The 115,343-nt window shown below is 39.3% G+C and carries 106 protein-coding genes, 21 tRNA genes and 1 pseudogene (1 of these 128 running past the window's edge); 52 read left to right on the forward strand and 76 right to left on the reverse strand.

All coding sequences use genetic code 11. From position 1 onward, the window contains the following. Window positions 1–12: 12 nt before the first annotated feature. The 3 genes from I6F40_RS06870 to I6F40_RS06880 all read right to left on the reverse strand — a co-directional run bounded on the left by I6F40_RS06870 (window position 13) and on the right by I6F40_RS06880 (window position 421). Window positions 13–88 (reverse strand) — tRNA-Glu (locus I6F40_RS06870). A gap of 144 nt (window positions 89–232) precedes the next feature. Continuing rightward, a tRNA-Glu gene (locus I6F40_RS06875) sits at window positions 233–308 on the reverse strand. A gap of 37 nt (window positions 309–345) precedes the next feature. Continuing rightward, window positions 346–421 (reverse strand) — tRNA-Ala (locus tag I6F40_RS06880). Window positions 422–1,629: 1,208 nt separating this feature from the next. Here I6F40_RS06880 and I6F40_RS06885 point away from each other — a divergent pair. The 8 genes from I6F40_RS06885 to I6F40_RS06920 all read left to right on the forward strand — a co-directional run bounded on the left by I6F40_RS06885 (window position 1,630) and on the right by I6F40_RS06920 (window position 4,660). Continuing rightward, window positions 1,630–1,705: transfer RNA gene (locus I6F40_RS06885), tRNA-Val, on the forward strand. Between the two features lie 153 nt (window positions 1,706–1,858). Further along, window positions 1,859–1,934 (forward strand) — tRNA-Val (locus I6F40_RS06890). 49 nt (window positions 1,935–1,983) lie between these two features. Further along, a tRNA-Val gene (locus I6F40_RS06895) sits at window positions 1,984–2,059 on the forward strand. Window positions 2,060–2,210: 151 nt separating this feature from the next. Beyond that, window positions 2,211–2,286, forward strand: a tRNA-Val gene (locus I6F40_RS06900). A gap of 49 nt (window positions 2,287–2,335) precedes the next feature. Next, window positions 2,336–2,411: transfer RNA gene (locus I6F40_RS06905), tRNA-Val, on the forward strand. Window positions 2,412–2,444: 33 nt separating this feature from the next. After that, window positions 2,445–2,520, forward strand: a tRNA-Val gene (locus tag I6F40_RS06910). 62 nt (window positions 2,521–2,582) lie between these two features. Then, window positions 2,583–2,658, forward strand: a tRNA-Val gene (locus I6F40_RS06915). 355 nt (window positions 2,659–3,013) lie between these two features. Then, complete coding sequence (locus tag I6F40_RS06920) at window positions 3,014–4,660, forward strand: response regulator (protein WP_166376689.1); 1,647 nt, start codon at window positions 3,014–3,016, stop codon at window positions 4,658–4,660. A gap of 4 nt (window positions 4,661–4,664) precedes the next feature. On the opposite strand, the gene msrB is transcribed toward I6F40_RS06920, so the two are convergent. From msrB to I6F40_RS06975, 11 genes are all read right to left on the reverse strand, one after another. After that, window positions 4,665–5,105, reverse strand: coding sequence for a peptide-methionine (R)-S-oxide reductase MsrB (gene msrB, locus I6F40_RS06925; RefSeq protein WP_166376690.1), 441 nt, complete (start codon window positions 5,103–5,105; stop codon window positions 4,665–4,667). Between the two features lie 146 nt (window positions 5,106–5,251). Beyond that, window positions 5,252–5,692 (reverse strand): hypothetical protein, encoded by a 441-nt coding sequence (locus I6F40_RS06930; RefSeq protein WP_166376691.1) that lies wholly within the window; start codon window positions 5,690–5,692, stop codon window positions 5,252–5,254. Between the two features lie 26 nt (window positions 5,693–5,718). Further along, complete coding sequence (locus I6F40_RS06935) at window positions 5,719–6,213, reverse strand: DUF2919 domain-containing protein (RefSeq protein ID WP_166376692.1); 495 nt, start codon at window positions 6,211–6,213, stop codon at window positions 5,719–5,721. Further along, window positions 6,210–6,554, reverse strand: coding sequence for a DUF3392 family protein (locus I6F40_RS06940; RefSeq protein WP_166376693.1), 345 nt, complete (start codon window positions 6,552–6,554; stop codon window positions 6,210–6,212). The genes I6F40_RS06935 and I6F40_RS06940 overlap by 4 nt, the downstream gene beginning before the upstream one ends. Further along, window positions 6,547–8,565 carry an NAD-dependent DNA ligase LigA gene (gene ligA, locus I6F40_RS06945; RefSeq protein ID WP_166376694.1) on the reverse strand — a complete coding sequence of 673 codons (2,019 nt, stop codon included), beginning with the start codon at window positions 8,563–8,565 and terminating at the stop codon, window positions 6,547–6,549. Before ligA ends, I6F40_RS06940 begins: the two co-directional genes overlap by 8 nt. 80 nt (window positions 8,566–8,645) lie before the next feature. After that, window positions 8,646–9,413, reverse strand: a complete 768-nt coding sequence (gene zipA / locus I6F40_RS06950) for a cell division protein ZipA (protein ID WP_166376695.1) — start codon at window positions 9,411–9,413, stop codon at window positions 8,646–8,648. 74 nt (window positions 9,414–9,487) lie between these two features. Further along, window positions 9,488–12,889, reverse strand: a complete 3,402-nt coding sequence (locus I6F40_RS06955) for a chromosome segregation SMC family protein (RefSeq protein WP_166376696.1) — start codon at window positions 12,887–12,889, stop codon at window positions 9,488–9,490. A gap of 68 nt (window positions 12,890–12,957) precedes the next feature. Beyond that, a complete protein-coding gene (locus I6F40_RS06960; protein WP_166376697.1) occupies window positions 12,958–13,689 on the reverse strand; it encodes an RNA methyltransferase in 732 nt (243 codons plus the stop codon). 76 nt (window positions 13,690–13,765) lie between these two features. Beyond that, the gene (locus tag I6F40_RS06965) at window positions 13,766–15,802 is read right to left on the reverse strand and encodes an FUSC family protein (RefSeq protein ID WP_166376698.1); all 2,037 of its coding nucleotides are present in this window, start codon (window positions 15,800–15,802) and stop codon (window positions 13,766–13,768) included. A gap of 10 nt (window positions 15,803–15,812) precedes the next feature. Next, window positions 15,813–16,673, reverse strand: a complete 861-nt coding sequence (locus I6F40_RS06970) for an efflux RND transporter periplasmic adaptor subunit (RefSeq protein ID WP_166376699.1) — start codon at window positions 16,671–16,673, stop codon at window positions 15,813–15,815. A gap of 5 nt (window positions 16,674–16,678) precedes the next feature. Then, window positions 16,679–16,882, reverse strand: coding sequence for a DUF1656 domain-containing protein (locus tag I6F40_RS06975; protein WP_024611208.1), 204 nt, complete (start codon window positions 16,880–16,882; stop codon window positions 16,679–16,681). 396 nt (window positions 16,883–17,278) lie between these two features. Between I6F40_RS06975 and I6F40_RS06980 the strand changes: the two genes are divergently transcribed. The 3 genes from I6F40_RS06980 to I6F40_RS06990 are packed head-to-tail and all read left to right on the forward strand — an operon-like array spanning window position 17,279 to window position 19,805. Then, window positions 17,279–18,388: a YjgN family protein gene (locus I6F40_RS06980; protein WP_166376700.1), complete on the forward strand. Its 1,110-nt coding sequence runs from the start codon at window positions 17,279–17,281 to the stop codon at window positions 18,386–18,388. A 9-nt stretch (window positions 18,389–18,397) separates the two neighbouring features. Then, on the forward strand, window positions 18,398–19,420 hold the full coding sequence (locus I6F40_RS06985; RefSeq protein WP_166376701.1) for a M48 family metallopeptidase: 1,023 nt from the start codon (window positions 18,398–18,400) through the stop codon (window positions 19,418–19,420). Continuing rightward, window positions 19,407–19,805, forward strand: a complete 399-nt coding sequence (locus I6F40_RS06990; protein WP_166376702.1) for a DoxX-like family protein — start codon at window positions 19,407–19,409, stop codon at window positions 19,803–19,805. Before I6F40_RS06985 ends, I6F40_RS06990 begins: the two co-directional genes overlap by 14 nt. Window positions 19,806–19,859: 54 nt before the next feature. Here I6F40_RS06990 and speB read toward each other — a convergent pair whose 3' ends face one another. From speB to I6F40_RS07020, 6 genes are all read right to left on the reverse strand, one after another. Further along, window positions 19,860–20,783 (reverse strand): agmatinase, encoded by a 924-nt coding sequence (gene speB, locus I6F40_RS06995; protein WP_166376703.1) that lies wholly within the window; start codon window positions 20,781–20,783, stop codon window positions 19,860–19,862. Between the two features lie 3 nt (window positions 20,784–20,786). Beyond that, window positions 20,787–22,700 (reverse strand): biosynthetic arginine decarboxylase, encoded by a 1,914-nt coding sequence (speA, locus tag I6F40_RS07000; protein ID WP_033029053.1) that lies wholly within the window; start codon window positions 22,698–22,700, stop codon window positions 20,787–20,789. Between the two features lie 348 nt (window positions 22,701–23,048). Beyond that, window positions 23,049–23,270: an EexN family lipoprotein gene (locus I6F40_RS07005; protein WP_166376704.1), complete on the reverse strand. Its 222-nt coding sequence runs from the start codon at window positions 23,268–23,270 to the stop codon at window positions 23,049–23,051. 182 nt (window positions 23,271–23,452) lie between these two features. Then, complete coding sequence (locus I6F40_RS07010) at window positions 23,453–24,322, reverse strand: MYG1 family protein (RefSeq protein ID WP_166376705.1); 870 nt, start codon at window positions 24,320–24,322, stop codon at window positions 23,453–23,455. A 279-nt stretch (window positions 24,323–24,601) separates the two neighbouring features. Beyond that, a complete protein-coding gene (locus I6F40_RS07015) occupies window positions 24,602–25,063 on the reverse strand; it encodes a GNAT family N-acetyltransferase (protein WP_166376706.1) in 462 nt (153 codons plus the stop codon). Window positions 25,064–25,450: 387 nt separating this feature from the next. After that, window positions 25,451–27,703, reverse strand: coding sequence for a sensor domain-containing phosphodiesterase (locus I6F40_RS07020; RefSeq protein ID WP_166376799.1), 2,253 nt, complete (start codon window positions 27,701–27,703; stop codon window positions 25,451–25,453). Window positions 27,704–28,012: 309 nt separating this feature from the next. Here I6F40_RS07020 and cysZ point away from each other — a divergent pair, with 309 nt between their 5' ends. Then, entirely contained in the window at window positions 28,013–28,723 is a 711-nt protein-coding gene (gene cysZ, locus I6F40_RS07025) for a sulfate transporter CysZ (protein ID WP_197192716.1), read from the forward strand. A 47-nt stretch (window positions 28,724–28,770) separates the two neighbouring features. Here cysZ and rlmM read toward each other — a convergent pair whose 3' ends face one another. The 12 genes and pseudogenes from rlmM to hemA form a co-directional block, all read right to left on the reverse strand. After that, window positions 28,771–29,856, reverse strand: coding sequence for a 23S rRNA (cytidine(2498)-2'-O)-methyltransferase RlmM (gene rlmM / locus I6F40_RS07030; protein WP_166376708.1), 1,086 nt, complete (start codon window positions 29,854–29,856; stop codon window positions 28,771–28,773). 17 nt (window positions 29,857–29,873) lie between these two features. Continuing rightward, on the reverse strand, window positions 29,874–30,242 hold the full coding sequence (locus I6F40_RS07035) for a DUF423 domain-containing protein (protein ID WP_007583972.1): 369 nt from the start codon (window positions 30,240–30,242) through the stop codon (window positions 29,874–29,876). A 19-nt stretch (window positions 30,243–30,261) separates the two neighbouring features. Further along, window positions 30,262–30,897, reverse strand: a complete 636-nt coding sequence (locus I6F40_RS07040; RefSeq protein WP_166376709.1) for an alpha/beta family hydrolase — start codon at window positions 30,895–30,897, stop codon at window positions 30,262–30,264. A 2-nt stretch (window positions 30,898–30,899) separates the two neighbouring features. Next, complete coding sequence (locus I6F40_RS07045; protein WP_166376710.1) at window positions 30,900–31,802, reverse strand: transcriptional regulator GcvA; 903 nt, start codon at window positions 31,800–31,802, stop codon at window positions 30,900–30,902. 121 nt (window positions 31,803–31,923) lie between these two features. Next, window positions 31,924–32,778, reverse strand: coding sequence for a 3-deoxy-8-phosphooctulonate synthase (gene kdsA, locus I6F40_RS07050; RefSeq protein ID WP_166376711.1), 855 nt, complete (start codon window positions 32,776–32,778; stop codon window positions 31,924–31,926). Window positions 32,779–32,787: 9 nt separating this feature from the next. Beyond that, a complete protein-coding gene (locus I6F40_RS07055) occupies window positions 32,788–34,041 on the reverse strand; it encodes a DUF819 family protein (protein WP_007583967.1) in 1,254 nt (417 codons plus the stop codon). 14 nt (window positions 34,042–34,055) lie between these two features. Continuing rightward, the gene (locus tag I6F40_RS07060) at window positions 34,056–34,883 is read right to left on the reverse strand and encodes a tetratricopeptide repeat protein (RefSeq protein ID WP_166376712.1); all 828 of its coding nucleotides are present in this window, start codon (window positions 34,881–34,883) and stop codon (window positions 34,056–34,058) included. Between the two features lie 149 nt (window positions 34,884–35,032). Then, window positions 35,033–35,407: a SirB2 family protein gene (locus I6F40_RS07065; protein WP_166376713.1), complete on the reverse strand. Its 375-nt coding sequence runs from the start codon at window positions 35,405–35,407 to the stop codon at window positions 35,033–35,035. 89 nt (window positions 35,408–35,496) lie between these two features. Further along, window positions 35,497–36,447, reverse strand: a pseudogene (locus I6F40_RS07070) (DUF3369 domain-containing protein); the annotation flags it as partial. 54 nt (window positions 36,448–36,501) lie between these two features. Then, window positions 36,502–37,341, reverse strand: coding sequence for a peptide chain release factor N(5)-glutamine methyltransferase (gene prmC / locus I6F40_RS07075; RefSeq protein WP_010554719.1), 840 nt, complete (start codon window positions 37,339–37,341; stop codon window positions 36,502–36,504). Between the two features lie 2 nt (window positions 37,342–37,343). Beyond that, window positions 37,344–38,429 (reverse strand): peptide chain release factor 1, encoded by a 1,086-nt coding sequence (gene prfA / locus I6F40_RS07080; RefSeq protein ID WP_007583962.1) that lies wholly within the window; start codon window positions 38,427–38,429, stop codon window positions 37,344–37,346. A 7-nt stretch (window positions 38,430–38,436) separates the two neighbouring features. Continuing rightward, a complete protein-coding gene (hemA, locus tag I6F40_RS07085) occupies window positions 38,437–39,693 on the reverse strand; it encodes a glutamyl-tRNA reductase (protein WP_010554718.1) in 1,257 nt (418 codons plus the stop codon). Between the two features lie 83 nt (window positions 39,694–39,776). Between hemA and lolB the strand changes: the two genes are divergently transcribed. The 16 genes from lolB (at window position 39,777) to I6F40_RS07165 (ending at window position 46,614) form a co-directional block, all read left to right on the forward strand. Beyond that, on the forward strand, window positions 39,777–40,364 hold the full coding sequence (gene lolB, locus I6F40_RS07090; protein WP_166376714.1) for a lipoprotein insertase outer membrane protein LolB: 588 nt from the start codon (window positions 39,777–39,779) through the stop codon (window positions 40,362–40,364). Window positions 40,365–40,366: 2 nt separating this feature from the next. Then, window positions 40,367–41,224 carry a 4-(cytidine 5'-diphospho)-2-C-methyl-D-erythritol kinase gene (ispE, locus tag I6F40_RS07095; RefSeq protein WP_010554716.1) on the forward strand — a complete coding sequence of 286 codons (858 nt, stop codon included), beginning with the start codon at window positions 40,367–40,369 and terminating at the stop codon, window positions 41,222–41,224. An 88-nt stretch (window positions 41,225–41,312) separates the two neighbouring features. Further along, window positions 41,313–42,260, forward strand: a complete 948-nt coding sequence (locus tag I6F40_RS07100; protein ID WP_007583957.1) for a ribose-phosphate pyrophosphokinase — start codon at window positions 41,313–41,315, stop codon at window positions 42,258–42,260. A 149-nt stretch (window positions 42,261–42,409) separates the two neighbouring features. Further along, window positions 42,410–43,021 carry a 50S ribosomal protein L25/general stress protein Ctc gene (locus tag I6F40_RS07105; RefSeq protein ID WP_197192695.1) on the forward strand — a complete coding sequence of 204 codons (612 nt, stop codon included), beginning with the start codon at window positions 42,410–42,412 and terminating at the stop codon, window positions 43,019–43,021. Window positions 43,022–43,040: 19 nt separating this feature from the next. Beyond that, window positions 43,041–43,625 carry an aminoacyl-tRNA hydrolase gene (pth, locus tag I6F40_RS07110; RefSeq protein WP_007583954.1) on the forward strand — a complete coding sequence of 195 codons (585 nt, stop codon included), beginning with the start codon at window positions 43,041–43,043 and terminating at the stop codon, window positions 43,623–43,625. 52 nt (window positions 43,626–43,677) lie between these two features. After that, complete coding sequence (ychF, locus tag I6F40_RS07115) at window positions 43,678–44,769, forward strand: redox-regulated ATPase YchF (protein WP_007583951.1); 1,092 nt, start codon at window positions 43,678–43,680, stop codon at window positions 44,767–44,769. A gap of 598 nt (window positions 44,770–45,367) precedes the next feature. Continuing rightward, window positions 45,368–45,444 (forward strand) — tRNA-Met (locus I6F40_RS07120). A gap of 64 nt (window positions 45,445–45,508) precedes the next feature. Then, a tRNA-Leu gene (locus tag I6F40_RS07125) sits at window positions 45,509–45,593 on the forward strand. Window positions 45,594–45,630: 37 nt separating this feature from the next. Then, window positions 45,631–45,705, forward strand: a tRNA-Gln gene (locus I6F40_RS07130). Window positions 45,706–45,710: 5 nt separating this feature from the next. Then, window positions 45,711–45,787 (forward strand) — tRNA-Met (locus tag I6F40_RS07135). Between the two features lie 90 nt (window positions 45,788–45,877). Beyond that, window positions 45,878–45,962: transfer RNA gene (locus I6F40_RS07140), tRNA-Leu, on the forward strand. Between the two features lie 38 nt (window positions 45,963–46,000). Beyond that, window positions 46,001–46,075: transfer RNA gene (locus I6F40_RS07145), tRNA-Gln, on the forward strand. Window positions 46,076–46,146: 71 nt separating this feature from the next. Continuing rightward, window positions 46,147–46,231, forward strand: a tRNA-Leu gene (locus I6F40_RS07150). Window positions 46,232–46,269: 38 nt separating this feature from the next. After that, a tRNA-Gln gene (locus tag I6F40_RS07155) sits at window positions 46,270–46,344 on the forward strand. Between the two features lie 71 nt (window positions 46,345–46,415). Beyond that, window positions 46,416–46,500 (forward strand) — tRNA-Leu (locus I6F40_RS07160). A 39-nt stretch (window positions 46,501–46,539) separates the two neighbouring features. Continuing rightward, window positions 46,540–46,614: transfer RNA gene (locus I6F40_RS07165), tRNA-Gln, on the forward strand. A 35-nt stretch (window positions 46,615–46,649) separates the two neighbouring features. On the opposite strand, the gene I6F40_RS07170 is transcribed toward I6F40_RS07165, so the two are convergent. Together I6F40_RS07170 and I6F40_RS07175 are read right to left on the reverse strand one after the other, a co-directional pair. Further along, window positions 46,650–48,077: a putative bifunctional diguanylate cyclase/phosphodiesterase gene (locus I6F40_RS07170; protein ID WP_442960696.1), complete on the reverse strand. Its 1,428-nt coding sequence runs from the start codon at window positions 48,075–48,077 to the stop codon at window positions 46,650–46,652. Window positions 48,078–48,426: 349 nt separating this feature from the next. After that, window positions 48,427–49,683 carry an FAD-dependent oxidoreductase gene (locus I6F40_RS07175; RefSeq protein ID WP_166376716.1) on the reverse strand — a complete coding sequence of 419 codons (1,257 nt, stop codon included), beginning with the start codon at window positions 49,681–49,683 and terminating at the stop codon, window positions 48,427–48,429. A 169-nt stretch (window positions 49,684–49,852) separates the two neighbouring features. Here I6F40_RS07175 and miaB point away from each other — a divergent pair, with 169 nt between their 5' ends. From miaB to lnt, 5 genes are read left to right on the forward strand one after another with little or no spacing between them, the layout of a single operon-like run. Continuing rightward, complete coding sequence (gene miaB, locus I6F40_RS07180) at window positions 49,853–51,301, forward strand: tRNA (N6-isopentenyl adenosine(37)-C2)-methylthiotransferase MiaB (RefSeq protein ID WP_101216148.1); 1,449 nt, start codon at window positions 49,853–49,855, stop codon at window positions 51,299–51,301. 50 nt (window positions 51,302–51,351) lie between these two features. Then, window positions 51,352–52,410, forward strand: coding sequence for a PhoH family protein (locus tag I6F40_RS07185; protein WP_007585598.1), 1,059 nt, complete (start codon window positions 51,352–51,354; stop codon window positions 52,408–52,410). A 4-nt stretch (window positions 52,411–52,414) separates the two neighbouring features. Further along, window positions 52,415–52,873, forward strand: coding sequence for an rRNA maturation RNase YbeY (ybeY, locus tag I6F40_RS07190; RefSeq protein ID WP_002958542.1), 459 nt, complete (start codon window positions 52,415–52,417; stop codon window positions 52,871–52,873). A 22-nt stretch (window positions 52,874–52,895) separates the two neighbouring features. Then, on the forward strand, window positions 52,896–53,780 hold the full coding sequence (corC, locus tag I6F40_RS07195; RefSeq protein ID WP_007585597.1) for a CNNM family magnesium/cobalt transport protein CorC: 885 nt from the start codon (window positions 52,896–52,898) through the stop codon (window positions 53,778–53,780). Then, window positions 53,761–55,317, forward strand: a complete 1,557-nt coding sequence (gene lnt / locus I6F40_RS07200) for an apolipoprotein N-acyltransferase (protein WP_197192697.1) — start codon at window positions 53,761–53,763, stop codon at window positions 55,315–55,317. The genes corC and lnt overlap by 20 nt, the downstream gene beginning before the upstream one ends. A gap of 105 nt (window positions 55,318–55,422) precedes the next feature. Here lnt and I6F40_RS07205 read toward each other — a convergent pair whose 3' ends face one another. From I6F40_RS07205 to I6F40_RS07225, 5 genes are all read right to left on the reverse strand, one after another. Then, complete coding sequence (locus tag I6F40_RS07205) at window positions 55,423–56,235, reverse strand: hypothetical protein (RefSeq protein ID WP_197192698.1); 813 nt, start codon at window positions 56,233–56,235, stop codon at window positions 55,423–55,425. A gap of 138 nt (window positions 56,236–56,373) precedes the next feature. Further along, window positions 56,374–56,661, reverse strand: a complete 288-nt coding sequence (locus I6F40_RS07210) for a type II toxin-antitoxin system RelE family toxin (protein ID WP_197192699.1) — start codon at window positions 56,659–56,661, stop codon at window positions 56,374–56,376. Continuing rightward, window positions 56,651–56,902 carry a type II toxin-antitoxin system Phd/YefM family antitoxin gene (locus I6F40_RS07215; protein ID WP_033029102.1) on the reverse strand — a complete coding sequence of 84 codons (252 nt, stop codon included), beginning with the start codon at window positions 56,900–56,902 and terminating at the stop codon, window positions 56,651–56,653. The genes I6F40_RS07210 and I6F40_RS07215 overlap by 11 nt, the downstream gene beginning before the upstream one ends. An 86-nt stretch (window positions 56,903–56,988) precedes the next feature. Further along, on the reverse strand, window positions 56,989–57,999 hold the full coding sequence (locus tag I6F40_RS07220; protein ID WP_197192700.1) for an RDD family protein: 1,011 nt from the start codon (window positions 57,997–57,999) through the stop codon (window positions 56,989–56,991). Between the two features lie 152 nt (window positions 58,000–58,151). Then, entirely contained in the window at window positions 58,152–59,177 is a 1,026-nt protein-coding gene (locus tag I6F40_RS07225) for an alkene reductase (RefSeq protein WP_197192701.1), read from the reverse strand. A gap of 171 nt (window positions 59,178–59,348) precedes the next feature. Between I6F40_RS07225 and I6F40_RS07230 the strand changes: the two genes are divergently transcribed. After that, the gene (locus I6F40_RS07230; protein WP_166376723.1) at window positions 59,349–60,116 is read left to right on the forward strand and encodes a hypothetical protein; all 768 of its coding nucleotides are present in this window, start codon (window positions 59,349–59,351) and stop codon (window positions 60,114–60,116) included. 82 nt (window positions 60,117–60,198) lie between these two features. Further along, window positions 60,199–60,723 carry a CIA30 family protein gene (locus I6F40_RS07235; RefSeq protein ID WP_197192702.1) on the forward strand — a complete coding sequence of 175 codons (525 nt, stop codon included), beginning with the start codon at window positions 60,199–60,201 and terminating at the stop codon, window positions 60,721–60,723. A 21-nt stretch (window positions 60,724–60,744) separates the two neighbouring features. Here the strand turns inward: I6F40_RS07235 and I6F40_RS07240 are convergent, their stop codons facing one another. The 5 genes from I6F40_RS07240 to I6F40_RS07260 all read right to left on the reverse strand — a co-directional run bounded on the left by I6F40_RS07240 (window position 60,745) and on the right by I6F40_RS07260 (window position 65,162). Continuing rightward, on the reverse strand, window positions 60,745–61,281 hold the full coding sequence (locus I6F40_RS07240) for a hypothetical protein (RefSeq protein WP_197192703.1): 537 nt from the start codon (window positions 61,279–61,281) through the stop codon (window positions 60,745–60,747). Between the two features lie 142 nt (window positions 61,282–61,423). Continuing rightward, window positions 61,424–61,678, reverse strand: a complete 255-nt coding sequence (locus I6F40_RS07245) for a hypothetical protein (RefSeq protein WP_166419144.1) — start codon at window positions 61,676–61,678, stop codon at window positions 61,424–61,426. Window positions 61,679–61,708: 30 nt separating this feature from the next. Next, window positions 61,709–62,185, reverse strand: coding sequence for an FKBP-type peptidyl-prolyl cis-trans isomerase (locus tag I6F40_RS07250; RefSeq protein WP_166419228.1), 477 nt, complete (start codon window positions 62,183–62,185; stop codon window positions 61,709–61,711). Window positions 62,186–62,205: 20 nt separating this feature from the next. Continuing rightward, window positions 62,206–64,626, reverse strand: coding sequence for a Lon protease family protein (locus I6F40_RS07255; protein ID WP_231609321.1), 2,421 nt, complete (start codon window positions 64,624–64,626; stop codon window positions 62,206–62,208). A gap of 77 nt (window positions 64,627–64,703) precedes the next feature. Next, on the reverse strand, window positions 64,704–65,162 hold the full coding sequence (locus I6F40_RS07260; RefSeq protein WP_007585575.1) for a zinc ribbon-containing protein: 459 nt from the start codon (window positions 65,160–65,162) through the stop codon (window positions 64,704–64,706). A 196-nt stretch (window positions 65,163–65,358) separates the two neighbouring features. Here I6F40_RS07260 and leuS point away from each other — a divergent pair, with 196 nt between their 5' ends. The 15 genes from leuS to I6F40_RS07335 all read left to right on the forward strand — a co-directional run bounded on the left by leuS (window position 65,359) and on the right by I6F40_RS07335 (window position 80,305). Next, complete coding sequence (leuS, locus tag I6F40_RS07265; RefSeq protein ID WP_165721391.1) at window positions 65,359–67,947, forward strand: leucine--tRNA ligase; 2,589 nt, start codon at window positions 65,359–65,361, stop codon at window positions 67,945–67,947. 1 nt (window position 67,948) lies between these two features. Next, window positions 67,949–68,440, forward strand: coding sequence for an LPS-assembly lipoprotein LptE (locus I6F40_RS07270; protein WP_197192705.1), 492 nt, complete (start codon window positions 67,949–67,951; stop codon window positions 68,438–68,440). Continuing rightward, on the forward strand, window positions 68,440–69,480 hold the full coding sequence (gene holA, locus I6F40_RS07275; protein WP_166376729.1) for a DNA polymerase III subunit delta: 1,041 nt from the start codon (window positions 68,440–68,442) through the stop codon (window positions 69,478–69,480). The genes I6F40_RS07270 and holA overlap by 1 nt, the downstream gene beginning before the upstream one ends. Before the next feature lie 18 nt (window positions 69,481–69,498). Beyond that, a complete protein-coding gene (gene nadD, locus I6F40_RS07280) occupies window positions 69,499–70,134 on the forward strand; it encodes a nicotinate-nucleotide adenylyltransferase (protein WP_166376730.1) in 636 nt (211 codons plus the stop codon). A gap of 55 nt (window positions 70,135–70,189) precedes the next feature. Then, on the forward strand, window positions 70,190–70,507 hold the full coding sequence (gene rsfS / locus I6F40_RS07285; protein ID WP_007585564.1) for a ribosome silencing factor: 318 nt from the start codon (window positions 70,190–70,192) through the stop codon (window positions 70,505–70,507). 37 nt (window positions 70,508–70,544) lie between these two features. After that, a complete protein-coding gene (rlmH, locus tag I6F40_RS07290; RefSeq protein ID WP_007585562.1) occupies window positions 70,545–71,015 on the forward strand; it encodes a 23S rRNA (pseudouridine(1915)-N(3))-methyltransferase RlmH in 471 nt (156 codons plus the stop codon). Between the two features lie 9 nt (window positions 71,016–71,024). After that, window positions 71,025–72,893 carry a penicillin-binding protein 2 gene (gene mrdA, locus I6F40_RS07295; protein WP_166376731.1) on the forward strand — a complete coding sequence of 623 codons (1,869 nt, stop codon included), beginning with the start codon at window positions 71,025–71,027 and terminating at the stop codon, window positions 72,891–72,893. After that, window positions 72,890–73,996 carry a rod shape-determining protein RodA gene (gene rodA, locus I6F40_RS07300; protein WP_197192706.1) on the forward strand — a complete coding sequence of 369 codons (1,107 nt, stop codon included), beginning with the start codon at window positions 72,890–72,892 and terminating at the stop codon, window positions 73,994–73,996. Before mrdA ends, rodA begins: the two co-directional genes overlap by 4 nt. Further along, complete coding sequence (locus I6F40_RS07305; RefSeq protein ID WP_197192707.1) at window positions 73,996–74,760, forward strand: septal ring lytic transglycosylase RlpA family protein; 765 nt, start codon at window positions 73,996–73,998, stop codon at window positions 74,758–74,760. The genes rodA and I6F40_RS07305 overlap by 1 nt, the downstream gene beginning before the upstream one ends. Before the next feature lie 99 nt (window positions 74,761–74,859). After that, window positions 74,860–76,023 (forward strand): serine hydrolase, encoded by a 1,164-nt coding sequence (locus I6F40_RS07310; RefSeq protein WP_165728924.1) that lies wholly within the window; start codon window positions 74,860–74,862, stop codon window positions 76,021–76,023. A gap of 175 nt (window positions 76,024–76,198) precedes the next feature. Continuing rightward, complete coding sequence (gene ybeD / locus I6F40_RS07315) at window positions 76,199–76,477, forward strand: DUF493 family protein YbeD (RefSeq protein WP_002958517.1); 279 nt, start codon at window positions 76,199–76,201, stop codon at window positions 76,475–76,477. A 19-nt stretch (window positions 76,478–76,496) separates the two neighbouring features. Next, window positions 76,497–77,150 carry a lipoyl(octanoyl) transferase LipB gene (gene lipB / locus I6F40_RS07320; protein ID WP_197192708.1) on the forward strand — a complete coding sequence of 218 codons (654 nt, stop codon included), beginning with the start codon at window positions 76,497–76,499 and terminating at the stop codon, window positions 77,148–77,150. Further along, window positions 77,147–78,112: a lipoyl synthase gene (gene lipA, locus I6F40_RS07325; protein WP_002958515.1), complete on the forward strand. Its 966-nt coding sequence runs from the start codon at window positions 77,147–77,149 to the stop codon at window positions 78,110–78,112. The genes lipB and lipA overlap by 4 nt, the downstream gene beginning before the upstream one ends. A gap of 170 nt (window positions 78,113–78,282) precedes the next feature. Beyond that, window positions 78,283–78,522 (forward strand): RNA recognition motif domain-containing protein, encoded by a 240-nt coding sequence (locus I6F40_RS07330; protein ID WP_024605577.1) that lies wholly within the window; start codon window positions 78,283–78,285, stop codon window positions 78,520–78,522. 163 nt (window positions 78,523–78,685) lie between these two features. Beyond that, on the forward strand, window positions 78,686–80,305 hold the full coding sequence (locus I6F40_RS07335; protein ID WP_166376734.1) for a M28 family metallopeptidase: 1,620 nt from the start codon (window positions 78,686–78,688) through the stop codon (window positions 80,303–80,305). A gap of 35 nt (window positions 80,306–80,340) precedes the next feature. On the opposite strand, the gene I6F40_RS07340 is transcribed toward I6F40_RS07335, so the two are convergent. The 25 genes from I6F40_RS07340 to I6F40_RS07460 form a co-directional block, all read right to left on the reverse strand. Continuing rightward, a complete protein-coding gene (locus I6F40_RS07340; protein WP_166376735.1) occupies window positions 80,341–81,288 on the reverse strand; it encodes a PDC sensor domain-containing protein in 948 nt (315 codons plus the stop codon). Between the two features lie 220 nt (window positions 81,289–81,508). Then, entirely contained in the window at window positions 81,509–81,724 is a 216-nt protein-coding gene (locus I6F40_RS07345; RefSeq protein WP_024597051.1) for an EF-hand domain-containing protein, read from the reverse strand. Between the two features lie 95 nt (window positions 81,725–81,819). After that, window positions 81,820–82,026 carry a calmodulin gene (locus tag I6F40_RS07350; RefSeq protein WP_197192709.1) on the reverse strand — a complete coding sequence of 69 codons (207 nt, stop codon included), beginning with the start codon at window positions 82,024–82,026 and terminating at the stop codon, window positions 81,820–81,822. 169 nt (window positions 82,027–82,195) lie between these two features. After that, the gene (locus tag I6F40_RS07355; protein WP_197192710.1) at window positions 82,196–82,408 is read right to left on the reverse strand and encodes a calmodulin; all 213 of its coding nucleotides are present in this window, start codon (window positions 82,406–82,408) and stop codon (window positions 82,196–82,198) included. Between the two features lie 615 nt (window positions 82,409–83,023). Continuing rightward, window positions 83,024–83,239, reverse strand: coding sequence for a TIGR02450 family Trp-rich protein (locus I6F40_RS07360; protein WP_007585532.1), 216 nt, complete (start codon window positions 83,237–83,239; stop codon window positions 83,024–83,026). A 70-nt stretch (window positions 83,240–83,309) separates the two neighbouring features. Continuing rightward, window positions 83,310–83,663: a cupredoxin domain-containing protein gene (locus I6F40_RS07365; protein ID WP_007378488.1), complete on the reverse strand. Its 354-nt coding sequence runs from the start codon at window positions 83,661–83,663 to the stop codon at window positions 83,310–83,312. 20 nt (window positions 83,664–83,683) lie between these two features. Beyond that, window positions 83,684–85,930, reverse strand: coding sequence for a heavy metal translocating P-type ATPase (locus I6F40_RS07370; protein WP_166376738.1), 2,247 nt, complete (start codon window positions 85,928–85,930; stop codon window positions 83,684–83,686). Next, on the reverse strand, window positions 85,920–86,363 hold the full coding sequence (locus tag I6F40_RS07375) for a MerR family transcriptional regulator (RefSeq protein WP_101217268.1): 444 nt from the start codon (window positions 86,361–86,363) through the stop codon (window positions 85,920–85,922). The genes I6F40_RS07370 and I6F40_RS07375 overlap by 11 nt, the downstream gene beginning before the upstream one ends. A 510-nt stretch (window positions 86,364–86,873) precedes the next feature. Continuing rightward, window positions 86,874–87,371, reverse strand: coding sequence for a DUF2059 domain-containing protein (locus I6F40_RS07380; RefSeq protein ID WP_166376739.1), 498 nt, complete (start codon window positions 87,369–87,371; stop codon window positions 86,874–86,876). A 130-nt stretch (window positions 87,372–87,501) separates the two neighbouring features. After that, on the reverse strand, window positions 87,502–87,834 hold the full coding sequence (locus I6F40_RS07385) for a Na+/H+ antiporter subunit G (protein WP_166376740.1): 333 nt from the start codon (window positions 87,832–87,834) through the stop codon (window positions 87,502–87,504). A 9-nt stretch (window positions 87,835–87,843) separates the two neighbouring features. Then, complete coding sequence (locus I6F40_RS07390; RefSeq protein WP_166376741.1) at window positions 87,844–88,113, reverse strand: K+/H+ antiporter subunit F; 270 nt, start codon at window positions 88,111–88,113, stop codon at window positions 87,844–87,846. Then, window positions 88,107–88,643: a Na+/H+ antiporter subunit E gene (locus tag I6F40_RS07395; RefSeq protein WP_166376742.1), complete on the reverse strand. Its 537-nt coding sequence runs from the start codon at window positions 88,641–88,643 to the stop codon at window positions 88,107–88,109. Before I6F40_RS07395 ends, I6F40_RS07390 begins: the two co-directional genes overlap by 7 nt. Beyond that, entirely contained in the window at window positions 88,643–90,160 is a 1,518-nt protein-coding gene (locus I6F40_RS07400) for a monovalent cation/H+ antiporter subunit D (protein WP_166376743.1), read from the reverse strand. The genes I6F40_RS07395 and I6F40_RS07400 overlap by 1 nt, the downstream gene beginning before the upstream one ends. Beyond that, window positions 90,157–90,510 carry a Na+/H+ antiporter subunit C gene (locus tag I6F40_RS07405; protein WP_197192711.1) on the reverse strand — a complete coding sequence of 118 codons (354 nt, stop codon included), beginning with the start codon at window positions 90,508–90,510 and terminating at the stop codon, window positions 90,157–90,159. The genes I6F40_RS07400 and I6F40_RS07405 overlap by 4 nt, the downstream gene beginning before the upstream one ends. Further along, entirely contained in the window at window positions 90,510–93,302 is a 2,793-nt protein-coding gene (locus tag I6F40_RS07410; RefSeq protein WP_197192712.1) for a monovalent cation/H+ antiporter subunit A, read from the reverse strand. The genes I6F40_RS07405 and I6F40_RS07410 overlap by 1 nt, the downstream gene beginning before the upstream one ends. Before the next feature lie 215 nt (window positions 93,303–93,517). Then, entirely contained in the window at window positions 93,518–94,693 is a 1,176-nt protein-coding gene (locus I6F40_RS07415; protein ID WP_197192713.1) for a hypothetical protein, read from the reverse strand. Continuing rightward, window positions 94,680–95,558 carry a lipoprotein NlpI gene (nlpI, locus tag I6F40_RS07420; RefSeq protein ID WP_010554683.1) on the reverse strand — a complete coding sequence of 293 codons (879 nt, stop codon included), beginning with the start codon at window positions 95,556–95,558 and terminating at the stop codon, window positions 94,680–94,682. Before nlpI ends, I6F40_RS07415 begins: the two co-directional genes overlap by 14 nt. A gap of 141 nt (window positions 95,559–95,699) precedes the next feature. After that, window positions 95,700–97,826, reverse strand: coding sequence for a polyribonucleotide nucleotidyltransferase (gene pnp / locus I6F40_RS07425; RefSeq protein WP_007585511.1), 2,127 nt, complete (start codon window positions 97,824–97,826; stop codon window positions 95,700–95,702). Window positions 97,827–98,446: 620 nt separating this feature from the next. Next, a complete protein-coding gene (gene rpsO / locus I6F40_RS07430) occupies window positions 98,447–98,716 on the reverse strand; it encodes a 30S ribosomal protein S15 (RefSeq protein ID WP_007585509.1) in 270 nt (89 codons plus the stop codon). Between the two features lie 153 nt (window positions 98,717–98,869). Further along, complete coding sequence (gene truB / locus I6F40_RS07435; RefSeq protein WP_007585508.1) at window positions 98,870–99,829, reverse strand: tRNA pseudouridine(55) synthase TruB; 960 nt, start codon at window positions 99,827–99,829, stop codon at window positions 98,870–98,872. Further along, window positions 99,813–100,298 (reverse strand): 30S ribosome-binding factor RbfA, encoded by a 486-nt coding sequence (gene rbfA / locus I6F40_RS07440; protein ID WP_007585506.1) that lies wholly within the window; start codon window positions 100,296–100,298, stop codon window positions 99,813–99,815. The genes truB and rbfA overlap by 17 nt, the downstream gene beginning before the upstream one ends. A gap of 156 nt (window positions 100,299–100,454) precedes the next feature. Continuing rightward, window positions 100,455–103,115, reverse strand: coding sequence for a translation initiation factor IF-2 (gene infB / locus I6F40_RS07445; protein WP_166376748.1), 2,661 nt, complete (start codon window positions 103,113–103,115; stop codon window positions 100,455–100,457). A 25-nt stretch (window positions 103,116–103,140) separates the two neighbouring features. After that, a complete protein-coding gene (gene nusA / locus I6F40_RS07450) occupies window positions 103,141–104,640 on the reverse strand; it encodes a transcription termination factor NusA (RefSeq protein ID WP_007585502.1) in 1,500 nt (499 codons plus the stop codon). 39 nt (window positions 104,641–104,679) lie between these two features. Further along, window positions 104,680–105,135 (reverse strand): ribosome maturation factor RimP, encoded by a 456-nt coding sequence (rimP, locus tag I6F40_RS07455; protein WP_002958482.1) that lies wholly within the window; start codon window positions 105,133–105,135, stop codon window positions 104,680–104,682. 281 nt (window positions 105,136–105,416) lie between these two features. Next, a tRNA-Met gene (locus tag I6F40_RS07460) sits at window positions 105,417–105,493 on the reverse strand. Window positions 105,494–105,925: 432 nt separating this feature from the next. Here I6F40_RS07460 and I6F40_RS07465 point away from each other — a divergent pair. Continuing rightward, a complete protein-coding gene (locus I6F40_RS07465) occupies window positions 105,926–106,387 on the forward strand; it encodes a globin (RefSeq protein ID WP_166376749.1) in 462 nt (153 codons plus the stop codon). 192 nt (window positions 106,388–106,579) lie between these two features. Then, window positions 106,580–108,136: a cryptochrome/photolyase family protein gene (locus tag I6F40_RS07470; RefSeq protein WP_166376750.1), complete on the forward strand. Its 1,557-nt coding sequence runs from the start codon at window positions 106,580–106,582 to the stop codon at window positions 108,134–108,136. 60 nt (window positions 108,137–108,196) lie between these two features. Here I6F40_RS07470 and I6F40_RS07475 read toward each other — a convergent pair whose 3' ends face one another. The 7 genes from I6F40_RS07475 to I6F40_RS07505 form a co-directional block, all read right to left on the reverse strand. After that, window positions 108,197–108,643, reverse strand: coding sequence for an Hsp20 family protein (locus I6F40_RS07475; RefSeq protein WP_166376751.1), 447 nt, complete (start codon window positions 108,641–108,643; stop codon window positions 108,197–108,199). Between the two features lie 229 nt (window positions 108,644–108,872). After that, window positions 108,873–109,403, reverse strand: a complete 531-nt coding sequence (locus tag I6F40_RS07480; protein WP_166376752.1) for a peroxiredoxin-like family protein — start codon at window positions 109,401–109,403, stop codon at window positions 108,873–108,875. A 113-nt stretch (window positions 109,404–109,516) separates the two neighbouring features. Then, entirely contained in the window at window positions 109,517–110,914 is a 1,398-nt protein-coding gene (locus I6F40_RS07485; protein WP_197192714.1) for a sigma-54-dependent transcriptional regulator, read from the reverse strand. Between the two features lie 9 nt (window positions 110,915–110,923). Next, window positions 110,924–111,298, reverse strand: coding sequence for an Hpt domain-containing protein (locus I6F40_RS07490; protein ID WP_166376753.1), 375 nt, complete (start codon window positions 111,296–111,298; stop codon window positions 110,924–110,926). 108 nt (window positions 111,299–111,406) lie between these two features. Beyond that, entirely contained in the window at window positions 111,407–112,219 is an 813-nt protein-coding gene (locus I6F40_RS07495) for a putative bifunctional diguanylate cyclase/phosphodiesterase (RefSeq protein ID WP_231609322.1), read from the reverse strand. 424 nt (window positions 112,220–112,643) lie between these two features. Then, window positions 112,644–112,934, reverse strand: a complete 291-nt coding sequence (locus tag I6F40_RS07500) for a hypothetical protein (protein ID WP_166376754.1) — start codon at window positions 112,932–112,934, stop codon at window positions 112,644–112,646. 652 nt (window positions 112,935–113,586) lie between these two features. Next, window positions 113,587–115,343, reverse strand: the 3' portion of a protein-coding gene (locus I6F40_RS07505; protein WP_166376755.1) for a PAS domain-containing hybrid sensor histidine kinase/response regulator. It continues 1,054 nt past the right edge of the window; 1,757 of the gene's 2,811 nt are visible here — the last part of the coding sequence; the start codon falls outside the window, past its right edge; the stop codon is at window positions 113,587–113,589.

The following is a 115,343-nucleotide window of genomic DNA, read 5'->3' on the forward strand; positions in this document are numbered from 1 at the left end:
AAAATAAGTAAGTGGCGTCCCCAAGGGGATTCGAACCCCTGTTACCGCCGTGAAAGGGCGGTGTCCTAGGCCTCTAGACGATGGGGACACATAAATGTGTCACTAGGACAGTTGATAAGTTTAACTCACATCATGAGCTTTAAGGTAATTGCGTTTAATACAAGTAAAGACTCGAGCTTTAATTGTAACGCTATTTTCTCGGTAAAACCGCCTTTAACTAATAAAAGTTAAGTGGCGTCCCCAAGGGGATTCGAACCCCTGTTACCGCCGTGAAAGGGCGGTGTCCTAGGCCTCTAGACGATGGGGACACAGAAAACTGCTACCCTAGGACAAAACACTAATTTTTGGTGGAGCCATGCGGGATCGAACCGCAGACCTCTTCACTGCCAGCGAAGCGCTCTCCCAGCTGAGCTATGGCCCCAACTTAATCAATACCCGTCGTGATAAACACATCGTGTATCGCTTAGTGCGGGGCGCATTCTATGCACCACCCAAAATAAAGTCAACAGTTTTTTACCTAGCTTTATTTAAATGGTTTAATTTTCAACAAACTGGCTATCAAGCGTGCTAAAAAATACAATTTGAATAAGATTCTAGCCCTACTGCTTATAATAACATCACTATATCGCAGCGAATACTTAACAACACCCTACTCCCCTATTTAATGCAACAAAATTGCATCAAAGCAAAGGTATACATTTATATGCAAATTTAACTTATCTAAAAAACTACCAATTTAGGCCTCGCCAATCGCCTTAATCCTTTAAAAGTTACAATTACTTATAATAACCAGCTTAGCTCGTACTGAGAAATACTCGATTATTGTTTGAAGAACATTTTTTAAAGAGCATTGTAGCTTCGTAATTCTTTGTACAAAACTTCAGGGCGTGTTGATCTTTGGTGGGTTAATTTGCAGCAGTATGTTTGGTTTTTAGGCAAGGCAGAGCCTATGTAGTGTGGTTATTCCCATGAATAGGCGATAACGCCGCATAAATACCAAACATGCGCTGCCCTTTGGGTTCTTCCTAGGGACGATCAGCTCTTTGTTGCTCGGTTTTTACTTAGCCCACTAGGTTACAAACCTCGCGCCGCGATTTAATTGTCCCTAGATTGAACAAATTTCAATCCACAAAGGTCAACACGCCCTAGTTATATGTGATCTATTTAGTCTTAACCCGAAGGGCTAGAAGTGAAGAATGCGTCTTTACGAATTGGCTAGGTTGGCTTATAGAAATAAAGTAAGTACAAAAATAGAGTTTAAGAATACTGTAAATAGGATTTGTTTTGGGAAGTTTAAATTAAATTTATTTTTAAAGACCAGCTCTACAACTAAATAACTCGCCCTAATGCTAATTCATCTTGTTCATAATCATAAAAACGACTCCAATAAAAAAACAATGAGTATCGTAAAACTAAATTTAAGATTAATAGGATTATAATTTCTACTCACTTTTAGGCGTTTAATTGAACTGCAATATCAAATTTGATGATAAAATAGACTTCAACTGTATCCTATTGTTTATAAAACCTTCATTCAGTACATTTTTATCATTCAAGTGTTGACACATTTTCAACTCTATCTATAATAGCGCCCCACAACAACGCAGCAATGCGATGTTGTTCAGATGTGGGTGATTAGCTCAGTTGGGAGAGCATCGCCCTTACAAGGCGAGGGTCACTGGTTCAAGTCCAGTATCACCCACCACTTTTTAATTAAAGTGTTCACATCTAAATTCTATATGGATAGTTAGCTCATTTAGAAAAAAGAGAGCATCACCGCTACTTACAAGCAACGGCGAAGTTCACTGGTTAAAGTCCAGTACTATTTATTTTAATAGTAGCGTTTTAATTTATATGTGGGTGATTAGCTCAGTTGGGAGAGCATCGCCCTTACAAGGCGAGGGTCACTGGTTCAAGTCCAGTATCACCCACCACATATAAAACCTATTATTATATAATAGTCGCGTTTTAAAATAGTAATATGGGTCGTTAGCTCAGTTGGGAGAGCATCGCCCTTACAAGGCGAGGGTCACTGGTTCAAGTCCAGTACGACCCACCATTCCTAGAATGGTGCATATTACAAGTATCTAAATGGGTAATTAGCTCAGTTAGAAAAAAGAGAGCATCACCTCTGTTAACAAGTAAAGGCGAAGTTCACTGGTTAAAGTCCAGTACTATTTATCTTAATAGTAGTGTTTTAATTTATATGTGGGTGATTAGCTCAGTTGGGAGAGCATCGCCCTTACAAGGCGAGGGTCACTGGTTCAAGTCCAGTATCACCCACCACATATAAACCTATTATTATGTTAATAGTCGCGTTTTAAAATTTTAATATGGGTCGTTAGCTCAGTTGGGAGAGCATCGCCCTTACAAGGCGAGGGTCACTGGTTCAAGTCCAGTACGACCCACCACTATTTACAGTGGTGCATATTAAAATGTAATTTGGGTGATTAGCTCAGTTGGGAGAGCATCGCCCTTACAAGGCGAGGGTCACTGGTTCAAGTCCAGTATCACCCACCAAATTACACATTAAGTTGTTAATTGATAAAAATAACTTAATAACAGTTATACCTATTATATGTGGGTGATTAGCTCAGTTGGGAGAGCATCGCCCTTACAAGGCGAGGGTCACTGGTTCAAGTCCAGTATCACCCACCACATATAAATATCATCAGATAATTCCTCTAGTAATAACTCCTCTTTGCCATGTTAGATACATTTAATAACTTTATAAAAACTCAATACATAAATTCTACGTAATTAACTCAGCAGTTTGAGAAATAGCATCGCCACCCTTTACAAACAATAGCGGGGTCACAGGTATCAAATCCACGATCCCCCGTCGAACCTATTATTATCTATACAATTTTTAATCGTACTATTAGGCTTTATAGCTAGAAAAACGTATTAGAAAAAATTAAATACCTAATAAATACAGCTATCATTCAAATTCCCTTGTAAGCACTTAAACTGTTGATTATAGTCTGTGTTAAATACAATAACGCTTAAGCCCATGCCAACTAAGATCTACTCAAAAGCTAAAATACTTATAGTCGAGGAGCAACCACTTACTCAAAGCTATATGAAACAATCGTTAGAAAGGCTTGGCTTTCAGCAATTGCGTTTTGCCGATCACGCAAACTCTGTAAAAGAGCAGTGCTCAAATGAAGGATTTGATCTAATTGTCTGCTCGTTCAATTTAAATAAGCATCAAGATGGCTATCAACTTTATGAAGAATTACGTGTAAAACAACTCATAAAGAATTCGACTGGGTTTATTTTTATCTCTTCAGAAACCAGTGGATCGCTTGTTCATAGTATTCTTGAACTCCAACCTGATGATTTCTTAGTAAAACCTTTTACAGTGCAAGAACTTAAAACACGTATTGAACGAATTTTAAAGCGCAAACACGACTTAAAAGCGATATACACTTTTATTGATGACGGTAACGATTCTAAAGTAATTAAACATATTGACATCGCATTGGGGAAGAAAAACAATATTTACAGCCCTATTTTGCTTCGCTTGAAAGGTGATGCTCTACTTCGCTTAAAACAAGCTCAAGAAGCAAAAGAATTTTTTAAATCTGTACTAAACATTCAAAAATTTGCTTGGGCAAAGGTTGGCTTAGTAGAGGCACTTATAGCGAATAATGAGCATATTTTGGCGCAGCGGATGCTTACAACAATGTTAGAGCGTCAAGAAACTCGTTTAGTTGCCCTCGATTTACTGGGTAGATTAGAAATAAAACTAAATCAATATGATTTAGCACAACAATTTCTAAGTCAAGCAGCAGAAATTGCACCACGAAATATTACACGCCAAAAATCGCTAAGTAATGTGTCGCTAATTAATCACGACTACGAAAAAAATTATTTAACTCAAAAAGATATTGCCACCTTTGCAAAGCACTCAATACACGACCATCCGGATGTGTATTTAAATGCAGCACGTGCAGGTATCGACTTCGCATTAACGACAGATCAAACGGATCAAATACAACGAATTTCTAGGCAAACCAATAGGTATATTAATGACTTGAAAGAACAGTTCCCTAATAGTAAAAATCAGGCACAAATTGATATACTTAATGCTCGGTTACATTATTTAAAAGACGAGCATCAAAAGGCGAAAAAGTTAATAGAGCAACTTGATGATGACGATGCTCATATCCACTCGGTCGATGGGGCACTTGATAAAGCAAAAGCATTTCATGAATTAGGCTTTCATCAAAAGGCGCAGACCTTATTTACTAAAATAATTAGTCACTGCGAAAGGCATCCGACAATTAACGACACAACTTACTTACGTTATATTCAGCAACAACAAAGTGAGCGACGCGATATTAAAATGGGTCCGAAAGAACTTAACAACCATGCCGTTCATCAATTTAACAGAGGCCAATTAAATACTGCTCTGGAAGCTTTTACACAAGCATTTAGGGTTATGCCTCGTAATCAAAGTATCGCACTTAATTTATTACAGTGCCTATTTGATTCAACTAAGCAATCTGGCAGCTCATTTAACATCGAACTTGCTAAAAGATGCTACGTCCTTCTCGATAAAGCTAAATTACAGGCAGATCAGACGCAGCGTTTAGATAAGATTTTGCACATAGCAAAGGAAATGAGTTTAGATATTCAAAGTGCTAGTAAATAAAATATTAGAGTTTTTTCATTGATGCGGCATTAACGCAATAACGTAAGCCTGTTGGCAATGGACCATCTGGAAAGATATGGCCTAAGTGCGAATCGCACACGTTACAAATCACCTCTATGCGCTGCATACCATGGCTTGTATCGCTTACATAACCAATTGCTTCAATTGTCGCTGGTTGCGTAAATGACGGCCAACCAGTGCCGCTATCAAACTTTTCATCTGCATCAAACAATAAATTATCACAACAAATACACACATATTTACCTGGTTCGAGTAATGTACAACTACTCGAGCTACCTGGGCGCTCTGTTCCCTTTTTACGTGTAACGTAATATTCATCTTCTGATAGTTGCATCCGCCACTGCTCGTCAGTTTTGATTACTTTTTTACTTGGGGTAGGATTGCCGTTAATGGCAAAGTTAATAACATCATTCCACTTCAACATAATAACCTCATTGAATAGTTAATTAACCGTAGCCTATATAGCTATAGAAATTACGGTTAATTATTACGTTATCGAATACTCTAAAGATCAGCTAAAGAGTTTTGACCGTTAAAACTAAAGCTTGTTCAGCCGTAAAGGTAAATTCCCTAGCTAAAGGTAATATTTTGCTTTTCTGAATTAGTAAGTATTCGTTTAATAAAACTATCTAGTTCTGCTTTTTTTGCAGGTAAACTAACACTTATTTGGTGCTCATTATTGTTGTGTATTATTAGCTCGTCATCCTTAGTCATTATACGCTCTATACTCTCAATAACTAACCAATCTGGGCCGTGCTTTTTATCAAAAAATCCCATCAAACTAAAAAGTAATAAGTGTTGGGCATCTCTCTGAATAAAATCCTCTAACCGGTTTCTTGATTTAAATAGAGGCGTTAACCTATAAACGCTTGAGCAAAAAACAAACACCCACAACCCAAGTAACGCTTTAAACCACATAAACTCTAAAAGCTCAGTGGCAATCATTAAAATAATGAGCACTAACCCTATTAGTGACATCGCTATCGCTATTTTTTTATTTGCAGCGTCCATAGCTAATCCTTTTAAAGTCGCTTTTTTTATTCTGATGCTTTTTCGGTCGGCTCGGGCCAGTCATTAAAAAAAACGGTTAAGTAACGACTTTTAACCAAATACCACAGTACCCATAAAACTATCATCATTTGTACTGCTAAAAATGATGAAAATCGATAATGGCTATGCGCTGCTTGAATGCTTAACCATGTTAAATCAACAACGGCACATAAAATAAGAGGCCAGCGCATATGTCGCCATATTTTTGCTAACCTATCACTCGTACTGTGTGAGTCTCGGGGTCTGCGTAAACAAAATAAAATAGTCGGTATTATTGCAATACTCCCAATCGCGATTGCGATAAAGAAGTCATTTTTATTTTTAAAAAATAGCGACATTAAATCCAGTTCGGGTCTGCGGCTCAAAGCCGCAATAACCCAAATAAAATAACTGCGTAATAGCACAAGCACACTTAAATGAAATGCAACAGGCGTCCGGTAGCTCCCATACTTATCCCAGTATTCGGGTCCGTATCGGCTCATAGTTGATTTTTTTTATCTGCAATTGTACCAAGGACAAAAAATGCGATTATGAGTGTGACTGTCAGCCATTTTTTTCCAAAAAACAACAACCCTTTGGCTATAAGTGGGCTTAACCAAACAACCATAAAGCCAAAGCCAAAAGCGGTAATTAATACAAAACACAACACTCTAATGACAAAGTTATATCGGGAAACCGTGCTTTTTGTTAGTTTGATCACGTCGTTTGCATATAATGACACTAAGCATACCGTAAATAACATAGCGATATTATTTACGTAACCAAGTAGCCATTGCCCAGTACTTAACTGCAGTGTATTTAAAAAATGTAAAATACTATCCATGATATTTTTCCAAAAGTTTAATCAAATCGTCTTCAGTTAGTATGTCTATGCCTAGGTCTTGTGCTTTTGTGAGTTTTGAACCTGCTTTTTCACCCGCCACTAACGCATCTGTTTTAGCCGATACGCTACCAGACACCTTGGCACCAAGTTGTTGTAATCGGGCTTTTGCATCATTACGATTAAGTGTATTAAGCGTACCTGTAAGTACATATGTAAGCCCAGCGAGCGGCTGTTCTTCCTCAGAAGGTGCACTCAACGCTGGCCAGTTTACGCCTTGCTCTATAAGCGCATTAACAACTTCTAAATTATGCTCTTCATCAAAAAAGCCTCGAACATGTGTTGCAACTATTTCGCCTACATCACTTACCTGCGTTAAACTATCAATGCTGGCATTTATTATATTTTCAAGGGTAAGGAAGTGATTAGCTAAATTTTGTGCTGTTGCCTCACCTGCTTCGCGAATACCTAATGAATATAAAAACTTAGCAAGCGTAGTGCCTTTCGCCTCTTCAAGGGCTGTTACTAAATTTTTGGCTGACTTAGGTCCCATTCGTTCAAGTGACTCAAAATGTCCTTGTTTTAAAATAAACAAATCAGCGGGTGTTTTTATAAGTTCTCTATCTACTAACTGATCAACAATTTTATCGCCAAGGCCGTCTATATCCAGCGCTTTGCGTGACGCAAAGTGTTTAATTGCTTGTTTGCGTTGTGCAGGACATACAAGCCCACCCGTACAACGAGCGACAGCTTCGCCTTCAACCTTTTCAACATGAGAATCACAGATTGGGCAAGTCGTCGGGAATTCGATATCTCTGGCATCATCAGGGCGGCGCTCAAGTACAACTTGCGTTATTTGTGGGATTACATCTCCAGCACGGCGAATAATAACTGTATCACCTACTTTTACGCCTAAACGTGCAACTTCATCACTGTTATGAAGCGTTGCATTTGATACGGTAACGCCACCCACAAAAACGGGCTTCAAACGTGCAACCGGTGTAATGGCGCCAGTACGACCGACTTGAAAATCAACATCAAGTAGTTGGGTTATTTCCTCTTGCGCCGGAAACTTATACGCAATAGCCCAACGAGGAGCACGTGCTACAAAGCCTAAACGCTCTTGTAAGGTCTTTTGATTTATTTTTATTACTACGCCATCAATTTCATATTTAAGCTCACCACGGCGCGTTAAAATATCGCTGTAGTACTCGATCGCGGCTTTTGGACCTTCAACTAATTTTGTTTCTGGGCACAAAGGTAGCCCCCAATCAGTCAGCTTTTCTAATTGCTGATAGTGATCCTCAGGAATGCTGCCATCAGCAACAAGCCCGGTGCTGTACGCATAAAACATGAGTGGGCGTTTAGCGGTAATTTTAGAGTCGAGTTGACGCAAACTCCCCGCTGCTGCATTACGCGGGTTAACAAATACTTTATCACCACGTTTTTCTGCTTCAGTATTCAATTTATCAAAGCCAGCGCTGTCCATAAATACTTCGCCGCGAACTTCAAGCTCTTTTGGGTAATCACCACGTAGCTTGAGCGGTACATTACGAATGGTTTTAACATTTTGAGTAATGTTTTCACCGGTAAAACCATCACCTCGAGTAGCCGCTTGTACAAGCACACCATCGCGATAAATAATTGATACAGCTAAACCATCAAGTTTTGGCTCACAACAAAAAGTAAGCTCATCAGTACTCATTAAGCGCTCTTTTATGCGGCGATTAAACGCAGTGAATTCTTCTTCACTAAAGGCGTTATCAAGTGAGAGCATGGGTACTTGGTGCGCTACTTGCTCAAATTTACTAAGTGCTGCACCGCCTATTTTTTGTGTAGGTGAGTCGGCGGTTAAAAATCCAGGATGCTCGGTTTCTAGTGCGCTTAGTTCGCGTAATAACCTATCGTATTCAGAATCAGGAATACTGGGGGTGTCGAGCACATAATAATTATAGTTGTGTTGCTCTAATGTAGTACGAAGATGATTAACTTGCTCACTAATGCTGCTAGACATTTAAACCTCAATAAACATAAAAAAAGCCACTTTGACGATTCACCGTCCAGTGGCTTATAAAAATATAATGTATGCGTTATTTACGCTGAAAAAGAACGAACCTGCTCAACATATTGTCTTACGCGATCTACTGTCATTTCATTTCGTTCAGCATCTAAAATTTGCGCACCAAATTCATCCGCTAACTTTTTAGCTGCGCTGTGCAACATATTAAATGCAGCTAGACCATCGCCGTCGCACGGTAATGTCATAAATAAGCTTACCCCAGCGGTACTAAATTGTTCCATATTATCAATATCAAACGTACCTGGGTTGTACATATTTACTAATCTAAATAAAACAGGGCCTTGACCAGCCGGATCTAAGTGGCGATTAAAAAAGCCTTCCTCAGAATATTTAAAACCTAAAGTGTTAACTGCTGGCAATAATTTACTGCCTTGCATACTAAGCTCTTCTGGCATTTGAATATGTACAATAACAAAGTCAGACATTTGGGCAGGTGCTTCTTCAGCGCTTTGCTCTTTTGCTTCTAGGTCATCAACTATTTCTAGGTCATCTTCAATCGGCACTTCTGGCACGCTTGTATCTATTTGCGGCTCATTTGCATCAAAGTTAAGCTCGCCAAACTGTGGCTCATCACGTTCGCTTAGCATTGGCTCTTTTGGCTCAGCCTCATTACGAAAAGGCTTAGATGAAGCCGGTGCGCTTTCTTGTAATGGCTCAACCCGCTCGTTATCAGATACTTCTGGGCGGTCTTTTTTTCTCACAGACCACAATCCATGTATTAATAAACCACCAATGACAACTACACTGATAACGATTAAAACCCATCTTAATTGTTCGGCCATCCCCTCACCTTTTATTATTTGATATGCCTAAAGCCTGTATATTAATGAAAAACTAATACACTTGTTATAAAAATTTATGCATGTGCAAGTTGCACAGCTTGCTCTATATCTACAGCAACCATACGCGATACGCCAGGTTCTGCCATAGTAACACCTGTTAATCTACCTGCCATTTCCATCGCAATTTTATTATGACTAATATAAATAAACTGCACTGATTGTGACATTTCTTCAACCAAACGGCAAAAACGCACAACGTTGGCATCATCTAATGGTGCATCTACTTCGTCCAGCATACAGAAAGGAGCTGGATTGAGCCTGAATATAGAAAACACTAATGATAATGCGGTCAGCGCTTTTTCTCCACCACTTAACAAATGAATTGTTGAATTTTTCTTACCAGGTGGTCGTGCCATTATACTAACACCACTTTCAAGTAAATCGTCACTGGTTAATTCTAAATACGCACTACCACCACCAAAAACTTTAGGAAATAGCTCTGCAAAGTCTTCATTTACTTGATCGAACGTCGCTTTAAAGCGTGTTTTGGTCTCACTATCAATTTTACGAATTGCACCTTCAAGGGTATTTAACGCTTTTGTTAAGTCATCTAATTGATTATCAAGATAATCACTGCGTGCTTTAGCTAAATCAAATTCTTCAATTGCCGCTAAGTTTACTGCACCTAATTTATCTAACTGATTAGTAAATCCGGTTAACTGATTTTGCGCTGCACTTAAATTCAATGAATCAGGTAATTCATCAAGTATTGCTTTTAAGCTTTGCTTTAGCTCTTCTAATGGCTCGAGCGCAACTTGCGCTTTTATTAGTAAGCTTTGCTCTTCAATTGTTAGCTTTTGATGCTGCTCTTGCAAGCCCACCAGCTCACCTTGTGAGTTTTTAAGACTTGCTTGCTTGCTATTTAAACTTTCTTTAGCGTGAGCTAATTCTTTTTGTAGCAATACCAGTGCCTGCTCGCCTTTTTGATGCTGCGCTAAAAACTGCGTTATTTTATCGCCCAGTTCTTGCTCTGGGATCAGCAGCTCTTCTATTTCATTAAGTAATTCTTGCGCACCTTCAGATGCACTAACGTGCTCTTGCTCTGCATGGCTCAATTTGGTTTGGCTTAACTGCCATTCACTGCGTGCCTTTTGCTCTGAGAGCGTTGCCTTATGCGCTTGCGTTTTATATTGCTCAAGCATGCTTAATGCTTCGCTATAACTTTTATCACTTTGTGAGCGCAGGCTATTTGCAGCGTCTACCTCATCCGCTAAGTTAAGTTGCTGCTCATTTAACACTTCAAATTGCTCTGTTTGCTCATCAAGCACTTTATTTAATTGCAAAAGCGCAGTGGTTAATTGCTGTTTTTGTTGCTGTAACTTTTCTAGTTGCAGCTTAAAGTGCGCTACTTGCTGTTTGAGCATATCGCTGCGTGTACCGGCTACTGCTATATTTTGCGCAAGCTCATGTATGGCTTCTTTTAGCTCGCTTTGCTCGTTAATTAACTTTATTTGATCAGCTGTATGTTCATCACGAGTGTGTGTTACTTGTTTTAGCTCATCCTCGGCATTGGTTAACTGCTGAGCTTTATCCTGCAATTGCTTATGTTTTAAAAGTAATGAGTTTTCTGCATTTCGATCGGCACTTACATGCCAGTTACGACCATATAAAGCACCGTTTTTATCCATAACGGCTGTATAATAAGCATCTTTTAAGAGCGTTAGATCACCGCTCTCGCTATAAGCAATGCGCGTTAAATGATCTGGGTACACGCCGCTTGTTATGAATGCAGCTAAGCTATTTTCAGCAATGTGCTTACCACTAATTGGCCACACACTATTATCAGCTTGCTGCTGACTTACATTTAAGTTCTCTAGCGATTTAAGTGCTTGCTCTATTAAGGGCTCAAAGCCTTCTTTAACACTTAGCTGATTAAACAAACCATTAGTACTTTCACTTTCCTCATCAAGCCCTAATGTACTTTTAAGCCCTGTTATACTAGCTTTTAACTCGTTTATTGTTTGAGTAAGCGTCGAATATTGCTTTTGTGAGTTATTAACACGCTCATTTTGCACTTCAAGCTGAGCACTGCACTGCGTGTGCGCTGTTTGTTTAGCGGCAAGTTCTTGGGTTAATGTTTGTGTTTGCTGTGTTTGCTGCGTTAATTGTTGTTCTACATCGCTACTTTGTAAGTCAGTAAGCTGCGCATTTAACTGATTAAGTTGCTCGTTAACGTGGCTTATTTTCTGCTGAGTTTGTTTAATGTGACTGCTATGCAGTTGCGCATTATTATTAAGTTGTTGCTGTTGCTCACACAAAGTTTGCCAGTGTGTATTGTAGCGCTGCTTCAGTGCTAATAATTCCTCAAGCTCATGCGTTAACTTCCTAACTTGCTCTTCGCACATTAACGCGTTTTCACTTGCCTCTTGCAGGGTTTCATTTAGTTGCTCGCACACAATTTGCTGCTGCGTTTTAACTTCAGTGCTATGGGTTTGGCGTTGCTGTAATTTAATTAAATTTTGTTTAAGCGTTTGAGTTTGTTGCTTTACATTTATTTGCTGTTGCTCAGCGCGGGTAAGCTCTGTGTGTATTACATGTTGCTGATGCTGTGCATCGCTTAGTTTATCTTGCTGGGCTTGTACTTGCCCCTCTAGGCTTGCAAGTACATCGTCATGCCCTGAATTAGCGGTTTTAAAAAACGAAATTTGACCATTAAGTTTTTTAATTTGGGCACTTTTTTCAAGTTGCTGCTGATGTAACTTTTGCCATTTTAAAACCGCAATTTGCCCTTTTAACGTTCGCTCTTGCGCTTTTAACTCGCGGTATTTTTTTGCATCAACCGACTGCACAGCCAATTTATCTAACTGGCTTTGCAGCTCTTTACGCACATCTAACAAACGCTCAAGGTTTTCGCGGGTACTTTTAATGCGTGTTTGTGTTTCGCGGCGGCGCTCTTTGTACTTAGAAACGCCAGCGGCTTCTTCTAAAAATGCGCGTAATTCTTGTGGTTTACTTTCTATCAAGCGCGAGATCATCCCTTGCTCAATAATCGCGTAACTACGCGGACCAAGACCTGTACCTAAAAATATATCGGTAATATCACGCTTACGGCATTGACTGCCATTTAAAAAGTACAGCGACAGCCCGTCGCGCGTTACTAAACGCTTAATTGCAATTTGGTTTCGATCGGCAAATGTGTTTGAAGGACTACCTTTATCGTTATCAAAAACAAGCTCTACAGAAGCTTGCGATATGGCTTTACGATTAGTTGAGCCATTAAAAATAACGTCGGTCATGGCATCGCCACGCAGGTTTTTAGCAGAGCTTTCGCCTAGCACCCATCGTACTGCATCAATAACGTTGGATTTGCCACAGCCATTGGGGCCTACAACACACGTCATTTGATCAGGAAATGGAATTTTAGTGGGCTCTACAAACGATTTAAAGCCCGCTAATTTAATGGTGCTTAAGCGCATCTTATTGTTATTACCAATTTATTATTGTTATTTGTCATAAACAATTTAACCCATAATTTACTAATAGATTAAGCTTGTCGTTTAAAGTTATCTAAAATAATACCGGTTGCCATTGCAACATTAAGCGACTCTGCTCCACCAAAAGCGGGAATGGTGATTTTATTGGTCACTAAATTTGCACATGTCTCGCGTATACCATGCGACTCACTGCCCATTAGTAAAACGCCTGAGCCCGTAAATTGGGTTTTATGTACACTTTGTCCATCTAAAAAAGCACCGTAAACAGGTAAATTTAAAGACTGTAAGTAATCAGGTAAATCTACTTGGCTTACCGATACCCTTACAAATGAGCCCATTGTGGCGCTAATTGTTTTAGGGTTGTAAGCGTCTGCGCTGTCGGTGCTAGTTACTATATGTTTAATACCGTACCAATCGGCTACTCTAATTATAGTGCCTAAATTACCAGGATCAGATACGCCATCAAGCGCGAGTATTAAGCCACTTGATTGTGGTAAAGCCGCCCTTGGCATATCAACAATAGCAATGGCTGCATTATTGCTAACTAATGTACTTGCTTTAGTGAGGGTCTCTTCATCCGCTTCAATAAAATTAGCGTGCTGATACTCACCTTGGTACGCATTTATAAATTCATCAGTAGCAAAAATATTAACCGCATTTAATGGGCTGTTTAATAACTCAAGTACGTTTTTTTCACCCTGTACAAGGTATTGATTATATTGCTTTCGGTACTTTTTTTGGCCAAGTTGGCGAATAAGTTTGAGTTGGTTTTTTGAAATCATAACAGCCCCATAAAATTGTCCATCAAGTATAACAGATTTCGTTATAACATCTGAACTCGAAAAGCAGCGAATGAGGTTAATTTATCTTGCTGGCACTTCTTTCAAAGGTCAGATTAATGCGAATAAACATCCCTTTTATTGCTTCTAATTGGTTTGAATCACCAACAGATGCGGCTAATTCGTTATAAAGATTATCAGACGCTTGCTTAAAGTTTTCATCAAACTTACCTTTGGTAGCAAGCATAAATGCATCAGCCAACGTGCGTTGCCACTCATTTAAGTATTTTAGCTTTGTGTCACCAGCAAGGTTTTCGCAAATTGATTTTAATCGCACTGAGGCATGCCCTAAGTTTAGACCGGTTAGAGCCAGATCGGTAATAGCGCGTGAGTGTGAACCCTGATCGTAATTAGTTAAACGGATTAACCTATCAGCCATGCGGCGGTTGTACCAAATACTCGGAGTTTGATGGGTATTTATTTCGAGTAAATCTTTATAGGTAGCCTTAAAAACACGATGAACAAGTAACTGAACACTTGGTCCTGTAAATAACTGAAAAATCCAAAATAAAATACTCACGCCAGCAAAAATAGCGATTGCAGAACTAAGTGTATAATCAATTGAAAACGCAAGGCTCATATCCGTACTGGGCCTAACCAAAATAGTAAATGGAATACAAAACCCTAAGCCGTATGGCAATGTTTGTTGATCAGCGAGCAACAGCAAGCCCAAAAAATACGGGCCAGCTAATACAAGCAACAATATTTCTAATTGCCCACCACTTTGCGACAGTAAATTTAGCGCATAAAAAATAGTCACAAAAGTAGCAACAATTATACCTGCCAACAAACGTTTAATTACAACCTGTAAAATAGCCAAGGGTATTCGCGCCAGCATTATCGAAAATATGACCGGTAAAATCATAATTAATAATGCAGCTGAAGAACCTGTATTAATCCAAATAAATGCGCCGATAGAAAACACCAAAGCAGTTCTAAATCCAACAATAATGCCAGCTAATGGGTCGCGATATGTAAGCATACTGGGTGTATTTAATAATGTTTTATCGCGTTGTTCTAAAGCTCTGTATGCCCGTAGTAAAATTGTTAAGTCGGCTGCCACTTCTAAACTCACATTGAGCATGTGAGATTCAAATGGCGAATCACATACCGTATTTGCTCTATAGTCGGTTAGCTCTTTACGTAGCATTTTAACTTGTTCGGCGCAGTAATCAAAATCGTCAGATTCTTTAATTTGCGCGAATACGTGTTTAAGTTTACTTATTAATTTGTCTAATGTGGGAGTAATAAGGTCTGCGTGGTTTCGTTGCAGGCGACCAATTATTTGAATTGAAGCCAGTAAAGAAAGTACTTTTTGCGACAATTGATTTGCAGCACGTGATCGCCCTGGACCTTTTGGCCCTTCGTACCTTACTGCGCTGGAGTCTTCGTTTATAGATCCTAATGTTGCCATAATGCCATCAATTTGCTGATGGCGATTTTCGTGCGAGCCTTTAGAATCAAGCTCAGTTACTAAATAATCTAACGTTTGGTTTATAACCGACCGCGCTTGTACTTGCAGTAAGTGTTTAACTTTTACAGGCCAAAACAAATGGCTCACAAGGCCTGCACATATTGAGCCTATTACTATTTCACTCACGCGCGCTTGTGCAATATCAAATATGCTTTGGCTGCTCACCATTGCCGGAGTAACCATGACTAAAAGTACAATAATAGCGGCTGTTACACCTGCCATTGCAAACGCATAAACAAAGTTTGCTTGGCGTACCATTGCCGATAACGCAGAGTTTACCCCCAACCATAATGCCAATGCACCGAGCGCTAAATAAGGGTAGAGAATTAGCTGAGTTAAAAGCAATATGCCAAATAAACCACCCACTATGGTGCCTATTATTTGGCAAATTGCTTTTTCAATAACCAATCCGCTTTGCGGGCGTAATTGCAAAAATATAGCCGAGACTAACGCCCAATAAGGTCTTTCAAGATTAAGCCACATAGCAATAGTAAGCGCCATTACCATCGCTATAACGCCCTTAGTCGCAAAAATAATTGCCTGTTTTTTAGGAAAAAACAAATTTTTTAATACAACGCCCACTGTCTTCCCCTTAACGTGTAGCGAGATGTATTGTGGCGGTCATTCCTGCGCTTAACTGTGGATCTTCGGGCAATGAATCTAACTTAATATCAACAGGAATACGTTGCGATAAACGTACCCAATTAAATGTTTGTTGTACTTGTGGTAAAAGCTGCCCGTTACTTTGTGTATTCGTATTTGCAATTGCTTTACCTACACTCATTACATGCCCCGTTAATTGCTTACCACCGCTTAGAAGCGCTATTTTAGCTTTTTGATCAGGATAAATAAGCGGTATTTTACTCTCTTCAAAGTAACCCGTTACGTAAAATGAATCTGACTGCACGATAGCAAACACAGGTGTGCCTTGAGCTACATAGTTACCTTGGCGTAAATTTAGATTAATTATTTGCCCCGATGCAGGCGCAACAATTTTAGTTCTATCAACATTTAATTGCGCAATTGTTTGCTCTGTTTTAGCTAGGTTATAATTTGCCTCAGCAATTTTGGTGTTGATACGTGTTGATTCTAGTGTTTCTTCACTTATTGCCTGTTGGGTGCTTAGCTCAACACGCCTTTCGTATTTATGTTTAGCAAGTTCCCATGTATATAGCGCATTTTCTTTATTGGCTTTACTTTTATCAAGCGCTGCTTGATAACGCTTTTGATCAACATTAAAAAGAACTTCGCCTTTTTTCACACTTTGACCATCTTTAATATTTAAAGCTGTAACCCAACCCGAAACGTCTGGAGCAACTGTAACTATGTCGGCTCGAATGCGACCGTCGCGTGTCCAAGGAGTATGCATGTAGTCAGTCCACACCCAACGCCCAGCAAAAACCGCAGCTATAACAACCACTATAGTAAAAGTAATACGCAGATAGTTAATCATTCAATTTATCTTCCACTTAGTAAATAGACGGCCAGTGCCAAGTAACAAACAAATAGTGACACTTCAAACCAAGCCACCTTCCAAATACGATCGTGCCAATCTAATCGATGCAAAACAAAACGAGTCAGCGCTGTTAAAATAAACGCAATTGGGAAATAAACAATCAGCGGGCTAAATTCTAATCCCCCCAAAACTACCGCGTGAAGCATAATAAGTATCCTAATATTATTTCAACGATGATAAGCACCAATAATTTCATTTAACTTACAGCACTATAACGGTAACAATTAATAACGGTAACAATTAATTATTTTGATATATAAATCAACTTACTTAAGTGTACCTCGGCGCGCTTAATACATAATTAATAACGTTATATTTATAATACAACTAACTCTATTTATAGTTGTTTAATTAAATATTAAAAGGTAAGCAAGTTTAAAAACACGACATGTAACAATATTTATGGAGCGCATTAAATAATGAGTGTAAAAACCTATGCACTGCCTATTTTAGGTGCTTGCAGAAAAGCTGCAAACATTATAAATATTGAATTTTGCACTAAAAATAGGTAAATTAACAAAAAAAACATGGATATAATTTTAATGGAATCAATACACCCTACCCCCTCTGAAACAACTCCACCAATAAATGAGCCAGCTGAACCTATTTTTAGCGGAAAAGTGCAGTTTAGTGGTAAAGGCGGTGAGTTTTTTGGTATTTGGATTGTAAATATATTACTTAGCGTTATTACGCTTGGCATATACTCAGCGTGGGCTAAAGTACGTACGCATCGTTATTTTTATGGCCACACCCGCATAGATGGTCATAGTTTTGACTACCTAGCAACGCCAATACAGATTTTGAAAGGTCGGATTTTAGCGATTATTGTGTTTTTTATTTACACTTTCTCTATCAGCTTTATGCCTATTTTAGGCTTGTTTATTGCTTTTGGCTTTATCTTTTTAATGCCATGGATTATTAACCAAGGTTTACGTTTTAATCTGCGTATGAGCCGCCATCGTAATGTTCGCTTTGCTTTTAAAGGCAGTTATGGCGAAGCCTTTGTTAACTTTATACTTTTGCCTATCGCCAGCATATTTACGCTTTATTTATTAATGCCTTATGTTATAAAACGTATTGATAGCTATATCCATAGCAATATTAGTTACGGTGACAAACCACTTACTGTAAATCTAAAAGGCGAAACCTATTACCTAACAGCGCTTATTTGCTTTGTAGTAAGCTCTATCACCATGGTGGTATTTATGGGAATTTTAGGATTATTTGGCCTCAATTTATTAGATGTTGAAAATCAACAAAATTTAGAAAACTCTGCTGCTATGGCTATCCTTCCTATCTTTATGATGATTGCCTATGTGCTAATGATTGCCATTGTTTCTGCTGTATGGCACGCAGCTATTAGAAATCACATTTTTGATAACAGCCATTTTGAAGGCGTTGCTACATTTAAATCAGAGCTAAAACCAATTCCTTTCGCTGTTTTACTACTCACTAACATGTTGGCTATTGTATTTTCTTTAGGGCTTGCATACCCATGGACAAAAGTACGTACATCAAAAATGCTCGCTGATGTAACTAACGTCACTATTTATCCTGGTGCATTAAACCTAGTCGATACCGCGCAAGAACAGCAGTCATCATTTGCTGAAGAAGCTGCAAACGTATTTGATATTGACCTTTCTCTAACTTAAGAGCTCACTATGCATGTAAAGGGACATTTTTTCCCCATCGCATCGAGTAACTATCAAGTGTGTGTTGCAACTATTAGCGACACACACGTTGAAGTTATCAATGATGAACACGTTATAGCTCGCCACGCAATCTCAAGTCTAAAATTAAGTTCGGGGATGGCAGGACTTGCCGACGAACTAAACTTTGAAGATGGCAGTCGTTTTATCCCTCTTGATGTAAGTTACAGATGGCCATTTAAAGAAAGTAACCATCACATAATGGAGCGCCTTGAAAAAAGTAAATGGGCAATTTTAGCCGCAGTCATATTTACACCGCTTTTTATGTGGTTAGTACTTTATAAAGCGGTACCGGCCATTGCTGTTTACAGTGTTGATACCCTGCCACGTAATGTTGTGGAACAAATGGGGGAGCAAAGCTTTACACTAATTAAAAAGATTGCGCTTGACCCAAGTGAGCTGCCCGCAGAGCAGCAAACTAAAGTACAAGCACATTTTACAAGTATGCTTAATGCGTTATCGCTTGATCAATCGGTTTATAGATTATCGTTTTATAAATCAGACAGCTTTGGTGCTAACGCGTTTGCACTACCCCATGGCCGTATCGTGGTCACAGATGATTTAGCAAATTTACTTGCCGATAAACCCAATGCACTAAAAGCGGTATTGCTACACGAAATGGGCCATGTAGTCCACCAGCATAGCGTACGTATTACAGCACAATCTGCCGCAAGTACGATTGTGTTAGCGGTTGTATTTGGTGATTTAGAAGGGGTTGCAGAGGTTGCGTTAGGTACAGGTGCATCGTTTGCTCAGCAAGGATTTTCACGAGATATGGAACGCGAGGCAGATAGCTTTGCTCTCACTCAATTAGAGTCGCTTGGGTATTCGAGTAATGACTTTGCTGATGCAATAGAGGCCCTACAAGAAAGCCATACCAGCGAAAACGAACACCTAGAAAAAGTAAATGACTTTTTAGAGTACTTGTCTAGCCACCCAAGTGCACAAGAGCGTATTGACAATGCTAGGAAATAATCGCAGTTATATTCAACTTGCTCGCTACATAGTGAGTTTAAGTTGGATATATCATGGCCTTTTTCCAAAGCTTTATCATATTGCACCACTTGAAAAATTAATGACTGGCAGTGCTGGTTTTTCAGCAGAAGTGTCTGACTTAATTACACGTTCGGCGGGTGTTGGTGAAATTATATTTGGATTGTGTTTATTTGTGTTTTATAAAAATAAACACCTAGTAATTTTAAATATTTTAGCGTTAATTGGCCTTTTACTCGCTGTAGTTGCAGTGCAGCCACAATTACTTATTGAAGCATTTAACCCTGTTACTACTAACCTGCCTCTTATTGGGCTAAGCGTTATTTGGTTAAAGGAAATTAAGCTGCAGAATAATCGATATCTCTAAATAAAAAAGGGTATGCCTGCGCATACCCTTTTTTATAGTACAAAATTTGTAAAATTAGTACTTATTTTTATGCGTCCACAAATGCAGTAATTCGCTCGCAATGGTTGCTGCGGCAATTGCGGTAAGCTCACTTTGGTCGTACGAAGGTGATACTTCTACCACATCCATACCTACCATGTTTATGCCTTTTAGCGCACGCAGTACTTTAAGTACTTTATCTGACGTTAAACCACCGCACACAGGAGTGCCTGTACCAGGCGCAAACGCAGGGTCTAAACAATCTATATCAAACGTTAAGTAAACAGGTAGGTCACCTACTCGTTCAAGTATTTGCGCTGCAATATCATTTGCATGTAAATCGTTGGCATGCATTGCATCAATCACAGCAAACTCATGTTTGCTTTGATCAAAGTCGGTACGAATACCTATTTGTATACTGTGCTCAACATCAATTAGCCCTTCCATTGGCGCATGATAAAACATAGTGCCGTGATCAAATCGCGAGCCGTTGCTATAGGTATCTGTGTGCGCATCAAAATGTACCAGCGCCATTTTGCCATGTATTTTTGCGTGAGCGCGTAACAGCGGAAGCGTCACAAAGTGATCGCCCCCTAAACCTAATAACGTTTTACCTTGGCGAAGTATTTGCTCAGCAGCCATTTCTAGTTGCGCAGTAAAATACTCAGGATCGCCAACAGGGTAAGTAAAGTCCCCTGCGTCTGCCACTTTTAAACGCTCAAACAACGGAAACGTCCACGGGTACTTAGTGTCTTCCCATGCTAAATGAACCGATGCACGACGAATCGCATCAGGACCTAAACGTGCACCAGGGCGACCCGATGTCGCTAAATCAAACGGTAAGCCTAAAACGACTACGTCTGCATCAATTGCATTAATATTTTGCACCATAGGACGACGCAAAAACGTCATCCCATTTGAGTACAATGAGTGATCTGCGTGACCAAACAAAGTCGACATTGCTTATAACTCTTCTAAATAAGTGTAGCCATCAAGGCCGCTTTGCAACTCGTCTAAAACGCTTTGCTGTTCGTGTTTTTCAATTTTAGTGCTTACTAACTGCTCGTATGATTGCTGAAAACTTTCAACATCTAAATGTACATAGCGCATCATATCGGCAACAGTGTCGCCTTGGTTTATCTCGGTAATACTTGCAACGCCTTGCTCATCCATATTAACAATTGCGCTGTGCGTATCGCCAAACAGGTTATGCATATCACCTAAAATTTCTTGATAAGCACCCACCAAGAAAAAGCCCATTAAATAAGGTTTATCAGCACTAAACTCTGGTACAGGTAATGTGCTTTCAATACCTTGTCCATCTACGTAATGTTCAAGTGCGCCATCTGAATCACAGGTTATATCAAGTAATACAGCACGTTTTTTTGGTGCTTGCGTTAAGCCACTTAATGGCAATACCGGAAACACTTGATCAATGCCCCATGCATCAGGAAGCGATTGAAATAACGAGAAGTTTACAAAAAACTTATCGGCTAAACGTACATTTAACTCGTCAATAATAGGACGATGAAAACGGTTTTTGTTATCCATGTGCTTGTTAAGTTCATAACAAATACGGATATTAATTTGCTCAGCCCACGCACGCTGCGATAAGTCTAATAAACCGAGTGCAAATTGGTTATGCGCTTCAGCTAAATCACCTTGGCTGTCGTGATAAATTTCAATTAATGCACGGTCATCCGTTAAATCAGTTAACTGTACAAACGATGCCCACATATTTTTTAATAAAAGTGGTGCATCTGCCGCTGGCGCTACTAACTCTTCTGGCGTATAACTTTCAGTACCAATAACATTGGAAATAAGCACAGCATGATGCGCTGTAAGCGCACGACCCGACTCAGAAATAATAGTCGGCATTGGTTGCTCATACTGCTTACATGTATCACCAATGGTGTACACAATGTTATTTGCATATTCAGCTAAGCTGTAATTCATAGAGTTATGCGACTGGCTACGCGTGCCGTCGTAATCAACAGCCAAACCGCCGCCTACATCAAGGCAATCAATTTCTGCGCCTAATTTACGTAGCTCACAGTAAAAACGCGCAGCTTCGCTTACACCTAAACGTACGTCACGAATGTTCGCCATTTGTGAGCCTAAGTGAAAATGTACTAGCTGAAGTAAATCAAGCTGGTTTGCGTCTTTTAAACGATTAACTACATGCAAAACTTGCGATGCAGATAAACCAAATTTTGATTTTTCGCCGCCACTCGCTTGCCATTTACCTTTACCTTGCGACGCTAAACGTACACGAATACCAATGCGTGGTTTTACGTTAAGCTCTTTTGCTTGGCTAAGTACCATGTCTAGCTCAGAAAGCTTTTCAAGTACGATATACACTTTATGACCTAGCTTTTCGCCAATAAGTGCTAAACGTACGTATTCTTTATCTTTGTAGCCATTACATACAATAACAGCGCTGGTTTTTTCAGCCAGTGCTAATACCGTAAGTAGTTCAGGCTTGCTGCCTGCTTCTAAACCAAGTTGCTTTTTTTCTACTTGTGCTTGGCTTGCTACTATTTCTTCAACCACTTCACGTTGTTGGTTTACTTTTATTGGGTAAACTAATAAGTAGTCTTTAGGGTAACCATAGTTTTCAATCGCTGTATTAAATGCGCCGCATAAGCTGTGTACACGATGGTGTAAAATTTGCGGAAAACGAACTAAAGCAGGTAAGCTTAAACCTTTATCTTGTAGTTGCTTTGCGATATCTGTTAATGCAATAGTTTGCTCTGGTGCATGAGCCTTGGGCGCAACATACACATCACCTTGATCATTAATACCAAAAAAACCTTGGCTCCAATGACGAACATTGTAGCTCGTACGAGCTTGTTCTAGTGATGTTGTTTCTTTCATTTATCTTTCTCTTTTATTTAATTAATGCCAATAATGAGTATCGGCTGATTGCGCGCATTAAAAGAAAAATAGAGATTTAAGTCCAACAAGTATTTTTACTCGTAACGAGTGATTTTTGGTGTTAAACAATTAGCTAATCAATCACGGCTCGGTAACACGTATAAAATAAGGATTTAATAAATATTTCCGCATAATATTTGTGATGCTAAGAGAGAGTTTATGAGTATATTTGAGGAACAAATTTTGCGGCGTTGTAAATCAATATGCATCTTTAAGAATAGAAAAGCTCCGCAATACTTGAAACATATTGAGGAGCTAAAATATTAAATAATATAGCTTTAAAATGAATTAATTCATTAAACCTTTAAGTACATTATCTACTAATTTTTTTTGAGCTTTAGCTACGTTATCACACTTGTCACCAAGTATTTCTCTACCTTCCATTGCTGCTTTTGAACACGATTGCATTGCTTCAGATAAAAGCTCAGGATCTTCAACATAATCATCCACAGATGGGGTACATGCAGCTAGTAATAAAACAGTTGGTATAATAAGCAGTAATTTTTTCATTTGTATTTCTTCTTTTAATTAGTTTGTAACTGAGCTTAGATTTTATGCCCAGCTACTATAGCTTCGTCCTTATAAGAATTTGATCTAGTTCAAATACATCAAAAACCGAAGAAACATAAGTGTAACATTCGAACTTTATACTATTTTCATTTTTAGTTCAATTACTTACTACAAAGCATTAATTACACTTCAAGCGCCATAGTGGCAAGTTTCATTGTGCTTTCAAACGACTTAGTGCCCGCTATAAATAAACCATTGTGACAGAACACAGCGTCGTCTATACCGGTTTCATCTACAAACGCTTGATCAGATAAACCTGACCATGCTTTAGGAAGCGGCTTTCTATCTTCAAACGAGCCAGGCTCAACGGGTACTGTTTGTAATATCCATTGCCCAGAATGCGATGGGTAGACCATGTATAACGCATCGCTTGATAAAATATGCACTGTTTTTTTCCACGGTGTGTATTTTTCAAGCACGATTACTCTGGCATCTTCTGCATTTTCAATTGCTTTAGCAACGATCGCTTTTGCATTTACACTACCGTGAGCTGAGGCGATAAAACGAATGAGCATGCGAGCTGCAAATTCAACAGCTTCATCAAAACAGATATCAAAGTTACTTTCTTCTTCCCATGTAGGATTAAACATTGAGATTGTTTGGCTCAGGCTTATCCCTTTTGATACACCTTCAACATGACCACAGTCAATGGCATCAATGGTTGAAACTAAGCCTGAATCCACTCTATCAGCAACAGCTTGGTTATCATCACATAGCGCTAAGCCGTATTTTTTCCACACTAAACCAAATGATGAAAAAGGGATGCCATTCTCTCGCTCGCCTGCACCACCACGTTGATGATGATCAAAGCGATTAGTTTCAGGATCGTATTCGCCACCTACATCAATTACAAAGCCGGCACTTTCTATAAGCGCTTTATCGCGAGTACGTACCAGTTTAAACGTTGGCAAAACATGTTTAAGTACCGCAATACTAAAAACGTCATCTGCATGAAAATTACCATTGTGGGTTACTACTGTTATTTCGCTCATTTGTTTATTGCTACTTTTAGAAAAGATAAAAATTCTCGCTTTGTAAGTTAGTCACTAATTATCGAGGCAGATTTTATACGAAGACAGGTGTTAAAAACAGTGAAGTATTTTTTGCATCACCATAAAAGCATTTTTATAGTGATTAGTTTGCTCATGGCGTTTATTGCAAAGCAATAATAAGTAGCTTCTTTAAGCTAATCTAAATTAGAATAAAATGAATGATCATGGACCTGATATTTACGACACATTAAGCTTTAACATGTCGTAGCGTTAATAAGCTTATTGGCTAAGCCCTAATTCCATGAATACACTTTGTGGGTTATCTACATATGAGCCAAAACTGCTACAGCGTTTAAAGCCTAAATTTTCATATAAATTGATTGATTTTATTTGTTTTGGACCTGTTTCTAAACGTATTAACGGGATTTTCTTTTCGCCAGCTTGATGTAATAAAATCTGCATAATACGTCTTGATAGCCCTTTACCACGATGACTTGGTTTTACATATAAACGTCTTATTTCGCCATAAGGCTGAGTATCAAATTTCTCTACAATCGCACCACAGGCAATAATACCTTCATCAGTTTTTAAACCAATAGCATACACATTGGGTAAGGTTAATTCGTTTAACTCCAGAGACTGCGCTGTAGCAACAGGATATAAAGAATTTATAAGTCGGTCTATATCGTCAAATACATTTACTACATCGGGATCATTAGGGTTCAAATCGACTAACTGCATAAAGCTTCCATTCATTGTTATAAGTTTACTAAGCTTTAAATAATATATTCAAGCGGGCGTAGCTTAGCATTGTTTAACCAAAAAATCTTTAGTCCTTATTTAGCATATAATTTGGGTAATTCTAGCAGCTAGAAAAAGCAAAAATGACCTAGCACATACGAAGTTTCTACTTGGTTATTGGTTATTGGTTATTAGCAATTAATAAATATTGGCCTTTAAGTAATCAATTTTGGAGATAACCGTGTCGATAACAAGGCAAAAATTTCGTTATTTAGTTGTTATCACTAATTGCTTCTGGATTGATCTACTTCCTGCATCTACGCAGTCGTATATCAGAAATTTTTAACACTGTTAGCGTCAGATTTAATCCCAAAAATTGATTTAGTATTATTGCAGATTGGTTTTAGCACTATGCCATTTTAAATAACGCTCTTTATCCATCGGCTTTGCAACTAAGTAGCCTTGCATAGTGTCAATGTTCATTTTTTTAAGTAAGTCATATTGCTCTGCTGTTTCTACGCCCTCTGCAACTACGGCTAAGTTTAAACTTTTTCCTAAACTAATAATTGTTTGCGCAATATTAAAGCCAATTCCATTATCTAAAATTTTATCAATAAAGTTTTTATCTATTTTCAATTCTTTAACAGGAAGCGCACTTAAATAAGCTAAGCAAGAGTACCCTGTTCCAAAATCGTCAATAGAAAATAAAAAGCCAGCCGCAATGAGCTCTTTCATTTGCCTAATTGTATAATCTATATCACTAGAGAGCATTGACTCGGTTATTTCTAACTTAATTTGTGATGCTCGAATATCAAATTTATTGATAGTGTTGAACAGCTCACCTTTTAAATTTGATGAATTGAACTGACTTTGACTAATATTAATTGAAACACTAAACGAGTCGTCAATGATAGTGCTTACTTTAAGCTCGTTAATTAAAATACATATATCATGCAAAACAATATTTTGTAGTTTTTGAATAAGTCCGTATTGCTCCGCAATAGGTATAAATTCGTTTGCTGTTATCAGCCCTCTTTGAGGATGGTTCCACCTAATGAGAGCTTCAGCACCAACAACATCCCCCTGCGTATTCATCTGTGGCTGAAAGTAAGCACAAAACTCATTAGACGCAATCGCTCTCACTATGTCGGTTTCTAGCTCTGTTTGCTTTTCAAGTAATGTTTGCAAGGCTGGATCGTAAAAGCTGCTGCTATTACCCCCTTTCTTTTTAGAGCGATACATAGCAGTATCTGCAAATTTTAATATATTGCCAGCCTGTGTATTTACGCTATCAATTAGGCAAATACCGATGCTACAACTTACTTGAAACGCAAGCTTGCCCACTTCAAACTTATCATGAAAAGCTTTTTGAATTTCTTTAGTAACGCTTTTGCACTCAAGGCTAGCTTGCTGTGTATTTTGCCCAACGCATTTAAGTAGAATAATAAATTCATCACCGCCCGCTCGAGCCAACGTATCGGAGCCTTTTATTATTTCGCTTAACCTTTTTGATAACTCTACAAGTACTTCATCGCCCGCACTGTGCCCTAGCGAGTCGTTAATACGCTTAAAGTTATCTAGGTCTAAAAATAATAATGCTCCTATATTTTTGGTACATTTTACATTTTCTACACATATGCTTAATCTGTCGCTAAGCATTCTTCTATTTGGAAGGCTAGTTAATGGATCGTAAAAAGCGAGTTTATGGACTTCTTGCTCTGCTTTTTTCCTTATTGAAATATCTCTGGCCATCCATACTATATGCCTTTTTGTAGGATTGTTAGGATGGTAATGATCTAATGCAGCAGCTCGGCCTTCAAAAACTATACTCCCTTTCGGGACATTTAATTCATATTCAAATATTTGCATCTCGTTAGTCGAAAGTGTTTTTTCAATTACGTCCATTATCATCTGCGCATCTTTTTGAGGAAGCAGATCTTGAACGTTTCCACCAATAAGATCCGTAGTCGAATCAAGCAGTAACTCATTAGAGGTACCATAAATATCGGTATATACACCATCTTCACTTAAGATGAGGATGAGATCAGGCATTACTTTGGTGAAGGCTTTGAATTTTTCATTACTGTGCTGTAAATTAACGACGAGCTGTTTTGTCTTCTCAAATTCGTTACTTTTCTCAAGAGCAATACTTGAAAAGTGCACAAAAAAATCTATTAATTCTAAATCTTGCTCTGATGGAGCTTTAGGGGTGCTGTGATAAATAGCAAAGGTGCCTAACAAATCAGCTTGAGTTGAAAAAATAGGTGTTGACCAACATGACTTAAGATCAAACTTTAGCGCTAAATCTTTAAATTCCTCCCACAGCGGTGAGGTTTCAATATTTTCTACAATTGTGCGAGATCTCGAGAATGCTGCTGTACCACATGATCCCACCTTTGGCCCTATGTGAACCCCATTAAGCAAACTACAGTACTCTGGATGAATATTAGGGGCTGCGCAATGAAAAAGCTGCTGGCCTTTAACTGATAAAATAGAACACCTAGCAGATTCATCATCAATAATCTGCTCTATTGATAAACAAATTTCAGTAAGTACTTCATTTAAAGGTACCCCTAATGCAATTTTAGATAAAATACCTTGCTGGTGAGATAATAACTTTTTTAACCTATCAGTACCCATTTCCATTTGCTCGCATTATTTATACATATTGATACAACAAAAAGCCTCAAGCAGATGCTTTTTTTCTACGTAGTAAAGTTAAGTATAGTCATGATTATTAAGTTTTTTATTTTATTAGTAAAAAAGCAATCAGCCCGACCTCTATTAATAATTACATATTTATGAACGCCTATTACTACTATATGAGTAAAACCAACGTATTAAAGCTAACACTTTGTTACTTAAAAATACTGTTCAAAATAATTAAGCTATTTATACTGTCGCTAATGGTGAATATTTTTTGAGGTTACAGTGCAGATCACACAAGGTATGGAATATTTTTTTTCGGGATTTAAATTAATTAGCCAAAAAGGGTTAAAGCGTTTTGTACTTATCCCGCTTTTAATTAATGTTTTACTATTTGGTAGTTCGTTGTTTTTCTTATTTGGATGGCTAAGTGATAGCTTTAGCTACATCAGTAACATGCTACCAGAATGGTTAAGCTGGCTTGAATGGCTAATGTGGCCAATTGCTGTATTAGTCGTATTATTTAGCTACAGTATGCTATTTACTATAATTACTAATTTTATTGCAGCCCCCTTTAATGCTTTATTAAGCGAAAAAGTGGAGCTTTATTTAACGGGTCAAAAAATTAATGATGACGGTTTTTCTGAATTAGTTAAAGATGTACCTAGAATGCTTGCCCGTGAGTGGACAAAGCTTTGTTACTACCTTCCCCGCGCTATTGGCTTTTTTATATTACTTTGGATATTACCTGTCATAGGGCAAATTCTGTGGGTGTTATTTACCTGTTGGATGTACGCTGTGCAATACGAAGACTATGCGTTTGATAACCACAAAATTGACTTTAAACAGATGAAAGACGATTTAAAAGCTAAACAAGGTTTGTCATATGGGTTTGGTTTTGCCGTTATGCTATTAACCGCTATACCATTTATAAACTTAATCGTTATGCCCGTTGCAGTGTGTGGTGCAACGCGTTTATGGGTTGATAACTATCGTCCTAAATACAGAAATTAAAAGTAAAAATGGGTCTAGCGACCCATTTTTACTACCACATGAAAATGTTAGCTGTATAGATTTTGTGGCACTTTAGTCACATTTAAATGAACGGTTATTTCCTCACGATCATGATAGAGATGTTTAGCTTGTAACTCGTAATTAATACCATGTTTCTCAAGCTCTTTTCTGATCATCGAAAGACACTCATAAACACTATCAAAGCGCTTTTTCATAGGTAGCTTTAAGTTAAATATAAACTCTTTTGCGTATGCATTTACTGCCCAGTCAATCATTAGCGTCGTCACTTTGGTTGGTTTTTCTACCATATCGCACACTAACCAAGTAATATTTCTTTTTTCTGGGCGATATTTAAAACCATCTGCTCTAAAATGTTTAACTTGCCCCGTTTGCATTAAATCGTCGTTCATTGGACCGTTATCAATCGCACTTACAAACATACCACGGCGTACAAGCTGATAAGTCCAACCACCCGGGCATGCACCTAAATCAACACTGCGCATACCCGCTGCCACGCGTGATTCACGTTGCTGCTCAGGAATAAATACATTAAACGCTTCATCGAGTTTTAACGTTGAACGACTCGGTGCATCGCTTGGCATACGAAGGCGTAAAATACCCATGAAAAATGGAGAATTATTAAAGCTATACGAGTAACCAACATAAGCCGTATTGTTTGTTAAAAACATGACATGCATTACTGGGCGGTTTGCTTTTGGCTCTCGCAGTACTGTATTTTGTTTTTCGAGGGCTTTTTTAAGCGGCGTTGATATTTTTTTACAGAACGTTAAAAGCTCTTTGCCTTCATTTGTATCTGGCGTTTCTACACGTAGCTCTGAGCACAATGTAAAATCTTTAGCAGCTTCAACTACTGCACTTACACGGTCCTCTACTGGCATGTTTTCAAGTAATGTGCCGGCAAACCATTGGCGTGCAAACACCATATTTTTAAAATCGACTTTTTTGATTATTTCGTCGCTGTGATGCGCTTCAAAACATTCGTAAACAACATAACCTGTATTTGGCTTTGCTTTTACATACCCTGCAAAACCCTGCTCTGCAGCATGAAACGTTATTTCAGCAGCGGCATCGCTTTCAAAACCACTACGACAATAAATCACAACACTAGACATATTAACCCTTAAACTCTTTAAAACTTAAATCGTGCAACTTGCACTAAAATAACAATCCAACCAATAATAAAGCACAATCCACCAAGCGGTGTTATCGGCCCTAGCCACTTCATATCTGTTAGAGCGAGTAAATATAAACTGCCACTAAAAAGTAGTGTGCCCGTTATAAAAAAGCCACCAGCCCAACTCAGGTTTATGCCCCATTTAATTAAAATAGCCACCGCAATAAGTGCAAGGCCATGCACCATTTGATACTCAGCAGCTGTTTTAAAAACCCCTAATGAATACTCCGATAAACGGCTTTTTAAACCATGGGCAGCAAATGCACCTAACATAACCGAGAGCATACAAAAAATACTGCCGGCCATTAAAAATAATTTAATCATCTAATCCCCTAATCGAGTCTTAACACATCTCTACTTGTTGCTTAATAAATTCAACGGCACTTAACGCTGCTGTTTCTCTATTTTGCAGTTCAGTTACGCCACTTTTTTTACGTGGTTTTAATGAATGATCGCCATCAGTCAGCCATGTGAGTAAAGGCTGTTTTGGCATTTCCATAGTAAGTAGTTCTTCACGTGTACCAAATGTATCTCGCTCGCCCTGTAATACTAAAAAAGGGCAAACAATATCAGCAAAATGATCGGTGCGTAACTTTTCTGGCTTACCCGGCGGATGAAATGGATAACCAAATGCAATAACACCCGAAAGTCTTTGCTCTGTGCTGCACGCAAGCATTGATGCCATGCGTCCGCCCATCGATTTACCGCCTATAAATAACGGTAAATCTGGCTGCGTTTGCGCAAGTATTTGCTCATAATAAATAAGTAGCTTTGGCGCTCGCTCGGGAGGCCTACGTTTATTGGTTTGTTTAGCAATTTGCATATACTCAAAATCAAATAAACCAACATCAACACCTTGCTCGCTTATTAATTTTGCCATGTGCTGCATAAAGTCAGAATCGCTACCAGCGCCTGCGCCATGCGCAAATATAAACTGTGCAATTGCAGGTTGCGCCGTGCTTTTAAACCATTCAATCATTATTAATACTCATATTCCTGCTCATGCTCTACTAAGCTCAGCATCCACTCTTTAAACGAGACTATTTTACCAAGCTCTGTTTGCGATTCACGAAGTACTAAGTAATATGCATTTTTACTCTCTAAACTGTGATTAAACGGAATAACCAAACGCCCTGCATCTATATCAGGTTTAGCTAATACACTATTACCAATTGCCACACCTTGCCCATGCACTGCAGCTTGTAACACCATTGAAGAGTGACTAAATATAGGCCCTTGATTAACCTGAATGTTACGCACACCTGCGGTTTTCATCCACGTTTTCCAGTTTTTACGTGTCGTGTCATGCAATAAGGTGTGATGCGCTAAATCACTAGGTTGATCAAGCGGCTTTGGCCCGCTTAATAACATAGGACTACAAAGTGGTACTAAATATTCGGTATGAAGTTTGTACGCTTGTACGCCATTCCAATGACCTCTTCCATAGTAAATAGCAATATCTACGTCATCAGTCAGTGAGTTTTCATCTTGATCTTGCGCTTTTATTCGCACGTCTATCTCTGGGTGTAACTCATTGAATAAACTCAAACGAGGTACCAACCATTGAATAGCAAAACTGGGTGTTAAGCTTACTGTTAATGAACCTTTAGCACCACGGGCTAATAGCTTTTCAGTGGCATCAATAAGCTGAGTAAAAATCTCTTTTATATCTAAAAAATAGCCTTGGCCTTCTTCAGTTAATAGTAATGAGCGATTTTTACGTAAAAACAACTTTAAGCCTAAATGTTCTTCTAGTGTTTTTATTTGATGACTTACTGCCGCCTGCGTTACATAGAGCTCTTCTGCAGCCTTCGTAAAACTTAAATGGCGCGCAGCCGCTTCAAAGGCTTTTAATGCGTTTAATGGAGGTACCCGTCTTGACATAATAACCAAGCTTAGAATTAGTTTTTCTTATGCGTGGGATTATATACATCATATAAGTTTGTGTATATTAAAGGCATAAAAAAAGCGACCTGAGTCGCTTTTTAATAAACATCATGCTTAATTATAAATCGCTTGCACTTGTATCAAGTGGGGCAAAGCTTTTAATTAAATCATCAACTGCTTTCATTTGCGTTAAGTACCCTTCTAACTTACTAAGTGCTAACGCACATGGGCCATCACATTTAGCTTCGTTAGGATTTGGATGCGCCTCAATAAATAAACCTGCAATACCCAGCGCCATACCGCTGCGCGCAAGCTCTGCAGCTTGTGCACGACGACCATCAGCAGAATCAGCTCGGCCACCTGGGCGTTGAAGTGCATGTGTTGCATCAAAAATAACAGGCGCCATTGCTTTCATGTCATCCATACCCAGCATATCAACCACTAAGTTGTTGTAACCAAAGCTAGAACCACGCTCACAAAGTGCGATGTTATTATTACCCGCTTCATTAAATTTAGTAATGATATGGCGCATTTCGTGTGGCGCTAAAAACTGTGGTTTTTTCACGTTAATAATTGCACCTGTTTTAGCCATCGCCACAACTAAATCTGTTTGACGTGCTAAAAAGGCTGGTAACTGAATTACATCAACAACTTCAGCAACAGGTGCTGCTTGATGCGGTTCGTGTACATCGGTAATAAGCGGTATGTTGAAGGTGTTTTTAATCTCTTCAAATATTTTTAAACCTTCTTCCATACCAGGACCACGGTACGAATTTATTGAAGAACGGTTAGCCTTATCAAATGACGCTTTAAATACATAAGGAATATTGAGTTTCGTCGTAACTTCTACGTAGTGCTCTGCAACACGCATAGCTAAATCGCGAGATTCTAATACGTTAATACCACCGAACAATACAAACGGTTTGTTGTTTGCTAGTTCAATTTCGTTGATTTTAATAATTTTATCTTTCATTTAAATTCCTTAAGGTGCAACTGCTTGCATCATTAATCCACAAATATAAGCCATATACGTACCCACACCATAGCCCAGTACAGCTAACAGGACACCAACAGGTGCTAATGAGGGATGAAACGCTGATGCTACAACAGGTGCAGACGCTGCACCACCTACATTAGCTTGCGAGCCCACAGCCATATAAAATAACGGTGCTTTAATTAGTTTAGCTACTACTAACATTATACTTGCATGCACTAACATCCAAATGGCACCAACTAAAAATAACCCTGGGTTATTAAAAATAGCGGTTACATTCATATGCAAACCAATCGATGCAACTAAAATATATAAAAAGCTAGAAGCTACTTTTGAAGCGCCAAACGCTTCTATTTGTCTCACTTTAGTAAACGATAAGCCTATGCCAATCGTTGTTGATATAACAATTAGCCAAAAGAATTTACTGTTTAAGCTGTACTCTTTTGCCCACTCATAAGTAGTGCCAAAGTACGGACCTAAAAAGTCAGCACAAAAATGCGCTAAACCGGTTATACCAAATGCAATTGCAAGCAGCGTCATGTAATCGTTAAGAGTAGGAATGCGCGCGTGTTCAGCGTGATAGGCTTCAACACGTTTTTTTAAGTCTTCAATTGCGCTTGTATCAGCCCCCGTAGCTGCATCAATCTTTTTATGGTTTGCTGCCATTAACAATAAAACAGCCATCCAAATATTCGCGACTATTACATCTACTGTAATCATTACAGAAAATATATCACCACCAACTTCAAACATCTCTTTCATTGAGGCTTGGTTAGCACCACCGCCAATCCAGCTACCCGCAACGGTTGTCATACCGCGCCATACTGCATCGGGCCCATGACCACCAACAATACTTGGATCAAATGCACTCACGACTAAAATAGCTAATGGCCCGCCAATAACAATGCCTAATGTACCCACTAAAAACATAATGAGCGCTTTCGGGCCTAAGTTAATAATGGCTTTTAAATCAATACTAATTGTAAGCAGTATTAAACAAGCAGGCAGTAAGTAGCGCGAAGCCACATAATAAACATTGGATTTATTACCGTCTACAATACCAAAGGTATTTAATAGTGATGGCAAAAAGTAACACAGTAGTAAAGCAGGTACGTATTTATAAAATCGTTTTAAAGCTGGACGCTCACTATTTGAGGTTTTAAAAATAAATCCCAAAATAATAGCAAGCAGACCAAGCACAACGGCATCATTTGTAATTAATGCGCTTTGAGTTTCAACCATAATTATTCCTATTCTTAATGGTGCGTTTTATTATTATCTTCTAGTTCTTCTATTTGGTGTTGAATTATCTCTATTGCAGGATCGTCCGGACACTCATCGACAAAAAACTGTAAATCATCACGTGCCATTTTAGGGCAACCGAGCTGATTTAATAAGTAACCTCTGTCGCGTCTCTCATACGGGTCGTCGCCTATTAGCTCCATTAGCATCTCTACACAGGTCAAAGCATGACCAAATTTGTTTTCGCTAATGAAAGACCATTTTTGCTGAGCTAAAAATAGCTTATATACTTCGTCATCAAAAATTAACTCTAAAGGCTCTTGTTCTTGTCCATCATCTTCATCTGCGTTTTCAGGGATGATATACCAGCTTTGTTGCCCGCTGCTTGGCTCAATTATGTAGCCCTCTTCATCACTTATCGCCACATGAACACCAACATCACCCAGCGTAAGACTAAGATTTGTATCAAAGTTAGCTTGTTGTAAAAAGTGGCAAAGTATAATTGCAAGCGTTGTTGGTGAGCCACTTCGCATAGAAAGCGTATAGCTTAATGTATTTAATTTGTATTCAGGCACTTTTAAGCCTGAGGCACTAAATAGCCAATCGCTGTAAAACATATCTAATAATTTTTCGAAGCGATCGTGCTCATCACTCACTTTTAAACACAGCGCTGAAATTTGCTGTTCAAAGTCAGTTAAAGTTTCATAACATGGTGTTAAATCTATCTGAGGGTCCCATTTTGACTCTGCTTTAATACAGCGGTAAATCGCTGGAGGTGTAAATTCATCGTAAGCATCATCAAGATAAGATTCATCGTGTTCGTCAAACCCGAGGGTAGTCATTAATACTGCAACATTTTAGAAAACGAAGGCGTAGTTTACCTAACTTTAAAGCTATATACCAATATAGAGATGTTTTTGAATATTTTCTGAAAGGGAGTCGTATTTGAGCTTTACAAAACAACTATAAAGCTCAAATAGTCAGATATTACTTAAAGCAAAAAAGCTGATTTAGACGTCGCTAAATAACCTATCGCCAAAATAACAGCAGTGTTAACCAAAACGTAAGCAACTTTAGCGGTCATTTTAGTTTGTCTGGCACTTTTAGCCCCAATACCAATATATATAACCACTAATACTATTTTTTCTAATAACCAATATTGTTCAAACGGGTTTATTTTAGCCATAAATATAAGCGTAAGTGCTGACACTAATAGTAAAGTATCTATGCTGTGACTGCCGATCATTACCCCTTTATTTTTTGCTAAGTTACCACTGCCCATTCGCGAAAAAGCGCGAACATAAAATAAAATCACACTTAACATCGCAATTGCCATGTGTAAGTGCTTTACTGCTAAATAATCCATATGCCCCTATACTTCTGTTTTATAAAAATCTAATTAAGAAAACGGCTAAGAACCGCTTATACTTATCAATGAGTTTTACTGTGTTGTCTCATTTCAGACTGAAGCTGTACGTTTTCAAACGCAAGCTGTACATTTTGCGAGAAAATTTTAATTAAATGTCGCTGTATATCAGTTAAATCTTTTGGGATTCCTGATATAAATAATATTGAGTTGTGATTATACTTGCTGCTGCAATACGCAAATAAGTAATTATCTTTATAAATAATACTTTTTTCATTAAGTGCCTGATGACATGCACTCAACTGTTCAATTTGTAGTACGTTTTCAAGCTCTTTACCTTCACTTTGTTCAAAATCACCAGTGCCAGAACAAACGATTAATTTTTTATTATTTCCACTCTCTGGGTTCTGCGCAACTAAAGTGCTTGCATACACTGCTTGATCCGCAACACCAAGTAAAGATGTTAACTGCTGCATAACGCCTTCAATAAAGTGCTCTATTGAATGCGCAGAAAAAATATCACGAGACGCTATAATTATTTTCTCAAGCCCTTCGCGTGACTGTTCAATCGAAATAATATCCCGATACGAGCGCAGGCTCGACATAATAACAGTAAATAGTTTTTGAGCCGTTAACTCTGTTTTTGATTTGTAATCGTTAATGTCATAATTAACAATCACTTGCCGTTCAGGTGCTTGGCCGGGTTGACCCGTTCTTAAAATAATCCGAATATGATTATTTTTAGCTTCTTCACGAATAAACTTAGCAACTTGCAAACCGGCATCATCGGTTTCCATTACTACATCAAGCAAAACAATTGCAGCGTCGGGATGCTCTTTCACAAGCTCTTTTGCTTCAGCACCTGAGTACGCACTAATAAATTCTAAGCGTTTATTTTGAAACTCAAAATCACTCAACGCTAGCTTTGTCACAGCATGAACTTCAGGTTCATCATCAACGATTAATACTTTCCAGGTACCGAGCTCAATTTCATTGATTGCTTCTTCTGGTTCATCTGAAAATAAAAAATCACCCATCATAGTCGAAATTCCTTCATGGCATTATTTAACGCACTAGCAGGCAATTATTATTCTTTAGGGCCACTGTGCAAACGTTACACGGTCATTATCACCAAAGTCTTTCACTGTTTTAATATTCACAAATGCCATTTTTTTGAAAAAATGACGAACAGCTTCACCTTGCTCAAAACCGTGTTCTATTAAAAGATAGCCACTAGATAACAAATAGTCACGTGATTGTGTAATTATTTGTTTAATATCAGACATTCCACAATCATCAGCCACTAATGCCGACAAAGGCTCAAAGCGCACATCGCCCTGATTTAAATGTATATCACTGCTTTCAATATAAGGCGGGTTAGTGACAATTAGGTTGAATTTCTCACCATGTAACTCGCTAAACCAGTTGCTTTGCTTAACGTGAACGTTATTAATCGCCAATCGCTGCTGGTTACGTGTAGCCAGTGCAACTGCATCGCTTACTCTATCTACTGCAATAATTTGCCAATTAGGCATTTCACTACCCAATGCCAGCGCTATTGCACCAGTACCCGTGCCTAAATCAAGCACTTTAGCTGTAGCAGGTACAGCCACTTCAAGCGCTTGTTCTACTAACGTTTCGGTATCTGGTCGAGGTATTAAAGTTGTTGCGTTAACTTCAAGCGATAAGCTCCAAAATTCACGTTGCCCCGTAATATGTGCAACAGGTTCACCGTTTAAACGTCTTTGGCAAAAGGTATTAAATTGCTGTTGTTGTTCGGCATTAAGCGCATGCTCTGGCCAAGTAAAAAGGTAACTGTGAGGTTTTTGAAGAATATGTAGAAGTAAAACTTGTGCGTCTAATTTAGCACTTTCGCTGCTAGGTGCTAATAAATTAGCGCCTGCAGCAATAGCTTGTTCAAGAGTTTGGCTCACGATTACTCGTCGCCCATAGCCGCTAATAAGTCAGCTTGATGTTCTTGCATTAATGGGTCAATAACGCAGCTTAAATCACCCGCTACCACTTCATTCAAGCGATAAAGTGTTAAGTTAATACGATGATCGGTAATACGACCTTGTGGGTAGTTATAAGTACGGATACGTTCAGAACGATCGCCACTACCTACTAAGTCACGACGTTCAGATGCTTCTGCCGCATGGCGCTTTTCATCTTCAGCCTGTTGCAAACGTGCTGCAAGTACCGACATCGCTTTAGCACGGTTTTTATGCTGTGAACGTTGATCCTGACACTCAACCACAACACCGGTAGGTATATGTGTAAGTCGAATAGCAGAATCTGTTTTATTAACGTGCTGACCACCTGCGCCTGATGCACGAAATGTATCAACTTTTAAATCTGCGGTATTAATTTGTATCGCTTCGGCCTCTGGTACTTCCGCCATTACCGCAACAGTACATGCAGAGGTATGAACTCGCCCTTGTGACTCAGTTTCTGGCACACGTTGTACGCGGTGTACACCTGATTCAAACTTTAATTGACCGTAAACGCCTTCGCCACTAATATTTGCAATAACTTCTTTGTAACCACCGTGCTCACCTTCATTGGTGCTCACAACTTCTACTTTCCATTTTTTAGTTTCTGCATAGCGGCTGTACATACGGAACAAGTCGCCAGCAAAAATAGCCGCTTCATCACCGCCTGTTCCAGCGCGTACTTCAACAAACACGTTATTGTTATCTCGCGGATCTTTTGGCAACATTAATACTTGAATTTGATCTTCAATTACCAAAATTTGTGCTTTAGCTTCTTTATATTCTTCTTGCGCCATTTCACGCATTTCAGGGTCAGAATCTTTAAGCATTTCTTCTGCACTGGCTAAATCATCTTGCGTTTCTTTGTAAGTTAAAAACGTTTTTACAATCTCTTCAAGCTCAGAGTATTCTTTTGAAAGCCCACGAAAACGATTTTGATCACTAATGACCGACGGGTCGCTTAGTAGCGCTTGTACTTCTTCGTAACGCTCTACTAAGGTTTCTAATTTATTATAAACAGACTCTTTCATTTAACGGTTATTCCTGATCAATACCTAACATTTTTTTCAACTGGTTTAGCTGCGCCACTTCACCTTTTTTCGCTGCGTCTTGTATTGCACGGGTAGGCGCGTGCATTAAGCGATTGGTTAATTTATTGGCGAGCTCTAATATAATTTTTTCTGCATCTTTACCTGTATTTAGCTGACTAACAGCACGCTCTACAAGTTCTGACTTAATTGTTTGTACATCATTTCGATAATGGCGGATTAAATCTACCGAATCGAGTGAGCGCATCCACATTGCAAATTCTTTGGTGCGTTCAGTAATAATTATTTGCGCTTGCTGTGCAGCTTGCTCACGCGCTGCCATATTCTCGCTTACAATGGTTTGTAAGTCATCAACGGAATATAAATAGGCAGCATCTAGCTCACCTACTTGGCTTTCTATATCGCGCGGAACCGCAATATCTATAAATAGCATAGGCTTGTGACGGCGCTGCTTAAGCGCTTGCTCAACCACCCCTTTACCAATAATAGGTAAAGTACTGGCGGTAGAACTAATGACTATATCGGCTTCATGTAAACGTTCTGGTAACTGTGCAAGTGCGATAACATCTGCCGACACTTCATCAGCAAGGCTGCGAGCACGTTCAATTGTTCTATTAGCTACCGTTATTTTTTTAGGCTCATTTTGATATAAATGTTTAGCAACCAGTTCAATGGTTTCACCAGCACCAATTAATAGCACATTGGTTTGATCAAGCTTGCCATAAATATGTTTTGCTAAGTTAACAGCCGCAAATGCAACCGACACGGCACTTGCGCCTATATTTGTTTCAGTACGAACTTGTTTTGCTACCGAAAAGGTTTTTTGAAACAACCTATCAAAAGTAACCCCTATTGCATCGTGGGTTTTAGCACTAAAAAACGATTGCTTTATTTGCCCTAAAATTTGCGGCTCGCCTAACACCAAAGAATCCAACCCACACGCTACGCGCATTAAGTGGTTAATGGCGTCATTACCTTCATGGCAGTATATATTGCTGCTCAGTTCATGTTCATCCAAACCATGGAAACTGGCAAGCCAAGTTAACAGTGTTTGGGAATTTTGCTGAGCGAGGCTACAATAGATCTCGGTTCGATTACAGGTAGACACAATAACCGCTTCATTAAAGTCGGCATGGCCACTTAATTGTTGCAACGCCTCTGAAATTTGCTCAGGCGAAAAAGCCACTTTTTCACGTAATTCTACGGATGCGGTTTTGTGATTTATACCTAGTGCTATTATGGTCATATTTGCCAAATATTGCTGAGCCCTACTTCAAAGGCGGTAATTTTACCAAAAATCAGCGGAATATGGAAAGTAAGGAACAACATTTGATTCGACAATATTTGATTTTATTCATGTTTTTTTTATTATTAGGTGGCTGTGCCCATCAAATTGATACAAAAACAACGCTTTATGATGATTGGAAGCCACATTTAGCTGCTCAAAAAACTTGGCAGGTCGAGGGTAAACTCGCGTTTATAAGCCCAGAAGAGCGTCAATCTGCAAACTTAAATTGGCAGCAAACAACAAATTCCAATAATTTAATACTGACTACTTTTATTGGTACTCGTATTTTGTCGCTTAAACAAACAGCAAATGGTGCTGAATTAGAGTTTGACGGCGATGAGTACTTTGATACTAATGCTGCAGAGCTTTTAAAGCGTTTAACGGGTTTTACACTCCCTGTTGATAACGCCGATAACTGGCTTAAGGGCACCATTGACGATCAAAGTTTAGTCGTTGATGAACTAGGCCGCGCAAAGCAAGTATTATGGTTTGATAATGCAGGCAAGAAATGGCAAATAGATTACGGCACTTACGTACAAAACGCAGGTTACTGGTTACCTACTAAACTGACGTTAAAGCACCAACAAATAAAAATAAAAATTCAACTCTACGATTGGCAGTTTAAATAAGTATGAATAACAAAACCTCTTTTTCACTTATTGCTCCGGCAAAACTCAATTTATTTTTACATATTAATGCTCGCCGAGAAGATGGCTATCATGAACTAGAAACCTTATTTACTTTTTTAAATTTTGGTGATGAGTTGCATTTTGAGCTAACAACAGACGGTGGTATTTCTGTCGGTGGTGATACTAAAGACATACCCCTAAATGATAATCTCATCTATAAAGCCGCTTTATTATTACAAACACACTGTAAAACCTCTTTGGGTGTAAAAATAAATTTAATTAAACGCTTACCGATGGGCGGAGGTGTTGGAGGTGGTTCATCCGACGCCGCAAGTACTTTATTAGCCCTAAATAAATTATGGAAATTAGAACTAAATTTAGAAATTCTAGCCCAATTAGGACTTAAATTAGGGGCTGATGTTCCGGTGTTCATACAAGGGCAAAGCGCCATAGCGCATGGTATTGGTGAGAAATTACACCAGGTAAAACTTGAACAAAAATGGTACTGCGTTGTACACCCAAACCAACATGTAAGTACCGCAAAAATATTTACACATCCAGATTTAAAACGCGACACACCAAAAATAATAGGCGATTGGAAACACCATACTTTAACCAACGATTGTGAGCCTTTAGTTAAAAAGCTTTGCCCCGAGGTTGAAAAAACCCTCCAGTGGTTGCTAAAATACGCACCGTCGAAGATGACCGGAACAGGTTCATGTTGTTTTGTCGAATTTGCTAGTCAAGTTCAAGCACAAGATGTACTTGAAAATCTCCCCCATACTTGGCAGGGTTTTGTGGCTTCAAGCGCAAATGTCTCACCTGCTCATACGGAGTTAACCGCCATATTCGATCAATGAAGTAACGTACAAGTAATCATAAGTTAACTCGCAGTGGTATTTATCATTGCCCGTTAGTCCAAATATTCAGTGCCTGAGGAACCCTACCGTGCCTGACATGAAGCTCTTCGCTGGTAACGCAACACCTGAGTTAGCTCAAAAAGTTGCAAAACGTTTATATATTGAATTAGGCGATGCTGTTGTTGGCCGTTTTAGTGACGGTGAGATCAGTGTTCAAATAAATGAAAATGTTCGTGGCTCGGACGTTTTTATCTTGCAATCAACCTGTGCCCCTACAAACGATAACCTAATGGAACTTATCGTTATGGTTGATGCTCTACGTCGTGCATCTGCAGGTCGTATTACTGCCGTCATTCCTTATTTTGGTTATGCGCGCCAAGACCGTCGTGTACGTTCTGCTCGTGTTCCAATTACCGCTAAAGTTGTTGCCGATTTCTTATCAAGCGTTGGTGTTGACCGTGTTCTTACGGTTGATTTACACGCTGAACAAATCCAAGGCTTCTTTGATGTACCAGTAGACAACGTATTTGGCAGCCCTGTATTACTTGAAGATATGAAAGAACGCGACTTTGAAGACGTCGTTGTTGTATCTCCAGATATTGGTGGTGTTGTACGCGCACGTGCAATTGCAAAACTACTAAACGATACCGATTTAGCAATCATTGACAAACGTCGCCCTCAAGCAAACGTTTCTCAAGTAATGCATATTATTGGTGATGTTGAAGGTCGTGATTGTATTATCGTAGATGATATGATTGATACCGGTGGTACGTTATGTAAAGCAGCAGAAGCACTTAAAGAACATGGCGCTAAGCGCGTATTTGCATACGCAACGCACCCTATTCTTTCAGGTAAAGCAGCAGAAAACTTACGTGACTCGATGATTGACGAAGTAATTGTAACTGACTCAATTCCGCTATCTGACGAGCTTAAAGCCCTTGATAAAATTAAGGTACTTACGCTTGCTGACATGTTAGCAGAGACTATTCGTCGTATTAGTAACGAAGAATCTATCTCAGCGATGTTTGAACACTAAAATTAAACATTCCTGAGTATAAAAGCGCCTTTTGGCGCTTTTTTTGTAAGCGATGTTTATTTTGTCTGGGCGTGGTGGTATGATAGCGCGCCTTTTGGCTAGGGACCTTGGTCGCAAAGGCCCTACACATTTTAATAACTGGAGACATCATGTCTAACAAAACTTATACATATAACGCTGAACTTCGCGTAGAAACTGGTACTGGTGCGAGCCGCCGCCTACGTCGTGAAGACAAAGTTCCTGCAATCCTTTACGGAGCTGACAAAGAAGCTTTATCTCTTACTTTTGCTCATAAAGATATGATCAAAGCACAAGAAGACGAAGGTTTTTACACGCATATCCTTACGCTTAACGTTGATGGCGAAGCTGTTGAAGTAATCTTAAAAGATATCCAACGCCACCCATTCAAGCCTAAGCTTACTCACCTTGATTTCCAACGTGTAGATGCTACTCATAAATTTCAAACTAAAGTTCCTCTTCACTTCATCGGTGAAGATATTGTAACTAAAGCTGGCGCAACTGTTGTTCACCAGTTAACTGAAGTTGAAATTACGTGTCTTCCAAAAGCACTTCCAGAATTCATTGAAGTAGATGTTTCTAAGTTTGTTGTTGGCGATTCTGTTCATATTTCTGACCTTACTTTCCCTAAAGGCGTTAGCTCTGTAGATTTAGGTAAAGGCGAAGACCATGATCAGTCTATCCTGACTATCAAAGCAAACAAAGCAGCTCCAGTTGAAGACGACGCTGCAGCAGCAGAATAATTTTTAAGGTCTCGCAACCTTGAATTCTATTCAAATGCTTGTGGGCCTGGCTAATCCAGGCCCCGAATACGCAAACACACGCCACAATGCAGGTGCTTGGTTCATCGAGCAAATCGCTGCACGCTACAACTGCACCCTAAAATACGATCCTAAATATCACGGCCTTACAGGCAAAGTGATCATTCAAGGCCAAGAATTCAAATTATTGATCCCCACTACTTACATGAATTTAAGTGGTAAAGCGGTCGGTAGTTTAGCTAATTTTTTCAAAATCCCTGTCGAGGACATTTTAGTTGCCCATGACGAATTGGATTTAGACCCAGGCGTTGCCAAGTTAAAAAAAGGCGGCGGGCATGGCGGTCATAATGGTTTAAAAGACATTATTGCAAAAATGGCAAATCAAAAAGACTTTATGCGCTTGCGCATTGGTGTAGGTCATCCGGGGCATCGTGAAATGGTTACTGGTTGGGTGCTTGGAAAAGCGGCCAAAGCAGACCAAGAAAAAATGGATGCTGCTGTTGATGAAGCAGTTCGTTGCATGGAAATACTTGCAAAAGATGGTGTGTTAAAAGCACAAAACAGACTACATTCGTTTAAACCCTAATAACTTGGGTTCAAGCACATCGTTTAAACGAATCTAAACAAGGTATCTTACTATGGGTTTTAAATGTGGCATCGTTGGCTTGCCTAACGTTGGTAAATCAACGCTTTTCAATGCACTAACTAAAGCGGGTATTGAAGCCGCTAACTTTCCTTTTTGTACCATTGAGCCTAATACAGGTGTGGTACCTGTGCCAGATCCTCGTCTAGACGAACTTGCTAAAATTGTTAATCCTCAACGAGTTCTTACCACTAGTATGGAATTTGTAGACATTGCTGGCTTAGTAAAAGGCGCATCTAAAGGTGAAGGCCTTGGTAACCAGTTTTTAGCTAACATTCGTGAAACTGATGCAATTGGCCACGTAGTTCGCTGTTTTGAAGATGAAAACATCATACACGTAGCAGGCACTATTGACCCTGCTGACGATATTGACGTAATCAACACTGAGTTAGTGCTTGCTGATATGGATAGTGCTGAAAAAGCTCTTTTCCGTAATTCAAAAAAAGCTAAAGGTGGCGATAAAGACGCTAAAGAGCAAAATGCTGTACTTGAAAAAGTAAAAGTGCATCTTGACGAAGGCTTAACTTTACGTGGTTTAGCACTAACTAAAGAAGAAAAAGCAGCAATTAGCTCTATAAACTTCTTAACGATTAAACCAACAATGTATATTGCAAACGTTGCTGAAGATGGTTTTGAAAATAACCCATACCTTGATCGTGTACGCGCAATTGCCGCAGCTGAAGATGCGATTGTTGTTCCTGTATGTGCAGCTATCGAATCTGAGCTTTCAGAATTAGATGACGAAGATAAGCTTGAGTTTATGGCTGATCTTGGCCTAGAAGAGCCAGGTCTTAACCTTGTTATTCGTGGTGGTTATGAATTACTACAATTACAAACTTACTTTACAGCTGGCGTAAAAGAAGTACGCGCATGGACAATCCCTGTAGGTGCTACAGCACCACAAGCAGCGGGTAAAATCCATACCGACTTCGAGCGTGGCTTTATTCGTGCGCAAACTATTGCTTTTGACGACTTTGTTGCCTTTAAAGGTGAGAGTGGCGCAAAAGAAGCAGGTAAGATGCGTCAAGAAGGTAAAGAGTACATTGTTAAAGATGGCGATGTAATGAACTTCTTGTTCAACGTATAAGTACAAATTAAACCAATTTCACTTGGTAATAATTTTTAAAGGCTCGTTTTTACGAGCCTTTTTTGTATTTAAGTATTATAAAAATAATAATTGAGCACAATCAGGGCCTGTTGACCTTTTAGGATTGAAATTTGTTCAATCTAGGGGCTATTTAATCGCGGCGCGAGGTTTGTAACCTAGTGGGCTAAGTAAAAACCGAGCAACAAAGAGTAAATTGCCCCTAGGCAGAACCCTTCGGGCAGCGCATGTTTGGCATTTATTCTGCGTTATCGCCTATTTATGGGGAATAACCACACTACATAGGCTTTGCCTTGTCTAAATACCAAACACACTGCTGCAAATTTAACCTCAAAAGATAAACAGGCCCTAGTCTATCTTTGTAATATCGCTCAATTAAAGAAGTACAGGGTTAATTAAGATTCTGCGTATTTAAGGAAGCTAAAAAAACAGCATTTTTATTAAAATTTAGCCTGTTAGCTTAATTTTCCTGCAAACAAACACTGTTAAGTGTTTTTTTGCAAAAAAGGTGTTGACGAATTTGGGTCATATCAGCATAATACGCCCCGCACTCAGCGATGAAGTGCTAACAAAAAAAGATGGCTAAGTAGCTCAGCTGGTTAGAGCACATCACTCATAATGATGGGGTCACAGGTTCAAATCCCGTCTTAGCCACCATTTATTTTTTTGTTGCTCAATGAAGAGTTTAAAATAACTACCTGTACTTTATTGTACAAACGATGCGGGAGTGGCGGAATTGGTAGACGCGCTGGATTTAGGTTCCAGTAACTTCGGTTGTGAGAGTTCAAGTCTCTCTTTCCGCACCATTTCTTGATAAGAATTAAAACTATCAATTGTTATTGTTGGGATATCGCCAAGCGGTAAGGCACCAGGTTTTGATCCTGGCATTCCCAGGTTCAAATCCTGGTATCCCAGCCAACAATGGCTAAGTAGCTCAGCTGGTTAGAGCACATCACTCATAATGATGGGGTCACAGGTTCAAATCCCGTCTTAGCCACCATTTCTTCTTTTAGAAATGGCTCTGCAAGAGTTAAATTGCAGCTCAATGAAGAGTTTAAAATAACTACCTGTACTTTATTGTACAAACGATGCGGGAGTGGCGGAATTGGTAGACGCGCTGGATTTAGGTTCCAGTAACTTCGGTTGTGAGAGTTCAAGTCTCTCTTTCCGCACCATTTCTTGATAAGAAATAAAATTATCATTAATTCTTTTTTGGGATATCGCCAAGCGGTAAGGCACCAGGTTTTGATCCTGGCATTCCCAGGTTCAAATCCTGGTATCCCAGCCAACTTCTTCTACCAAGGAAAGTTGGATAAAAGAATTGCTCTAGCTTAGAGTTTAAATTGGCAAATTGTTGATGCGGGAGTGGCGGAATTGGTAGACGCGCTGGATTTAGGTTCCAGTAACTTCGGTTGTGAGAGTTCAAGTCTCTCTTTCCGCACCATGTTCTTATAAGAACTAAAATTATAAAGAATTCTTTGTTGGGATATCGCCAAGCGGTAAGGCACCAGGTTTTGATCCTGGCATTCCCAGGTTCAAATCCTGGTATCCCAGCCAACTTCTTCTACAAAGGAAAGTTGGATAAAAGAATTGCTCTAGCTTAGAGTTTAAATTAGCAAATTAGTGATGCGGGAGTGGCGGAATTGGTAGACGCGCTGGATTTAGGTTCCAGTAACTTAGGTTGTGAGAGTTCAAGTCTCTCCTTCCGCACCATGTTCTTATTAAGAACTAAAACTAATTCAAATTTACAGTTGGGATATCGCCAAGCGGTAAGGCACCAGGTTTTGATCCTGGCATTCCCAGGTTCAAATCCTGGTATCCCAGCCAATTTGACTCCCCTGTCTAAAACTTCTCAATACTCATTAAATTAAACTTACTTTTTCTGCACTTAAATAAACATTTANACTTACTTTTTCTGCACTTAAATAAACATTTATAAATTCATCTATATTTATCGGTTTACTATATAAATACCCTTGCAAATAATCACAGTTCATACCTAATAGCGCTTGCTCTACCTCTTTTGTTTCTATTCCTTCAGCTACTACGTCACAATTTAATCGACTCGCTAAAAATAATGTAGACTCAACAATGGCATAATCTGGTGGGTTAATGAGCATATCTTTGATAAACGACTGATCTATTTTTATTTGATTGATTGGCAGCTCTCTTAATAACGACAATGATGAAAAGCCAGTACCAAAATCATCAACACTAAATTTAAACCCGCGCATACTCAACTGCTGCATCATTTTTCTTGCAGCCGGAATATTTGTCATCATTGCACCTTCAGTAATTTCAAATATTAGTGAGTCACTTAAAGTAGGATCGGTTGTAAGTAGGTTAATTATAAAATCGTAAAACTCACTACTCTCAATATCTTTAGTCGATAAATTGACATGTATAGTACCGATGAAGCCAAATAGTTTGAGTTTTCTAATATGGTTAACCGCTTCTTGTACAACCCATTTCGATAAAGGAAAAATAAGCCCTGTACGCTCAGCTACGGTTATAAACTTTTCAGGACTAATAAAGCTACCATCATCTTGCGGCCATCGGATAAGCGCCTCTAGGCCATGTAATTGTAAATCTTTAGAGTCCATTATGGGTTGTAAATAAAGTTCAAACTCACCTTTATGTAATGCCACTTTAATTTTGGCTGATAAATCAAAAAAGTCCTCAGCTCGTTTACCTATTGCAGATGAGTAACTTACTAAAGGTTGAAATGTTTTTTTAGCTTCATGCAGTGCCAAGTCAGCTTTTTTTAATAGCTGATCGGGCAATCGGCTATCATCAGGAAAACGGCTTACGCCTATACTTAATTGTATTTTAACCATTTGCTCATTCGTACAAAACGGACTTTTGACGGCTGAGTTTAAAATGTTTACACAATAATTCATGCTTTCATCTGTATCGGTATGCAATAAAAAAGCAAACTCATCGCCACCTATTCGATATAACTTAGCAATGCCGCATAATTCTTTATTTAATTTATTGGCAAATGCAGCCAAGAGTTGGTCACCACACTGATGCCCAAACGCATCATTAATTTGTTTAAAGTTATTTAAGTCGATATAAAATAGTGAAAATGGGGAAGGATATTCAACTTGTTTACTTAAAGATTTAAAAAATTTATCGCGGTTAGGTAGAGTTGTTAAGTTATCGTGCTCAGTTTGATATTTTTGATACTGCGTTGCTTGCTCTATTTTAAGAATACTTTTTAAGCTCAGTTTAATCACTAAAAAAACAAACCCACCACCGCCAAGTAACAACATAGCCACCATATTCATAACGACGGGTGCAATGTCGTGGTTTGAAAAATAATAAAGTATCCACCAATACCCTATAATAAAAAAAATAATAGCGCATAGCAGTACACTCCATGCTCTTTGCGATGTTTTTTTGCAAACTTTAACGGTTGTTTTTAAGCTAGCAACAAGCAGTAGCGCACCTAAAATAATTATTACTGTAAAAAAATTATCCACACACAGGCTCTTTAAAGTTATTAAATTGCGATTTAGTGATGTAACACCAGTTAAATTAAAACCGTGTTCAATATAGCCGAGTCACTATTTGCTGACTTAAAAACAGACATAAAAAAAGGCTCATAAATGAGCCTTTCTAATATCTACTTTAAATTTAGCCTAAATCACCACTAATTGCGTATTTTAAAACCCAGTTTTTTATTGGCCCCGTATTATTAGCCATTTTTAAAAACTGGCTGCGTGCCCATTTAAGTGGCGTAATTTGATTAGAAAACCCAAAGTAACACGCGTCCATCATGCTCATCATTAATAAATTAGCCCTGCGGCGAGCTCGCTCGTATTCTTTAAGTTTTAGTGGGCAACCTATATCTCCTGCTTCGTTTAAAACCTCAGCAAGTGCCACTACGTCCTGAAAACCTAAATTAACGCCCTGCCCTGCAAGTGGGTTAATTGTATGCGCTGCATCGCCTACTAAAACCATGCGCCCTTGCGAATAATTATTAGCATGTTGGCGAGTAAGCGGAAATACTGCATGGGTTTGTACTTCAAAGTCTCCAGCAAGTTCTGGGAATTTATTCAGTATGTGCGTTTTTAACTGAGTTGGGTTTAGCCCTTTAAATGCTTGCAATGTATTTGCATCGTCGTACCAAATTAAATTAGCGTACGGTGCCTGCATTGGTAAAAATGCTAACGGCCCACTTGGTGTAAACTGTTGCCATGTTTTAATTTGTTGCGGTGCATCGAGTTTAATTAATACCCCCATGCAATGCTGTTGGTACTGCCAACCCGTAATACCAATATTAGCTTTAGCACGCAGCTGCGATTGCCCACCATCGGCGGCAATTACTAAATCAGCTGTATAGGTTTGATCACCATACACAAGCGTAATTAAATCATCCGTTTGCTCTATTTTAGTTACCGGCAATGATTGCTCAATAACCTCAATCTTATAATGCCCAAATTGCTGCCACAAACTTGCTTGAATTAAACTATTTTCAATCAAGTGGCCTAAATGTGTCGTGTTTATGTCGGCGCAATCAAATAATAAATTGTCACCACCGCGCTCAAAAGCCTCTAATTGTTGATAAGGTGCTATGCGGTTTTGCCTTAAAAGAGGCATTGCCCCTAATTCATCAAGTAAATTTTCTGAAAAACGATTAATGGCAGACACTCTAATATCCACTTTATCGCTACTAAGAATGTGCGATGGGTCTATTAGGTGTTTTTCAATTATGCGCACGCTAAAGCCTTGCTGAGCCAGCTTTATCGCCATAGCCGCGCCAACCATGCCCCCGCCAACCACTATCACATTATTTTTGGTCATGTTTTTCATCATTTTATTATTACTTGAGTCTGTTTTGATTGTATCAAAATTAATTTGTTTTATACCAGAGGATATCCCTAACAGCACATTAAACTCGCCCTGTATTGATTTGAGATCACAAACATGAAAACTATACTTGGATCTGGGCGGGTATCCAGCTAAAATACGCCTCCTTTAAGTGAGCATGCTTGCTCCTTAATCCTGTTTCTAGCACATTTTTGTGCCACTATCGAATTGAACACGAGGCAATATTTCAATGAGCAAAAAGCTGCATATTAAAACCTGGGGTTGTCAGATGAACGAATACGACTCTCAGAAAATGGCTGAACTTTTAGATGCCACCAACGGCTACCAGCTAACTGATGATGCAACAGATGCCGACGTAATCTTACTTAACACCTGTTCAATTCGTGAAAAAGCACAAGAAAAAGTATTTCACCAGTTAGGTCGTTGGAAGTTGTTAAAAGACGACAAGCCAGACTTAATAATTGGTGTAGGTGGTTGTGTTGCCTCACAAGAAGGTGACTCTATTCGCCAACGCGCACCATTTGTAGATGTTATTTTTGGCCCGCAAACATTGCATCGTTTACCAGAAATGATTAAACAAGTGCAAGGCAACAAAGGCTCATCGGTTGTTGATATTTCATTCCCAGAGATTGAAAAGTTTGACCGCCTGCCAGAGCCAAAAGCGGATGGCCCATCTGCGTTTGTATCAATTATGGAAGGCTGTTCTAAATACTGTACTTTTTGTGTTGTACCATATACTCGCGGCGAAGAAGTTAGCCGCCCAGTAGATGACGTACTACTTGAAATTGCACAACTTGCTGAGCAAAACGTACGTGAAGTAAACCTACTAGGCCAAAACGTAAACGCATACCGCGGCGACACGCACGATGGCGAAATATGTTACTTCTCAGATTTAATTCGTCTTATTGCTGCTATTGATGGTATTGACCGTATTCGTTACACCACCTCGCACCCGGTAGAATTTACGCCTGATATAATCGACGTTTACGCTGATGTACCAGAGCTTGTAGATCACTTACACCTACCAGTACAAAGTGGTTCAGACCGTATATTAAACCTAATGAAACGTGGCCATACGGCAATTGAATACAAATCGACAATTCGTAAGTTACGCAAAATTCGTCCTAACTTAAGCATGTCGTCAGATTTCATTATTGGTTTCCCAGGCGAAAGTAAAGAAGACTTTGAAGCAACCATGAAGCTTATTAGCGACATTGGTTTTGATATGAGCTTTAGCTTTATTTACAGTGCCCGCCCAGGTACGCCAGCGGCAGATTTGCCAGATGACGTAACAGAGCAAGAGAAAAAAGAACGCTTATACTTACTACAAAACCGTATTACACAAATGGCGCAGCAAATTAGCCGTCAAATGTTCGATACAGAGCAACGTATACTTGTTGAAGGTCCTTCTAAAAAGAACCCAATGGAGTTACGTGGCCGTACCGAAAATAACCGTGTAGTAAATTTTGTTGGCCCGCACACAGTGATCGGACAGTTTGTTGACGTACGTATTACCGAAGCACTACCTAACTCTTTACGTGGTGACTTAATTCGTACAGAATCAGAAATGAACTTACGACGTGAAATCGCGCCTTCAGCTATTTTAACTAAAGCTGCAGCTGCAGAGCCAAAACCAGACACTGTTAACGAAATTGGCGTAGCTTCTTTCGTTCCTTAGTCATACTATTAGCGCCAGTTAACGCTGGCGCAGTACTATAGGAAGCAATTTTGAGTAATCAGTTAAAAACATTAGAGATTTATTTAGAACCTGCCGATAACAAACGCCTTTCTTCTTTATGTGGCCCGTTTGACGAAAACATCAAACAAATTGAACGCCACCTGGCTGTTGAAATAATTCACCGTGACAACTTTTTTAAAGTAACCGGTAAACTACACAACTGCGCCGGCGCTGTAGAAATCTTAAAAAACCTTTATGTTGATACTCAGCCAGTTCGTGGTGTTTTAGGCGAAATAGAACCCGAAGCCGTTCATTTAGCTATTACCGAATCAAAAGCCCTAGAGCAAGACGCATCAAGCAGCGCTTACGGCAAAGAAATGGTGATTAAAACGCGCCGTGGTGTTATTAAACCACGTAACGATAACCAAGGTGTTTATGTCGCTAATATTTTAAACCACGACATTACCTTTGGTATTGGCCCTGCTGGTACTGGTAAAACCTACCTTGCAGTTGCTGCCGCCGTTGACGCCCTTGAGCGCCAAGAAATACGCCGCATATTATTAACGCGCCCTGCTGTAGAAGCGGGCGAAAAGCTTGGTTTTTTACCCGGTGATTTAAGTCAAAAAATAGACCCGTACCTGCGCCCTCTTTACGACGCTCTTTTTGAAATGCTAGGTTTTGAAAAAGTAGAAAAACTCATCGAAAAAAATATCATTGAAGTCGCCCCGCTTGCTTACATGCGCGGACGTACTTTAAACGATGCCTTTATTATTTTAGATGAAAGCCAAAATACCACCGCCGAGCAAATGAAAATGTTTTTAACCCGTATAGGGTTTAACTCAAAAGCGGTTATTACAGGCGATATAACACAGGTCGATTTACCTCGTGGTACACGTTCTGGCCTTCGCCATGCAATGGAAGTACTTGATGGCGTAAACGAAATTAGCTTTAACTACTTTAAAGCCCAAGACGTAGTACGCCACCCTGTTGTAGCACGCATAGTTGAAGCCTACGAGCGAAACGACGAAAGCGAGCGATTAAAGCGCATTGAAAAGCAAAATGCAAAAGACGCACTTGCTGCTCTTCAACAGCCTACTACTAAAGAGTAATACTTTGACAACCGAACTTGATTTACAAATAGCCTGTGAGTTTGACAACCTCCCAAGCGAAGAGCAATTTGCACTGTGGGCCGACAAAGCCCTTAGCCAATACCGTGACGAGTCAGAACTCAGTATCGTTATTAGCGACGAAGCGCAATCGCAACAACTTAATAACGACTATCGCGGTAAAAATAAACCGACCAACGTACTGTCGTTCGAATTTGAAGCACCACCGGGAATAGATATTCCCTTGGTTGGTGATTTAATTATTTGCCCAGCCATTGTATTAGCTGAAGCAATTGAGCAAGAGAAGTCATTTCATGACCACTTTGCTCACATGGTTATTCACGGATGCTTGCATTTGCTTGGATTTGACCATATAAAGAGTGACGATGCTTTAGAGATGGAAAGCATCGAAAAGCAATTACTTGCAGAGCTAAACATAGCAGACCCATACCGGGACGATATTTAAATTAACGGAGCAATTAGACGCAATGAGCGACGGTAACTCGCAATCTAGCCAGGGTTCTTCTGGCAAAACGTGGTTGGGCAGAATAGCCCAAATGTTGCAAGGGGAACCCCAGAATAGAGAAGAGCTGGTCGAAGTTATTGCCGATGCGCAAGAACGAGACGTAATCGATCCTGAAACAAAAGAGATGATAGAAGGTGTGCTTGGCGTGTCTGAGCTTAAAGTGCGAGACATAATGGTTCCGCGCTCACAAATGATCACTCTTGAGATCGACAGCCCGCTTGAAGAGCTAATTCCAATGATGGTTGACTCAACTCACTCACGTTTTCCTGTGGTGATTGAAGACAAAGACCATGTAGAAGGTTTTTTACTCGCTAAAGATTTATTGCCACTAATCTTAAATAAAGACGAGCATTTACCATCAATACGCGATTATTTACGCCCAGCAATGGTAGTACCTGAGAGCAAACGTGTTGATACATTGCTAAACGAATTCCGTCAGCAACGCTACCATATGGCTGTTGTTATTGACGAATACGGCGGCGTATCGGGCTTGGTAACGATTGAAGATATTCTTGAAATAATTGTTGGCGAAATCGAAGATGAGCACGACGAAGAAGAAGAACATCAAGATATTCGTCGACTTGCTAAACATGTTCACGTAGTGCAAGCACTCACACCTGTAGATGACTTTAACGAGCATTTTAAAACAGGCTACAGCACAGACGAAGCCGATACTATTGGCGGAACTGTACTGCACGCATTTGGCCATATGCCAAGCCGTGGTGAAACGATTGACATAGAAGGTTACCAATTTAAAGTAACCAACGCCGACAATCGTCGTATTTTGCAACTGCAAGTCACCGTTCCTAAGGCTGATGATAACGACAGTGAAGAAACTGCTAACTAGACTTACCCTATTAGCAAAAGATAAAAAAGCATGGCTCGCACTCGTTGCGGGCCTTGTTTTAACTTTTGGCTATGCCCCCTTTGAAATTTGGCCCATCGTATTTATTAGCCTTGGTACCATAATTTTTTGCATTAACCCTAATAATACCGGTAAAGCACACGCAAAAACCGCTGCTAAATATGGCTTTATCTTTGGCCTAGGCTGGTTTGGTGCCGGTATAAGCTGGGTACATGTTTCTATTGCCACCTTTGGCGGCATGCCGCTTATAGCGTCGCTTTCGTTAATGGCTTTTTTGTGCGCCTACTTAGCGTTATTTCCCGCACTTGCCTTTTGGGCAACTACACGCTTTGCCACAGGCCCTAAAAGCTTTGGCGCATTGCTTATTGCCTGCTTTGCAATTAGCGAGTATTTACGTGGCACCGTACTTACCGGTTTCCCGTGGTTAAGTTTTGGCTACACACAAACCGACGGACCTTTAAGGTTGCTTGCCCCTTATATTGGCGAGTTTGGCTTAACACTTACCTGTGTCGCTATTGGCTTTGCACTGTATAGACTTACCCAAAAAGACTTTAAAACCCCGGCGGTTACTGCTACAGCTGTTGCGCTTATTTTTACAGGCGCAAGCACCACCGGCAGTATTCATTACACAGATAAAAACATGTCAGTTTTGCTCGTACAAGGGAACATACAGCAACACCTGCGCTTTGAGCCAAGTGAGTTTTGGACCACAATGAGCAAATACCAAGACATGACACGCCCACATTGGGATGCCGACTTAATAGTATGGCCAGAAGCCGCCGTGCCTGAAATAGAGATGCTTGCTGATTCCTACCTAGCCAATTTAGACAGTGCCGCCTCGTTTAATAAAACCGCCCTTGTAACCGGTATTGTTGACTATCAGCGAGACACCAAAAATATATTCAACACGCTTATTGTGGTCGGTAATAAAGAACGCGGCGACGAGCACGGGCATTATCATTACCTTGATAAAAACCGCTATCAAAAACACCAGCTGTTACCTATTGGCGAATTTGTACCGTTTCAAGACTTTTTGCGCCCTATTGCCCCATTATTCGATTTACCTATGTCATCGTTTACCCGTGGCGACAAAGTGCAAAACAACTTGCGCGCCAACGGCTTTAATTTACTCCCCGCTATTTGCTACGAAATTGTTTTTGCCGACTTAGTACGCGGTAATTACAAAAGCGACTCCGACCTACTCTTTACGGTAAGTAACGATGCCTGGTTTGGCGACTCTATTGGGCCTTTGCAACATATGCAAATAGCCCGTATGCGCGCGCTCGAGCTACAACGCCCTCTAGTGCGTGTTACAAACAATGGTGTAAGCGCCGTATACGACCCTATAAGCCACGTACAAAAAACTATGCCTCAGTTTGAAGCTACTACATTGAAAGCCAACATTAAGCTTATAAAAGGCGACAGCGTATACAGCCAATACGGCAATGTGTTTGTATGGGGATTTGTGTTGTTAATGGGAGTTGTTGGGTTTGGGGTTAGCCTCAAGCCACAAAAATAGGAATAGTTCAGTCAATTTATTACTGGCATTATTCGAAAATTAAAATACTTAATTATTAAAAATAATCATTGTCACTTTCCAAAAGCAAGTCATTTAAGAGTTCAGTTAATTATTTAGCTTTTCAAAAAATGAGCTTTTATCTAGTTCTTTTATTAATATCTCAAATATTTCATATAAATTTACGTCATCACTATCTAAACCTGTTAACAATAGGAACTCTGAGGATTTATAAATAACTCGAGGGATTTCTAATACCAACTCAATAAAGGCATCTCTATCATAATAAGGTGCCCAGTAGTCTTGTTTAGTTTTAAATGGCTGAATATTTATGAAAGATAATAATTTTAAGCAAGCCCACTCTGCTGAAAAGCTATCTTTATTAGTCAATTCAAAAGAAATTATTTGTGACTTACTTAGTACATGATGAAATAGCTCTTCTCGATCGACTGAATATTCTAAATATTCAATGCTGTTACTTGAAAACAACAAATCATATAATCCCATAGCATTTACATCTATAGCGTCACTTTGATCTAAGATGCTTAATTTCACACCTTCTAACTTTATCCAGTTTTCGAATTGAGTTCTATGCTCAAAATAATGCTGAAAGGTTTGGTTTTTTCTAGCTAACTGGAAATTACTCTCATTTTGTGAAATTGAAATAGCACTTTGCTTCGAACTATGAAAGCGCCCAACCATAACACCTAGTATTATAGAAATTGATGCGATACCTAAAGGAAGTGAAAAAGCTGTCAAAAAGTATTTATACCCCTTCACGCTAATTTCAAAATTAAGTTCAGGTATCAATAAAACAGCCAATAATAGTGATAAACTAAGTGGTGTTAAAGTTGCCCACCAAAATATGACATTTTCATGTAGAGATTTCTTTGGGTATATTGAAAAATCGAAGTAGTTCAAAATTTAATTCCTTCTATAATTAGGCTTCCTGCTTTCGCTTTCCTACGTTCTTTTATTAAGAGAAAGGCTTTAACTTTGGAAATAAACAACTAGATAAAAGCATTTAAGAAGCTTAATTTTTCCAAGTGACAGCCCCTATTACTTAGTTCGGGACGCTAACTTTTTATATATTGCATCTTTATCGCGTTTACCAATTGCCAGTACATAAACCAAAACTTCGTTATCAATAACTTCGTAAGCAAGGCGATATCCTGCCGTACGCAATTTTATTTTATAAACATTATCAAAACCGCGTAATTTAGAGGCTGGCACATGGGGATCATCTAATCGTTCAGTAAGTTTCTTTTTAAACTGGCTTTTAAGTGGTGGCGCAAGTTTCTCCCACTCCTTTAAGGCTGCAGGTAAAAACTTTAACTTATAAGTCATCTATACTAACTTCAACCGCTTGAGATAAATCGCCTCTGCGGCTCTCAACAACTTTAGTTAGTTCATAATCATCCAGTTGTTCCATAATTAGTTCATACATTGGTGCAGGTACTAAGTAAGCTGCGGGCTTGTTATGATTTAATATGGCTATTGCAGCGCCATCTGCTTCATTTAGAAGCGCTGTTGGATTTTTTTTAAGTTCTGAAATACTTGCCGAACAATCAGCTAAAACCTGTCTCATAAAACACCTAAAAAGAACTAAATTAAGCACTAATTTTAGACCTTTTTCTATTTATAGCTACACTTTTTTAATCCCGTTAGTTTTTATTACTTCTTCACTGCATCTTCTACCGTTTCAACATTTACAACTTGATTCAAGTTACCTTTAATAACCACTGTTGCTGATATCTTATCTTGAATGGCTTGCCTGTTTGGGTCCCAATATATCTGTAAAAACCCCAATAATCCCGTTGCAAAACCTGCACCGTAGCCGCCGTAGCGACCAAAACAATCTAATAATCCTAATGGCTCACCGCTTAAGGCAACCACACGAATATTACATACCTTTTTACCCGGTGTTTGGCCGCGCCAAAGTAACGAGAACAACGTAAAGTAAACAGCAGCCCAACCAAACCCTAAGCCTAAGTCTTGAATAATGCCTTTGCTCCACTGCAAAATACTATTTGTGGTTGTTTGTGCAGGTTTTTCTTCTATTAACTGCGCAGGCTTTATTTCGTTATTTTCACTGAGCACTAGTAGCTGTAAAAGTACGGTAGCAAGTTGTGGGTTTTGTAGGTCGTCCATTTCTGCTAATTTAGGTACTTGCCCGATTAAATTATCAAGCGCGTTTTGTTGGCAAGGTTGCTCACAGCTTTCATCTGCTGTTTGTGCTAAATAAGTATTTACCCGTTGTTTTTCTGTGGCGGTAAGCTGTATTTCATCTTGTATTTTTACGCCCTGAACAGCTAAACCTTGATCAGTGTTATCGTCTTCTAGGTAATCAATGCCAATTGAAAGCACTGTAAGTGCGCTTACAAATAAAATACTTGCTGCCGTTATTTTTAAGATTCTTCGCCACACATTCGACATTTTTGGAAGGTATTGCTGTGCCGTACCTTTATAAAAGGCCATTGCAGCAATAAATGCTATTAAAGCCGCGCTGAGTTTGGCTGCTAAAAATATCAGTGCTACATCAATAATAATCGCTAGTGCACGCCGAATTGGCGTAGCTAAAGGCAAGCCCAGTAAAGCACTGTCTATTTTAAAGGCGTAGGGGGTAATAACTTCTCGGGTTTCAGAATTTGATAATTCTAATTGTTCTATCTCTTTGGCTTTCATTTATTTTCTTGTTATTAAAATAGGTAACCCGGTTAACTTACGCGTTTTTTATTTTTTGCTCAAGATAAAGCTAATAGAATCAGTGCACAAAAAAGGGCTGCATAAAATGCAGCCCTTCATGTTTTTACTCAATGTTTATTACTGACTAGCAATTATACCGTTGGATAATCGGTATAGCCTTGCTCTGCACCACCAAACAAAGTGTCGGGGTTGTGGCTGTTAAGAGGCTTGCCTTGCTTTAAGCGTGCTGGTAAGTCTGGGTTTGATACAAATGGGCGACCAAAACCAATCATGTCGGCCCAGCCTTCGCTAAGTGCTTTGTCTGCGCGCTCTTTTGTGTACTTGCCTGCGTAAATTAATACACCGCTGTAGGCTTTACGAATAGCGTGTTTAAACTCAACACTCATTAAAGGTGCGTCATCCCAATCAGCTTCGGCTATATGCATGTAACCTACGCTGGCTTTATTTAATGCCTCCGAAACCGCTAAATAAGTTTCCTCAGGGTTTTCGTCTACTGTGCCATTAAGAGTTGTTAACGGGGCTAGTCTTACGCCTACTTTGCTGCTACCAATTTCGTCGCTAACAGCATTTACCACTTCAATTAAAAAACGTATTCGGTTTTGCACGCTGCCACCATATTCATCGGTGCGAGCATTTGATTCTGAGTCTAAAAATTGGTTAATAAGGTAACCATTAGCAGCATGAAGCTCTATGCCATCAAATCCTGCATTAACTGCATTTTTAGCAGCTTGGCGAAATTCGCCTATGACATGCGTAATATCTTGTTTGCTCATTTCGCGTGGGAGTTGGGTGTCTACAAACCCCGGTGCGCCGTTTGTATCTACAAATACTTTTACGTCTTTTGCAGCAATGGCCGAGGCTGAAATAGGCTGCACGCCACCAGCGCTATGTACTGCGCTTGTTACTTTACTCCAGCCTGCAACTTGCTCATTTGAATAAATACCCGGAGTCCAAGCGTAGCCTTTGCCAAGTTCACTAATTTGTGTGCCTTCGCTTACAATTAGCCCGGCACTTGCGCGCTGTGCGTAATATGTTGCCATTAAGTCGTTAGCTATATCGCCAGGCTGTGTTGAACGCGAGCGAGTCATTGGGGGCATAACAATACGGTTTTTTAATGTTTTACCTGCAAGTTCTATTGGTTCAAAAAGTAATGTCATAATGCCTCCTAAGTTTGATTGCGCTCATAATAACGTAACCAAGCACATGCAAAAACAACAAAATAGTTTTGTTGTATTTGCAATAAAGCTACAAAGTAAAACACATTAACTTTAGGTGAACTAAATGTATTTTATTGACTCTTAACAGCACTATTAAGTTGAGGGTTTGATGTGAATAAAGGGAATGCGTGGCCGTGGGTTATCTCGTTATGTATACATGGCGTGTTGCTGTACTTATTACTTTCACATAAATTACTTTCGCAAAAAATAAAGGTTGAAGAACCTCAAACAAAAAAAGACACCGTAATAAACGCTTATGTAATGGTTAACTTATCAACCCAACCTAAGTTAAGCACCGTTAACACCACCACTAACGCACCGATTGTTGAGCCTGCAAAGTTAGAGGTAAAAAAAGTACCTGAATCTATAAGCACTAATAAAACACCTACAACTCAAACACAAGTTACTAAAGCACCCAAACAACGTGACGAAAAACCAAAAACAACAACAGTAACAAAGTCCACTATTACAAATAAACCTCAACCCCCTGCTCACACCATTAATACCAACACGCAAACGTTTAAAAAACTTAACCCGTATGCGTCTATTTATGGCGCACCTATAAATAACTTAACGCATAAAAAAATGGTCACGTTTGGCGAAGCTGATAACTCAGATAGTACTGATGATGCAATAGCTGCCACGCCCACAATTAAATCACCGGTTAAGTCACAAAAATCGGAAGTTATTAGCCAAAATACAATAGGCACACGACGATTAGAAAAATTTAACGGTAAATGCTATTTAATTGATACTTCAACCGTATTTGGTAGTAATGGCATGCCTCAAGGTAGCGCGCAACACTGCCCTGGTGAGCAAACTGATGATGAAATATTATTTAATAAAATAATGGATAAGTGGGCTCGTAAAAATAATTAGTTTTAAATTAGTGAACAAATACGTTGTTAAAGCGTATTAGTTATAATTACTCCACTTACTTAATGCCAATTAGGAAACACGTATGACAACAAAACAACTATCATCACTTTTTGTATTTAATTTATTAGTTGTAAGTGCGCAAGCTAATGCAAACCAGCGCTGGTACGTTGTTAACGACTCAGTAATGGGCGGTGTATCTAATAGCCAATTCACACAAATACAAGGCAGTTTACTGTTTACAGGCAATGTTTCGCTTGATAATAACGGCGGTTTTGCATCAATACGTACAGAGCTAAATACCCAAAGCCAAAATACTAAAGCTGTAGCGCTGCGTGTTAAAGGTGACGGGCAAACTTATCAGCTCAGGCTCAGAACAACTAATTCTCTTGATGGCGCAGCGTATACTCACTCATTTAAAACAGTAAAAAATGAATGGGTAAATATAAATTTTGCCCCAAGTGATTTTACTTTAACGTATCGCGGTCGCATGCTTGAGCAACAACCAACTATTGATTTTGACGATATAAAACAGCTAGGCTTTATGATTGCAGGTAAGCAAGAAGGTGAGTTTGAACTAGAAGTGAGTAAAATTGAGTTTAAAAGCTAGCCCACCAGCATGTTGGTGGCGCTAAATAGTATAGTCGTCACCTCGCCTTTTCATTTCACTAATAACCAGCTCAACCATTTGTTGCTTTACTGCCGCTTGCTCTGATTTCAACTCTCCAAGTTGCAGCTCTAGCATGTCTATTTGCTCTTGTTGTTGCGTGTTTTTATATTGTTTTGCACCTAGATGCTCTGCATCTAAAGTTAAACTCGCATCACTTTTATCTAACTCACTTGCAGAAGTATTTATAGTTAAACTACGTTGTACGGGACTTTGTTTAAGCTTGTTAATTTGTTCTTGCAGCGCAATAACTCGCCCAGTAAAGTGCTTGTATACTTTTTCTAGATTTTTATATTGATTGCTAAACGTAGCGTTATCTTCACTATATTCTTGCGCTTTAGTATCTAGAAACTTAGATAACACATATTTTGGCTCTTCTTCGCCCTCTTTCTCATTCTTTTCTTCACTCGCTTTTTCAACAGGTAGTTTATCTGATTGCGCTAAAGGTTGAGTATTTGGGTTGTGTACTTGGTATGGAATGGGAGTCGGTGAAATCTTCATTATTTTATCCCTAAAATAGCTTTGTAACTATTATAGGTATCGACCTCGTATTAAAATCCTTAAGTAAATTTTATTGTTAGCTAAAAGCAAAAAGCCCCACTTTATTAAAGTAGGGCTTATACCAATTTATTAAACTAACTCGTTACTTAGTGCTCTGGCTATCTTGCGAGAGCGCAATAAGAGCAAGCGCTGCATTGAGGCGAGTATTTAAATTATTATAAATAGTCATGCCAAACACACCGATAATACAAACTATTAAACCCATTTGTAGGTTAACGCTCATCTCTAGTAAAAAAACAGCTGCAACGAGTAAGCATAGCGCCAATGCATAAATAATAGATTGAAAGGTAAAGTTAATATCACCTTTGGCTATTTTAAGTAATTCATCTTTATTCATAATTTACTTTCTTGTTATTTAATTTAATTACTAAGACTCAATTGCCAGTAACTCTACTTCAAAAATAAGTACTGAGGCAGGAGGAATACTCCCTACCCGTTTTTCGCCGTACGCTAATTGATGCGGTACGTATAACGTGTATTTGTCGCCTGGGCTCATCAGTTGTAAGCCTTCAGTCCAGCCTTTAATAACTTGGTGTAAACCAAAGCTAATCGGTGTTTTACGCTCTACTGAGCTGTCAAACACAGTGCCGTCGATTAGTGTGCCATGGTAATGCACGTTAACCATACTTTTTGAGGTTGGTGTGTTTTCACTATCGCCTTTATGGATTACTTTATACTGTAGGCCAGATGCGGTTTCGACCACGCCCTCTACTTTTGCGTTAGCGGCTAAGTAATCTGCCCCTATTTGTGCATTTATGCCTGCTTGTTGTTTTGCTTTTTTACTATTTTGAAATATTAAAAAACAAAAAATGGCGATAACCACCGCCAAAATTATATTGATCATCATTAACCTTTTTCATTGTTTTACTTTTCGTTATCTGACTCTTCGTCTTTTTCGTCGTCATCATCGCCATTAACTATGTCGGCAATTTCTTTAAGACGAGCAAGTGCAATCCCGTTTACTGAGTTTTCTGGATACTGGTCATCAATAATATCGCCAGCTTCTATATCCATTAACAAGTTAAGCGCTTGGTCTACGGTTTCTACTGCATAAATATTAAATTTACCCGATTCAACCGCATTAAGTATTTCGTCATCAAGCACTAAATTAACTTGGTTTGATTTAGGAATGATAACGCCTTGCGAACCTGTTAAACCACGCATTTTACACAGTTTAAAAAAGCCTTCTATTTTTTCGTTTACGCCACCAATGGCTTGTACATCGCCGTGTTGGTTAATAGAGCCGGTAAGCGCAATAGATTGGCTAATAGGTAGGCTTGTAATAGACGAAATAAGCGCACACAACTCTGCTAAAGATGCGCTATCGCCATCTATGTAACCATAGCTTTGCTCAATAGCAATATTAGCGCTAAGCGTTAAGCTAAAGTGCTGCGCATATTTATTACCAAGGTAGCCGGTAAGCAACATAACGCCTTTTGAGTGAATTGCTTTACCAAGCTCAGCTTCGCGCTCTACATCTATTACGCCATCGGCGCCGGCATAAACGGTTGCGGTAATACGTGCTGGTGTACCAAACGAGGTATCGCCAATGTGCAGTACCGTTAAGCCATTTACTTTACCAATGGCTTGGCCGTCGGTTGCAATAAGTGTGTGACCTTCTTTTATGTCACTTAGCATATTTTCGCTAATTTGGCCGGTACGGTATTGTTTACCTTCAATGGCTTCGTCAATATGGTGCGCGTCAATAACGGTTAATTTATCTTGTTTTGCGTAGTAACTCGCTTCTGCAATAAGCTCAAGTACATCAGCAAAACGCGCTGACAATTTATTTTGATGCTCTGCTTGGCGGTAACTAAATTTAAGTAAACGCACCATAGCCGCTTCTGTAGCGGTACATTTTAATGTTTGCTGGCAATACTCGGTTACTTTAGTAATAAACTGATATTGCAATTTATCGCTACTTGGCAAGTAGTAATCAAAGTCAGCTAATACTCTAAATAGCTCTGCAAATTCTTCGTCGTATTCACCTATGGTGTAGTACAACTCACGCGAACCTAATAAAATAATTTTTACATCAAGCGGTATAAGCTGCGGGCGAAGTGTAAAGCTCGTCCCTACTGTGCTGTCTTGGTACGGTAAATCGTTTTTAATTTGGTGTGTTTTTAACGCGAGCTTTAAACCATCCCACACTTGTGGGTTTGCCATGATTTTTTCAGCGTCCATAATTAAATAGCCGCCATTAGCACGGTGCAATGCACCTGCCTGAATTGAGCGATAACAAGTAATTAAAGAGCCTTGCGATGTTGAGTACTCAATTTTGCCAAATATATTGCCAAACGTTGGGTTAGGCTCGTACACAACCGGTGCTGCGTCGTCTTCTTTAAACTCAACTAAAATGTTAGGTGCAAAAAAGTCGGTAAGCATGCCTTTGCGGTCAAAGTCTTCTTTGCTTTCTTCACTTTCATCTTCGTCATCTAGCCATTCAAGTACCGCGTCTATAATTTCAACGCGTATATCTTTTAAATAACGCAGTACGCCAATATGAGTTGCGTATTTATGTTCTAAGTCTTTTAAAAGTGGTTTAGTGGCTTGCTCTGCTGTCGACTTTTTAAGGTTGCGTTGTTTTTCTTTTGATTCGCGTTTCCAACGTGGCAGCTCTATTAACGCTTCTATTAATGCATCTTCTAGCTTTTCAATTTTTTCAAAAAACTCTTCACGTAACGTTTCTTCAAGTTCGCCAAATTCGCTGTCGCTTAATTGTTTACCATCTACAAGTGGTGCAAACCCTACTGAATTTTTTTCTTCAACTAATGCAACGCTTTGCTCAAACGCCGCAATTTCTACTGCGGTAATAGCACTGTCGTAGGCATCGTTAAATTCACGATCGATTGATTTTTTCTTACGCTGATACGCTGGGTTATCAAATGCAGCTGGAAAGGTGTCGAGCACTTCATCTAAAAATGAATCTATGTCGTCACTAAGTTGCTTGCTTTGCCCTGGTTGCATAAACAGCGCAATAGGTTCTCTGTGGTCATCGTAATTATTTACGTATAACCATTCGTTTGGCGTTGAGCGGTCTTTTGCGTGTTGCTTAAGTTTATCTTTAACAAGCGTAAAGCGCCCGTGAGCGGCCTCGCCCATTACATAAACGTTGTAACCCGGCAGTTCCATCCCTAATGAAAAATCTAAAGCACTTTGGGCGCGTTGTTGGCCTATAAACGTAAGTTGCTCTGGGTATGGATTGCTCATGCACGTGTTTACGTGATTAGTAGAAATACTCGGTGCGAGCTTTGAAACAGATAGTGGCAGCAATTTTTTCGTCATTCTAACTTCTTTTTTTACCAGCATATTCGCTGGCCTTTGGGCGTATTAAGTGGCCCGCAGCCACTTAATACTAATATTTAAGGGTGCAGTGCCTTACGACTAAAATAGATTCCATCACATTCAATACACGGTGTAATTTGTGTAGCGTGATAAACATCGTAACTATGGGTGCAATTCTTACATACTAATGTGCCCATGGCTATCCATTCGCCTGCGTGATACACACCATTGTGCTTAAAATCTTGACTTAAAGATTGCCACTCAAGCTGGGTTTTATCTTCTATATGCGAAAGTTCAAACCAAAGAGACTCTTTAAGCTCTTGCCATGCAAGCGAATTATAGTGTGATTCGTTCTCTACTATATGTTCAATATCATTCTTTAAATAGCTTTTATAGAGCTCATATCTTTCTTGACTTAAATCTTTAAGCGCCTGCTCAGATTCAACAAACCCAGAAACCACATCTTTTAAACCATGCTCTTTCACATCTTTTATCCAATGGGTAAAACTGCTAAGCCATGTTTTGTAATCAGTCATTTTTTACTCCTTCAAAATTGCTGTTAAATCAGTCTGTAACTTATGTCTTTAGCTAACCACACTATAAAAATGCAGGTTAACCTGCACTGAAAGTTACAATTTAATAAAAGCATGTTTTTGACGCTGTGAATAGTGTTTTATTTGGGGTATCCTAACGGCAATTTTTTATTAGTTTGCAAGAAGTCTGGAACCATAGATGCAAGAGCAATATAACCCGCAAGATATAGAGTCAAAAGTACAAAGCTACTGGGAAGAAAACCAGGTATTTAAAGTCACTGAAGATGAGAGCAAAGAAAAGTATTACTGCCTTTCTATGTTCCCTTATCCGAGTGGTCGACTGCATATGGGTCATGTGCGTAACTACACCATTGGTGATGTTGTTTCTCGTTTCCAGCGCCTGCAAGGCAAAAACGTAATGCAACCTATGGGTTGGGATGCGTTTGGTTTACCTGCAGAAAACGCTGCTATTAAAAACAAAACAGCACCAGCTAAGTGGACATACGAAAATATTGATTACATGCGCACCCAACTTAAGCAATTAGGTTTTGGTTATGACTGGGATCGCGAAATTGCGACGTGTCATCCAGAATACTACAAGTGGGAGCAGTGGTTTTTCACTAAGCTTTACGAAAAAGGCCTAGTGTATAAAAAAATGTCGACAGTTAACTGGGATCCAGTGGATCAAACTGTACTCGCTAACGAGCAAGTTATTGACGGTCGCGGTTGGCGTTCAGGCGCTGTGGTTGAGCAAAAAGAAATTCCACAGTGGTTTATTAAAATTACCGACTACGCACAAGAGCTACTTGACGATTTAGACAAGTTAGAAGATTGGCCAGAGCAAGTTAAAACAATGCAGCGCAACTGGATTGGCCGCTCTGAAGGGTGTGATATTGAATTTAAACGCACCGATAACGACGAAACTTTTAGCGTATACACAACACGTCCTGATACCTTTATGGGTGTTACGTATGTTGCTGTTGCTGGTGGTCACCCTATTGCACAAGAAGCCGCTAAAAATAGCGACGCTATTGCAATGTTTGTTGAAGAATGCAAAAACACCAAAGTTGCCGAAGCAGACATGGCAACCATGGAGAAAAAAGGCATAGCAACAGGCTTTTACGCCACTCACCCATTAACGGGCGAGCAAGTACCAATTTGGGTTGCTAACTTTGTATTAATGCATTATGGCTCAGGCGCTGTAATGGCAGTACCTGCACACGATCAACGCGACTTTGAGTTTGCAACAGCGTACGGCCTAGATATAAAACAAGTCATTGCGCCTGCTGAAGGTTCAGATCTTGAAGTAAACCTAAAAGAATCAGCATTTACCGATAAAGGCGTACTTGTAAATTCGGGTGAATTTAACGGCCTTGATTTTGAAGCTGGTTTTAAAGCGATTGCCGATAAATTAGAAGCACTCGGTGTTGGTGAGCGTAAAGTAAACTTCCGCCTGCGTGACTGGGGTGTGAGCCGTCAGCGCTATTGGGGTTCTCCAATTCCAATGCTTAGCGATGAAGATGGTAAAGAACTTGCCGCAACAGAAGATATGCTACCAGTTCGCTTACCAGAAGATGTGGTAATGAACGGTGTAACTTCACCACTTAAAGCAGACCCAGAGTGGGCTAAAACAACAGTAAATGGCGCACCTGCGTTTCACGAAACTGATACGTTTGACACCTTTATGGAATCGTCTTGGTACTACGCACGCTACTGTAGCCCACGCTACGACGAAGGCATGCTAGATCCAGCGGCTGCTAACTACTGGTTACCAGTAAACCAATACATTGGTGGTATTGAGCATGCAATTTTACATTTATTGTACTCGCGCTTTTTCCATAAATTATTACGTGACTTTGGTTTAGTTAATTCAGACGAGCCGTTTGACCGCTTACTTTGTCAAGGTATGGTACTTGCTGAAACATTTTATCGTAAAGATGAAAAAGGCGGCGACATTTGGATTTCGCCAACTGATGTTAATACCGAAACCGACGAAAAAGGCCGCGTTACTAAAGCATGGCACAAGGAAGACGGCGAGCCGGTATTCTCATCAGGCATGAGCAAAATGTCTAAGTCTAAAAACAATGGTATAGACCCACAACATGTAATTGCCCAGTATGGTGCAGATACAGTGCGTTTATTCATGATGTTTACAGCACCACCAGAGCAAACGCTTGAATGGTCAGACTCAGGCGTTGAAGGCGCGCATCGTTTCTTAAAACGTGTATGGAAGTACGCGGTAGACGTTAAAACAGTAGGTTACCAAGCACTTGATAAATCAGCGCTAACTAATCCGCAAAAAGTACTACGTCGCGACTTACACAAAGCAATTGCTAAAGTGACTGATGATGTTGAACGTCGTCAAACCTTTAACACCGCTATTGCAGCCATTATGGAGCTTTCTAATAAGTTATTAAAAGCCCCACTGAGCGACAAACAAGATGTAGCGATTGCTAACGAAGCACTTGAAGCATTAGTTATTATGCTTGCACCTATTACTCCGCATTTATCGCATGAGCTTTGGAAAGAGCTTGGTAAAAAAGGCGAGATTTTAGATGCTGCATGGCCAAAAGTTGACGAGTCTGCACTTGTTGAAGATGAAAAACTAATCATCGTACAAGTAAACGGCAAGCTTCGCGCTAAGTTAACAGTGGCAGCTGATGCAACTCAAGAGCAAGTAGAAGCCCTTGCATTTGCAGAATCTAACGTAACTAAATTTACTGATGGCTCAACCATTCGTAAAATCATTTACGTACCAGGCAAACTACTTAACGTGGTAGCTAACTAATATGGCTGCATTTAACGCCATTAAAAATGGACTAGCCTTAGTGCTAGTCTGTTTTTTGTTATCAAGCTGTGGTTTTCATTTAAAAAAAGCCTCTAGCCTGCCTGATAACTTAAAACAGCTAACACTTGTAGGCGATGACGAAAAATCGACTTTATTCACTGAGCTTAAAAAAGAGCTTAAAGCGAGTAATGTAAAGCTAGTATCGTCAGCTAAAGATAAAGCCCAATTGTATTTACGCAAAGAAAGCATTGAACGCCAAACACTTTCGCTGTTCCAAAACGGCCAAGTTGCTGAATATGAGCTCGCTTATGGCGTATCGTATGTAGTTAAACGCCCAGGTGAAAAAGCGATAGAAAAACGTTTTGAGCTTTATCGTAATTACCAAGACGATCCGGATCATGCATTAGCAAAAGCAAAAGAGCTTGAGCTACTTATTAGCGAAATTCGTGAGCAAGCCAGTCGTCGTATTGTTAGAGAGCTGTCGCAACTATAATGCGCTGCTACGCTAATCAACTACCGAGTGAATTAAATAAAGGGCTAAAGCCCTTTTATTTAGTATTTGGAGAAGAGCCTTTTCAAGAAGCGCAGTGCGTACAACAAATTCGCGACTGTGCTAAGCAACAAGGTTTTGATGAAGTAATTAAGTTTACTTTAATGCAAGGATTCGATTGGCAAGAAATTATAGCCCAGTACCAAAGTATGTCGCTGTTTAGCGCCCGCACTATTATTGAGCTTGATTTAAACCAACAAAAGCCAGGCGTTATTGGCAGCAACACCTTTAAAAAAGTAGTTGAGCTGGTTAATCCCGATACTATTTTAATTGTTAAAGGCGCTAAAGCCAGCCAAGAAGTACAACGTGGAGCATGGTTTAAAGCTCTTGATAAGCAAGGTGTATTTGTACCTTGCTACCCGCTTACGGGCTCTCATGTAAAACGATGGCTTGATGAGCAATGCCAACGTTTATCACTTAATATGCAAAGCGACGCCAAAGTAAGCTTAATAAATGCCACCGAAGGCAACTTGTTAGCCTGTTTTCAGGAACTTGAGAAGCTCTCGCTGCTGCACGGCAATGCATTAATTACTCAGCAATTAGTAATGCAAGGCCTATTAAACCAAGCCAAATTTGATATTTTTGATTTAAGCGATGCGCTATTAAATGGCCACGCCAAACAAGCTATAAAAGTATTAAACAAACTTGCCAGCGATAACACCGAAGTGGTGAGTATTTTGTGGGCTATAACCAAAGAGCTTAATACACTTATAAGTGTGCAACTTGGTTTATTAAATGGCGAACCTATCGCTAATTTATTTAAACAAAAAGCAATTTGGAAAAACCAACAAGGTCCAGTTCAAAATGCTATTAACCGTTTAAACATGCATACACTAGAACAAATAAACAGTGATGTTGCGTTGTTTGATGCCAGTTACAAGCAAGGTAATTTAATTGCACCTTACCAAGCGCTTGCTCATATTTGTATTAAATTTTGCCAGCCGCTCAACATTCCTATGCCGTGCCACGCGGTTAATAAATAAATAGCTAATGGGTGTTAAATGATCGCAATTTTTGGTGGCACCTTTGACCCAGTCCATTTAGGCCATCTAAATATGGCGCAGCAATGCGTAAATGCGTTTAATTTGGATACGCTTTATTTTATGCCCTGTGCATTACCTGCACATAAAGCAGCTCCGGGTATTAGTACGCAGCACCGAATTAATATGCTCAACGCAGCTATTGCACCTTACCCTCATTTTGAACTCGATTTAAGAGAACTTAATCGAACCGGTCCATCGTATTCGTTGCTGAGCTTACAAGAACTTCGTAAAGAGCACCCCACTACACCTATTTTATTTTTAATTGGTATGGACTCATTTAACAACCTAGATAAATGGTTTGAGTGGAAGGCAATAACGCAGCTTTGCCATATTGTGGTGTACCAGCGCCCTGCTCAACATTGCACTGTAACAGGTGAGTTCAAAAGCTATATGCAACGCGCAAATGCCGGCGAAGTAGCGGCACTTAAACACTCACTTGCAGGTAAACTTTATTTTTTACCGGGCGAAATGCTCGATGCGGCCTCAAGCACCATTCGCGAACAACTGAAAAAAAGTAATAAAAAGAATGAACTATTGCCCGATGCAGTGAGTCATTACATAGAAGTACATCAGCTCTATCAAATTGATGCTTAAAAACTCCTAGCGTGTTAAAATGCGCGCCATTAAATTTTTAAATTGAGACAAAACCTTGGATTCAAAACAACTACTCGCCTTTGCTATGGACAAAATTGACGATATGAAAGCGCGTGACATCGTTCATATTGACGTTACTGGAACATCAGATATCACAGATTACATGGTAATTTGTTCTGGTACTTCTAAACGCCACGTACAGTCAATTGCCGATCACTTAGCAAAAGAAGCGCGTCATGCAGATTCAGAGCCATTAGGTTATGAAGGTGAAGGCGACGGCGAATGGGCACTGGTTGATTTAGGTGATGTGGTTGTACACGTGATGCAAAACGAAGCACGTAGCTATTACGATCTAGAAAAACTGTGGGGCTAAACGCTCACTCATTTTAGACAATGCTTGGAAGTAATACGTGAAAATACAAATGATTGCTGTTGGTACTAAAATGCCTGCATGGGTAGAAACGGGATTTGCAGAATATCAGCGCCGCTTCCCTAAAGATATGGCCCTAGAGTTAATTGAAATTCAAGCCGGAAAACGTGGTAAAAATGCAGATATAAAACGTATTTTACACATTGAAGGTGAAAAAACATTAGCGGCTATTCCAAAAGGCAATCGTATTGTAACGTTAGAGGTAACAGGGAAAGCGCTGGATACTCACCAACTTGCTAAAAATATGGAAAAATGGCAACTCGATGGCCGCGATGTAAGTTTACTTATTGGCGGACCTGAAGGACTTGCTCCAGAGTGCATTGCAGCTTCTGAGCAAAAATGGTCGTTATCTAATTTAACATTGCCGCACCCTTTGGTGCGTATAATTGTTGCAGAGAGCCTTTACCGAGGCTGGAGCTTAAATAACAACCATCCTTATCATCGCGAGTAACCCCTTGCCATGCTAAAACATAGACCCACTATTCGTGACCACTCCGCAGAAGCAAACTTATTTGCTAGGCGAGCATTCGTGGGTTTTGTTTTTGTATTAGGATTAGTCGCTGTATTACTTTCTAATCTTTATACTATTCAGGTAGAAGATCACCAAGACTACCAAACCCGCTCCAACGATAACCGCATTAAAGTTATTCCTATTGCACCCAACCGTGGTTTAATTTACGACCGTAACGGTGTGCTACTTGCTGAAAACAAACCTGTTTACAACCTTGAAGTCATCCCCGAAGAGGTAGATGACCTTGACGAATCGCTTGATCAAATAAGTAAAATAATTGCGATTACAGAGCAAGATAAACAAGACTTTTTAAAAGATATAAAACACACCCGTCGTTTTAAATCACAAGTATTAAAAGCCCGCTTAGACGAAACAGAAGTAGCAAAATTTTCGGTTAATCAACATAAATTCCCTGGTTTTAGTATTGAGGCACGTCTGGCTCGCTACTACCCATTTGGCGACACGCTAACGCATGCGCTCGGTTATGTTGCCAAGCTTAATAGAAAAGAGCTAAACCAATTAAAACAAGAAGACCGTGCGACCAATTACCGCGCTACACATGATATTGGCAAACTCGGATTAGAAAAATATTATGAAGAAACACTGCACGGTAAAGTGGGTTCACAACGGGTAGAAGTTAATAACCGCGGCCGTGTAATTCGCACCCTAAGCATGACCCAACCGCAGCCAGGTAGCGACTTAGTACTTACCCTAGACGTGGGCTTACAACAAATTGCACAACATGCGCTTAAAGACATGCGTGGTGCTGTTGTAGTTATGGATGCCAAAGATGGCGGCGTGCTGGCGCTTTATTCAAACCCAAGTTACGATCCAAACTTATTTGTACACGGCATTAGCAGCAAAAATTACAAAGCGTTACTTAACCAAGACCGTCCGTTAATAAATCGTACTACGCAAGGTCGTTATGCGCCTGCCTCTACGGTAAAACCCTTAATGGCTGTATTAGCGCTTGAAGAAAATATAGTAAATGAATCAACATCAATGTGGGATCCTGGTTTTTTTCAAATTCCAAATGTTGAACACAAATGGCGAGATTGGAAACGTTGGGGCCATGGTCATGTGGATGTATACAAGGCGATTGAAGAGTCGTGCGATACCTTTTTTTACGATGCGGCTTATCGATTAGGTATTACTAAAATCAGTGATTTTATGGCCCGTTTTGGCTACGGCGATTTATCAGGTATTGATATTCACGAAGAAACTACTGCTATTTTACCTTCAAAAGAATGGAAAGAAGGACGCTTTAAAGAGTCTTGGTGGCGCGGCGATACTATTTCTGTAGGTATTGGCCAAGGTTACTGGACTGCTACACCGATTCAAATTGCAAACGCGACTAACATATTGGTTAATCGTGGTATTAACCACCCCCCCCATTTGGTACAAGTGGTTAAAAAAGATAATGACGTAATACAAATTAACAACGAAGAAAAACCCCCAGTTATTTTAAAAGATCCGCGCCATTGGCAGGTATCGTTAGATGCAATGCATAATACAGTTCAAAAAATATCAGGCACAGCGCATAAAGCTTTTAAAGGGACTAACTACGACTCGGCTGGCAAAACAGGTACCGCGCAAATAGTGAGTATTGCCCAAGGTGAACGCTACGATGCAGAATCTCTTAGAGAACGCCAACGCGATAATACAATTTACATAGGCTTTGCCCCTTATAGCGATCCAAAAATTGTGGTTTCTGTTGTATTAGAAAACAACCACGGCGGTATTCAAATTGCTCGCCAACTTATGGATTACTACTTTGCAGCCAATCCAGTTAATCTTGCAAGGAACGATACACCATGACCGCTTTGCACGATAAACGCTCTATTTGGATGCGTATGCACCTAGACCTGCCACTGCTTATTGCATTACTCATAATGATGGCAGGTAGCATAATAGTTGTGTACAGCGCGAGCGGCCAAGACTCTTCTATGATGATTAGGCACATGACCCGTATGGGTGGGGCTATTGCTGCTATGGTTGTTTTAGCCCAGTTTTCACCTGCCACATTAAAGCGTTTAGTAATCCCACTTTATTGCGTTGGTTTATTAATGCTAGTGGGTGTGCTTTTATTTGGCGTAAGCTCAAAAGGTGCACAGCGATGGTTAGATTTAGGAGTGACACGGTTTCAACCTGCAGAGCTAATGAAGCTGGCAGTACCGATGATGGTAGCTTGGTATATAGGGCGAAATCACTTACCTCCTCGTCCAATGCACTTAATTATTGGTTTTATGATTGTAATGCTCCCTACATTATTAATTAAAGAACAACCCGATTTAGGTACCGCTATACTTATTGCAAGTTCAGGTATATTTGTTTTGTTTTTGTCTGGATTAAGTTGGCGTTTAATAGGCTTTTTAAGCTCTATTGTAGCACTTGCCGCATGGCCATTTTGGCACTACGGTATGCACGATTACCAAAAACAACGTGTACTTACCTTTTTAGACCCTGAGAGCGATCCGCTTGGTTCGGGTTATCATATTATTCAATCTAAAATTGCTATTGGATCAGGTGGGATAGAAGGTAAAGGCTGGCTGCTTGGCACGCAATCGCAATTAGAATTTTTACCCGAGCGCCATACTGACTTTATATTTTCGGTTTTAAGCGAAGAGTTTGGTTTATTTGGTGTATGTGTTTTACTTAGCCTTTATTTATTTATTATTGGCCGTGGTTTATACATTGCTGTTAATGCACAAGATGCATTTGGTAAATTGCTCGCAGGCGCACTCACCCTCACCTTTTTTGTGTACGTATTTGTAAACATAGGCATGGTATCGGGTTTATTACCTGTTGTTGGCGTACCTTTACCACTTATAAGTTATGGTGGTACATCGATGGTGACGTTAATGGCAGGGTTTGGCATTATTATGTCAATCGCGACAGATAAAAGGATGCTTTTAAAATAATGCGACACACTAATCAGCTTATATTTACTACATTATTAATTTTACTTTTAAGTGCTTGTAGTAGCGGATCAAGTAGCCGTTATAGCATGCGCCACGATGCAGCACCACTTAGAGCTCCTACTACGCTTGAAATGCAAGACGCGATAGTAACCGAAACCACTAAAAGTGCCAGCGCAAGCCGCCCGTACACAGTGCTTGGTAAAAGCTATTCCCCTATGCTTGACGAAACAGGTTATTCTGAGGAAGGTATTGCCTCGTGGTATGGTCGAAAATTTCATGGTTATCACACTTCAAATGGTGAAACCTACGATATGTTTGCCATGACCGCAGCGCATAAAACGCTGCCATTACCTAGCTTTGTTAAAGTAACCAATACAGCAAATGGTAAATCGGTAATAGTGCGCGTAAACGACCGGGGTCCGTTTCATGACGATAGAGTGATTGACCTTTCGTATGCTGCCGCTTATAAGCTTGGCTATTACACTCATGGTACAGCAAAGGTTAAGCTAGAGGCCGTTACCCTTGCCGGCGCAACTGCGCGTCAAACCTATATTCAAGTAGCTGCAGGTAGTACACTTGCCAATATTGAAGCGCTTGCCAGTACATTGCGAGAGCAATACAAATTACCAACAAATATCGTTCAAAAAGACGATATTTACAGACTGCATTTAGGGCCAATAAAAGACACCCCTCATGCAGACGAAGTATTAAAAAAATTAAAACAAAATCAATTTCAAAACGCGTTCTTGCTTTACACTCAGTAAGACTAATACCCAAACCAGCCCAAGATGCTCGCATCTCGGGCTGGTTTGGGTATAAAATAGCGTAACGCGAATCTTTAACTTTAACCATTAATGAGTATGATGAAATCTATTAAACATAAAATCCTCAAAGGTGTATGCGGCCTCGTTTGTACAGCCGCCGTATTCTCAGCCAGCGCCCAAATTATTCCGGCACCACCTCAAGTTAATGCAAAAGGTTATTTTTTAGTCGACTTTACAACTGGTAAAGTAATTGCTGAAGGTGAAGCTGACACACAGCTAGCACCAGCAAGTTTAACTAAAATGATGACCAGTTATGTAATTGGTACTGAAATTAAAGCCGGTAACATTGCCAATACCGATATGGTAACGGTAAGCGAAAAAGCATGGGCTAAAAACTTCCCTGAATCTTCTAAAATGTTTATTGAAGTAGGTAAGCAAATTAGTGTTGATCAGCTTAACCACGGTATTATTATTCAATCTGGTAATGATGCATGTGTTGCAATGGCTGAGCATATTGCTGGAAGCGAAAGCGCATTTGCTGATTTAATGAATGCACATGCTGCTAAATTAGGTATGAGCAACAGCCACTTTATCAACAGCCACGGCCTTGATACTGACGAGCACTTCACAACGCCTCGCGATATGGCGACACTTGGTGCTGCACTTATTCGTGATGTGCCAGATGAATATGCACTTTATAAGCAAAAATCGTTTACTTATAACGGCATTAAGCAATATAACCGTAACTCATTATTGTGGGACGAAAGCTTAGATGTTGACGGCATTAAAACTGGCCATACATCAGAAGCTGGCTACAGCCTAGTTACCTCAGCAACTAAAAACGATATGCGTTTAATTGCTGTTGTTATGGGTACTACCAGCGAACGTGCTCGTAAAGTAGAAAGTAAAAAACTACTTAACTATGGTTTTCGTTTTTATGAAACAATTACTCCGTACAAAGCAGGCGATAGCTTTGCAGAACAACGTATTTGGATGGGTAACAAAGAAAATGTATCTTTAGGTATTTTAGAAGATACACCGATTACTATCCCACGTGGTCAGCATAAAAACCTTAAAGCTAACTTTGAGCTAGATAACACACTTGAAGCACCACTTGCTAAAGGTACTAAAGTAGGTACGTTATTCTTACAACTAGAAGGCGAAGATATTGCTCAATACCCACTAGTAACACTTGAAGAAGTGGAAGAAGGCAGCTTCTTTAGCAAAATTTATGATTACTTACGTTTACAGATCATGCAGTAATTTATAGCTCCCCTATTAACTAGGGTAACTAATTTAAACGTCTCCACTGTGAGGCGTTTTTTTTTGCTTGAAAAATGTTAGAATGCGCCCCATATAAGCAAGACTGCTAATTGCCTATCTGTATTAAGCTTCGAGCTTGCATAGAGTCCACACTTTTGTATGAGGAGTCACCGTCGTGGTTCAACCTGTTAAAGATACTAAATTTGATGAGTACCTAGAGTACCCTTGCCCATTTACATTCAGAATAATGGGTTTAGCTAATGTAAACTTAACTGATCAAATTTTAGCTAAGTTACAACCAATAGCACCTGGCGATTACGCCCCTAAAGTAAAACCAAGCAGCAAAGGTAATTACGAGTCAGTAAGCCTTGTAGCAACGGTTACTAGTGGCAAACACATTGAAGAAATTTACAACGTGATCAGCAACATTGATGACGTACGCCACATGCTTTAAGCCATAGTTGAGATTTGTTGTGAACGAAAACACTTTGATCATACGCCAACTGGGTCGTCAGCGTTATATGCCAATTTGGCAAAAAATGCAGGACTTTACCGACACCCGTGATGAAAATACGCCAGATGAAATTTGGCTTGTAGAGCACGAGAGTGTATTCACTCAAGGTCAGGCTGGTAAGGACGAACACTTACTGGCTCCTGGCGACATTGAGGTGATTAAAGTTGACCGTGGCGGACAAGTAACTTATCACGGCCCTGGCCAGCAAATGATGTATGTATTATTTAATCTACGTCGTTTAAAGATTGGTGTACGTGAACTGGTTACATGGCTTGAAGAGTGCATTATTGAATCACTCGCCGAGTATGGTATTGAAGCTTATGCTAAAGCTGATGCACCCGGTGTTTACGTTAACGACAGCAAAATTGCATCCCTTGGGTTAAGGGTTCGTCGTGGTTGCTCGTTTCATGGCTTAGCATTAAATGTTAACATGGACCTAAGTCCATTTTTACGCATTAACCCATGTGGTTATGCGGGCATGAATATGGTGCAAACTAAAGAATTAGATGGTCCTCAAAACCTAGAAAGTGCAGGTGAAGGATTGGTGAAACACATGATCAAGAAGCTTAATGCAACACAGGTTAAGCATACTGAAGGGTTTGAAAACGAATGAATAAACCAGTCAAAATGGAACCAGGTGTAAAACTACGCGACGCAGAAAAAATGGCGTTGATCCCAGTAAAAGTTTTACCTACAGAAAAAACTGAAATGTTGCGTAAGCCAGAATGGTTAAAAATTCGCTTACCTAAATCAACCGATCGCATTGACGGCATTAAAAAAGCGCTACGTAAGCATGGCTTACACTCGGTATGTGAAGAGGCTTCGTGCCCTAACCTATCTGAATGCTTTAACCACGGTACAGCTACCTTTATGATTTTAGGTGCTATTTGTACTCGTCGTTGCCCATTTTGTGATGTTGCTCATGGTCGCCCATTAAAACCTGATGCCACTGAACCTGAAAAGCTAGCACTTACTATTAAAGATATGAAGCTAAGCTACGTTGTAATCACTTCAGTTGACCGTGATGATTTACGTGATGGTGGTGCACAGCATTTTGCCGATTGTATTCGCGAAATCCGCAAACATAATCCAACTATTACTATCGAAATTTTAGTACCTGATTTTCGTGGTCGTATGGACCGCGCACTAGAGATATTAATCGAGACGCCACCAGATGTGTTTAACCACAATCTTGAAACTGCGCCACGTTTATACAAACTAGCTCGCCCAGGTGCTGACTACAAATGGTCATTAGAATTACTTCGTCGCTTTAAAGAAGCTCACCCAGAAGTTAAAACTAAATCAGGCTTAATGGTAGGTTTAGGTGAAGAAATTAGCGAAATTGAAGAAGTGCTTCGCGATTTACGTGCACACAACGTTGACATGCTAACTGTAGGCCAATATCTACAACCATCTAAGCATCACTTACCGGTTAAACGCTACGTGCCACCAGTAGAGTTTGACGGCTTAAAAGCGTATGCAGACGAAATTGGCTTTACTCACGCGGCTTCAGGTCCGTTTGTACGCTCAAGCTACCATGCTGATCAACAAGCAGCGGGCAAAGAAGTGAAATAAGTAAACTTAAGTATTAAACTACTTTTATGGTAAAAAATGCCGTTAGTTAATAAATTAAACTAACGGCATTTTTGTATGTGATAAGTTTTTTTTACCATTTATCAAATAAAATTAGGTTAAACCCATCTAAGTTGAGATAATTAGCACTGACATAATTATTTAGGTTCATTATGAAACTATTAGTTCGTAACTTGTCTCGTGCTACCACTGAGCATGAGCTTCGTACTTTATTTGCAGAGCACGGTAAAGTGACTACCTGTAACTTAGTACTTGATAAAGACACTGGCCAATCTAAAGGCTTTGCCTTTTTAGAAATGCCAAACGACATAGAAAGCAAAAGCGCTATTAAAGCACTTAACCAATCTACTGTTGATAAAAGTAAGATCCGCGTGAAATTAGCGGATGCTTAAGTAATAATTTATTACTTAAAGTTAAAAGAACCAGCTTGCGCTGGTTTTTTACTAATGGCTGATAGCTAATCTGCAATTGCGTGAAAAGTTCTCTATAAAAATTCGACATCGCTGCAGTGCTTCCTTTATATTGAAAGCCCAATTAAATAACAATATGAAGACTATGGCATATACTCTTTTAAAAAGCGCTAGCCTAAGCCTGCTAGTTGCACTCTTTGGCTGCTCAGAGCCTGCAAGCAAACAAACCCCATTAGAAAATACAGCCGGTGTAAGCCTTAGCAATATTAAACAGCATATTAAAACGCTAGCCTCTGATGACTTTCAAGGCCGAGGCCCGCTTACTCATGGCGAAGTGAAAACAGTAGGCTACTTAAGTAAGCAATATAAAGCGCTGGGTTTAACCGGTGCTTATAAAGGTAAATACTTACAGCCTGTAAAAATGGCAATGGTGACTGCTAATCAGGATATGCAGTTAAAGGTAGGTGATTTGAGCTTTGAATCAGGTAAAGACTTTACCGCACGTACCGAGCAACTTCAGCCATTAATTGATGTAAGAAGCTCTGACGTTGTATTTGTTGGCTATGGTATTAATGCGCCAGAATATAAGTGGAATGATTATAAAAATATTGATGTGACGGGTAAAACAGTGGTTGTGCTAGTTAACGATCCAGGCTTTGCTACTCAAAACGATGCCCTTTTTACTGGCAATGCAATGACCTACTACGGTCGCTGGACTTATAAATATGAAGAAGCCGCTCGCCAAGGTGCAAAGGCTGTATTTATTGTTCATGAAACAGCACCTGCGGCATACCCTTGGGGCGTAGTTGAAAGTTCAAACACCGGCACTAAATACACGTTAATGGATAACAATTTAAACGCGTCTAAATTACCGGTTATGGGCTGGCTAACACTTGATGCGACTGAGAAAATGTTTAACGCCGCAAAGCTTAACTATCAAGATTTAAAACAAGCAGCATTAAATGATGACTTTAAAGCGACGCCACTCAACTTAAAAGCAAACCTTGCCTTTAAAAACGAAGTATCGCATGCAAAATCGCATAACGTAGTTGCACAAATTACAGGTAGCGAATCACCTGACGAATACGTTGTTATTAGCGCTCACTGGGACCACTTTGGTACTAAACAAACTGATACTGGCCCTAAGATTTATAACGGCGCAGTAGATAACGCTTCAGGCACTGCAGCCACGCTTGAAATAGCACGCATCATGAGCAAAATGAATAAGCAAAAACCATTTAAACGCTCAATTATTTTTGCTAACTTTACAGCAGAAGAAACGGGGTTAATTGGTTCTGAAGAATTTGCATCGGGTGCGGTTGTACCTACAAAACAAATGGTCGGTCTATTAAATATTGATGGCATGAACGTGCTTGATGGTACTGACTACATCTTACAATACGGTAAAGATTTATCGACAATGGAAAGCTATTTAGCAAAGGCTGCAAAATCACAAGGCCGTGTTGTTAAAATGGATCCTCGTCCGCAAAATGGCTTATTTTTTAGATCTGATCATTTCTCACTTTCTAAGCAAGGCGTGCCTAGTTTATTATTTATGAGCCTGGGCGATACCGATCCTGAGTACATTGCGCATAAGTACCATAAAGAAGCAGACGACTACTCTGCTGATTGGTCGTTAGGTGGTGTTAAGCAAGATATAGATCTTATTGTTGATATAGCCACTCAACTTGCAAACAATGGCGATTGGCCAAAGTGGACGAGCGAGTCTGACTTTAAAGCCAAACGCGCGCAAGATAAACAATAAATAACTATTAATAGTTATGTAATATAAAAATCCTCCTACTTGGAGGATTTTTGTTTTAAACGAGCCCGCATTAATAGCGTTTCGGCCTTTGCCCCTAAGTAAACATAAATAGCCAGTGCAATTAAAAGCCCCACTACTGCAAGCATCATCGCTATTGCAGGCATTAAATATTCCGATTGCCCCAGCGCCGCTTTAAACATAGTTAACAGCGCCTCAATTGATATAGCAATCAACACGGTAGATATAAACCGTGTAATAGTGCGCCGCGTAGATGAGTGCCTAAAAATATCCTTATGCATAAGGATTTCTTCTTCGAGTATTGTTTTACCTAAATCGAATACTGCTAATGCTAGGGTGATGTAAATAATGATACTAAAGGGTTCAAGTGGGTCTGATGAGGTATCTACATGGGTTAATAGCGCGTATATATCATTAAAAACGATATTCAGTAAAAATAATACTAAGCAAAATAAGCACGCAACAATAATACCGTAACCCGCTTTGAAGTAAGGCGACATATTAGCGCGCGCAGTATCACCCATTACAAACTCAATAAGCTGCGTTAAGCTCACATCAACGACCAAGTAATGTTGATTATTAATTGGTTTTTTTAGTTCTTTAATCGCCGATATACATAAATGGTTAGTCGCTATAGAAATGTAGGGATCAGTAAAGCACACTCTATCACTTGCTTTAGCGTTCAAAAAATAGGGGCGCTCGCTTAAATCTTGTTGATTACCACTTTCACCTAGTTTTTTGCTATATGCCCGTTTAAAGCAGACATTATTACCCTGCTGCAAACCTTCTGCATTTAAACAATATTGTAATTCTAAAAATGGGTACTGCTTAATCAGGTAGCGGGTATCACGCTCCTTAGTTAACCCATCCTCAATACTCATCAAAATAGATTCAAGTAAGCTGTGTATTACATGCTCATATTCGTGGTAGCGCTCAACACTACTGATATAACTCATTCGCGCCATTTTAAATACTCATTAACCTAAGTTATAAATAGATTTGCAAGTTTAAAACCAATAATAAAATAACTTAATAATCAGTAACTTAATTAAATTAAAACTCGAGTTTTGCACTATTTTGGTGACTAAACAATAATATATTAAATTAAATGCACAAAAAAGCAGATAAGTATTAATTACTTAGCTGCTTTGTGAGTATGACTGGTAAGGTTCTACATAGAGCTTATTACTGAACCTTCGAAAACTCTTCTTTAGATAACTCGCCATTTCCATCTGTATCTAATTGATCAAAAAGCTGTACTAGTTGCGAGTTTACTTGGGCTTCTGTTTTACTAATTACGCCGTCGCCATCTGTATCAAAAGAATCAAAATCTACCGCAGCAAACGCCGCTGAAGAAGAAGCTAGGGCTACAAGTGCTAGAGTTTTGTGTAATGTTTTCATAATCGTTTCCTTAGGCTTTGAGCCTGATTAGGGGTGACCTGATTAGAGGTAAGAAGTCCTTTTCAAAGATCCTTTAGGAGTAAAGTGTTTATAAATTAATATTCAAAAAAATCATTTTCTGTCGGACCACCGCTACTTTGAACATTTAGCTCGTCAAATTGCTCTATCACTTGCACCGATTCTTCAGCTTGACTAATTGAAGCGCTGTCGTCTGCATCGAGTGTTTCAAAGTCTGTGTTTGCAAATACTACTGACGAAGAAACAATAGCCATAAGTACAAATGTTGATTGTAGCTTTTTCATAATTTAATCCTTCAAAAGTATGCGGTGCCCTAAATAAATTTGCTCTATAGTGCTCTCTAGTCACTTCCTGGTTATTCTTTTTAGTAGGCTCCCTTGCCTACTTAGGTTGTCTTTGGCAACTCAGAATTTAGATAACATTACAGAGCATTAACTGCTTAAGGCTTTAATTTTAGGCCTTAGAAAACTCATCTTCAGATAGCTCACCGTCTTGGTTTGTATCGAGTTCTTCAAATTGGCCTAAAAGTTTTGCATCTATTGATGCTTCGGCTAGGCTAATTGCGCCATTACCATCTACGTCTAGCGTATCAAAATCTGTTGCTGCAAAAGCCGCTGATGAAGAAGCTAGAGCCATTAGTACTAGTGTTGATTGAAATGTTTTCATAATAGTATTCCTTCATTGGGTTGTTGCGATTAAGGCCTTTGGCTTTCATCACGTTTTGCTTAATACACTCTAGGTATTACAACTTCGGTGCCACTTTTTATTTATTATTTAAAAACAATGAGTTAAACGATATAAAACGAGAGAAGCTTAATTTGGGGAGGTGTCATTGTTGCTATTTAGCAACAGTTATTTAACTAAAAACAATAAATCGATATAAATCAATTAGTTAAGTTTAATTAAAAAGACACACTTTTGTTAAAAAGCCAATAAGGGGGGCGTTTGGGTTAGTCTTCAAAATAAACTGAATATGAACATGGAAGTAACATAGGATTTATTCGCGACTATTAAATAATTAATTTACTTATAATCAGTAAGTTATATTGTTTTTGAGATTTATTATAAAAATTTTGGAAGGATATTTTGAAATTAACTGTTTTGTTGCCAAATGGCGAATTACTCAGAAAGAATGTGATATATGAGCTAAGTTATAGCATTGAGTTCATAACTTAATGCGCCGTAAAATATAGGTTCGCTTGAGTTAAGCAAACCTATATCGTGTTCCAGCTATCTGCAAATGTGCCGCTATTGGAGTGAGGTAAATTATGTAGATTTAAACTACTTCCACCCTTGTAGCCACTTTTGGTTATCTTTTAAATCTCGCCAACTAATTGGATATTGATTTTTTGACATAACAGCCTCGGTAATACACTCAATTACATTACCATCTTCATCAAATTCCACCTCAACAATAATGAAGTGTTTTTCTTTATTTATAGAAGGTGTTGCGGTCCATTTACTATTCAATAATTTTTTAGGGTTTAATTTATTCATTTAATATAGCGACTCTTACTCGTAACTTTTATAAGGCAACTATACGACCCCAACACCTACTTAGTTCAGGTTACTGAGCAACTAGCTTGCCCTTATACATTTGCATTTGGCAATGAAAATCATACTCACCGGCTTCAAGCGCGGGTAGTTTAACTGTGTTGCCATCACCCATTGCCAGAGTTTTACTTATATCAAGCTGTGGAAATACCACGGTTTCGGCGCACGGCGCGCTGTCTTTTCTATCAAAGGTAAGTACAACCTCTTTGTTGGCTGCCACTTTAATGTGTCCTGGCTTATAAACACCGTTATCAACGACTATCGTTACTTTGTTGTCATCACTTTGTGTTTGCTCTGGTTTGTATAGCCAAAACCAATAAATAATTGCGGCTATTAACAGTGCACCACCTATATTAATCATCAACATAATGTACTCCTTAGCTTAAATTACGATTTATTTGGTTTGAAAAAACGTAAGCGATTAGCGTTACTTACCACTGTAAGCGATGAAAGTGCCATAGCTGCACCTGCAACAACAGGGTTAAGTAGTATTCCAAAAAATGGATACAACACGCCGGCTGCAATCGGAATACCCGCCACGTTATAAATAAAGGCACCAAATAGGTTCTGTTTAATATTTAAAATAGTTGCACTACTCACTGCAATTGCATCAGCAAGGCCATGTAACGAACCACGCATTAAGGTAATGTCTGCACTTTCTATTGCAACATCGGTACCTGTGCCAATTGCAAACCCTACATCGGCTTGCGCAAGTGCGGGGGCATCGTTAATACCGTCACCTGTCATACCCACTATTTCACCGTTTGCTTGGCGCTTTGTTACTTCGTTTACTTTGTCATCAGGCATGACTTCTGCAATAAAGTCATCAATACCAACTTGCTTAGCAACGGCTTGTGCAGTGGCTTTGTTGTCACCTGTTAGCATAACTAGGTGAATACCTTTATCTTGCAGGCGTTTAATAGCTTCAACTGAATCCTCTTTAATAGGATCTGCTACTGCAATAATAGCTTGGAGCTTATTATTACTTGCAAAATACATGGGCGTTTTAGCATCACTGGCAAGTGTTTGAGCTTGCTCGGTTGCATCATCAACGGCTACATCGTATTTATCCATTAGCGCTTTATTACCAAACAACAATGTTTGCCCGTCAACACTGCCAGTGACACCTTTACCTGTAATTGCGTTAAAGTCGGCTACTTTACTTAAAGTTAACCCCTGCTTTTTAGCGTGTGCCGTAATTGCTTCTGCCAATGGATGCTCTGAGCTACTTTCAAGGCTTGCAACACGTTGCATTACTGTATTTTCATCACTGTTGTTAAACGTAACTACATCGGTAACTTGCGGTGTGCCTTGAGTAATAGTGCCTGTTTTATCTAAAATCATGGTGGTGATTTTAGATGTTGTTTGCAGCGACTCACCATTTCGAATTAATATTCCTGACTCTGCAGCTTTACCAATACCCACCATAACCGACATAGGGGTTGCGAGTCCTAGCGCACAAGGACAAGCAATAATAAGTACAGTGGTTATTGCAACAACGGCATAAGCAATTGATGGCTCAGGTCCAAAGTTTAACCATGCAAGGCCAGCAAGTACTGCAATAATCATGACTGTTGGTACAAATATTCCTGATATAACATCAGCTAAGCGCCCTATTGATGGCTTAGAGTTTTGTGCACGCTTTACCATATTGATAATATTGGCAAGTGTGGTTTCGCTACCAATGTGCGTGGCTTTAAATAATAAAGTGCCACTTTTATTAATACTTCCGGCAACGACTTTGTCGCCCGTTTTTTTGCGGTCGGCCATTGGCTCACCAGTAAGCATTGACTCATCAACCGTACTGCTGCCTTCAATAACATCGCCATCCACAGGGATTTTTTCACCCGGGCGTACGCGTACTTCATCATTTTTTACAACATCACTAATGTCGATGTCTTGCTCTTGCCCATCGCGAATTACGCGTGCAGTTTTTGGTTGCAGGCCAATTAAGCGTTTAATTGCTTGTGAGGTGCGCCCACGTGCTTTTACTTCAAAAGCGAGCCCTAAACTAATTAAACCGATGATCATCGATGATGCTTCAAAATATACGTGTCTTGCAACTTCCGGTAATAAGTTTGGTGCTATTACCACAAACATTGAATACAACCACGCAGTACCTGTACCAAGCGCTATTAATGTATCCATATTGGCAGCATGGTTTTTGAATGCCTGCCATGCACCGTTGTAAAATTGTTTACCTGATATAGCCATAACCACAAGCGTGACTATACCCACTAAAAACCATGCTATTCGTTGTGTGTCGGTGGTCACACTCATGTCAAAAATAAGCCCGTATATCATTAACGGTGCACCGACCCCTAACGCTAATATCATATTACGCATTAGCTTTTTATAATGTGCCTCATCCGACTTTGCTTTTTCATCAAGTGCATCTTGATCAGACTCGTTACTCATTGGCTTAGCTGAATAACCAATGTTTTCGACTGCTTTAATAAGCGTGCTTTCGCAAGCTTTACCTTCTACACGGACAGTACGCTGTGCAAAGTTCATTTCTACATTTTGCGCGCCTTGCACGCTATTAAGGGCTTTTTCAATTTTAGCCACACAACTGCCGCAATTAGCACCCTCAATAATAAAGTTTTGCGCGGTGTCTTTTGTATTAGTCGTCATTACGCTGCTCCTTATTTGCAGAATCGTTTATTGGATCAACAAAAGATTCTATTAAACTACACACGTCACTGGCATTTGCACCATCGGCTGATGTATCCCATTGCTCCAGAGCTGCATGCATTCTGTTTCGTAATTTTAATGTTTCTTGAAATAGTGCTTCGGTTTCTTCTAGGCGTTTAGTAATGAGTTTACGCGTTAACGGACAAGGACAATTCCCCTGCTCTGACTCACCTATAATGTGTTGAATATCTTTGAGTGAAAAACCAAGTTGACGAGAGCTAATAATAAACTTTAAACGCTGCTGGTCTTGCTTTGTATATTCTTGATAGCCATTTTCTTCACTGCGTATTGGATTAAGTAACCCAACACGTGTGTAATGACGAACAGTATCGGCAGTCACGCCCATTAATTTGGCGAGTTGTTTAACATACATAATTTAGCTCCGTCGTGTTTCAGTAGCTTCATAATAAACCTAGGTGCAACACATAGGTCAATGACTATTTTAAAACTAATAAAATAATAACAACTCACTTAATTAAGTGATCTATTTGAGACAAGAAAATAGTGTTGATAACAAGGCAAAGGTTTCGTTATTTAGTTGTTATCATTAGTTGCCCCCTGTATCCATGCAATCGTATATCAAAAATGTTTAACGCAGTTAACGCCGAATTTAATCCCTCAAATTGATTAAGTATTGTTGCTCATTGGTATAGTGACACAAACATAATTAACTTAAGCTGATATCGGGCGTGTATTATCTGGAGGGGAGTAATTCAGGAGAGAAGCGCCTAAGTAAGGCGCGTATTAATCTAAGGGCGTGTTGATCATTGGTGGTTTAATTTACAGCAGTATATTTGGTCTTTAGGCAAGGCAGAGCCTATGTAGTGTGGTTATTCCCCATAAGTAGGCGATAACGCAGCATAAATACCAAACATACGCTGCCCTAGTTTGATTCGCTACGGCTTTGCTCTAATTCGTCGCTTAGTTGCTGCGCTAATGTTTGTATTTTAGGCATAGCATCTTTCATTAAGCTTTGTGACATTTGCATAGACTCTTGCATTACAACAGGCATTTTTTCAAGTATTTTTTGCCCTGTATCTGTTTTATAAAACGCTAACATATCGGCAATTTCTTGCTCACTAAAATATTTGTCGTACACGCTAATCATCATCGGCTGCATTTTGGCCCAGCTCATTTCGGTTTTTAATACCGTCGTCATATCGCCGTAGTATTTATCAAAAATTGCCTGTTCAGAAGGCTTAACGCCCATTTGGTCTGACATGCCTTTCATCATACCTTCAACCTGGCCGTACATAGAGTCAACCATTGAATCTAAATTCATTACACTAATAAGTTCATCTATTTTTTGCTGCTTAGTATTTTGTTCAGCATACAAACTACTAGAAAAAATCAGTAATGATAAAAGTAGTACCTTACCCATAATAATATCCTTCCATATAAATAATCGTTTTATATTTACATTATTAATTAGTCTTGTAAAGGGTACAAGCAATCACTAAAAAGGCCGAATAAAATGAACTTATTCGGCCTTTTATAAATATATTTTTATGCTAATCGTCTTCTACATTATCTAGGCCTTTAGTGCCTTCTTTGGCTTTTAGCTTATGATGAATAGCTGACTTTATTAGCATGTAACCACTAATCGGTGCCGTAATTAGTAAAAATATAGTAATGAGTATTTCTCTAACACTTAGTCCATGCTCTGAATTTGCAAAATAAACCATAGCTGCAATTAACATGCTCGCCATACCCAACGTGGTTGCTTTAGTTGGCCCATGCAAACGCATAAAAAAGTCAGGTAGTTTGATTAAGCCTATTGAGCCAATTAAAATAAACGTACCACCAAATAATAATAATATTGATACAACCCATTCGCTGATCATGTTTTCACCTTATTCAATTATATCGCCACGTAGTAAATACTTACACACTGCAACTGTACTTACAAAACCAAGCATGGCAATCAATAGTGCAGCTTCAAAATAGAGCCCTGTATCCATACTAATGCTGTATAAAATAATCAGTGCAATAACGTTAATGTACATTGTGTCGAGCGCTAAAACGCGATCAGGCACTGATGGACCAATAATCAATCGCCATAAATTAAGTAATAAAGATAAGCCAATCATCGAAAATACAATGAGTAATACAGTGTCTAACATTGAAATATCTCCTTTAGTGGAGCTTCGTAGCGTTGTTTTATTTGTTTGATAAGTGCTTCTTCATCTTTAAGGTCAAGCACATGTATTAGTAAGTAGCGTTGTGTTGGCTCTTTACCTTCAGGTAACGATTCAGCAATTGGGTAAACCTCTGCACTCACTGTACCGGGTGTAAGCGATACACTACTGGCTAATATGGTAATTGGCATGTCATGAGTTAAATCTATCGGTACTTTTATAAAGGCCGGACGTAAATTTTTAGATGGCCCGAGTATAAGTAAAGCCACCTGTAAATTTGCAATAATAATATCGTAAAGCACAATAAGTAACTGCTTAAGCGCCAAGCCAGGCTTTAAAATAAGCGGCTGAGGTTCGCGAAGTGAAAAGCTTAATAAAGGTATAAATATAGCAAATATAGTCGCTAGTACTAAGTGCCCTACCGACACGCTATTGTTTAACAACAACCATACCATAAACAAAAATAAGCTACGAAATGGCGTTGGTAACCAACGAAAACGGGCTTGTAATCTCATCACATGCCTCCTTTAAGTACAGCGTTAATACCGCCGCTTATATCATGTAACTGAGTAGCAGCACCTAGCATGTAGTCACTTATTGGTCCGCCAAAAATAACTAACAATGGCGAACACGCAAGTAAACCTATAATCACAGTTATCTGCAACGGGTGTGCATTTGCACAATCTGCGTTTTCGCTGTTTTTACTTTTATGCTCCCAAAACAAGGTCGTGCCAGCACGCGAAAGCGCTATTAACAACGCAAAGCTTGTTACTAAATATACAGGCCAAAACAGTAAAGCTTGCTCACTATTTAATGTAGCTTTAAGTATCCAAATTTTACCTACAAAGCCTGATAGTGGCGGCATACCAACTACCGTTAAAGCTGCAACAATAAAGCACACACCTAATAAAAATGGTTGTTTAACAGAGCGACCCGCTACTAGCCTATCGCCAACTTTACCGCGCTGCGTAGAAACAAGGTCTGCTAATAAAAATAGTGCGGCACTAACAAGTGTTGAATGCACTAAATAATATAAAAGTGCAGCAGTGGCATTTACATTTTGTAATGCAATTAGTGCAACCAACGTACCTACCGATACTAAGACTAAGTTAGAGGTGAGTTTACGTAAGTCTTGCGCTGCCATAACACCAATGGCACCCACTATAATGGTTGCAATTGCTAAGCCCCAAAGCCAAGGCTGCGCCATATGTTCAAGCGCTCCGGCTTGTTCGCCAAATATCACCGTGTAAACACGAAGCATGGCGTAAACGCCTACTTTGGTCATAATCGCAAATAATGCAGCAACCACAGGTTTAGCACTTGAATACGTATTTGGAAGCCATAAATGCAGAGGTAATAGTGCGGCCTTTAAAGCAAATACAATGAGTAGTAATAAACCACCTGCTTTTGCTAGGTATACATCATCGCCCGAAAGCTCTGATACTTTTTGTGCCATATCTGCAATATTAAGCGTACCAAGCACACCGTATAAAATACCCAAACCGATTAAAAATACGCTTGAGCCAACTAAATTTAATATTACATATTGCAGTGCAGCACGGGTGTTTTGTTTATCACCTGCGTGCATTAACAATGCATATGATGCAATCAGTAACACTTCAAAAAATACAAATAGGTTAAATAAATCACCAGTTAAAAACGCGCCATTTACACCCAGTATTAAAAAATGAACAAGTGGATGATAAAAGCTGCCTTTTTCGTCATCGCCAGCACTACCATATAAAATAGCGCCCAAACCTAAAAATGAAGTTAACGTAACTAATAAGGTAGACAACATATCAGCGACTAAGACTATCCCAAATGGTGCAGACCAATTACCAATAGCGTAAACATTAATACCCGTATTATTAATATGCGTAAGTAAAAGCACACTAATAGCGAAAGTAGCTATTGCCATTACAATTGAAACTAAGCGGCGAACTTTAACGCTTTTACCACATGGCGGAAGCAGTAAAATAACTGCGGTCAGCATAGGTAATAAAATAGGTAACGAAGCTAAATGTTGGATCATTTTTGCTCCTTATTATCTGCTGAGGTACTAGGCACATAACCATCAACATGGTCACTACCTAAATCGGCGCGCCCGCGTATTGCCAAAATAACCACAAATGCGGTCATCGCAAAACCAATCACTATTGCAGTTAGTACTAATGCCTGAGGTAGAGGATCGGCGTATTCTGTGCCAGTACCAAGTACTACCGCTTTATTAATAGTAAGGCGACCTGCTGAAAACAAAAATAAGTTAACAGCGTATGAAATCATAGTAAGCCCAAGTACTACAGGGAACGTACGAGCTCTTAGCAGTAAAAACACACCGCAACTGACCAATACTCCAACGCAAGATGCGTACAATAATTCCATTAAATATTTACCTCTTTTTTCTGGGTATCTGCTGTCATATTACCTAAGCTTGCTAAAATCATTAACGTAGCGCCTACAACAGTTAAGTAAACACCTAGGTCAAATGCAATCGCGCTGGCAAGCTCTGTTTTACCGACAAACGGAATATCAAAGTAGTCAAACCAAGTTGTTAAAAATGGCTTATCGAAGAACCAACTACCCACACCTGTAAACAAAGAAATACCAATGCCTGAAGCTATAATTTTGCGATAATTAACATCAAAACGTTCGTTAATCCATGCCGTACCATGCGCCATGTATTGCAAAATAAACGCGATTGATGTTACCAGTCCTGCAATAAAGCCACCACCAGGTAAGTTATGCCCGCGTAAGAAAATATATGCAGAAACCAATAACGCAAGCGGTAATAAACTTTGTGAAATACTCGCCAGTAATATTGGATGACGTTCTTTAGCCCATGGGCGCCCTTCGCTGTCGCTCGCTGGCATAAATAATGGAATTCGAGAAAGTACTTTAAATATACCTAATGCGGCAATACCTAATACGGTAATTTCTCCAAGCGTATCAAAGCCCCTAAAGTCGACTAAAATAACGTTAACTACGTTGGTACCACCGCCACCTATTTTAGCGTTAGCAATAAAGAAGTCTGAGATTGAATCTAATGGACGTGTAAGTAATGCGTAACAAATACTCGCTATCACTACACCTAGTGTAGAGGCTATTGCTAAGTCTCGAAGTACGCGTAATGAACTTGATTCTTTTGGCGTATGCTGAGGCAAGAAAAACAATGCCAGCATAAGTAAAATAATAGTAACAACCTCAACAGTTAGCTGCGTAAGCGCTAAATCTGGAGCAGAAAAGCGTGTAAATACAACCGACACCATTAATCCTACAATTGAGAGCATTAATAGCGATACCATTCGAGAGCGATGCCAAATAACGGTGGCAAGAGCACCAATAATCAATAAGCCTGCACCAATTGCATTGTGCACATCAACAGGCGTAAGTGGCATGCTACCGGCAAGTTGTTGCATTTCAAATAATGGCCAACCCGCACACAGCAATACTACTGCTAACATAATTACAAGATAGCGCTGCAACGATCCATTTTCTATACTGCTTACCTTGGACTGGCACCAAGCAATAATACTTAAAATTACACGTTCAAAGGTTTTTTTAGCGTTAAGAGGTGGTAATGATGCTTGAAATTGGAATAGATATTTACGATTAATATAAATAAATAAGCCGCCAGCAATCGCCATCGCACTCATTAGTAGAGGCAAGTTAAACCCATGCCAGATAGCCAATTCGTACACTGGCATTTCTTTTCCAAGTACAGCTAAAGACGCCGCAGATAAAATGCCATCAATTGTAAAGTGCGGGAACATACCCACTAACAAACAAATCACAACGAGTATTTCTATTGGTACACGCATATAGCGCGGTGGCTCATGCGGCGTACGAGGTAAATCAATTGGTTCACCATTAAAAAACACGTCATGAATAAAGCGTGCTGAGTACGCAACAGCTAATGCACCTGCAACAGTTGCCAGTACTGGAATTAACCACGACATAGAACCAAGCACTTGCTGGTGTAGCGTTTCTGCAAAAAACATTTCTTTAGACAAGAAGCCATTTAGTAAAGGAACTCCTGCCATTGCAGCCGCCGCGACCATCGCAAGCGTTGCAGTGTATGGTAAGTATCGCCACATACCATTTAATTTACGCATATCGCGCGTGCCCGTTTCGTGATCAATAATACCAACGGCCATAAATAACGACGCTTTAAATGTTGCATGGTTAATTATGTGAAAAATAGCAGCAACAGTCGCAAGCTCAGTATCAAGTCCGAGTAATAGCGTTATTAAACCCAAATGGCTTATTGTTGAATAGGCTAACAAGCCTTTTAAGTCGTGTTTGAATAGTGCTATATAAGCGCCAAACAACAGCGTAGCTAAACCCGTTAACCCAACGAGCAAGAACCAAGTATCGGTGCCTGCCAAAGCAGGATGAAAACGTGCTAACAAAAATATACCGGCTTTTACCATCGTCGCAGAATGTAAATACGCGCTTACTGGCGTAGGCGCTGCCATTGCATGAGGAAGCCAAAAGTGAAATGGAAATTGTGCCGATTTAGTAAACGCACCCAGTAGCACCAATACCAATGCTACTTCGTATAAATCATGAGATTGAATTATTGCTTTACTCGCTAGAATAACATCTAGGTCGTAACTACCAACAATATCACCTAATAGCATCAATCCAGCAAGTAACGCTAAGCCGCCCGCGCCTGTTACAGCAAGCGCCATACGTGCGCCTTTTCGCGCTTCTGATTTATGCCACCAAAAACTAATTAATAAAAATGAGCTGATGCTCGTTAATTCCCAAAACAACCACAGTTGAATGACGTTGTTAGACATAACAATACCAAGCATTGCAGTCATAAATAGCATTAAGTAACTATATAACTTAGCCATTGAGTCATTAGCGCTTAGGTAATAACGCGTGTAGAGGATAACGAGCAAGCCTATGCCTAAAATCATAAACATAAACAATAAACTGAGGCCGTCTAACCGCAGAGACAAATCGAGTCCTATTGACGGGATCCAAGCTAAAGAATAACGAATGGTTTCGCCCGCTAAAACGGCAGGTGCATGGTATAAAGTAATCCCCAAAGCCGTCAAAGGCGCAAGAGCCGTTAAACTAGTGCTTAAATTGCGGGATAACTTACCTGTGCATGCAGAAATAACACTGCCAATTAAGGATAACAAGGGTATCCAGAGCAAAGTCATAATGTAGGGCCTTTTATTATCATAAGTTTATCAGGGCATCTCTTTTTAATACTAAGTGATGCTTTTACTGCCTGTTTTTAAACGACATTAATGACTATAGTTATACTGAAAAACACTGATTTTGTCTATAAAAAGCGGTTCTGTATGGGTGTTTTTTAAACAAGAACTAACAATTTATTAAGCCTAAAAAAACAATTAATTAATACTGATAATTGTTAATTTAATATGGCCTTATTTGCAAATGTAAGCGCGCCAGGGTGACGATGAAAGTTACCATTGGTCATATCTAAATGTTTCAACCAAAGTTGTCTATACTGCGCTGAGAGCCCTAACTGCTGATATTGCATAATAGACCAATTTTCACTAGGTTTATAAGCAATACCCCCTATCTGGCAACTCTTTGCTTTATGCCAACCTGTTGGCGGCGACTCACCATGAGAAATAAATAAATTAGGTGCAACAAAACCCGTTTTTGCACACAACCATGCTTGCTTAGTTTTAGGCAAAGCGTATTCATCTTCAAAACCGTTAAAATGCATCAGCTCATGCAAAAATATACTGTATTTTGCTTTTGAGTTTATTAGCATTGTTCCCTTCGTGACATTAGCCGTTCCATCTTTAGGCATCATCACTATAAAATCAAAATTGTTAGGAAGCTGGCTATTAAGTTTAGATAATTGCCAGTCACACTTTGCTATTTGACTAGTACTACTTTTACACTCAAGCATACCCGCAACGTAAACGGGTTTTGAAAAGCAAAAAATATTTTCACGGGGCTCTGGTTGTTTATTATAAGCATTAATAAACTCTGTAAGTTTATATAAGCCACTACGATGATCGCTCATAGTCAGCACGTTAAACATACATTGCTTATTAGGTTTGCTTATATTTCTTAAAGATGAAAAACCGAGATCGTGGATAAACGCGGTAGATATTTTACTCTGTGGTGTTTTTAACTGAAGTTTTAGATGATTTAGCACATCCCCTGCTGGTAATTTGTTTTTACTAGCGAGTAACTCTAAATCGCTCCAACGTGATTGCTCAAGTAACTTTGTTGCTAATATTTTACGCTCTGGGATTGTTAAGTCATTTATAGCGGAGAGCCAAAATTGTTTTGCAGTATCACTCTGACTGCTTTTAATAAGCTTAAGAGAATACATATATTGTGCTGAGGAAATTTTACTGCGAGCAAGTATAGCTAAAGAGGTCTTTGGTAACTGCTCTAGGTGATCAGAAAAATAAGCTGGTGAATTCCAATAACTTTGTAGAACATTGGCTTTTGTATTTAAAACATGCCAAAAGCCAATAGCGCCAAGGTGATTACTCGAGCCTGTAATTAACAAACAACATAGTAATACACCTATTAATTTAAAACGCTTAACTTGCGTCAACACCTTCCATCAACTCAAGTTCTAAACGCGCATATTTGTACTCAATAAACTCATGTACATTGGTTGCTAGCGCAAGCCTAAAATAGTCTGATGCTAAGTACAGCTCACCAGCTGCTTGATGCATTTTGGCTAAGTAAAAATAAGCTTCACATAAACGTTGCGCATACTCTTGCTCAGTTCTTACACCATCACTAATGCCTGATAAAAATGCATGTTCACTCATATCCCCCGTATAAAGAGAAATTAACTGATACGCCCATTGTGAATCATCAAGCGCAGTCGCATTTTGTTTAAGTGCATCAAGTGCGATTACTTTATCCTCTTGTGCCTGGGCTAAATAAACCCATAAAACACGGTACGGATCGTTAGGAGAACGGGCTAAAAACTCGTTAAAGTCATTTTTAGCAAGGCCTGCTCTATCGCCGTAATACAGTGCGATACCTCGATTCAAATAGGCGTATTCATGCTCTTCATCAAGTTCTAGAGCTGAATCGAAAAACTCATAGGCTTTTTCGTACTGCTGCATAAGCGTATGTTGAATACCTAAAAAATTATACACTTCAGCTAAATCAGGCTTAAGTTTTACTGCGCGGTTAAAATCAATACGCGAAAGAGTGGTCATACCTAGACTATCGAAAAGTACACCACGGTCGTAATAAAGCTTAGCTTGTTGCTCTTCGCTTAAGTCAGCCCTATTCAATAACTCTGAGTAGCGTGCAATAGCAATTTCACTTCTAAAGTCAGAGGCTAAAGGTGCAGTAAATGGCACATTAACAATCGGGGTTGGTTCTGATTCTGTTGTAGTTTGGCAAGCGCTTAAAGACAAAATAGCAAAAGATGCCAAAGCTAAATGTTTGAGTATCATTAAAATCCTTAATACCAAGATATATCGCGATTAATATAAGACAGACCTTGTCCAATAAGGTTTCATTAAAGCATAAAAAAAGGGGCTAAACAGCCCCTTTTTTATCATCTAGCTAATATAACTAGATTAATAAGTTAACAATTACGCGTCAGTTGGCGCGTCAGCTGCAGGTGCTGCTGATTCCATTGCTTCTTTAATACTTAGACGTACACGGCCTTGGCGATCTACTTCTAGTACTTTAACTTTAACTTCTTGACCTTCAGAAAGGTGATCAGCCACGTTATTAACGCGCTCAGTACTAATTTGAGAAATATGTACTAGACCATCTTTACCAGGAAGAATGTTTACAAACGCACCGAAATCAACAATACGTACAACTTTACCTTCGTAGATAGTACCTACTTCAAGTTCAGCTGTTAATTGCTCAATACGGCTAATTGCATTAGCTGCACTTTCGCCATCTGTAGCGGCAATTTTAATTGTACCGTCGTCACCGATTTCAATCGTTGTACCTGTTTCTTCAGTAAGCTGACGAATAGTTGCGCCACCTTTACCAATAACTTCAGCGATTTTCTTCTGTGGGATTTTCATTGTGTATATGCGAGGAGCAAACATTGATAGCTCTTCAGAAGGAGCAGAAATTGCTTCATCCATCACTTCTAAGATATGTAAACGTGCAGCTTTTGCTTGTTTAAGCGCAATTTGCATGATTTCTTGAGTGATACCTTCGATTTTGATATCCATTTGAAGTGCAGTGATACCTGCAGCTGTACCAGCAACTTTAAAGTCCATGTCACCTAAGTGATCTTCATCACCTAAGATGTCAGAAAGAACAACGAATTTATCGTCTTCTTTAACTAGACCCATCGCAATACCGGCAACAGACGCTTTAATTGGTACACCCGCATTCATAAGTGCAAGTGAAGTACCACATACAGAAGCCATTGAAGATGAACCGTTTGATTCAGTGATTTCAGATACTACACGGATTGAATATGGGAATTCAGTCAATGTTGGCATTACAGCAGCAATACCACGCTTAGCAAGGTTACCATGGCCGATTTCACGACGCTTAGGAGAACCAACAAAACCAGTTTCACCTACACAGAATGGAGGGAAGTTGTAGTTAAGCATAAAGTGGTTTTTATGAGTACCAGTTAAATCGTCGATTAACTGTGAATCACGTTCTGTACCAAGTGTAGCTGTTACTAACGCTTGAGTTTCGCCACGAGTAAAGATAGCAGAACCGTGAGTACGTGGTAATACGCCTGTCATTACATCTAGTGCACGAATCATATCTGGTTCACGACCATCGATACGTTTTTCGCCAGAAGCGATACGGCCACGAACGATTTTCTTCTCAAGTGAACCGAAGATTTTACCAATTTCTTGCTTATCTAAAGACTCGCCTTCAGCAAGTTCAGCTGTTAACACTGCAACAACTTCATCTTTAGCTACGCCAAGTGCTTCTTTACGCGCTACTTTATCAGTGATTAAGTAAGCTGCGCCTACTTTATCAGCAGCAATTGCTGCAACTTTATCTTCTAGTGCAACGTTTTTAGCTGGTGCAGTCCAATCCCAAGTAGGCTTGCCTGCTTCTGCTTTAAATTCTTCGATTGCAGTGATGATCGCTTGAGATTGCTCATGACCATATACAACAGCGCCAAGCATTACGTCTTCTGCAAGTACGTTAGCTTCTGATTCAACCATAAGTACCGCTTTATCAGTACCGGCTACCACTAAATCAAGTTGGCTTTCTTCAAGCTCTTTTAATGTAGGGTTAAGTACGTATTCGCCGTTGATGTAACCAACGCGAGATGCACCAATTGGACCACTGAACGGGATACCAGAGATAGCAAGTGCTGCTGAAGTACCAATCATCGCAACCATATCAGGTTGGATTTCAGGGTTGACAGAAACAACAGTAGCAATAACTTGTACTTCGTTTACAAAACCGCTTGGGAAAAGTGGACGAATTGGACGGTCAATAAGACGTGCAATAAGTGTTTCGCCATCGTTAGGACGACCTTCACGCTTTAAGAAACCACCTGGGATACGACCAGCAGCGTACATACGCTCTTGGTAGTTAACTGTTAGTGGGAAAAAGTCTTGGCCAGGTTGTGCTTCACGCTTACCAACAACAGTTACTAAAACTGAAGTGTCGCCAATGCTTGCAAGTACAGCGCCGTCTGCTTGACGAGCGATTGCACCAGTTTCTAGAGTCACTGTATGTTGACCTAGTTTGAATTCTTTAATAATTGCTTGCACTTAAAATATTCCTTAAATGTATTCTAATAAGTTGTCATCAAAGTACCAATTACAGTACATAATTGTATTCAGTTGGAAATCAATTAAGTACTACAATTGGCAATGATGTGAATAAGCGTAGATAAACCTTTTTACCTACGCGCATAGTATATACCAAAGCTGCTTCAAAATGCGAGTCTAGGGTGTGTTGATCTTTGTGGATTGAAATTTGTTCAATCTAGGGTCGATTTAATCACGGCGCGAGATTTGTAACCTAGTGGGCTAAGTAAAAATCGAGCAACAAAGAGTTAATCGCCCCTAGGATGAACCCGCAGGGCAGCGCATGTTTGGCATTTATGCAGCGTTATCGCCTATTTATGGGGAATAACCACACTACATAAGCGCTGCCTTGCCTAAAGACCAAACATACAGCTGCAAAATTAATCACGAAAGGTCAACACACACTAGCTACTAGATTTAAGCTGGGCTAATGAGTGGGTAAATACAACGATGCTTGATAAGCTATGAAATAGGAGTTTTACAATATAATTCAATAGGTTTATATATTTGTTTTATTTTCAAACACAAATTTTAGGCACAAAAAAAGGAGCTAAAAAGCTCCTTTTTCTATAATCTAGTTCTTAGCGACGTAGGCCAAGTTCTTTGATTAACGCAGTATAACTAGTGATGTCTTTACCTTTAAGGTAATCAAGTAGTTTACGGCGAGTGCTTACTTTACGAAGCAGACCACGACGTGAGTGGAAGTCATGCTTGTGATCAGCAAAGTGACCTTGAAGCTTGTTAATGTCAAAAGTAAGTAATGCTACTTGTACTTCTGATGAACCTGTATCGCCTTCTGCACGTGCAAATTTAGCAATGATATCGATTTTTTCTTGATTGCTTAGTGACATAGTAACTCCAAAAATTAAATTTAAAAGGTGTCTTAGCCGATCACTAATTCAGCCAAAACGATTAAGCGGGCGTATTCTACCAACTGTAGGAATAACTACAAGCTAATTATCCCCAACTACAACTAATAAGCCACCGTTAGGCACATTAGTTGCTTATTCAGGCTTCACGTAATCGTCTTGCTGACTAGCAAGACCACGTTTAACCTTTAAATGACCGTTTGAGTTGCGCTCACCAGTACCAATAAATATATTATCCGCAACAACTTTAATTGCACCATCAGGTAAAGCGATTGATAATTCTACAGCTTGCCCGTGACTAAAAATCCCCCCTTGTTCTTTTGTAATTTCAACAACGGGTAAATCAGTTAAAGCAGTATCAATTGGTAGCAATAGCGAGTCTAAATAAGTTGAAGGCGCAAGCTCTTCTTCTTTCGCTTTAGCAAGCAACGCTTCAATCTCATCAAGCGAGACCATTTTATCTGCCGGATACTGACCAACAGCGGTTCTATGGAGCATAATAACGTGTGCGCCACAGCCTAGGTTTTCGCCTAAATCATCAACGATTGTACGAATGTAGGTCCCTTTAGATACATGGGCCGTCATTTGTAATACGTTGCTTTGTTCATCAAATTCGTCAAACGATAAGCTAAACACGTTTATTTTTCTGCATTTGCGAGGGACTTCAATACCTTCGCGCGCGTACTTATATAACGGTCTACCTTGGTATTTAAGAGCTGAGTACATTGACGGGTATTGTTCAGACTCACCAACAAAAGCAGCTATTTCTTTTGTTAGCTGTTCACGCGTAACGTTCACATCTTTAGTGCTAACAATTTCGCCATCAGAATCTGATGTTGTTGTGCGCTCACCCAGTTGTGCACGAACGATATAGGTTTTATCTGTATCGAGTAAAAATTGCGTAAACTTAGTCGCTTCACCAAAACAAATTGGCAGCATACCTGTGGCAAGTGGATCTAAAGCACCTGTGTGCCCAGCTTTTTGCGCAAAATAAACACTTTTTGCTTGCTGTAATGCCTTATTTGATGAAATGCCTTCAGGTTTGTTTAACAACAAAATACCGTCAACTGCACGGCCTTTACTGCGCTTTGCCATCTGTATCAGTGCCTTCTTCGCTATCTGTATCGTCTACGTGATCAGTACCTTCTTCGCTATCTGAAACATCAGCAGCATCAACACTTTCTACGTCTTCATCTACATGCTTTGCGTTATCTTCGCGGATAATAGAATCCACTAAATTAGAAATACGCATACCTTCCATTAATGAGTTATCAACTACAAACTTTAACTCAGGCATTATACGAGCACGGATACGCTTACCAAGTAACGAGCGAATATAGCCCGTTGCTTCATTAAGTACTTTTGCGCTTTGCTTTGCTGCGTCTTCATCTTGTGTGTTAAACACAGTAATGAAAATTTTGGCATAAGATAAATCGCGCGATACTTCTACCGCTGACACTGTCACCATACCTAAGCGTGGATCTTTAATTTCGCGTTGTAAAATTACAGCAATCTCTTTTTGGATTTGCTGTGCAACACGATCAGTGCGAGAAAATTCTCTCATTATACTTGTCCTAAAATAATAACTTATTGAAATTAAATAATAAGTTAACTAAATAATGGATATGCAAATGGGGGCTAAGCCCCCATTTAAAATCTTAGCGTAGGGTGTGTAGAACGTCCGGCGTTAACCTGAGCGTTCAATACTCCCTAGTAACAATTATAGAGTACGTTGTACTTCAACTGTTTCAAATACTTCGATTTGGTCACCAACACGTACGTCATTGTAGTTCTTAACGCCGATACCACATTCCATGCCGTTACGAACATCAGCAACATCGTCTTTAAAGCGACGAAGTGACTCAAGTTCACCTTCATAGATAACAACGTTTTCACGTAGTACACGGATTGGAGCGCTACGTTTAATAACACCTTCAGTAACCATACAACCAGCGATTGCGCCAATTTTTGGAGACTTAAATACGTCACGAACTTGAGCAAGACCAATGATTTCTTGTTTAAACTCTGGCGCTAGCATACCTGACATTGCTTGTTTAACTTCGTCAATCAAGCTGTAGATTACGCTGTAGTAACGTAGGTCTAAGTTTTCAGTCTCGATAACTTTACGAGCTGAAGCATCAGCACGAACGTTAAAGCCAACTACAATTGCGTTAGACGCTGCAGCGAGTGTTGCATCAGTTTCGGTAATACCACCAACACCTGAACCAACAATCTTCACTTTCACTTCATCAGTAGAAAGTTTAGTTAGTGAATCAGAGATTGCTTCGATAGAACCTTGAACGTCTGCTTTAAGTACCACGTTAACTTCAGAAACATCGCCTTCAGTCATGTTAGTAAACATGTTTTCAAGCTTAGCTTTTTGCTGACGTGCTAGTTTAACATCGCGGAACTTACCTTGACGGTATAAAGCAACTTCACGCGCTTTACGCTCATCTTTAACTACAGTCGCTTCGTCGCCTGCAGCTGGAATACCAGAAAGACCTAAAATCTCAACTGGGATAGATGGACCAGCTGACTTAATGTCTTTGCCGTTTTCATCGCGCATTGCACGAACACGGCCATACTCAAGACCACATAATACAATGTCACCTTGGTTAAGCGTACCAGATTGAACAAGTACTGATGCTACTGGACCACGGCCTTTATCAAGACGAGATTCAATAACAACACCAGCCGCCATACCTACAGTAGGTGCCGAAAGCTCTAAAAGTTCAGATTGGTTCAATACTGCTTCAAGAAGGTCGTCAATACCTAAGCCAGTTTTAGCTGAGATATGAACGTACTGCGTATCGCCGCCCCACTCTTCTGGGATAACGTCTAGTACAGCAAGTTCGTTTTTAACGCGATCTGGATCTGCACCTTCTTTATCCATTTTGTTTACTGCGATGATTAAAGGAACGCCAGCTGCACGAGCATGCTGTACCGCTTCTTTAGTTTGTGGCATAACGCCATCATCTGCTGCAACCACTAGGATTACGATATCAGTCGCTTTAGCACCACGAGCACGCATTGAAGTAAATGCAGCATGCCCTGGAGTATCTAAGAACGTGATCATGTGACCATTTACGTCTACGTGGTATGCACCAATGTGCTGTGTAATACCACCGGCTTCGCCAGAAGCAACCTTCGCAGAACGAATATAATCAAGCGTAGATGTTTTACCATGGTCAACGTGACCCATTACAGTTACTACTGGAGCACGAGGCTCTGACTTACCATCTTCGTGGCGGTCATTAAGTACTGTTTGCTCTAATTCGTTTTCTTTAACAATGATAACCTTGTGACCCATTTCTTCTGCAACTAATTGTGCAGCTTCTTGGTCAATCACTTGGTTAATAGTAACCATGTCACCCATTTTCATCATTGTTTTAACAACTTCAGCGCCTTTAACGGCCATGCGTGATGCAAGCTCAGCTACTGTAATTGTTTCGCTAATACGCACTTCATTTTTAACATCAACAGTTGGTTTTTGGAAACCATGTTGTAATGATGCAGGTGCTTTTAACTTAGACTTGTTACGGCCTCTTGACGCTGCAAATTTATCTTTTGCTGGCGCTTTTTTCTTTTTCTTAGCACGGCGTGTACCTTGCTCATCACGAGCATCGGCAACATCTTCTGCTTCACGTGCATAAGTAGAAGTCGTAAGATGGTGATCCGCTGTTTCTTCGCGTTTCTTACGTTCTTCTTCTTCTTTCTTCCAGCGTGCCGAGTTTTCTTCAGCTAGCTTTCTTGCTTCTTCTGCTTGACGTTTCGCTTCTTCTTCAGCTTTCTTCAATGCGGCCTCTTCTGCTTCTTTTTGCAGACGCTCAGCTTCTATGCGATCTTTCTCAGACTTAGCACTTTGCTCTGGGGTCATCTGCTTTTGTTTCGCTTTACGCTCTGCATCAGCTTTGCGTTTAGCTTCTTCTTTGGCTTTACGGTCGGCTTCTTCTTTCGCTTTGCGTTCTGCCTCTTGTTTCGCTTTTAATTCTGCGGCTTCTTGGTCAGCTTTTTGCTGCTCTTCAAGACGCACTTTTTCTTCAGCAGCTAAGCGAGCTTGCTCTTGTTCTTGTTCCATTGCGCTTTTCTTCACGTAAGTACGTGTTTTGCGAACTTCAACTTGAACATCTTTTGCTTTACCAGTAGAGCCCGTAACACTTAAAGTGCTTTTGCTCTTACGTTGTAAAGTCATACGCGCTGGGCCATCTGAACCTGTACCGCCATGATGCTTGCTTAAATGATCAAGTAACGTTGCTTTTTCGGCTTCTGTTACGTTATCAGTTGCTTGCTTAGTGATACCTGCTTGTGAAAACTGCTGTAGCAATTTATCAACAGTCGTACCTATATCGCCGGCTAGTTTTTCAACATTTACTTCTGCCATAGTGTGTAATACCTCCGTTAATAAATTACTCGTCTGCAAACCAACAAATGTTTCGTGCAGCCATAATCAGTTCACCCGCTTTTTCAGATGAAAGTTCTGTGATATCAACTAATTCGTCAATACCTTGTTCTGCCAAGTCTTCAAGTGTAACAACACCCTTGCTTGCCATAACAAATGCTAAGTGACGCTCTAAGCCTTCAAGCGCAAGTAAGTCTTCAGCTGGCTCTGCGCCATCTAAGCTTTCTTCCGTTTTAAGTGCTTTAGTTGTCAATGCATCTTTTGCGCGTGAGCGCAGTAAATCTACAGTCTCTTCATCAAGACCATCAATTTCTAAAAATTCAGACGCTGGTACATACGCCACTTCTTCAAGTGTCGAGAAACCTTCGTTGATAAGTAATGATGCAAACTCATCATCAATTTCTAAATTTTCAGTGAATAAGTTAAGTAACTTATCAGATTCAGCTTCATTTTTAGTACGCATGTCTTCAACAGTCATTACGTTTAGTTCCCAGCCAGTTAACTGACTTGCTAAACGAACGTTTTGACCATTACGACCAATTGCTTGCGCTAGGTTATCTGCTTCTACAGCGATATCCATTGAGTGAGTGTCTTCATCCATTACGATTGAAGCAACTTCTGCTGGCGCCATTGCATTGATAACAAATTGTGCCGGGTTGTCATCGTAAAGTACGATATCAACACGCTCACCGCCAAGTTCTGACGATACAGCCTGAACTCGTGCGCCACGCATACCAACACATGCACCAATTGGGTCAATGCGTTTGTCGTTAGATTTAACAGCAATTTTAGCGCGTGAACCTGGATCACGTGCAGCGGCACGTAATTCAATCATCTCTTCGCCAATTTCTGGCACCTCAATGCGGAATAATTCCATTAGCATTTCAGGTTTAGAGCGCGTTACAAATAATTGTGCACCGCGTGCTTCAGGCTTAACTTCATATAAAAGACCACGGATACGGTCACCCGGGCGGAAGTTTTCACGTGGTAACATGTCATCACGGTAAATTACCGCTTCTGCGTTGTTACCTAAATCAAGTACGATTGCATCGCGAGTTGCTTTTTTAACAACACCCGTTACCAGCTCGCCTTCTTGATCTTTGTATGCTTCAACAACTAAAGCGCGCTCAGCTTCACGTACTTTTTGTACGATAACTTGCTTAGCCATTTGTGTTGTAATACGGTCAAATTTGATTGAGTCGATTTGCTCTTCAACATAATCACCCATTTGCAAATCAGGTTCTTCAACCTGTGCTGCTTCTAGAGTGATTTCGCTGTATGGGTTCTCTAAAGAACCATCTTCTAATACAGCGGCAATCTGCCAACGACGGAACGTATCGTAATCACCGGTTTTACGGTCAATTGCTACGCGTACTTCAATTTCGCCATCGTGTTTTTTCTTTGTAGCTGTCGCTAAAGCGAACTCTAGAGCTTCAAAAATCTTTTCTTTTGGAACCGCTTTCTCATTGGAAACGGCTTCAGCAACCAATAATATCTCTTTTGCCATGGGTAATGCCTCGCTTGCCCTATTCCTTCGCACTCGAATTTAAAACTTCGCGATTAAATTCGCACGTTCGATGTTACTAAGCATGATCAGATGCTCTGCACCATCGCTAGATAGTGTGATCATATCGCTGCTAACTGCTACTAAGTCGCCTTTAAAATTACGACGACCATCCTGTGGAAGTTTAGTACGCACGCGTACTTCCTCTCCTTGCGCCTGCTCGTAGTGATCTTGTTTGAATAATAGACGATCAACACCAGGAGACGATACTTCCAAATCATATTCATTTGTAATTGGGTCTTCGACGTCTAAAATCGCACTAATTTGGCGACTTGCATCCGCACAGTTATCAACTGAGATCCCATCCTCATGAGCAATATATACTCTCAAGGTAGAATGGCGACCCGCTTGCACAAATTCAAGACCATGCAATTCAAAGCCTAACATTTCTACCGCAGGCGTTAACATGGTTACTAAATCTTGTTCAAGTTTTGTCACGAAAATCCTCCATACAAACAAAAAAAGGGCTTATAGCCCTAAAATACTGAGTTTAAGTTTTAATTTGATGACAATTGCCACAAATCGCAAGGTGCAGATACAACAACGCCCCGAACCAAGCGGGGCGTCACACCAATAAAGCATAAAACTGTGTGGCCTAGGGCCAAGCTTGGTTGCGAGTCAGTAAACTGACCTAATTAAACTACATAGTCTAAAACGCAAAACGCGCATTACTTAGAATGCGCGATATAAATTAGTAAGGTAATACCTACTAGTAGAATTGGTTGCGGGAGCCGGATTTGAACCGACGACCTTCGGGTTATGAGCCCGACGAGCTACCAGACTGCTCCATCCCGCGCCAATAGATATCAAACTTTAAATTTAATATCGCTGTTAGCTGTTTTACAACATGCTAAACAATGGCAGCTATTATAAGGATGTACGGGATGATTAGCAACTATAATACGCAATTAGTTTATAAAATTTCCAATTCGTCAAGATGCTAATTTAATGTATATATAAGTAACATAAGTAATCAATCAATTTTATAATATGCTTGTCTCTAAATTATTAAATATCACAGCTTACTACTTTTGAGCAGAAATCAAGCAAACTAAATTTGAGCAACCTTATTACCCTCTAGATCCTTACAATTTACCAGAAACTAAATTGATATAACTGAAACCCATACTTTAACACTAAAAAAACGTGCAGAATTTCAACTGCCCGCTATAATCAATTTTATAACACTTAATAATAATAGTTATTACTCACTGCATCGAGATAAAAAATGAACCAACAACAATCAGCATTGTTAAATAACTTAACAATTATTAAGCCAAATTTTCATGCATTCACGGCTCGATTTCACAGTAAATTGGCTGAATCTAGCATTGAAATGAATTACCCAACAGCCTTACAATTTAACGAAAAGAGTTTTACCCTTTTTTGTGTGTTAGAACGAATTGTTAAACATTTAGATAAGCCAGCATCGGTAGCTCCTTTTTTAGCACATCATTTAATGTACCTAAAAAAAAGCAGTGTTTCACAAAATGACATTGCACTATTATCTGATGCGTTTTACGAGACCCTTAAGGAGCACCTTGGTAAGCACTTTACTCCTGAGAGCCAGCTCGCTTGGAAAAAAGCCCTTAAATATTTTGAAAACTTTGCCAGCAATATTCTATTTAATGTATCTAATGTGATTTCGTTACAACAAAAAATGCAGCAAAAGCAAAGTAATAAAATTTAAATATACAATTTTTAGGGGTGGCAATTTAACTTACTTAACCTCCCCATTAATTAAACTCATTTGCACACCATGATCCAACACGCCTTTATTGCCTTGATAATCGGTTAAGCCTTTTTGCTCTATTCACTCCTAGTTAAATAGTAAAACGATCCTTTAATTAAATACGTCCGTATAAAAAAATTTGGCTTTACTATGACCCATCACAAAACACTCAGACTAATACTGGGCGATCAGCTAAACCCATCTCATTCATGGTACAAACAAAAAGACGACGATACGCTTTATCTCATCGCAGAGCTAAAACAAGAAACTGACTACGTTAAACATCACATTCAAAAACTGTGTGCTTTTTTTAATGCTATGGAAAACTTTGCAACTGCATTAAACACGGCAGGTTTTAATGTTTTGCATTTAACACTTGATGATACCGATGACGACAAAGACTTGATTGAATTACTCAAGCGAGTTGCCGATAAATACCAATGCGACTCTATTGAATATCAATACCCTGACGAGTTTAGGCTAAAATCTCAATTAGCTAAGTTTAAAAGTGATAGCTCATTAAATGTAATTGCTACAGATGCTGAACACTTTTTATTACCGTTCACCGATATAAAAACACGCTTTACAAAAAACAAGCATGTAACAATGGAGCACTTTTATCGTGCTATGCGTAAGCAATTTAATATATTAATTGATGATGCTAAGCCAACTGGTGGCAAATGGAATTTTGATAGTAATAATCGTAATAAATTTTCCAAAAAAGACTTAGCCGACATCCCAGAGCCTAAGTTATTCAATACTGATGTTAGCAGCATTATTTCTCGTTTAAATAAACACAACGTCGCTTATTTGGGTGAAATAAATCAACATTCACTGGAGTGGCCAACAACGCGTAAACAAGCGATTGAATCTCTTGAATACTTTTGTGAGCACTTACTTAGTCGCTTTGGTCACTTTCAAGATGCGATGACAGATCAAAGTAAAAACAATACCAGCCTGTACCATAGCCGTTTATCGTTTGCCCTAAACGCAAAAATACTCCACCCGTTATATGTAATCAAACGTGTAATAAGCGAATACGAACAAAGACCTAATGAAATATCCCTCTCGCAAGTAGAGGGCTTTACTAGGCAAATATTAGGCTGGAGAGAGTATGTGCGTGCCATTTATTGGATTAACATGCCCGACTACGCAGTTAAAAATCAATTACAAGCCAAAAATAAACTGCCATCTTATTTTTGGAACAGCTCTACAAAAATGAATTGTCTAAGCCACTCACTCAAACAAAGCCTTGAAACCGCTTATGCCCATCATATTCAGCGTCTAATGGTTATTGGGAACTTTTGCATGCTTACAGGTATTAACCCTGATGACGTAGACAACTGGTACTTAGGCGTTTATATAGATGCCATAGAATGGGTAGAAATGCCCAACACTCGAGGCATGAGCCAGTTTGCCGATGATGGAATAATTGCAACAAAACCCTATGCTGCAAGCGGTAACTACATTAATAAAATGAGCGATTACTGCAAAAGCTGTCAGTACGATGTTAAACAAAAAGTAGGAGATAAGGCCTGCCCGCTAAATAGCTTGTATTGGCATTTCATGAATAGACACAGAGACAGGCTAGAGAAGAATCCACGTATTGGTATGGTATATAAAAACTGGGATAAACAAGATAAAACACTTCAAGAACAAACGCTGCAACAGGCAACCTACTACCTTAATAATTTAGAAGCGCTTTAAGTAAAAAAACCGCCTCAAATGAGGCGGCTAAATAATCAGGGGAATATGTACTTTAGAAGACTATTTACCTTCTATTAGATTGCTATTACCAATTTCTATTTTACGTGGTTTAAGTGCTTCAGGAATTTCACGCTGTAACTCTATGCTCAATAAGCCGTTAGCTAAATCGGCACCAAGTACTTTTACATGGTCTCCAAGCTGAAACTTACGTTCAAAGTTACGCTCTGCTATACCTTGATGAATAAACTTACGTTCATTATTTTCATCTTTATTAGCTTTAATACCTGCAACTTTTAATGTGTTGTTTTCTGACTCAATGGTCAATTCACTATCACTAAAACCGGCAATGGCCATAGTGATTCTGTATTTGTCTTTATCGAGTGCTTCTATATTGTAAGGAGGAAAACTCGGCTGCTTGTCTGTATTAGCTGCCGCATCCATAAGTGATGCTAAATGTTCGAAGCCGATAAATGAACGATAAAGTGGTGACAAGTCTACTGTACGCATAATAATATCCTCATATTTAAGCGATATTTTGCATGTGCTTTTCTATTGAACAAGCTCAAGCAAAGTTTAATTAATAATATAAATTTCAATTGTTTAAGTTTAATTTAGGACCCATAAGGCGTCCTACTTAACTACATATGGACGGTAAAATTGTTTTCAAGTAAATTTATTAAAAATAAATAAAAAAGGCACTGAAGAGTGCCTTTTTTGAAACCATGTAAAGTGAATACTATTTAATAAATGTGCCTCGGATTGGATAGTCGTTTTCTCTTGAAAACTTAATCCCACCTAGCAGTTGCTCTAAATCAGGACGAACAAACGGGCTGTTTGATATATCTACCATTTGAAGCTGATTTTTTTCATTAAGCACATAAATTCCTGGTTCAGCAAATGGATGATCAGTTTCTGCACCACTGCGAGGCTCGCTAATATGTAGCCCTAAATCAGTCATTTGTTCGATTGTTAAACCATAGTAAATTGGGAAGTTAATATCTATTTTTTCAAGATGTTTATTAAGCTGCTCATGGCTATCACCACTTACTGCAACCACTTCAACTCCAGCCTCTTTAAAGTCTTCATGAATTTTGGCAAGCTCGTTGAGTTGCGCAGTACATTTAGGGCAGTGCTGGCCTCGATAAACAACAATCATTTTCCACGGGGAGTCACTTATCCTGTCAACTAAATCTACCTTTTTCCCATCAACATCACTCACTACTAGTGATGGCATAATATCCGCAGGTTTTAAACTAGTGTTACTCATTGCGATCTCCTTTTACTATTTCAGATTAAAAATTAATTTTGCCCTTACACATAGAGTTTAGGGTAACTTTTATTAATTCAACCTAAAATTGTAATTAAAAATCTATTAAAGCTTTAAGACCATCCCTTTATTTTTCTATAAATGGTAGATGCACTTACCCCTAAATAAGCAGCAGCAAGAGGAATGTTGTCTTCGCAGCTTTTGATTGCGTTTTCAATAGCCCTTTTTTCAACTTGCCATAAAGGTTCTATATCGTGAACCGACATAGGAGATAATTGAACACTCTGATCGTTTGTATTGTGAATTGACTTAGCTGAGCTAGAGTGTTTTACAGCGCCTAGACCAAATGAATTTGGTAGCATATCTTTTTCTATTACATCGGCATCATTAATAACGACTGTATTTTCAATTACATTTTGCAGTTCGCGTATATTTCCTGGCCAATCGTAATTACAAAAAAGCGTCTTAACTTCATCAGAAAAGCCAATAAAATGTTTAGCGTTACTATCGCTTTTTTGTTTTAAAATATACTCAGCGAGCAGTAAGATATCGTTTCCGCGTTCTCTTAGAGGGGGTAGCTTTACGGGGATAACATTTAAACGATAATATAAATCTTCTCTAAAGCGCCCTTCTGCTACCTCTATTATTGGATTTCTGTTGGTTGCACATACCAAGCGAACATCGCTGTGTAATACTTCGCTGCTACCAACCTTGCTAAATATGCCGGTTTGTAAAAAGCGTAATAACTTAGCTTGTAAGTTATGCTCCATTTCACATAATTCATCTAGAAATAGCGTACCGCCGTTAGCCACTTCAACAGCGCCCTTTCGATCGCTTAACGCCCCACTAAACGCACCTTTAACATGACCAAAAAATTCTGATTCAAATAACTCTGCAGGGATCGCAGCACAGTTTATAGCAATAAATGGCCCTTTATTTCTGGGGCTTGCATCATGAAGGGTTTGTGCACAAACTTCTTTACCGGTTCCACTTTCACCTGTAATAAATACGCATGCTTTGCTTCTAGCTGCGCTATCTAGCAATCTAAAAACGGTTTTCATTGCGAGAGATTCACCAACAAAATCTTGGCTTTTATCATTGCTTTCAACCAAAGGTTGTACTTTAGTTTGCTCTTTGGGTGTTAACGCGCTTTCTACTGAGCTAATAAGTCGCTGACTTGTGAAGGGTTTTTCTAAAAAATCGAAGCCACCTAAACGCATAGCTTCCACTGCAATATCAATAGAACTATTTGAGGTGATCATGACTACATTAGCAGGATTTTTTTGTTTATTTACAAATTGTAAAACTTCAAGCCCACTTATATCAGGCAAGCATACATCTTGTACTATCACCGCAGGCATTTTTTCTTTAATACCGACCAAAGCAGAATATCCATCTGCGAAATGCTTACATTCAAAACCTACTTGCTCTAGCTGACTTGCGTACAAAGCACCACTTGCGATGCTATCCTCAACAATATAAACAAGGCCTTTACCCATTGTATCTGACACGGCTTTCTCCTAGATAGCTATACTCTTACTCATTATTTGATATGCATCTCGGGTTTTATCCACGTTATGCTTAATAACAAGCGCTGCGTGCAAATTTTCTTCTGTAGTTGGTGGTGGTGAATCGTGTAACTGTGTTGCCAATGCAGCTAGAGGAGCGGCTCCATATAAAGCAGCCGAGTTTTTCAAAACATGCATTATTTCTCTAATTTTTATAATATCTGCATTACTAATTGCCGTATCTAATTGGTTTGCCATAGTAACTAATTCATCGATAAATAAGTTTACTAATCGGGCTAAAACACTTATTCCAACATCCTTTTCAAGTTGAATTAAAACGTTTAGATCTGTAATACTTTTATCGATAAACTGCTCTGATATAGGCATAGATGACCTTTGTGTAAGTTAAAGCTTCGTACACTAGTAAAATGTAATAGTTGTAGTTTAAGAGTAATTTATTTTTTGCATTTTGCAAATCAAAATGAATATAAACAATCATAGAGCCCAGGTATCAATACTTTTTGTTAATGTTTGCGGCTTATCGAGCAAGTACCCCTGAGCAATATCACAACCAAGTTGTTCTAATATTTGTAATTGCTCATTCTCTTCAATGCCTTCTGCTACAGTTTGTAAGCCCAATCGCTGAGCCATCGCAATAATTGCACTACATAACGTAAAGTCTTCATTATTAGTTGCAATACCACTTACAAAACTGCGATCAATTTTTAAACCATCAATATCAAATTGACGAAGTAGACCTAAAGACGCATACCCAGTGCCAAAATCATCAATCCACACCTTTACGCCTTCTTTATGGAAGTTTTCAAACGCCTTAGCTATTTTATCAGGACTATGAATGAGCGCTGTTTCTGTTAATTCTACTTTAATAGCCTGTGGTGGTATTTGGTACTTTTCTAGCAAAACCATTACTTTTGAAAACACATCACCATCTAAAATTTGTACCGGTGAAATATTTAAAGAAACAGCAATATCTGTCATACCAAAATGTCGCATCTGCTTTAAATCAGACAAACATTGCTCAAAAATCCAGTCACCTAATTCTAAAATCATTCCTGATTGCTCTACATGAGGGATAAACTCATCAGGGCCTACGATACCAAAGCGCGGTGATTGGCACCTTATTAGCGATTCAAAGCCGACCAACTTACCCGTTCCTAATGATACAAGCGGTTGATAAACCATTTTAAAATAATTATTTTGCATTGCATCCGACATGATTCTCTCTAACTCATGCCATCTTGCGAGATTGACTGTGCTTTCTGATTCTAGGTACTTAAATGCATTCATGTTTTGCTCCGATTCTCACTCTTAGTGACTTATGTAATCAAGAGCAAGTTACAGACCATTTAAAAAGTAAAAGCGTAAAAATAAAAACAGTAAATTCAAAAGGTTAAGTTTAGTTATTTGAGTGTTTAAATTTTTCCATTTTATTTGCATTTTGCAATTCAATTTACAATGCACCTAAATTAATAAATGAGAGCTTACTCAAGCCCAAACAGCACAGAGAAACCAGTTAATAATTGTTGGCTAAAAGTAAGGATTAGTAATTGAAAATAAGTATAAAGAAAGGCTTGATAAACTAATTAGGTTACGCACAGCTTGAATTAAAAAGCGTACACGTAATTTTAAAGCTAGGGATAAAAAGTTAAAACGGTGGTAGGAAACATAAAAAAACGCAGGCAACAATAAATAGTTACCTGCGCAAAAGTCTCTAGTTTGAAAGAGTGTCGTTATTTTCGTTTTTAGGGGCTGTTACATGTTGTGCATAGTTAGTATTTTGCGAGTCAAATGTATTACTCATCGACTGTGCATTTTCAACATCAGCTTGTGTAAAGGTAATCGGCTGTATGTCCGTTAACGGCTCTACAGAATCACTACCGCGCAGAACTGTAATACCTATTACTAAGGTAGCTACAAGCAAAATAGACAAAACCATGATTTCAGGTGTAAGTACCCAATTATTACTTTTAGGTTGTTGTTCGGCTTTTGTATTTGTTTGCATATTGCACCTCTTAAAAATTTAACTAAATTGTCTTGATTTGATATTTAATATGTTGCGAAAGCCGTGCCAACTAAACAAAAACAAACGAAAGATAAAATAAACAACAAAATCAAAGTATTAAAAAAATTAAAAATGTAATTTAGAATCCAAAAATAATTTGTAACGTTGTATTTTTATTTTGAATTGCAATTTGCGAATCAAATTGAAAAACTATAATAAAAACACTCATTAAATACTAAAAAATAAATTTAACTTACTCCTAAAATACTAGGTTAATTTTTTCGTTTATCAAGTTTTATGCATCACAAACCCATTTTTTATATTAGGGTCTGTTGATCTTTGCGGATTGAAATTTGTTCAAACTAGAGGCGGTTTAATCGCGGCGCGTGGTTTGTAACCTAGCGGGCTCGGTAACTGCTCCTGCGCTACCCCCTACTGGCTTACATCCATGTAAGAATAAGTAAAAACCGACCAACAAAGAGTAAATAGCCCCTAGGAAGAACCCTTTCGGCAGCGCCTGTTTGGCATTAATGCTTCGTTATCGCCCATTTATGGGGAATAACCACACTGCATACGCTCTGCCTGGCCTAAATGCCAAACAGACTGCTGCAAATTTAACCCTGAAAGTTCAACAGACCCTAGCCTTCATTGCTCAGCTCAGCTTTTCCCACACTTGCGCTAAACGAATGAGCTTTAAATGCTTAGATTCAATAGCCTGTTTTGGTGCATATTTATCAAGCAATAAATAAAGTATTTCACTTACAATTGGTTTAGCTAAATAATCATTCATCCCCGCTTCAATAAATCGCTCTTTATCACCATGAATCGCATTTGCAGTGAGCGCTATTATAGGGGTGGCTATACCTAACTTTCTGATTGCTTTAGTTGCAGAGATCCCATCTAGTATTGGCATTTGGATATCCATAAAAATAATATCAATTTTATTGTTTTTAGCCTTGGTTATTGCCTCTTGCCCATCACTAGCGATATATACCCGACAACCTTTTTGCTCTAAAAACTGTCTTATTACTATTTGATTATTAGTATTATCTTCAGCAACCAATACATTGGTCCCATTCAACTGAGTTAACCCTGAAGGGCTTTCTAAGGCTTCTTTTTGTTCACGATTAGTAAATATAATATCTAAATGAAATAACTGCTCTTCCAATAAACTAATTGCTCGCGGTACATGCGATACTTTAAAAGGGCCATTTAACCTAAGCTCTCTGTCGTTAAGATTTTGCGGTAATAAGCTTTCACCTAATAAGTCTAAGATAAGTAAACACGGTGAATTAAGAGAGTTATATGTATTTATACACTCGCGTGTTTGGGCTAGCATTGGAGGATCAGTTAATACAATTGCATCAGGAAAACTATCATACTCAGGGATATCTGGGCATATTTCATAGTGATCAAAAGCGATAGAAAACCGAGTGAGTGTGTGCTCCAACGCGGTTTTTAAAATTTGGTTATGTCCTACAATCCATACTCTTGGCTTTTTACTTCGTGCTGCAAACCCTTCTCTCAATGTTGAGTCGGTTGTGTCTATTTGTAACGGGTAATTAACGATAAACTCACTCCCTTTATTGAGCTCAGAGTTAACCGAAATATCTCCCCCTACTACATCACAAATTTGCTTACATATCGCAAGGCCTAAGCCACTACCACCATGTTTTCGGGTAATTGAATTATCTGATTGAATAAAAGGCATAAACATACTTTCTATTTTATTTTTTGCGATTCCCATTCCTGTGTCTTTTACTGATAAATGAAGATTTAAATTATTGGCTCCAATGTAAGTACATCTAACGGTCACCGTTATTACGCCTTGCTGAGTAAACTTAATCGCATTGGCTAATAAATTAATGGCTATTTGCCTTATACGTGCATGATCACCAATTACTTGAGCGGGGACATCAGGGTAAAAATCAAGAACAACCTCAAGCCCTTTTTGCAAAGCACTTTGGGTAATAATATCTACTGCTTCCTCAATACACGTATCTATACTAAATGGTTGATTATCGAGTGTTATAGCTTGTGCTTCAAAACGCGAATACGTTAATACATCGTCCAATACACTCAGTAATGCATCAGAGCTTGTTTTAATCATTTGTGTGTAACGCATTTGCTCAGAAGTTAAACCGGTATGATGCAAAATATCTGCAGAGCCAATAACGGCATTTAATGGCGTGCGAATTTCATGGCTAATATTTGCCATAAATCGGCTTTTAGACTCAGCTAATGTTTCTGCCTGATGTTTAGCTTCAAGCAATATTTGCTCGCTTTCAATACGTTCTTGTATATCAACAAGTGTTGCGGCAATAGATAACAAATCGCTTTCGTAGCCACCCACAATGGGAGTAAGTGTCATTTCAACCCAATTATTTATCCCTTGTGCATTAATCAAAC

Source organism: Pseudoalteromonas sp. SWXJ133, from assembly GCF_015864365.1.
GTDB classification, from domain to species: domain Bacteria; phylum Pseudomonadota; class Gammaproteobacteria; order Enterobacterales; family Alteromonadaceae; genus Pseudoalteromonas; species Pseudoalteromonas arctica.

What these genes read in the sequence shown, in the direction of transcription:
- I6F40_RS07495 (WP_231609322.1), bottom strand. Translation starts at nt 112,219, where the DNA reads ATGAATGCATTTAAGTACCTAGAATCAGAAAGCACAGTCAATCTCGCA.
- I6F40_RS07465 (WP_166376749.1), top strand. Translation starts at nt 105,926, where the DNA reads ATGAACCAACAACAATCAGCATTGTTAAATAACTTAACAATTATTAAG.
- corC (WP_007585597.1), top strand. Translation starts at nt 52,896, where the DNA reads ATGAGCGACGGTAACTCGCAATCTAGCCAGGGTTCTTCTGGCAAAACG.
- I6F40_RS06930 (WP_166376691.1), bottom strand. Translation starts at nt 5,692, where the DNA reads ATGGACGCTGCAAATAAAAAAATAGCGATAGCGATGTCACTAATAGGG.
- I6F40_RS07035 (WP_007583972.1), bottom strand. Translation starts at nt 30,242, where the DNA reads ATGATTAAATTATTTTTAATGGCCGGCAGTATTTTTTGTATGCTCTCG.
- I6F40_RS07400 (WP_166376743.1), bottom strand. Translation starts at nt 90,160, where the DNA reads ATGATCCAACATTTAGCTTCGTTACCTATTTTATTACCTATGCTGACC.
- I6F40_RS07470 (WP_166376750.1), top strand. Translation starts at nt 106,580, where the DNA reads ATGACCCATCACAAAACACTCAGACTAATACTGGGCGATCAGCTAAAC.
- I6F40_RS07270 (WP_197192705.1), top strand. Translation starts at nt 67,949, where the DNA reads ATGGCTGCATTTAACGCCATTAAAAATGGACTAGCCTTAGTGCTAGTC.
- I6F40_RS07235 (WP_197192702.1), top strand. Translation starts at nt 60,199, where the DNA reads ATGACAACAAAACAACTATCATCACTTTTTGTATTTAATTTATTAGTT.
- I6F40_RS07040 (WP_166376709.1), bottom strand. Translation starts at nt 30,897, where the DNA reads ATGATTGAATGGTTTAAAAGCACGGCGCAACCTGCAATTGCACAGTTT.
- ispE (WP_010554716.1), top strand. Translation starts at nt 40,367, where the DNA reads ATGAATAACAAAACCTCTTTTTCACTTATTGCTCCGGCAAAACTCAAT.
- I6F40_RS07380 (WP_166376739.1), bottom strand. Translation starts at nt 87,371, where the DNA reads ATGGGTAAGGTACTACTTTTATCATTACTGATTTTTTCTAGTAGTTTG.
- kdsA (WP_166376711.1), bottom strand. Translation starts at nt 32,778, where the DNA reads ATGAAAGATAAAATTATTAAAATCAACGAAATTGAACTAGCAAACAAC.
- prfA (WP_007583962.1), bottom strand. Translation starts at nt 38,429, where the DNA reads ATGAAAGAGTCTGTTTATAATAAATTAGAAACCTTAGTAGAGCGTTAC.
- I6F40_RS06955 (WP_166376696.1), bottom strand. Translation starts at nt 12,889, where the DNA reads ATGCGCTTAAGCACCATTAAATTAGCGGGCTTTAAATCGTTTGTAGAG.
- I6F40_RS07020 (WP_166376799.1), bottom strand. Translation starts at nt 27,703, where the DNA reads ATGGGTACTGATAGGTTAAAAAAGTTATTATCTCACCAGCAAGGTATT.
- I6F40_RS07365 (WP_007378488.1), bottom strand. Translation starts at nt 83,663, where the DNA reads ATGTTGATGATTAATATAGGTGGTGCACTGTTAATAGCCGCAATTATT.
- I6F40_RS07310 (WP_165728924.1), top strand. Translation starts at nt 74,860, where the DNA reads ATGAAATCTATTAAACATAAAATCCTCAAAGGTGTATGCGGCCTCGTT.
- I6F40_RS07065 (WP_166376713.1), bottom strand. Translation starts at nt 35,407, where the DNA reads ATGGATTATTTAGCAGTAAAGCACTTACACATGGCAATTGCGATGTTA.
- I6F40_RS07355 (WP_197192710.1), bottom strand. Translation starts at nt 82,408, where the DNA reads ATGAAAACATTTCAATCAACACTAGTACTAATGGCTCTAGCTTCTTCA.
- I6F40_RS07490 (WP_166376753.1), bottom strand. Translation starts at nt 111,298, where the DNA reads ATGCCTATATCAGAGCAGTTTATCGATAAAAGTATTACAGATCTAAAC.
- I6F40_RS07475 (WP_166376751.1), bottom strand. Translation starts at nt 108,643, where the DNA reads ATGCGTACAGTAGACTTGTCACCACTTTATCGTTCATTTATCGGCTTC.
- I6F40_RS07390 (WP_166376741.1), bottom strand. Translation starts at nt 88,113, where the DNA reads ATGTTAGACACTGTATTACTCATTGTATTTTCGATGATTGGCTTATCT.
- rodA (WP_197192706.1), top strand. Translation starts at nt 72,890, where the DNA reads ATGACCGCTTTGCACGATAAACGCTCTATTTGGATGCGTATGCACCTA.
- I6F40_RS06980 (WP_166376700.1), top strand. Translation starts at nt 17,279, where the DNA reads ATGGAATCAATACACCCTACCCCCTCTGAAACAACTCCACCAATAAAT.
- I6F40_RS07260 (WP_007585575.1), bottom strand. Translation starts at nt 65,162, where the DNA reads ATGACTGATTACAAAACATGGCTTAGCAGTTTTACCCATTGGATAAAA.
- I6F40_RS07250 (WP_166419228.1), bottom strand. Translation starts at nt 62,185, where the DNA reads ATGATCAATATAATTTTGGCGGTGGTTATCGCCATTTTTTGTTTTTTA.
- I6F40_RS07240 (WP_197192703.1), bottom strand. Translation starts at nt 61,281, where the DNA reads ATGAAGATTTCACCGACTCCCATTCCATACCAAGTACACAACCCAAAT.
- I6F40_RS07215 (WP_033029102.1), bottom strand. Translation starts at nt 56,902, where the DNA reads ATGAGACAGGTTTTAGCTGATTGTTCGGCAAGTATTTCAGAACTTAAA.
- I6F40_RS07225 (WP_197192701.1), bottom strand. Translation starts at nt 59,177, where the DNA reads ATGACATTACTTTTTGAACCAATAGAACTTGCAGGTAAAACATTAAAA.
- rpsO (WP_007585509.1), bottom strand. Translation starts at nt 98,716, where the DNA reads ATGTCACTAAGCAATCAAGAAAAAATCGATATCATTGCTAAATTTGCA.
- I6F40_RS06960 (WP_166376697.1), bottom strand. Translation starts at nt 13,689, where the DNA reads ATGATTTCAAAAAACCAACTCAAACTTATTCGCCAACTTGGCCAAAAA.
- ychF (WP_007583951.1), top strand. Translation starts at nt 43,678, where the DNA reads ATGGGTTTTAAATGTGGCATCGTTGGCTTGCCTAACGTTGGTAAATCA.
- nlpI (WP_010554683.1), bottom strand. Translation starts at nt 95,558, where the DNA reads ATGATACTCAAACATTTAGCTTTGGCATCTTTTGCTATTTTGTCTTTA.
- I6F40_RS07395 (WP_166376742.1), bottom strand. Translation starts at nt 88,643, where the DNA reads ATGAGATTACAAGCCCGTTTTCGTTGGTTACCAACGCCATTTCGTAGC.
- speA (WP_033029053.1), bottom strand. Translation starts at nt 22,700, where the DNA reads ATGAAAGAAACAACATCACTAGAACAAGCTCGTACGAGCTACAATGTT.
- I6F40_RS07245 (WP_166419144.1), bottom strand. Translation starts at nt 61,678, where the DNA reads ATGAATAAAGATGAATTACTTAAAATAGCCAAAGGTGATATTAACTTT.
- I6F40_RS06975 (WP_024611208.1), bottom strand. Translation starts at nt 16,882, where the DNA reads ATGCTTCACGCGGTAGTTTTGGGGGGATTAGAATTTAGCCCGCTGATT.
- hemA (WP_010554718.1), bottom strand. Translation starts at nt 39,693, where the DNA reads ATGACCATAATAGCACTAGGTATAAATCACAAAACCGCATCCGTAGAA.
- cysZ (WP_197192716.1), top strand. Translation starts at nt 28,013, where the DNA reads ATGGAATATTTTTTTTCGGGATTTAAATTAATTAGCCAAAAAGGGTTA.
- I6F40_RS07375 (WP_101217268.1), bottom strand. Translation starts at nt 86,363, where the DNA reads ATGTATGTTAAACAACTCGCCAAATTAATGGGCGTGACTGCCGATACT.
- I6F40_RS07480 (WP_166376752.1), bottom strand. Translation starts at nt 109,403, where the DNA reads ATGAGTAACACTAGTTTAAAACCTGCGGATATTATGCCATCACTAGTA.
- msrB (WP_166376690.1), bottom strand. Translation starts at nt 5,105, where the DNA reads ATGTTGAAGTGGAATGATGTTATTAACTTTGCCATTAACGGCAATCCT.
- I6F40_RS07500 (WP_166376754.1), bottom strand. Translation starts at nt 112,934, where the DNA reads ATGCAAACAAATACAAAAGCCGAACAACAACCTAAAAGTAATAATTGG.
- I6F40_RS06970 (WP_166376699.1), bottom strand. Translation starts at nt 16,673, where the DNA reads ATGATTAACTATCTGCGTATTACTTTTACTATAGTGGTTGTTATAGCT.
- rbfA (WP_007585506.1), bottom strand. Translation starts at nt 100,298, where the DNA reads ATGAGAGAATTTTCTCGCACTGATCGTGTTGCACAGCAAATCCAAAAA.
- mrdA (WP_166376731.1), top strand. Translation starts at nt 71,025, where the DNA reads ATGCTAAAACATAGACCCACTATTCGTGACCACTCCGCAGAAGCAAAC.
- zipA (WP_166376695.1), bottom strand. Translation starts at nt 9,413, where the DNA reads ATGGCCGAACAATTAAGATGGGTTTTAATCGTTATCAGTGTAGTTGTC.
- truB (WP_007585508.1), bottom strand. Translation starts at nt 99,829, where the DNA reads ATGGCAAAGCGCAGTAAAGGCCGTGCAGTTGACGGTATTTTGTTGTTA.
- miaB (WP_101216148.1), top strand. Translation starts at nt 49,853, where the DNA reads ATGAGCAAAAAGCTGCATATTAAAACCTGGGGTTGTCAGATGAACGAA.
- I6F40_RS07045 (WP_166376710.1), bottom strand. Translation starts at nt 31,802, where the DNA reads ATGTCAAGACGGGTACCTCCATTAAACGCATTAAAAGCCTTTGAAGCG.
- I6F40_RS07055 (WP_007583967.1), bottom strand. Translation starts at nt 34,041, where the DNA reads ATGGTTGAAACTCAAAGCGCATTAATTACAAATGATGCCGTTGTGCTT.
- rlmM (WP_166376708.1), bottom strand. Translation starts at nt 29,856, where the DNA reads ATGTCTAGTGTTGTGATTTATTGTCGTAGTGGTTTTGAAAGCGATGCC.
- I6F40_RS06985 (WP_166376701.1), top strand. Translation starts at nt 18,398, where the DNA reads ATGCATGTAAAGGGACATTTTTTCCCCATCGCATCGAGTAACTATCAA.
- I6F40_RS06990 (WP_166376702.1), top strand. Translation starts at nt 19,407, where the DNA reads ATGCTAGGAAATAATCGCAGTTATATTCAACTTGCTCGCTACATAGTG.
- lipA (WP_002958515.1), top strand. Translation starts at nt 77,147, where the DNA reads ATGAATAAACCAGTCAAAATGGAACCAGGTGTAAAACTACGCGACGCA.
- I6F40_RS07330 (WP_024605577.1), top strand. Translation starts at nt 78,283, where the DNA reads ATGAAACTATTAGTTCGTAACTTGTCTCGTGCTACCACTGAGCATGAG.
- I6F40_RS07210 (WP_197192699.1), bottom strand. Translation starts at nt 56,661, where the DNA reads ATGACTTATAAGTTAAAGTTTTTACCTGCAGCCTTAAAGGAGTGGGAG.
- I6F40_RS07350 (WP_197192709.1), bottom strand. Translation starts at nt 82,026, where the DNA reads ATGAAAAAGCTACAATCAACATTTGTACTTATGGCTATTGTTTCTTCG.
- infB (WP_166376748.1), bottom strand. Translation starts at nt 103,115, where the DNA reads ATGGCAGAAGTAAATGTTGAAAAACTAGCCGGCGATATAGGTACGACT.
- I6F40_RS06940 (WP_166376693.1), bottom strand. Translation starts at nt 6,554, where the DNA reads ATGGATAGTATTTTACATTTTTTAAATACACTGCAGTTAAGTACTGGG.
- I6F40_RS07005 (WP_166376704.1), bottom strand. Translation starts at nt 23,270, where the DNA reads ATGAAAAAATTACTGCTTATTATACCAACTGTTTTATTACTAGCTGCA.
- I6F40_RS07305 (WP_197192707.1), top strand. Translation starts at nt 73,996, where the DNA reads ATGCGACACACTAATCAGCTTATATTTACTACATTATTAATTTTACTT.
- ligA (WP_166376694.1), bottom strand. Translation starts at nt 8,565, where the DNA reads ATGTCTAGCAGCATTAGTGAGCAAGTTAATCATCTTCGTACTACATTA.
- I6F40_RS07370 (WP_166376738.1), bottom strand. Translation starts at nt 85,930, where the DNA reads ATGACGACTAATACAAAAGACACCGCGCAAAACTTTATTATTGAGGGT.
- holA (WP_166376729.1), top strand. Translation starts at nt 68,440, where the DNA reads ATGCGCTGCTACGCTAATCAACTACCGAGTGAATTAAATAAAGGGCTA.
- I6F40_RS07220 (WP_197192700.1), bottom strand. Translation starts at nt 57,999, where the DNA reads ATGAAAGCCAAAGAGATAGAACAATTAGAATTATCAAATTCTGAAACC.
- nusA (WP_007585502.1), bottom strand. Translation starts at nt 104,640, where the DNA reads ATGGCAAAAGAGATATTATTGGTTGCTGAAGCCGTTTCCAATGAGAAA.
- I6F40_RS07410 (WP_197192712.1), bottom strand. Translation starts at nt 93,302, where the DNA reads ATGACTTTGCTCTGGATACCCTTGTTATCCTTAATTGGCAGTGTTATT.
- I6F40_RS06935 (WP_166376692.1), bottom strand. Translation starts at nt 6,213, where the DNA reads ATGAGCCGATACGGACCCGAATACTGGGATAAGTATGGGAGCTACCGG.
- I6F40_RS07345 (WP_024597051.1), bottom strand. Translation starts at nt 81,724, where the DNA reads ATGAAAACATTACACAAAACTCTAGCACTTGTAGCCCTAGCTTCTTCT.
- I6F40_RS06920 (WP_166376689.1), top strand. Translation starts at nt 3,014, where the DNA reads ATGCCAACTAAGATCTACTCAAAAGCTAAAATACTTATAGTCGAGGAG.
- nadD (WP_166376730.1), top strand. Translation starts at nt 69,499, where the DNA reads ATGATCGCAATTTTTGGTGGCACCTTTGACCCAGTCCATTTAGGCCAT.
- I6F40_RS07105 (WP_197192695.1), top strand. Translation starts at nt 42,410, where the DNA reads ATGTCTAACAAAACTTATACATATAACGCTGAACTTCGCGTAGAAACT.
- I6F40_RS07340 (WP_166376735.1), bottom strand. Translation starts at nt 81,288, where the DNA reads ATGGCGCGAATGAGTTATATCAGTAGTGTTGAGCGCTACCACGAATAT.
- I6F40_RS07060 (WP_166376712.1), bottom strand. Translation starts at nt 34,883, where the DNA reads ATGACTACCCTCGGGTTTGACGAACACGATGAATCTTATCTTGATGAT.
- I6F40_RS07255 (WP_231609321.1), bottom strand. Translation starts at nt 64,626, where the DNA reads ATGACGAAAAAATTGCTGCCACTATCTGTTTCAAAGCTCGCACCGAGT.
- I6F40_RS07385 (WP_166376740.1), bottom strand. Translation starts at nt 87,834, where the DNA reads ATGATCAGCGAATGGGTTGTATCAATATTATTATTATTTGGTGGTACG.
- I6F40_RS07360 (WP_007585532.1), bottom strand. Translation starts at nt 83,239, where the DNA reads ATGAATAAATTAAACCCTAAAAAATTATTGAATAGTAAATGGACCGCA.
- I6F40_RS07015 (WP_166376706.1), bottom strand. Translation starts at nt 25,063, where the DNA reads ATGCAGTTAGTCGATTTGAACCCTAATGATCCCGATGTAGTAAATGTA.
- I6F40_RS07335 (WP_166376734.1), top strand. Translation starts at nt 78,686, where the DNA reads ATGGCATATACTCTTTTAAAAAGCGCTAGCCTAAGCCTGCTAGTTGCA.
- speB (WP_166376703.1), bottom strand. Translation starts at nt 20,783, where the DNA reads ATGTCGACTTTGTTTGGTCACGCAGATCACTCATTGTACTCAAATGGG.
- I6F40_RS07010 (WP_166376705.1), bottom strand. Translation starts at nt 24,322, where the DNA reads ATGAGCGAAATAACAGTAGTAACCCACAATGGTAATTTTCATGCAGAT.
- leuS (WP_165721391.1), top strand. Translation starts at nt 65,359, where the DNA reads ATGCAAGAGCAATATAACCCGCAAGATATAGAGTCAAAAGTACAAAGC.
- I6F40_RS07405 (WP_197192711.1), bottom strand. Translation starts at nt 90,510, where the DNA reads ATGGAATTATTGTACGCATCTTGCGTTGGAGTATTGGTCAGTTGCGGT.